The sequence below is a fragment of the Thermomonas sp. genome (assembly GCF_041905325.1).
Taxonomy (GTDB): Bacteria; Pseudomonadota; Gammaproteobacteria; order Xanthomonadales; family Xanthomonadaceae; genus Thermomonas.
This window is the reverse complement of sequence record NZ_JAYRLK010000005.1, coordinates 171128-265399: the sequence shown is the minus strand read 5'-3', so window position 1 is coordinate 265399 and position 94272 is coordinate 171128. Positions and strand designations below refer to the sequence as shown.

Genomic DNA, 94272 nt, shown 5'->3' with positions numbered 1-94272 from the left:
CTCCGAAAGGGAATCCTCCTCGCCGGCGGCAGCGGCACCCGGCTGTATCCGCTGACGCAGGCGATCAGCAAGCAGCTGCTGCCGGTGTACGACAAGCCGATGATCTATTACCCGCTCAGCGTGCTGATGCTGGCGGGCATCCGCGAAGTGCTCATCATCACCACCCCGCACGAGCAGGCGCTGTTCCAACGCCTGCTGGGCGATGGCGCGCAATGGGGCATGCGGATCGACTACGCGGTGCAGCCCAGCCCGGACGGGCTGGCGCAGGCACTGCTGATCGGCGAAGACTTCCTTGCCGGTGGCCCCAGCTGCCTGGTGCTGGGGGACAACCTGTTCCACGGGCAGGGCCTGACCGACCTGCTCAAAAGCGCCGACGCGCGGAGCACGGGCGCCACCGTGTTCGGCTACCAGGTCCGTGACCCGCAGCGTTACGGCGTGGCCGAATTCGATGCGCAGGGCAGGGTGGTGGGCCTGGAGGAAAAGCCGGCGCAGCCGAAATCCAGTTACGCGGTGACCGGGCTGTACTTCTACGATGGCCGTGCCAGCGGCTTTGCCAGGCAGTTGCGGCCGTCGCAACGCGGCGAGCTGGAAATCACCGACCTCAATCGTTGCTACCTTGCAGACGGCAGCCTGCATCTGGAACAGCTGGGGCGCGGGTTCGCATGGCTGGATACCGGTACCCACGAAGCACTGGTGGATGCCTCCAACTTCATCCAGACCATCGAGAAGCGTCAAGGCTTGCGCGTGTGCTGCCCGGAGGAAATCGCCTACAACAACGGCTGGATCGATGCCGCGCAATTGCGCGTGCTGGCGCAGCCGATGGCGGGCAACGACTATGGCCGTTACCTGCTGGCCTTGCTGGCCCAGGGGTGAACGGCATGCAGGTCGTCAAGACGCGGCTGCCGGGGTGCGTGGCCATCCAGCCGGAGATGCACGTTGATGCGCGCGGGGTGTTCCACGAAAACTGGCATGCGGCGCGTTTCGCCGCACACGGGCTGCCGGCGCAGTTCGTGCAGCACAACGTGTCGCGTTCGCACCACGGCGTGTTGCGTGGCCTGCACTACCAATGGCCGCAGCACCCGCAAGGCAAGTTGGTCAGTGTGCTGGAGGGCGAGGTGTTCGATGTGGCGGTGGACATTCGTCGCGGCTCGCCTACCTTCGGCCAGCATGTGGCGGCGATCCTGAGTGCCGACAACCACCGGCAGTTCTGGGTTCCGGAAGGCTTCGCCCACGGGTTCCTGGTGCTCAGCGACACGGCGCTGCTCACCTATCTGTGCACTGCACCCTACGCCCGCGGCAGTGACAACGCCCTGCGTTGGGACGACCCGCAGCTTGCCATCGACTGGCCGCTGGCCGATGTCTCGCTGTCGGCCAAGGACGCGGCAGCGCCGCTGCTGGCCGACATTGCGCCGGAGTGCCTGCCGCAGTACCCCGCATGAAGCTGTTGTTGCTGGGTGGCAACGGCCAGGTGGGGCGCGAGCTGCGCCGTGGCTTGCCGGCCTTGGGCACGCTGCTGGTGGCGACCCGCGACGGTGCGCAGGCCGACGTGATGGCCGATTTCGACGCACCCGATGCGCTGGGTGCGCTGGTGCGGCGCATCGCCCCCGATGTGGTGGTCAATGCCGTCGCGCATACGGCGGTGGATCGCGCGGAACGCGAGCCCGATGCCGCATTCCGGGTCAACGCGCGGGCACCGGGAGCCATTGCGCAGGCGTGCGCCGCGACCGGCGCGCTGCTGGTGCACTACTCCACGGACTATGTGTTCGACGGCAGCGCCTCGCGCCCATACCGCGAGGACGATGCCACCGCGCCGCTGGGCGTCTACGGTGCCAGCAAGCTGGCCGGCGAGAACGCCATCCGCGCCAGTGGCGCGCGCCACGCGATCCTGCGCACGGCGTGGGTGTACGCCGCGCACGGCAGGAACTTCCTGCACACGATGCTGCGCCTCGCCGCCGAGTGCGACGAGCTGCGCGTGGTGGCCGACCAGATCGGCGTGCCGACGCCGGCTGCATGGTTGGCTGATGCCAGCGCACGGATCATCGAACAGGGCTTGCCCGCCTCCGGTATCTGGCATCTGGCTGCCGATGGCGCAACCAGCTGGCACGGGTTTGCCGAGGCGATCATGGACGAGGCACGGGCGGCGGGGCTGCTGGCGTACCGGCCGCAGGTACTGCCGCTGGCGACCGCCGATTATCCGACCCCGGCGCGCCGGCCTGGGTATTCGGTGCTGGACACCGGCAAGTTGCGCCGCGATTTCGGCATCGTGCCACCGGACTGGCGGGCAGGGTTGCGCGCCACCCTGCAGGAACTGCGGGCCGGTTCAGGCGGCTGAAAATCGCCAGTGCCAAGGTTCGTAGACGATGCCGTGCGGGTTGTCGCGCGGGTAGCTCATCGTGAAGCCGTATCCGCCGGCGTGATCGCGCAGCCATGCGAACGCCGGCGTGTGCTCGAACGTGTCCTCCGCCGGCGGCTCGCCGGGCGTGCCGATGTCGAGGGCAAGGCCGGCGTGGTGTTCGGAAAAGCCGGGCGCGGCATTGACGGCGAGGATCGCGTCCACGTCCAGCCCGCGTGCCTGCTTGCGTTCGAAAATGCCCAATTGATAGTCGTGGCTGCGGTAGCCGGAGATCGCCTCCAGCACGATGTCGTCGGCGAGCGCCGCTGCGCGCAGATGCAGCCACGCGCGGGCGGCATCGATGTGCAGCCACAACGGGCGTTGCCAGCAGTCGGTACCGGCAAAGGCCAGCCAGTCCGGTTCGGGTACGAGACCAAGGCCGGTGCGGGCGGCATAGGCATCGGCGTCCAGCCCGAGTGCGCCCAGCCGGTCGTGCAGGCGATGCAGTGGCAGCGTGCCGACGTGCTCCAGCCCGTTGCGGCGGTGCGCCAGTGGTTGCCGCACGGCGCGCATGGCATCGGCCAATCCTGGCGCGCGGGCCAGTGCCGGTACCAGCGCGTGCAGTTCACCCGCGCATACGGCGGCAAGATAGCGGCCATCGCGCTTGCGCCGCAGCACGGTCTGCGCGCGGGCCAGCAGGCGGGCGTGGGCATTGCCGCGCGCGCGCAGCAGGCCGGCCGGCCAGAGTTCGATATCTGCCGTGTTGCGCAGGGTGGTGTGCAGGGGCGTGGCGGGTGTGTGCATGCGGGCAGGATAGGGCCTTGCAGGCCCCGCGTCAGGCGGAACGCAGTGCATCCAGCAGGGCTTGCGGGCGCTCCAGGCTCAGCAGGATGTGCTGTTTGCCATCGCGCGATGGCAGCCACAGCACGCGTTGCCGTTGGGTCAGCAGGCAGAAGGCATTGCCCAGCCCCTTGCGCATCCGGAAGTGCCCGGCGGTGAACCCGAAGGTGGCATAGCCATTGGTTTTCCAGCCGGGACGCAATTCGGTGCGTTCGTCCAGGTTCACCACCCGCGCGCGTTGCAGGTCCAGTTCGGCGGTGGCGATGCGCTTGGTGTACAGCGCGGCACGGATGCACAGCGTGCCGTCGCGCCATTCCACCGCGCGCCGGCGCATCAGCAGGAGCAGGCCGATCAGCAGGGCGACCACGAAACCGACCGGGAACGCCAGCCCCCAGCGCGTGGTTTCCCAGTGCGAGGGGTCTTGCAGCAGGGTGTGGCCAATCATCGCCAGCGGCAGCACGCCCACCAGCAGTGCCATCGACAGCGGTGCCCACAGTGTCGGCGGGCTGACTGCAATGGGTTGCGGCACCGGCGTGGCCATCTCAATGCGCCTCGATCCAGTGGGCCACGTCGTCGATGAGTTGGCCATCCACATGCCCCGGCTGCTGGTATTCGGCCAGCGAGCCTTCACCCTCGCCGGCGATGCCCAGATGGTTGAGCTTGGGATAGAGCTTGAAGGTGGCCTGTGCATCACCATCGAAAGCATCACGCCAATTCTGCCAATCGGCATCCACCACCTGGATGTCGCGCGCGCCTTGCAACAGCAGCATCGGCAGCTTGAGCTGCCGGGCTTCGGCCACTGCATCCACCGCCTCCAGGCTGCGCCAGTAGCCGGCGGGCAGGCCCATCACGGTTTTGGTGGCGGCGGTGGTCTTGCCGTCACGGGTCTGGCGCACCTGCGCGATCAGGGCGTTGATGGCACCGCGTTCGGCATCGTCGATCTTGCCGTCGTTCAAGACGGCCAGGCGGCGATTTTGTTCGATCAGGATGTCCAGCAGCGGGCGCGCGGGCGCGGCCAGCAGCACCAGCCCGGCCACGTGCCCCGAGATCGCCGCGATGCGCGGTGCCATCATCCCGCCCTGGCTGTGGCCCAGCACGAAGATGCGCGCCGGGTCGATGCCTTCGGTCTTGCGCAGAGCGTCCACCGCCAGCACCGCATCATTGGTGGTTTCGTCATCCACGCCGAAGTCGCCGCCTGCAAAATCCTGCGGGCGCGCCTTGGTGCGCTTTTCATAGCGCAGCACCGCGATGCCCTGCGCGGCCAGGCCGCGGGCGATATCGAGGAAGGGCTTGTTCGGGCCGATGGTCTCGTCGCGGTCGTGCGGGCCCGAGCCATGTACCAGCACGATGGCGGGAACACCCTTTCCAGACGCCTGGTCGTTGCCCTTCGGCAGCGCCAGCGTGGCGGGCAGGCTGCGCTGGCCTTCGCCGACCACCAGGTCGCGTTCGATGAAGGGCGCGTCGGCGGCCACGGCCGGCGCGGGCGGGGCGGACTGTGCCGGTTGCACCACGAAGCCGGCGATCCTGCCTTCGGCGTCGATGGCGAAGCTCGCCACCAGTTCGGCCTTCTCGTAATGCAGCGGGATTTTCACCAGCGTCGCATCGCCCTGCGCGGACACGGTGGTGTCGCCGCGGCCGGTGGCCTTGCCCATCTGCGCCGGCAACGATTCCCACACCGCCTTCAGCTTGTCCGCCGGCACCGCCGCGGCCATCTGTGCGGCGAACGCTTGTTCGACCTGCGCATAGTCGCCGGCATCGAGGCGGTCCAGCGCCTGCCTGGCGATGGCGGCAGGGTCGAGTGCTTGCGCATGCGCGCCGAAGGAAAGGGCAGTGGCCAGCACGAGGGGCAGGGCGAGGCGCAGCATGTCAGGCGTCCTTCTTGAAAATGAGCATGGGCGAGGACACGGTGGGCGTGGCGTGGAGCAGGTTGACCAGCTCCCAACCGGCGCGGCCGTGCTTGTCGAGTTCTTCCTGCAAGTCCTGCGGCTTGAAGCCACCCAGCAGGCCGGTCTTCACGTCCACCACCAGGTATTTCCATTGTTGGCTCATGCGTCGTTCTCCGGTTTGGTTTTTGGCGCGGGCAGCCGCCCGGCCTTGCGCAACGCGTCGCGCAGCAGGTATTCGATCTGCGCGTTGAGGCTGCGGAGTTCGTCATCGGCCCAGCGCTGCGCCGCCGCCAGGATTTCGGCATTGATGCGCAGCGGGTAGGCTTTCTTCTCGGACATGGCGGGTCAGTCGCGCGGCGTGCGGTGGTGCCGTTCGGCAATGGCGACCACCAGGATGATTGCGACCACCACGGCACCTGCGGTTGTCATGCTCATGGATAGTCCTCCCGCCTCAGTACAACGTGCCGGCGTTGACGATGGGTTGGGTGGCGCGTTCGCCGCACAGCACCACCAGCAGGTTGCTGACCATCTGCGCCTTGCGCTCTTCGTCCAGATGCACCACGCCGTTCTTCTGCAGCTCGGCCAGTGCCATCTCCACCATGCCTACCGCGCCGGCGACGATGCGGGTGCGCGCGGCGATGATCGCGTTCGCCTGCTGGCGCTGCAGCATCGCCTGCGCGATCTCCGGGGCATAGGCGAGGTGGCTGATGCGTGCATCCAGCACCAGCACGCCGGCGTCGGCCAGGCGCTCGGAGAGCTCGTCGCGCAGATGCTGCGAGACTTCCGCGGCGTGGCTGCGCAGCGCGATCTGGCCATCCTCGTGCTGGTCGTACGGATAGCTGGTGGCCATCGTGCGCAGCGCGGATTCGGACTGGATGTGCACGAAGCTTTCGTAGTCGTCCACGTTGTAGACGGCCTCGGCGCTGTCCTGCACCTGCCAGACGATGACCGCGGCGATCTCGATGGGGCTGCCGTCGAGCTCGTTGACCTTGAGCTTGCCGGACTCGAAGTTGCGCACGCGCAGCGACACCTTTTTCTTGGCCAGGAACGGGTTGTTCCAGCGCAGGCCGTCGTGCTTCACCGTGCCCACGTACTTGCCGAACAGGCTGAGCACCGCCGCCTGATTGGGCTGCACCATGTACAGGCCGGTCAGGCTGAAGCCGACCAGCACCAGCAGGCCGGCCCCGCCGAACAGGGTGGTGGGCGAAGCCGGCCCCGCCGTGTTGGCATCCGGGCCGGTGCCGGTGACCAGCAGCCACACGCCAGCGGCAGCCAGCGCCAGCATGGCCAGCAGGAACGGAATGCCGGGCAGGGAGGACATCGGGTTTTCTTTCATGGCGGTGCTCGGTGGGTGATTGGTGATGTATTGATATCAAAATGATATCTAACAACGCAAGTGCCAGCCGACGAACGGCGGCCTGCCCGCACGGTCATTGCTGGGGGACGATGTAGAAGATCGGTGCCGGGTAGAACTCGCCGCTGGCATACAGGCCGGCCCCGCCGGCGCTCCACGCCAGCGCCTCGGCTTGTGGAATGGGGGGCACGTCATGGCTTTCCGGTGTCCGGGCCACCGCCCCGGCCCAGTCTTCGCCGTCGGCGCGGTGGTAGAACAGCACGCTGCCGTAGGTCAGCACCGCCAAAGTGCTGCGGTCTGGCGAAATGTCGGCGGCGGTGACTTGCGAAAACAGGGCCGCCAGCTTCGGATCCCGCTGCTTGAGTTCGGCCCCCACCTGCGGCACGTCGGACAGCCGGCCGATCCGGCGCGCCTCGACGATGCGGCCGTGCGGGTTGGCCAATGGCAGCGAAAACAGTTCCGGCGGCACGCGCTTCTTGGAGATCAGCAGCACTTGGCCCAGGGTGGCATCCACGGCCGCGGCTTCGCAGTCGCGCGGGCCGTCCGGCCAGCGGGCGTGGATCGTCCAGGCCGGTTTGAGCGTGCCGTTCCGCAGCACGGCGGGCTCTTCCAGGACATGCAGCAGGACATCACGCCGACGCCCGCCGTTGTCGCCGGTATCGGCCAGCAGCAGGTAGTGCTTGCCGCCCAAGGTGAAGCTGGCGATGTCCTCCCAGTCGGTGTTCTTCACCCCCGCCACGTCGAAACGGGCCAGCAAGCGCCCGCGCCGGCTGATCGCGTACAGCCGCGCCGGGTTGCCGCTGTCGTTGTGCGCCCACAGCACATCCTCGTGCACGTGCGAGGCCGCCAGCCCGCTGATTTCGTCCAGCTGGCGGTTGGTGATCAACCCGGCCAGCCGCGCGAACGGCAGTTGCGGTGGTGTGCAGCCGGCGAGGGCCAGCAGCAGCGCGATGGCGGGCAGACGCCAGTGGGAGAGGAGACGCGGCATTGCAACAGGATCGCATGACTGGCGGCGCGGTTCGCGCGTGTGCGAGGATGACCGGTGCCTGCGTCACGGCCTCCAGATCGGCAGACAGCGGTTCGCGCGTGTGCGAGGATGACCGCATGAGCGAAACGTCGGGCTATGCCGTGTTCTTTTTTCCGCAGGCGCTGGAGGCGCTGGGGGATGCCATCAAGCCTTACCTGCAAGCCGGGCCGGTGGGGCCGTTCGTGTCCTGCACGGAAGTGGATACCGGCGGCGCGTTCATTGAAATGACGCTGGAAGGGCATGCCCCGGACGGGCGCACCGTCGAGCTGGAGTTGATGGTGCCCGGCAACATGGTGCGGATGATCGTGTCCGCGCGCAGCGATTCGGATTTCGGCTTCCATGACCGCAAGCGCGCCCCCAGCCTGGAGCCGGGGATGGCGCCGCCAGCGGGGCGCTGACCGCGGGGCAGGCTTCGGCATCGCAGGTGCCCGGCGAGGCGCGCGATCCCTGCATCGGCGCGGGGAATGGTGCTACGGTGGAGGTCCTTTTTTTTTCGACTGAAGGGTCGCACCGATGCCGTTTGCCGAGGGTTCGTCACTGCTGGTACGCAACATCGATGCCTTCGGGCCGGCGCTGCGCAACATCCTGCTGCTCGGTACCGAAGCGGGGCTGGCCCGGGCGATTCCCGACTGCCAGCCGCTGATGGATGGCTACGAGGGCTTCGCCGTCACGCTGCCCGCACCTGTCGCGACGCAGTCGGCAGTGATCGAGGCGGCGCTGCCTGAAGGTGCCGATGGCAGCAACACGCTGATCCTGCTCGCCGACGCCGACCAGCTTGTGCTGAAGGCACTGCATGCCGCCACCGGCTTCCTGAAGGCGCGCGGCTTCGTCGTCAACACGCTGTATGCGCGCACGCTGTTCGTCGAGCCGGTGCATGTGCGCGTCAACCCGATCCACTACGAGGTGATGTTCAACGAGGCCGGCAAGGTCGCCGCCAACCTGCGGCGCGGCCATTACCTCGAGTTCGGCACCTTCGACGGCCGCACGTTCACGCTCGCCTGGCACTCGATGGCGAAGCGCTGCCCGTGGATGCGCTTCTTCGGCTTCGACAGCTTCACCGGCATCCTCGGCGCGCGCAACGACGAGGTCTATGCCGACGGCTACTGCTCGAACCGCGAGACCTTCGAGCACAACTGGCGCGTTGCCGGGCTCGATCCGGCGCGCTGCACTTCGGTGCCGGGGGGATTTCCGCGAGAGCCTGGCCGAACCGGGCCTGCGCGAGCGTCTCGGCATCGACGCCGCGGCCGTGGTGCACATCGACTGCGATGTCTACGAGGCGGCCAAGGCGGCGCTTGAGTTCGTCGCGCCGGTGCTGCAGCAGGGCTCGGTGCTGCTGTTCGACGAGTTCCACGCCAACCAGGCATCGAACGCCACCGGCGAGCGCCGCGCGCTGCGCGAGCTGCTGGCCGCGCATCCCGAGCTGGAGGTCGAGCGTTGGCACGACTACGCCGTCGAAGGGCGGTCGTTCTTGGTGCACCGGCACCGCTAGCCGGGCAGCAGCGTCCAGGCGCGCCCGTCGAAGGCTTCCAGCGGGCGGAAGCGGTGCTTGTAGTCCATCTTCGGGTGGCCGGCGATCCAGTAGCCCAGGTACAGGTGTGCGCGGCGTTCGCGGCGGGCCCATTCGATTTGCTTGAGGATGCCCAGCGTGCCCAGGCTGCGGGGGGCTTCGTCCGGGTCGTAGAAGGTATAGACCGCCGAGAGGGCGTCGACGGCCAGGTCGGTGACGGCCACCGCCAGCAGCCGGTGGCTGCCGGCCTGGCGCAATTCGAGGAAGCGGCTGTCGTTCCAGCTGCCGATCAGGAATTGTTCGAATTCGTGCGCGCCGTGGCCTTCCATGCCGCCGCCGCGATGGCGGGTACCCAGGTAGCGTTGGTACAGCGCCAGGTATTCGTCGAGGCAGGCCGGTGCGACGACATGGGTCTCGATGTCGGCGTTGCGGGCCAGGCAGCGGCGCTGGCTGCGGTCCGGGGTGAAACGCGCCACCGGCAGCCGGACCGGCACGCAGGCGCGACACCGGCCGCAACTGGGGCGGTAGACGATGTCGCCGCTGCGGCGGAAGCCCCATTGCAGTGCCATCGGGTACAGCGTGGGCAGGCGCGGGTCGCGTGGGTCCAGCACCAGGTCGCGCGCTTCGCGCTCGGGCCAGTAACCGCAGGAATGCGGGGCGCTGTGGAACAGCTTCAGGTTGTCGTCGTTGCCACCCATGCTGCCAGCATAGCGCCACGTTCAGCGACCGGTTGGAGTTTGGCGTCAACGCGGGGAGTGGCCATGCGTTTTCACCTGCAACCCCGGGCGGTACCGGGAGGAGAGGATCCCATGAACAAGCTGCTGTTGATGACGCTGGCGGTCTCCGCCGGGCTGGCCTCCACGATGGCGTTGGCGCAAGTGGCCGCACCGCCTGCGCCGCAGGCCAAACCGAATGCGCCGATGCTGCGGATGGATACCAATGGCGATGGCACGATCAGCAAGGAAGAGGCCGCAAAATTTCCGCGCTTGGCCGAAAAGTTCGACCAGATCGACACCAACAAGGACGGCAAGCTGAGCGCCGATGAATTGGCGGCGTGGCGCAAGAGCGCCGCGGGCGGGCGCATGCATGGGCAGGGCGCAGGCGACAAGGCCCCCGAAGAGATGCAGGCGCACCGCGCCGCACGCCAGGCCGAATGCTTCGACAAGGCCGATACCGACAAGAACGGCCAGCTGAGCCGCGAGGAATTCGCCAAGCTGCACGAGGTCTGCGGCCCGATGATGCATGGCATGCGACATGGCATGCGGCATGGCGGCATGGGCCAGATGCAACCGCCCGCGCCCCCTGCGCCCCCTGCGCCGCCGGCACCGCCTGCGAAGAAGTGAGACACGATTGATGACATGCCACGGCCCGCCACTGCGCGGGCCGTGGTGCTTGCGGGCTCAGTGCCGGCGCAGCACGCGCCAGTGGCTGCCGCTGCGCTCCACGTCCACCAACTGCGAATCTTTCACGTCCAGGTCCAGTTGCACCTGGCCACGGCCGCTGCCGTCGGTCATGTAGTCGTGCACGGCCATGCCGAAGCCACCTTTCGCCGGGCAGGCCGAGGCCGTGAACACGCGGGTGCGCGGCAGTTCCGGCAAGGCTTGCAACACCGCCGGTGCGGGATCCTTGCCATCCACTTCGAGGCAGGCCACGGCGGGTTTGCGGTTGTGCAGGGCTTCGTCCAGCAGCAGCGCGGCCAGCGCGGTCGGCACGTCGACGCGGTGCACGCTGAGCTCGGTGATGGTGTCCGGAACCGGCGGTGCGGGTTTCGCCGCCTGCACGGGACGTGGCTGGGGGGCGGCCGGTGCGGTGGGCGGTTGCTTGCGCGCGGTGAACGCGATCAGGCCGATGCCGGCGCCGATCAGGACCAACAAGCCGATGCGGAGGCGTTTGCCGTTCCAGAAGCCGCCGTTGCCGGCAGTGCCGGCAACCCGTGTGGGGGGCAGGAAGCTGGGCAGTTCTTCGCGGGTGCTTTCCAGCAGGCCCATCTCGCGTAGCAGTTGGCGGCCGCGTGGCTGGTCTTCGGCGCGCACGATCCACACTGCGGGGATTTGCGCGGGGGCCTTGCGGGTGTCATAGCTGAAATTGCCGCGGCGGTGGCCTTTCCAGCTGCGGCCGTTTTCGACTTTCACCTCGATGCCTTCGGCGCGCAGCATCCGGGCCACGGCTTCCACGTTTTCCAGGCGCTGGCTGGAGAACACCTTCCTCATGCGGACGTGCCATCGGCCAGCACGCGGATCAAACCTTCCTGCGCGGTGCTGGCCACCAGCCGACCCGTGCGGTCGTACACCATGCCGCGCGCCAAGCCACGCCCGGCCTGCGCGCTGGGGCTGTCGATCGCATACAGCAGCCACTCATCGGCACGGAACGGGCGGTGGAACCACAGCGCGTGATCCAGCGAGGCCATCAACACGTTCGGTTGGTAGTAGCTGATGCCGTGCGGGAAGGTGGCGGTACCCAGCAGGTGGAAGTCGCTGGCGTAGGCCAGCAGGGCGCGGTGCAGTTCCGGCGCGTCGCCCACGGGTTCGGTCAGCTTGAACCAGACTTGCTGGAACGGCGGGCGCTTGGGTGGATTGAGTTCATCGCGGGGATAGACGTGGCGGAACTCGAACGGGCCTTGCTGGTCCAGCCAGCGCTGCACCTTGATCGGCAGCAGTGCCAGCCGGTCCGGGGGAATGATCGGGGAGGGTTCCAGGTCCTCGGGTTTGGGCACTTCCGGCATCGACAGTTGGTGCTCGCCGCCGGGTTCCTCGTCCTGGAACGAGGCGGCGCAGAAGAAGATCACCTTGCCGTGCTGGATCGCGGTGACCCGGCGCACCGAGAAGCTGCCGCCGTCGCGGGTGCGGTCCACGTCGTAGACGATCGGCGCTTCGATGTTGCCGGCGCGCAGGAAGTAGGCGTGCAGCGAATGCGCGTGGCGTGGCTGCGTCAAGGTCGCCTGCGCCGCCGACAGCGCCTGCCCCAGCACCTGCCCGCCGAACACGTATTTGGTGCCGATGTCGCGGCTCTGGCCACGAAACAGGTTGTCTTCCAGCCGCTCCAGCGAGAGCAGTTCGATCAGTTCGGAGACGGGGGCGTTCATCCCGCGATTATACGTTGCAGCCTCGTTTCGCTTAGAACCGTTGGCCATGGGAACAGCGGCCCCGGGTCGCGTTTGCGGCGCACGGACACGCCGGGTGCGTCGCTGGCGGTCACTTCCCCCAGGTCCAGGTCCTCGTGTCCGGCGATGCCGCGCAGCGTGCCCACCTGGCCCTCCAGCCATTGCAACAGGGCGATCAGGGCGGTGATCTGCACGTCCGGGTAGGGTTCGGCCATGGCTTGATGGCGCGAATCCAGCCAGTGCGGGTAGCGGCCGGTGTTGACCAGCTCGATGCCGATGCTGCGCGCGTTCCAGCCGTGGGTATGGTGGGCCACGCGGTCGGGCGGCACGTATTCCTCGATGCGGCCGTCGCGGTCGATGTAGAAATGCCCGCTGTTGCCGGTGCCCGACGGGTAGAGCATGCGTTCGCCATAGTCGCGTGCGGTGGCCAGGTCCGGCAGTTCGGTGCAGTGGATGACCACGGTGTCGATGGCCGCCAACGGGCGGTGATCGAGCGCCAGCACATAGGGCAGCGGATGCGGATGCAGGGCGAAGGCGAACATGCGGCGATGCTAGCATTCGCCCATGAAAGGACATTGCATTCTCTCGCACGGCTTCGAAAGCGGCCCCGATGCGACCAAAGTGACCGCGCTGGCCGACGTGGCCGAGCGCTTGGGCTGGACCCACGAACGCCCCGACTACACCGACCTGGACGCACGCCGCGAGGTGACGCCGCTGGGCGACGTGCCGGCACGCATCGCCCGCCTGCTGGGGTTGGCGCAGGCTGCCGCGGCCCGCGGCCCGCTGGTGCTGGCCGGCTCCAGCCTGGGCGCCTACATCAGCGGCGTGGTGTCGATGCGGGTGCCGGTGGCCGGGCTGTTCCTGATGGCCCCGCCCGTCGTGATGGAGGGCGCGCCGCCGATGCCGGCGGCCGCCGTGCCGACCTCGGTCCTGCATGGCTGGCACGATGAATTGATTGCCGTGCGGCAGGTGGTGGACTGGGCGGCGGCGCGCGATGCGCGGCTGCTGCTGGTGAACGACTCGCACCGTCTCTCCGACCACGTGCAGGCCAGTGCCGAGGCCTTTGCCGCGCTGCTGGCTGGGCTGTGACGCCATGAAATTCTTCGCGTCCTGCGGCAAGGGCCTGGAATACCTGCTGGCCGACGAGTTGGTGGCCTTGGGTTGCGCGAAAGCCACCGCCACCATGGCCGGCGTGAACGTGGAAGGCACGCTGCTGGACGCGCAGCGCGCGGTGCTGTGGTCGCGGCTGGCCAGCCGCATCCTGTGGCCGATCGCCGAGTTCGAGTGCGCCGATGAACATGCCTTGTATGCGGGCGCGGCGGCGGTGGACTGGATGCGCCATCTCGCGCCCGGCCATACCTTCGCCATCGACGCACATGTCTCCGGCGCGGCCGTCACCCACGCGCGTTACGCCGCGCAGCGGGTGAAGGACGCCATCGTCGACACCCTGCGCGCCAGCACCGGCCAGCGGCCGGACGTGGACGTGGAGTCGCCGGATGTCCGCATCAGCCTGGTGCTGCGCAAAGGCCTCGCGATCCTGTCCATTGATCTTTCCGGCGGGCCGATGCACCGGCGTGGCTGGCGCAAGGTGCAGGGCATTGCACCGTTGAAGGAAACCGTGGCTGCCGCCGTGCTGCTGCGCGCCGGCTGGCCGCAGGTCTTCGCCGAGGGCGGCGACCTGCTGGACCCGATGTGCGGCAGTGGCACCTTGCTGATCGAAGGCGCGCTGATGGCCGCCGATGTTGCCCCGGGGTTGCTGCGCGGCCATGGTCTGCCGCCCACCCGCTGGCCGGGTTTCGATGCGGCGGCATGGCGCGCGCTGGTGGACGATGCGCAGGTGCGCGCGCAGCGTGGGCAGGCGGCGCTGCGGCCTTGCATCCACGGCAGTGACCTCGACCCGCATGCGATCCGCGCCGCCCGCGAGAACGCCGAACACGCAGGCGTGCTGGAAGCCATCGACTTCCGCGCGTGCGAGGTGGCCGCCCTGCCGGTGCAGGCCGGCGCGCGCGGCGCGGTGGTCTGCAACCCGCCCTACGACGCGCGGCTGGCCGCCGACCATGGCTTGTACCGCCAGTTGGGCGAAGCACTGAAGCGCGCAGCGCCGCAGTGGCGCGCGGCGCTGCTGTGCGGTGACGGCGAACTGGCCCGCGCCACCGGGTTGCGCGCGAAAAAGAGCTACCAGCTGTTCAACGGCGCCATCGAATGCAGCCTGATCGCGGTGGATCCGATCGCGCCGCCGCAGCGCGAAGGCATCGAGAAGCGCGCGCTGCCGGAAGGCGCGCAGATGGTGGCCAACCGCCTGCGCAAGAACCTCGACAAGCTGGCGCGCTGGCGGCAGCAGGCGCAGGTCAGCTGCTTCCGCGCCTACGACGCCGACATCCCCGAATACGCCTGCGCGGTGGACGTCTACACGACGGTCGACGGCGAGACCTGGCTGCACGTGCAGGAATACGCCGCGCCGGCCGAGATCCCGGAAGCGACCACCCGCAAGCGCCTGGGCGACCTGCTGCTGGCGGTGCGCGAGGTGTTCGGCCTGCCGCGCGAGCGGGTTGCGGTGAAGACCCGCCGCATCGGCAAGGGCGGCAGCAAATATTCCGAATCAGGAGCGCGCCACTTCGACCATCGCGGCGAGTTCCTCACGGTGGAGGAGGGCGCGGCGAAGCTGCAGGTCAATCTGTTCGACTACCTCGATACCGGCCTGTTCCTCGACCACCGCCCGCTGCGCGCGCGGATGGCGCTGGAGGCGCGCGGCAAGCGTTTCCTCAACCTGTTCTGCTACACCGGCGTCGCCACCGTGCAAGCGGCGGTGCAGGGCGCCGCGCAGACCACCAGCGTGGACCTGTCCGCCACCTATCTGGAATGGCTGGCCGACAACCTGCGCGGGAATGGTGTTGGCGGCACCCGCCACCGCATCGCCCAGGCCGATGCCTTGAAGTGGCTGGAGGCCGACACCGGCGCGTACGACGTGGTGTTCTGCGACCCGCCGACGTTCTCCAACTCCAAGCGTGCCGACGACTTCGACGTGCAGCGCGACCACGTGCGCCTGCTGCGCGCCGCGGTGGCGCGGCTGGCCCCGGGCGGCGTGCTCTACTTCAGCAACAACTTCCGCCGCTTCAAGCTGGACGAAGCCGCGCTGGCCGAGTTCGCGCAGGTGGAGGACATCAGCGCCTCCACCATCCCGCCGGACTTCGCCCGCAACGCGCGCATCCACCGTGCGTGGCGGATCGTCCCGCGCGGCGGCTGATCAGGGCTCCGCGCCGGCCTGCTCGCGCCGGTGCATCAGCAGGCCGGCGGCCACCACGCCCAGCGCGACCACGCTCACGATCAGCGTGGCCAGGGCGTTGATCTCCGGCGTCACGCCCAGCTTCACCTTCGAATAGATCAGCATCGGCAGGGTGCTGGCGCCGGGGCCGGAGGTGAAGCTGGCGATCACCAGGTCATCCAGCGACAGGGTGAAGGCCAGCAGCCAGCCGGCCAGCAGGGCGGGTGCGATCAGCGGCAGCGTGATGCGGAAGAACACCCGCCACGGGCGCGCGCCCAGGTCCATCGCGGCCTCCTCAAGGCTGTCGTCCAGCGCGCTCATGCGCGAGCGCACCACCACCGTCACGTAGCAGGTGGTCAGGGTGATGTGGGCGATCATGATCGTGCCCATGCCGCGCTCCGGCCACCCCAGTGCCTGCTGCAGGGTGACGAACAGCAGCAGCGAGGACAGGCCCAGCATCACGTCCGGCATCACCATCGGCGCGGAGTTCATCAGGCTGAGCAGGCCACGGCCGGGGAAGCGGCCGAATCTTGAGAGGGCGAGCCCGCAGGCGGTGCCCAGTACGGTGGCGCAGCTTGCGGCCACGGCGGCAATCGTCAGGCTGCGTGCCAGCGCCTGCAGGATTTGTTCGTTGGACAGCAGTGCCACGTACCAGCGAGTGGAGAAGCCGGCCCAGACCGTGGCCATGCGCGAGGCGCTGAACGAGTACACCACCATCGAGACGATGGGCACGTACAGCAGCGCATAGCCCACCGCCATCGCCGCCCACAGCCCCCAGTTGCGCCGCCTCATGCCTGCGCCTCGCGCCGCTCGCGGCGGTTCTCGACGTATTCGAACAGCAGCGTCGGGATCACCAGCAACAGCAGCATCGCCACCGCCACCGCGGCGGCCAGCGGCCAGTCGCGGTTGGTGAAGAATTCCGTCCACAGCACGCGGCCGATGGTCAGTGCGTCGGGCCCGCCCAGGATGTCGGGGATCACGAATTCGCCCACCGCCGGGATGAACACCAGCAGCGCGCCGGCGATGATGCCCGGCATCGACAGCGGCAGCGTCACCCGCAGGAAGGCCTGCCACGGCTTCGCGCCGAGGTCGGCGGCGGCCTCCAGCAGGCCGAAGTCCAGTCGCATCAGGGTGGCGGTCAGCGGCAGCACCATGAAGGGCAGGTAGTTGTAGACGATGCCGATGTACACGGCGAGGTCGGTGTGCAGGATCGCGGTGCCCGGTTCGACCAGGCCGATCGCGGCCAGCGCGCCCGTGAGCACGCCGTTGGCCTTGAGCATGCCGATCATGGCGTAGGTGCGCAGCAGCGAGCTGGTCCAGAACGGCAGGATCACCAGCACCAGCAGCAGCATCCGCCACGCCGGCTTGGCGCGGGCGATGCCGTAGGCGATGGGATAGCCCAGCAGCAGGCAGCACAGGGTGGACACGCCGGCGAACAGCAGCGACTTCAGGTAGGCCGCGACGTACAGCGGGTCCTGCAGCAACAGCAGGTAGCTGCCGGCGTGCAGGCGCAGGCTGGTGGCGCCGTCGGCGGCATGTTCCACCAGCGGCGTGTACGGCGGGGCCTGCCCGAACACCGCCTCGGCAAAACTGATCTTCAACACGATCAGGAACGGTACCGCGAAGAACAGCAGCAGCCACAGCATCGGCAGCATGGTCACGACGAAGCGCCCGCGCCGGGTGCGGAACTCGGTGCCCACCGCGCGGAACCAGCCGAACAGGTTGCGGACGACGTCCGCCCACAGTTGCGACCAGCCGCCGTTCGGCACGCTGCTCATGCGGTCAGCACCACCGCGCCGCTGGACGGCCAGCTCAGCCACAGGGTCTCGCCCCAGTCGTAGTGCGGCTCGGAACTGCGCTCGACGTGGGTTTCCTGCACGCGGATCACCGCGCCGGATTCGGTTTCGACGTGGTAGATGGACACGTCGCCGAGGTAGGCGATGTCGCGGACCTGGCCCACCGCCACGTTGTCGGCCTGCGGGCGCGACTCGTGCACGTCGATCTTCTCCGGCCGCACCGCGACGCTGACGGCGGTGCCTTCGGGCAGCGGGTCGGCGTGGCGGGCCAGCAGGGCGCCGCCGTCCACCGCGTCGCAGGCGATGCGGGCCACGCGTGCGTCGGCGTCATGCGCCAGCACCCGGCCTTCGAACAGGTTGATGCCGCCGATGAACTCGGCGACGAAGCGGGTGGACGGGTATTCGTACAGCGCGGCCGGCGTGGACACCTGCACGATGCGGCCGGCGTCCATCACCGCGATGCGGCTGGACATCGTCATCGCCTCTTCCTGGTCGTGGGTGACCATCACGAAGGTGGTGCCCACGCGCTCCTGGATGTTGACCAGCTCGAACTGGGTGCGTTCGCGCAGGCGCTTGTCCAGCGCGCCCAGCGGTTCATCCAGCAGCAGCAGCTTGGGCTGCTTGGCCAGCGCGCGCGCCAGCGCCACGCGCTGGCGTTGGCCGCCGGAGAGCTGCGAGGGCTTGCGCGCGCCCAGCTGCGGCATCTGCACCAGCTCCAGCATCTGCTGCACGCGGTCCTTGATCTCGCCCGCGCCCATGCCGTCCTGCTTCAGGCCGAAGGCGATGTTCTGCGCCACGCTCATGTGCGGGAACAACGCATAGCTCTGGAACATCATGTTCACCGGCCGCTGGTAGGGCGGCAGCGCGGTGACGTCCACCCCGTCGATCAGCACCCGGCCGCGGTCGGGCGTTTCCAGCCCGGCCAGGATGCGCAGCAGGGTGCTCTTGCCCGACCCCGATCCGCCCAGCAGCGCGAAGAACTCGCCGCGGTACACATCCAGCGAGATGTCATCGCAGGCGTACAGCTTGCCGAACGTCTTGGTGATGCCTTCGATCCGCAGGAACGGTTGCGCCGCCGGGTCCTTCCAGGGCTCCAGCGGCGCGGCGGAACGGATGGCCAGCGCCACCTCAGCGTCCGCTCTTGATCGCTGTCCAGGCGCGCACGCGCTGGCGCTGCACCACTTCCGGCAGGGTTTTCGGGTCCACCAGCTTGGCGCGCACGGCCTCCGGCGGGTACACGCCGGGGTTGCTGGCGATGGCGGGTTCGATCAGCGCGGCGGCATCCTTGTTGGGGCTGGCGTAGCCCACCGCATCGGAGATCGCGGCGGCGGTCTTCGGTTCGAGGATGTAGTTGATGAATGCCTGTGCGTTTTGCGGATGCTTGGCATCCTTCGGGACCGCCATCACGTCGATCCAGCGCAGCGCACCTTCCTTCGGGATCACGTAGCGGATGTCCGGCGCGGGCTTGCCGGTGGCCTGTGCGGCCTGCGCGGCGGCATCGGCGGCACCCAGGATGTCGCCGGAATACCCCATCACCACGCAGGCATCGCCATTGGCCAGCGCATCCTTGTATTCGGCGTTGTTGAAGGTGCGGATGTACGGGCGGATGGCGGCATAGACCTGCTTCACGGTCTCGATCTCGTCATCGGCTCCCGCATTCGGGTTCTTGCCTTTCCACAGCAATGCCGCACCGAAGGTTTCCTGGTCGTCGTCGAGCACACTGATGCCGCACTTGGCCAGCCTGGCGGCATTCGCCGGGTCGAACAGCAGGCTCCACGAATCCAGTGGCGCGTGTTCGCCCAGCACGGCTTTCACCTTGTCCACGTTGATGCCGAGGCCGGTGGTGCCCCACATGTAGGGCAGGACGTGGGTGTTGCCCGGGTCGATGTCGGCCAGGCCTTGCAGGATGGCGGGGTCGAGGTGCGCGATGTTCGGCAGCTTCGCCTTGTCCAGCGGCAGGTACAGGCCGGCCTTGATCTGGCGCTGCGCGAAAGGGCGCGCCGACGGGAACACCACGTCGTAGCCGCTGCTGCCGGCGGTCAGCTTGGTTTCCAGCGTCTCGTTCTCGGAATAGACGTCGTAGTTGACCTTGATGCCGGTCGCCTTCTCGAAGTCGGCGATGGTGTTTTCGGCCACGTAGTCGGACCAGTTGTAGACGTTCAGCACCTTTTCTTCCGGGCCGGCGGGCTTCGCGGCGGAAGCATCGGCGGCGGGCTTGCCGCCGCAGGCGGAAAGCAACAGGGCGCAGGCAAGGATGGACAGGCGCAAGGTCACGGCGATCTCCCGGTGGCGAGTCGGCAAATGGTACGCGCAGGCACGGTGCAGCGGGGGCCTGCGGAGGGGGTCAGTGGCCGCGCAGGCGGCCGAACAGTCCGGTTGCCTTGGGGCCGCCGGGCGTGGCGTCCGGGTTTGCAGGCGCGGGGCCGACAGCCTCGGCGTAGCCGGTGGCGAGGTTGGCGTTGATGAAGCCGGCCACCTCCGCTTCCGGCACGCCACTGGCCTCGGCGATCTCGGCGGTGGTGGCAGGCCCCTTCATCATCACCGTGGCGATGCGGAAATGCTTGGGGAATTCGCGCTCGGTCTGTGGCCATTTCTTCAACAGGTAGGGGCCCGACGTCGCCGCGTTGGACAGCAGTCCGCCCAACCATTGCAGGCGCGCCAGCGGTTGTTCCGGCCCCAGTGTCGCCGCCTCCGCATCCCACGCGGCGGCCGCGGGCACGGTGAAATCGTCGAGCACCAGCGTGCCGTCGAAGCAGGCGGCCAGCGACTTCAGCGCGGCGCCGCCGTGCCAGTGGCCGGTGGCCATGTCCAGCAGCAGCACGGGGGCATCGCCGTGTTGCAGGCGCAGTCGCTGCCGTGGCAACCCGGCGGCCAGCCAATGCCGCAGGGGGTGTTCCTGCGCGGGTGCCGGTGCCGGCGGAACCTCCGGGCTCGGTGCTGCGGGAACAGCCGGCGTGGGCTCGGGCACCGGTTCTGGCTCCGGCTCCGGCTCTGGCAGCGGCTCTGGCAGCGGCGCGCTGCCTGCCTGGGCCGGAGGCGTGCTGTCGGCTGCGGCACCGGCGGCATCCAGCAGGTCGGTGTCGGTGGCGATTTCGCTGAGCAGGACGGTGAGGTCGCTGGCGCGCAGCGGGTGCGGCAGGCTGAAATCGGTCTGGCTGCGGTCCGATGACGTCAGAGCAATGACCTTGCGGCCCAGCGCATGCAGCCGCAACCAGCTCATCGGCCCGTACAGGCTGTCCATGTCGATGAGGACGTAATCGGCAGCGTCCGCCTGCACCAGCGACCAGCGTTGGCCGGTGTCGGCATTGGCAGCCTTGAACGCAGCCACGGCTTGCGCTTCGGTGGCGGAATCCATGCCGGTGATTCCCAGGGTCAATGCCATCGCGGGGCTTCCTGCTGCAAGTCAGAGGTGAGTGTTGCCAAGCACGGCACGCGCGTCAATGCGCTGGAAGTCCTGCCGGGTCAGGCCTGGCGGGGATTGCGTGGCAGCTGCGCGCGCAGGAATGCCATCTGGTCGGCGAGGATGTTGCGGTTGGAGAGGATCAGGTGTTCCACCCAGCTGGGCCGGTACGGCACCGCCAGCAACGGCATGCCGGCCTGCTGCGGGGTGCGGTTGCCCTTGCGGGAATTGCACTGGAAGCAAGCGGTGACCACGTTTTCCCAGACGTCGCGGCCGCCCTTCGAGACCGGCTGCACATGGTCGCGGGTCAGCGTGCCACGCGGGTATTGGCGGCCGCAGTACAGGCACAGGTACTGGTCACGGGCGAACAGCGCGGCATTGCCCAGTGCGGGGGTGGGGTCGATGGCGCACGGCCGGACATGGCCGCGTGCGGCGATGATGGGATGCAGTTGCAGCAGGCTGCGGGTGCCACGTGCGCGGTTGATGCCGCCGTGGATGGCCAGGCACGGCGCGCCCAGTGTCCAGGCCACCGCGCCGCGTGCGTACAGACAGGTGGCGTCCTGCCAACTCAGCCAATCCAGCGCGCGGCCATGCGCATCCAGGCCCAGCAGGCGCAGGGAGTGGGTGGGCGGAGGGGCGGGAAAGCCGGCGGAAAGGGGGCCGTCCGCAACCTGGGCTGCGGAGTCGTGTCCGGCATGGACCGGACGATATGTCGCTGGGTCGGCCTCCATCGGGGATCCAGCTTATACGCTTCCGAACGGGGTTTGGATAGCGGCGGCCGTCCGTGGGTGGCGGACATTGGTGCGCCCGTGCCGGGCATGTGCAATCGAGCGAGCAGGGTGGATGGCTCAGTGGCCGTCCAGCAGCTTTTTCGCCGCCGCGCGGGCCTCGGCGCTGACATCCGCGCCGCCCAGCATGCGGGCCACTTCCTCGATGCGGCCGGTGGCGTCCAGCGCATGGACGGCGGATTGGGTGATGCCGTCGCTGGCGGCCTTGCTGACGCGGTATTGGGCGTGGCCGGCGGCGGCGACCTGCGGCTGGTGGGTGACGCACAGCACCTGCTTGGTGGCGCCCAACGCGCGCAATCGGGCGCCGACGGCGGCGGCCACCGCACCGCCGATGCCGGCGTCCACTTCGTCGAACACCATCGTCGGTACCGCGTCCCGTGCCTGGGTGGCCACTTCCACCGCCAGCGAGATGCGCGACAGTTCGCCGCCGGAGGCCACCTTGCGCAGCGGGCGCGGCGGCTGGCCGGGATTGGCGGCGACCAGGAACTCGGCGCGTTCGCTGCCGTTCGGGTCGGGGCTGTCGCCGGCGTTGGTGTCCAGTGTCACGTCGAAGCGCCCGCCCTGCATGCCGAGGGTGTCGATCAGGGTGGTGACGGCGGTGGCCAGGGCAGTGCCGGCCTGCTGGCGCGAGGTGGACAGGGCGGCGGCGGCCTGCTGCCACTGCAGCAGCGCGGCGGCGATGCCGGCATCGAGCTGTTGTAGGCGGGTGTCGGCATCGGCCAGTGATGCCAGTTCCTGCGCCAACGCGTCGCGGTGGGCGGCAAGCTGCTCCGGCGGCAACCGATGCTTGCGGGCGAGGTCCTGCACGCGGGTGAGCCGGCGTTCGAGTTCGGCCAGCGCGGCAGGGTCCAGGTCGAGGTCGTCGCGGATGCGCTGCAGCAGCAGTTGCGCTTCGTCGAGCTGGATCGCGGCGGCGTCCAACATGGCATCCACTTCCCGCAGCCGCGGCTCGTGCGCGGCTTCGCGTTGCAGGCCATGGCGCAGGCGTTGCAGGCGCGGGGTCAAGGTGTCGTCACCGGCCAGCGCGTCCAGCGCGCCGTCGCAGGCCTGGATCAAGGCGGCGGCGTGCGCGTGGCGGCGGTGGCTGGCGTCCAGCTCGGCCAGCGCGGCGGGCGTCAGTGGTTGCGCGTCGAGTTCGTCCAATTGATGTTGCAGCCAGCGCTGGCGTTCGCCGACGTCGCCACGGGCGAGCAGGGCGCTGTGTTCTTCGTGCAATTGCTTCCATGCCTGCGCGGTGGTGCGGGTGGCCGCCAGCAGGGCGGGATGGCGGGCGAAGGCGTCCAGCAGCGCGGTCTGCTGGCGGCGCTCCAGCAGCGCCTGCTGGGCGTGCTGGCCGTGGATTTCCACCAGCAAGCCCGCCAGTTCCGCCAATTGCGTCAGGGTGACGCTGCGGCCGTTGACCCACGCCTTCGAACCGCCGTCGGCGCGCAGGGTGCGGCGCAGCAGGCAGGCCCGGGTGTCGTCCGGCCCGGTGTCGTCCAGCTCGGCTTCGCGCAGCCAGTGCGCGGCGGCGGGGTTGTCGTCCAGGGTGAATTCGGCACTCAGTTCGGCGCGTTGCGCGCCGTGCCGCACCGCGCCGGCATCGGCCCGCGCACCGGACAGGAAGCCCAGCGCATCCACCAGCAGCGATTTGCCGGCACCGGTTTCGCCGGAAATGACGGTCAGGCCCGCGCCGAATTGCAGCTCGGCATGGGCGACGACGGCGAAATCACGGATCGACAGGCGGGTCAGCATGGCTGCGCATTGTGCCTGTGCGGGCTTGCACGCGATAGCGGTTGCGGCTTACAACGCAGCGCATGGCCCGCAAGCCCGTCCACGACATCACCCATGACCCGCGCGCCCGGCAATTGCTGCGCACGCTGGTGGCGCGGCATATCCGCGACGGCGAGCCGGTGGGCTCGCAGACGCTGGCCCGGCATGCGGGGCTGGACATCAGCCCGGCCACCATCCGCAACATCCTCGCCTCGCTGGAGGATGCCGGCCTGCTGGCTGCGCCGCACAGCTCGGCCGGGCGTGTGCCGACGGCGCAGGGCTACCGCCTGTTCGTGGACTCGCTGTTGCAGGTCAAGCCGCTGGGCAGCGACGACGTGGGCCGCCTGCGCAGCGGCCTGCCGGCGGGTGCGGGCACCCAGGCGCTGCTGGGCAGCACCTCGGAACTGCTGGTGGCGATGACCCATTTCGCCGGCATGGTCAGCGTGCCGAAGCGGGAGAGCTTCGCGTTCCGGCAGATCGACTTCGTGGCGCTGGACCCGCAGCGGGTGCTGGCGATCCTGGTGTTCGCCGACGGCGAGGTGCAGAACCGGGTGGTGCAGGTGCGGCGCGCGTTCTCGCCGTCCGAACTGGAGCAGGCCGCGAACTACCTGAACGCGCATTTCGCCGGGCAATCGCTGGCGCTGATCCGCGCCGCGCTGCTGCGCGAACTGCGCGATGCCCGCAGTGAAATGGAGGTGTTGCTGGCCAATTCCCTGGGCCTGGCCGAGCAGGCGTTTGCCCCGGCGCAGGAAGACGACATGCTGGTGGCCGGGCAGACCCGCCTGCTGGGCTTGCAGGAGCTGGGGGATCTGGATCGCCTGCGCGCGCTGTTCGAGGCCTTCGCGGAAAAGCGCGAGTTGCTGCAATTGCTGGAACGCACCGCCCGGGCGCCGGGGCTGCGGGTGTTCATCGGCGAGGAAACCGGGTTGGCACCGCTGGAGGGCATGTCGCTGGTGGCCGCGCCCTATGGCCGCGACGGCCAGGTATTGGGCGTGCTGGGCGTCATCGGCCCCAGCCGGATGGCCTACGAGCGGGTGATCCCGGTGGTGGAGGCGACTGCGGCGGTGCTGGGGGCGGCGCTGGACGGGGCGGCTTGAATCCGGCCGGTGGCACCCCCATCCCTGTGCACGGTGCGGCATCCCGCCGCGTAGCGAACCGTTGACATGAGCATGGACCCGACGCAGGACGTACACGACGAAACCGCTGCCGCCGACGGCGCGCATGACCCATTGGAGGCGCTGCGCGCCGAAGTGGAGCAGCTCAAGGCGCAATCCCTGATCGAGCGCGCCGACCTGGAAAACCAGCGCAAGCGGCTGGCGCGCGACATCGACATGGCCCGCAAGTTCGCCAACGAGCGCCTGTTGTCCGACCTGCTGCCGGTATTCGACAGCCTGGATGCGGGCCTGGCGGCCGCCGGCGAGGCCGACGCGTTGCGCCACGGTCTGGAACTGACCTACAAGCAGTTGCTGAAAGTGGCCGCCGACAACGGCATGGAAGTGCTGGACCCCACCGGTGCGCCGTTCAATCCCGAGCATCACCAGGCCATCAGCCAGGGCGAATCCGAGGGTGTGGCCCCGGGCCATGTCATCACCGTGTTCCAGAAGGGCTACGTGCTCAACGGGCGCCTGCTGCGGCCGGCGCTGGTGATCGTGGCCAGGCACGATTGAGTTTTCTCCCTTGAAGGGAAGGGCCTGCAGCCCCAGATAGCAACCATCGGCGCAGCGCGCCATCAGACACAGCATCCAAGAGGACATCGTCATGGGCAAGATCATCGGCATCGACCTGGGCACCACCAACTCCTGCGTCTCCATCATGGAAGGCGGCAAGGCGCGCGTCATCGAAAACAGCGAGGGCGACCGCACCACCCCGTCCATCGTCGCCTGGACCAAGGACGGCGAAGTGCTGGTGGGCGCGTCTGCCAAGCGGCAAACCGTCACCAACCCGAAGAACACCTTCTACGCGGTGAAGCGCCTGATCGGCCGCAAGTTCACCGACGCCGAAGTGCAGAAGGACCTGGGCCTGGTGCCCTACGCCATCACCCAGCACGACAACGGCGATGCGTGGGTGGGCCTGGCCGACGGCAAGAAGCTGGCCCCGCAGGAAGTCTCCGCCAAGGTACTGGAGAAGATGAAGAAGACCGCCGAAGCCTTCCTGGGCGAAACGGTCACCGAGGCGGTCATCACTGTGCCGGCCTACTTCAACGACAGCCAGCGCCAGGCCACCAAGGATGCCGGCCGCATCGCCGGCCTCGACGTCAAGCGCATCATCAACGAACCCACCGCCGCCGCACTGGCCTACGGCCTCGACAAGGGCGACAACAAGGACCGCAAGATCGCCGTGTACGACCTGGGCGGCGGCACCTTCGACGTGTCGATTATTGAAATTGCCAACGTCGACGGCGAGAAGCAGTTCGAGGTGCTGGCCACCAACGGCGACACCTTCCTGGGTGGCGAGGACTTCGACAACCGCGTCATCGACTACCTGGTGGAAGAATTCCAGAAGACCGACGGCGTGGACCTGCGCAAGGACCCGCTGGCCCTGCAGCGCCTGAAGGATGCCGCCGAGCGCGCCAAGATCGAGCTGTCGTCGAACCAGCAGACCGACGTCAACCTGCCGTACGTCACTGCCGATGCGTCCGGTCCGAAGCACCTGAACATCAAGCTGACCCGCGCGAAGCTCGAGGCGCTGGTGGACGACCTGGTCAAGAAGACCATCGAGCCCTGCCGCGTGGCCCTGAACGACGCCGGCCTGCGCGCTTCCGACATCACCGAGGTGATCCTGGTCGGTGGCCAGACCCGCATGCCGAAGGTGCAGGCGGCGGTGGCCGAGTTCTTCGGCAAGGAGCCGCGCAAGGACGTCAACCCCGACGAGGCCGTGGCCATCGGCGCGGCGGTGCAGGGCGGCGTGCTGGCCGGCGACGTCAAGGACGTGTTGCTGCTGGACGTGACCCCGCTGAGCCTGGGCATCGAAACCCTGGGCGGGGTGATGACCAAGATCATCGAAAAGAACACCACCATCCCCACCAAGGCCTCGCAGGTGTTCTCCACCGCCGAGGACAACCAGAGCGCCGTGACCGTGCACGTCCTGCAGGGTGAGCGCGAACAGGCCCGCTACAACAAGTCGCTGGCCAAGTTCGACCTGACCGGCATCGAAGCCGCGCCGCGCGGCATGCCGCAGGTGGAGGTGAGCTTCGACATCGACGCCAACGGCATCGTCCACGTCACCGCCAAGGACAAGAAGACCGGCAAGGAACAGAAGGTCGAGATCAAGGCCGGTTCGGGCCTGAGCGATGACGAAATTCAGCGGATGGTGCAGGACGCCGAAAGCCACCGCGAGGAAGACAAGAAGTTCCACGAGCTGGTCACCGCGCGCAACCAGGCCGATGGCCTGATCCATGCCACCCGCAGCACCATCAAGGACAACGGCGACAAGTTGCCGGGCGATGCCATCGGCCGCGCCGAAGCCGCCATCGCCGAGCTGGAAGTGGCGATGAAGGGTGACGACAAGGGCCAGATCGAGGCCAAGGCCAAGGCGCTGGAAGAAGCCGGCCAGGCGCTGTTCGCCGCGGCTGCCGCCGCCGGCCAGCAGGCAGGTGGCACCGGTGATGCCGGCAAGCCGGCCGACGACGTCGTGGACGCCGAGTTCACCGAGGTCAAGGACGACAAGAAGGCCTGAGGCGTGTAGCTCCTCTCCCGCCGGGAGAGGGCTGGGGTGAGGGTTCGGGATTCCAGTGATCTCGAACCCTCGTCGCATCACCAAACCCCCCATCCAGCCCTCCCCCGGAGGGGGAGGGAGAGATAGAGCATGAGCAAGCGCGATTACTACGAAGTGCTGGGCGTGGCCCGCAATGCCAGCGAAGACGAGCTGAAGAAGGCGTATCGCCGCTGCGCGATGAAGCACCACCCCGACCGCAACCCAGGCGACAAGAACGCCGAGGCCACGTTCAAGGAATGCAAGGAAGCCTATGAAGTGCTGAGCGACGGCGGCAAGCGCCGCCTGTACGACCAGCACGGCCACGCCGCGTTCGAACACGGCATGGGCGGCGGCAACGCCGGCCCCGGCTTCGGCGGTTTCGGCGGCGGCGCCGACATGGGCGACATCTTCGGCGACATCTTCGGCAACATCTTCGGTGGCGGCGGCCGCCAGCAAGGCCCGCGCCGCGGCGCCGACGTCGGCTACATGCTGGAACTGGATCTGGAAGAGGCCGTGGCCGGCATCGAAAAGACCATCCACATTCCCACCCTGACCAGCTGCGAGCCCTGCAAGGGCAGCGGCTCGGAGGATGGCAAGATCGAGACCTGTTCCACCTGCCAGGGGCGCGGCCAGGTGCGCATGCAGCGCGGCCCGTTCGTGATGCAGGCACCGTGCCCGCACTGCGACGGGGCCGGCAAGACCGTTGCCAACCCCTGCAAGCGCTGCAACGGCCATGGCCGGGTGGAAGAAGAAAAGACGCTGGCGGTGAAGGTGCCGGCGGGTGTTGACAATGGCGACCGCATCCGCCTGGCCGGCGAGGGCGAGGCCGGCCCGTCCGGCATGCCGCCGGGTGATCTGTACGTGGAAGTGCGGGTGCGCGAGCACGCCATCTTCCAGCGCGACGGCGACGACCTGCATTGCGAAGTCCCGATCCGCATTTCCCAGGCCACCCTGGGCGACAGCGTGCGCGTACCCACCCTGGGCGGGGATGTCGAGCTGCGCATTCCTTCCGAAACCCAGACCGGCCGGGTGTTCCGCCTGCGCGATCGCGGCGTGAAGTCCGTCCGCAGCCGCGCGCCCGGCGATTTGTACTGCAAGGTGGTGGTGGAAACCCCGGTCAACCTCACCGCCGAGCAGCGCGACTTGCTGGAGAAATTCGAAGCCACCTTCAGCGGCGAGGGTGCGCGTCGCCACTCGCCGAAATCCAGCACCTTCCTCGATGGCGTGAAGGGCTTCTGGGACCGGATGGTTTCGTAAGCCACCAACGTCCCGCCGGCGCGCAACCACACGTAAACTTCGGGCTCCAAAACGGAGCCCGCTTGCGTTGAACACGTCCCCCATCGTCGGCATCGTCGGCAGTGCCGGCGTTTACGGGCGCTGGCTGCGGGCGTTTTTCGAAACCCGGATGGGGCTGCACGTGCTGGGCCATGACCCGGCCGATCCGGGCTCCGACGGCGAAGACGCCTTGTTGGCACGGGCCGACGTGCTGGTGTTCAGTGCGCCGATCCGCCATACCCCGGCCCTGATCGCGCACTACGTGGCGCGCTCCGGCGGGCGCGAAGCCGGCCGCCTGTGGCTGGATGTCACTTCCACCAAGGCTGCGTCGGTGGCGGCGATGCTGGCTTCGCAGGCCGACGTGGCGGGCCTGCACCCGATGACCGCGCCGCCCAAGTCGCCCACCTTGCGTGGGCGCGTGCTGGCGGTATGCGAAGCGCGCCTCACCACCTGGCGGCCATGGCTGGAGGGCCTGCTGGCCGCGCTGGAGGCCGAGTGCGTGCAGGTGACGCCGGAGCGCCACGACCGCGCGATGGCGCTGGTGCAGGCGATGGTGCATGCCGGCCACCTGGCGCAGGCGGGGGTGTTGCGGACGCAGGGCGACGCGCTGGCCGAGCTGTTGCCGCTGCGTTCGGCCTCGTTCGCGATGGACATGGCGATGTGCGCGCGCATCCTGTCGCTGAACCCCGCCATCTACGAAGACATCCAGTTCGGCAACCCGCATGTGGGGGCGGTCCTGCGGGGGCTGTCCGTGCAATTGGCCCGGCTGGCCGTGCTGGTGGAGCAAGGCGACGATGCCGCCCGCGCGGCGTTCCGGGCCGAGTTCCTGGATGCCAATCGCGAAGCCTTCGACGCGGCGGCGTTGGCGGAAGGCAATTACACCTTCGAACGCCTGGGCTATCTGCTGGCCGACCTGGCCGATGCGCATACCCTGAGCGTCCACTTGCCCGAAGACCGGCCCGGCTCGCTGCGCGCATTGCTGCACGTGTTCGAGCGCCACGGTGTCAGCATCGCCTCGCTGCATTCCTCGAGGACGCAGGCGGGCGAGCTGCATTTCCGGCTGGGCTTCAACAGCGGCACCCGGCGGGAAACGCTGGCGGCGGTGGCGGCGGAGCTGGCGGGTTCCGGCATTGGCCGGGTGCTCCCAAGCTGAACGGTCGAAACCATCCGCCGAACGGTCATCCGTCGCGTTGGAACCATGATCGCCATCAACAACTTGGCTTTCCGCTTCCAGTACCGTTAACTACAGGGTCTCACCAAGCAGGCTTCGCCATGTCGTTCCGTTCCCCCGCGGAATCTCCGATCCCGTCGTCCCCGTCGCCGGCCTATGGCCAGGTGCTGGACGCCGTGCAGAAACATGTCATCGACCGTGCATCACCGGCGCTGGACAGCGCCTTGGCCGATGTCGATGACTACCTGTTCGACCGCAGCCAGTCCGGCGAGGAGGCGCTGGGCATGATCGCCCTGCGCGACATGCGCCGCGCGCGTGGCGAGATCGCGCAGAAATTCCGCCAGGCCTTGCTGGACCGGTTCCGCGGCCTGCGCGACCGCCGCATCGCCGATGGCCTCGCGGGGAGTGGGCTCAGCCTGCTTTCGGACCAGGCGCTGGAAGAGCAGCTGGCGGTCGAGCAATTGGCCGCCTCGGTGCTGCGCTCGCACGCCTCCGCATTCGAGGTGGCCAGCAAGCGGTTGTCGGTGGTGGTGGGCGTGGCTGCGCTCGACCCGCGGGAAAACCCGCTGGCACCGTCCTTCCTCGCCGGTGCCCTGAGCCATGCCATGGGGCAACTGGAAATCGATGCCGACTTGCGCATCGTGGTGTTCAAGTTCTTCGAGCGCGAGCTCACCGGCGCGCTCGGAGACATCTACGAACGCTGCAATGCCCTGATGGCCACGGCGGGCGTGTTGCCGGAGCTGCGGGCCACCGCCAAGGCACACCATCCGCCCGCGCCTCGCCACGGCGCGATGGCGCATGCGGCTTCCGCGGAAGCCGCTGCCCAGGCCCATGAAGCCGCACCCATGCAGGTCAGCCCGGCCGACCAGATGATGTTTGCCAACATGCTGGGCATGTTGCAGAACTGGCGTTCGGCGATCGGCATGGCGGCACAGACGCCCACCGGCCCCGCCATCGGCACCCAGGACCTGATGTCGATCCTGTCGTTGATGCAGCAGGATGCCTCCTCGCTGTTCACCCCGGCAGCACCGGGCGAGCAGCAATCGCTGGCCGGGCAGTTGCGCCAGCAGATGGCGCAAAGCGCACGCAAGCTGGGGGTGGCCGGCGACAACCTCAACCTCGATGGCCTGGACGGCGATGCCGTCGACCTGGTGGCGTTGCTGTTCGACGTGTTGCTCGACGGCCCGCAGTACGACAACCGCATTCGCCAGAAGATCGGGCGCATGCTGGTGCCGTTCGTGAAGGTGGCGGTGAAGGATCGCCGCATGTTCATGTACAAGGAACATCCGGCGCGCCGGTTGCTCAATACCGTGGCGGAGGCCTGCGAAGGCAACCGCGGCGAGGCGCCGCAGGAACGCGAGTTACTCACCCATGTCGACCACACCATCGACCGGCTGGTGGCCGAGTTCAACGAGGACGTGGCGATCTTCGAAACGCTGGAGCAGGAACTGCGTGCCTACATGGCCCAGCACCGCAAGCGTTTCGAGCTGGCCGAAAAGCGCACCACCGAGGCGCAGCGCGGGCGCGAGCGGCTGGAGCAGGCGCGTGCGATGGTCGCCGCCGACCTCAATTGGCACCGTGGCGGCCGCCAATTGCCGCCGGTGATCGATGACTTCCTGACCCGCCATGCCAGCCACCACCTGATCCAGATCGCCTTGCGCGATGGCAAGGGTGCACCGCGCTACGACCACGCGATGCAGGCGGTGTCCGCCCTGATGGTGGCCGTGGATCGCGCGACCAACCGGCAGGCCCCGGACCCGGCCAAGCCGTTACCGGAAGCGGAGTTGCTGGCCATGCTGGCCAGCGCCGGTTGCATCGGCGATGCCGGCGAGGCCGCGCTGGAAGCCCTGACCGATACCCTGGCACGCTTGTCCACGGGCCAGCCTGCGCAGGAAAGCGATCCACGCATCCCGCCGCAGGTGGTGATGCCGGAGCCGGTGGTGACGGAAGCGCCGCCGGAGCTGGCGGCGGCGGGTGGTACGGCGGGGCTGGATTTCGATGCCGCCATGCTGGCGCGCATCCGCACCTTGCAGGTCGGCAACTGGATCCAGCTGCAGACGGGGGACGGGCACTTCGCCCCGGCCAAGGTGTCGTGGATCAGCCCGATCTCCTCGCGCTTGTTGCTGGTGAACCGGCGCGGCATCCGCGTGCTGGTGGCATCGGTGCAGGAATTGGCGGTGATGGCGAAATTGGGCAAGGTCATCGTCCGCGAGGGCGCCAGCGCCTTCGAGGATGCCATGCACCAGGTAGCGGACCGGCTGCAAAGCGCATCCGCTCACGCCTGAGGGTGGTTTTGCGGGAGTGGCTCCCATCCTGCGGTTGACCGGAACCGTCGTGATGGGAGGCTCCCGCCATCGGTTGCCGCTTGCTGCCACCCCGGGCAGCCGTTAGCCTGCGCGGCATGACAACACCGGTTCGACTTCTGATCCATGGCGCCAGTGGCCGGATGGGGCAAGCCTTGCTGCGCCTGGCCGCCGAGGAGCCGGGTGGCCACGTGGTGGCGGCAGTGTCGCGCAGCGGCAATGCCGTGTTGCCGTTGCAGGTACCGCAGTTCCCGGCCACGGCGCTGGAGGCCGTGCCGGATTTCGACGTGGCGGTGGATTTCAGCTTGCCGGAAGGGTTCGATGCCGTGCTGGCGCTGTGCCTGTCCCGGGGCGCCGCGCTGGTATCGGGTACCACCGGGCTGGACGCCGCGCGCAAGCAGCGGCTGGAGACGGCGTCGGCCAGCATTCCGCTGGTCTGGGCCAGCAATTTCAGCCTCGGCGTGGCGGTGCTGCACGACCTGGTTGCGCGGGCCGCGCAATTGCTTCCGGGTTGGGATTGCGACATCGTCGAGGCCCACCACACCCGCAAGCTCGATGCCCCCTCGGGCACCGCGCTGACCCTGGGTGCGGCGGCGCAGGCCAGTGGTGCCCGGCCACACTATGCGTCCATTCGCGCCGGCGACATCGTGGGTGAACACGTGGTGCAGTTCGCCGCTGCGGGCGAGCGCATCGAGTTGGTGCATCGTGCCACCAATCGCGACATCTTCGCCCGTGGCGCGTTGCACGTGGCCACGCGCCTGCATGGCCATGCCCCGGGCCGTTACCGGGTGGCGGAGCTGCTTTGACGAAGGCCGTGCCGGCAGGGGCTGGTGTTCAAGCCTCTGGCGCAATCGCACCATCGCCGGTACAATTCGCCCTCGCCTAAACCCCCTCAGCTCCGAACCGGCCAGCCCGTTTCGGCGCTTTCTTGCAACCTCACGCAAGGCGACGCACTTGAATATTCCTGCCATTCTCGCGCTTGAAGACGGTACGGTCTTCGAGGGCATTTCCGTGGGTGCCCCCGGCCTGTCCGTGGGCGAAGCGGTGTTCAACACCGCCATGACCGGTTACCAGGAAATCCTGACCGATCCGTCCTACGCCCGCCAATTGGTCACCCTGACCTATCCGCACATCGGCAACACCGGCTGCACCGACCAGGACGACGAGGCCGCCAAGGCCTGGGCGGCCGGGTTGATCGTGCGCGACGTGCCGCGCCGGCCCAGCAACTGGCGCAGCCAGGTGGCGCTGCCGGAGTGGTTGCAGGCACGCGGCATCGTCGCGATCGCCGGCATCGACACCCGCAAGCTGACCCGCATCCTGCGTGAACGCGGCTCGCAGAACGCCGCGTTGTTGGCGGCCGCCAGCCATGACGAGGTGCTGGACGCCGAGCAGGCCATCGAAGCGGCGCGCAAGTTCCCCGGCCTGAAGAACATGGATCTGGCCAAAGTCGTCACCACCGCCGCGCCGTACCGTTGGAGCGAGGGCCAGCTGGACCTGGATGCCAACGACTGGGTGCGCGCCGAACCGAAGTTCAAGGTCGTGGCCTACGACTTCGGCGCCAAGCGCAACATCCTGCGCATGCTGGCCGAACGTGGCTGCGGCGTGCATGTGGTGCCGGCGCAGACGCCTGCATCCGAAGTGCTGGCGATGCAGCCGGACGGGGTGTTCCTGTCCAACGGCCCCGGCGACCCCGCACCCTGCGACTACGCGATCGCCGCGATCCGCGAATTCCTCAAGGCGAAGATCCCGCTGTACGGCATCTGCCTCGGCCACCAGCTGCTGGGCCTGGCCATCGGCGCGCAGACCGTCAAGATGCCGCACGGCCACCACGGCGCCAACCATCCGGTGCAGGACCTCGACAGCGGCCGGGTGTTGATCACCTCGCAAAACCACGGCTTCTGCATCGACGAAGCCAGCCTGCCGGCGAACGCGCGGGTCACCCACCGTTCGCTGTTCGATGGCACCAACCAGGGCATCGAACTGACCGACGCGCCCGCGTTCAGCTTCCAGGGTCACCCCGAGGCCAGCCCCGGCCCGCAGGACCTGGCCCCGCTGTTCGACAAGTTCGTTGCCCTGATGGAGAACAACACCAATGCCTAAGCGCAGCGATCTGAAAACCATCCTCATCATCGGCGCTGGCCCGATTGTCATCGGCCAGGCCTGCGAGTTCGATTACTCCGGCGCGCAGGCGTGCAAGGCGCTGCGCGAGGAGGGCTACCGGGTGGTGCTGGTGAACAGCAACCCGGCCACGATCATGACCGACCCGGACATGGCCGACGCGGTCTACATCGAACCGATCAACTGGCAGACGGTCGAGAAGATCATCGCCAAGGAAAAGCCCGATGCCATTCTGCCCACCATGGGCGGGCAGACCGCGCTGAACTGCGCGCTGGACCTGGCCGACCACGGCGTGCTGGAGAAGTACGGCGTCGAGCTGATCGGTGCCAAGCGCGATGCCATCCGCATGGCCGAGGACCGCGAACTGTTCAAGCAGGCGATGACCGAGATCGGGCTGGACAGCCCGAAGTCGGAAGTGGCCAAGACCTTCGAGCAGGCGCTGGAGATCCAGGCGCAGGTGGGGTTTCCCACCATCATCCGCCCCAGCTTCACCCTGGGCGGCAGCGGCGGCGGCATCGCCTACAACAAGGAAGAGTTCGAGGAGATCGTCAAGCGCGGCCTGGAACTGTCGCCGACCAGCGAAGTGTTGATCGAAGAGTCGGTGCTGGGTTGGAAGGAATTCGAAATGGAGGTGGTGCGCGACACCGCCGACAACTGCATCATCGTGTGCAGCATCGAGAATTTCGATGCGATGGGCGTGCACACCGGCGACAGCATCACGGTGGCGCCTGCGCAGACCCTGACCGACAAGGAATACCAGCGCCTGCGCGATGCGTCCATCGCGGTGCTGCGCAAAATTGGGGTTGATACCGGCGGCAGCAACGTGCAGTTCGGCATCAATGCGAAGGACGGCCGCGTGGTCGTCATCGAGATGAATCCGCGCGTGTCGCGTTCGTCGGCACTGGCCTCGAAGGCGACCGGCTTCCCGATCGCCAAGGTCGCCGCCAAGCTCGCGGTCGGTTACACGCTGGACGAGCTGAAGAACGAGATCACCGGCGGGCTGACCCCGGCCAGCTTCGAGCCGTCGATCGACTACGTGGTCACCAAGATCCCGCGCTTCGCGTTCGAGAAGTTCCCCGCCGCCGACGCGCGCCTGACCACCCAGATGAAGTCGGTGGGCGAGGTCATGGCCATTGGTCGCAGCTTCCAGGAATCGCTGCAGAAGGCGCTGCGCGGGCTGGAGACCGGCAAGATCGGGCTCGACCCGACGGGGCTGGATCTGGCCAGTGAAGACGGCTTGTTGGCGCTGCGCCGCGAGCTGAAGGAGCCGGGCCCGGAGCGCATCTTCCACATCGCCGATGCGTTCCGCGCCGGCATGAGCGTGGAAGACGTGCACGCGCTGTCGTTCGTCGACCCGTGGTTCCTCGACCAGATCGAGGAGCTGATCGATGCCGAGGTGGACGTGATCCATCGCGGCCTGGACGGGCTGGACGCCAGGCGCCTGCGTGCGCTCAAGCGCAAGGGCTTCTCCGATGCCCGCATCGCGATGCTGGCCGGCACCAACGAAACGGCAGTGCGCGCCTTGCGCAAGGCGTTCGGCGTGCGCCCGGTGTACAAGCGCGTGGACAGCTGCGCGGGCGAGTTTGCCACCGGCACCGCCTACCTGTACTCGACCTACGAGGACGAGTGCGAGGCCGCGCCCAGCGACCGCAAGAAGATCATGGTGCTCGGCGGTGGCCCCAATCGCATCGGCCAGGGCATCGAGTTCGACTACTGCTGCGTGCATGCGGCGCTCGCCCTGCGCGAAGACGGGTACGAGACCATCATGGTCAACTGCAACCCGGAAACCGTGTCCACCGATTACGACACCTCCGATCGCCTGTACTTCGAGCCGCTGACGCTGGAGGACGTGCTGGCCATCGTCGAGCTGGAACAACCGCTGGGCGTGATCGTGCAGTACGGCGGGCAGACCCCGCTGAAGCTGGCGAAGGCGCTGGAGGCCAACGGCGTGCCGATCATCGGCACCTCGCCGGACTCCATCGACCTGGCCGAAGACCGCGAGCGCTTCCAGAAGCTGGTGGACGACCTCGGCCTGAAGCAGCCGCCGAACCGTACCGCGCGCAGCGCCGACGAAGCGCTGACTCACGCGCGTGAAATTGGCTATCCGCTGGTGGTGCGTCCCAGCTACGTGCTGGGTGGCCGCGCGATGGAAGTGGTGCACGCCGATGCCGATCTCGCCCGCTACATGCGCGAGGCGGTGAAGGTCAGCAATGATTCTCCGGTGCTGCTGGACCGCTTCCTCGACAACGCGGTGGAAGTGGACATCGACGTGATCGCCGACCGCGACGGCAACGTGCTGGTCGGCGGCGTGATGGAGCACATCGAGGAGGCCGGCGTGCATTCCGGTGACTCGTCCTGCTCGCTGCCGCCGTACTCGCTCTCCAAGCGCACGCAGCAGCGGCTGCGCGAACAGGTGGTGGCGCTGGCCAAGGCGCTGCATGTGGTCGGGCTGATGAACACCCAGTTCGCGGTGCAGGTGGGCGTGGCCGAAGGCGAGGAAGCCGACACCATCTACCTGCTGGAAGTGAACCCGCGCGCCAGCCGCACCGTGCCGTTCGTGTCCAAGGCGATCGGCCGCCCGCTGGCCAAGATCTCCGCGCGCTGCATGGCCGGGATGACGCTGGCCGAGCAGGGCGCGACCGAGGAAATCGTGCCGTCGTACTACTCGGTGAAGGAAGCGGTGTTCCCGTTCGCCAAGTTCCAGAACGTCGATCCGATCCTCGGCCCGGAGATGCGCTCGACCGGCGAAGTGATGGGCGTGGGCCGCAGCTTCGAGGCGGCGTTCGCCCGCGCCGAGGAAGCGGCGAACATCCGCGCGCCGCAGCCGGGCAAGGCCTTCATCTCGGTGCGCGACCCGGACAAGGCGCGTGTGCTGCCGATTGCGCGCTACATGCTCGAACGCGGCTTCAGCATCGTCGCCACCCGTGGCACCGCCGACTTCCTGAGCGCCCATGGCGTGGCTTGCGAACGTGTCAACAAGGTGGCCGAAGGCCGCCCGCACATCGTCGACCTGATCAAGAACGGCGAGATCTGCTACATCGTCAACACCACCGAGGGGCGCACGGCCATCGCCGACTCCTTCTCGATCCGTCGTGAAGCGCTGCAGGCGCGCGTCACCTATTCCACCACCGTCGCGGGTGCCAGCGCATTGCTGCATTCGCTGGATCATCGCGGCAAGGGCGACGTGCTCTCGCTGCAGGAACTGCACAAGGAGCTGGCATGAGCCGTGCACCCATCACCGCGAAGGGCGCGCTGCGCCTGCGCGCGGAACTCGAGGAATTGAAGTCGGTCAAGCGTCCCGCGGTGATCGAGGCGATCGCCGAGGCGCGTGCCCACGGCGACCTCAAGGAGAACGCCGAATACCACGCCGCGCGCGAGCAGCAGGGCTTCATCGAAGGTCGCATCAAGCACCTGGAAGCGGAGCTGTCGCACGCGCAGATCATCGACATATCCACCCTCGACGCCGGCGACAAGGTGGTGTTCGGCGCCACCGTGGTCGTGGTGGACTGCGAGACCGACGATGAAAAAACCTACCAGATCGTCGGTGACCTGGAAGCCGACATCAAGCAAGGGCTGATCGCGATTTCCTCGCCGGTGGCGCGCGCGCTGATCGGCAAGCACGAGGGCGATGCCATCACCATCGAAGCTCCCGGCGGCACCCGCGAGTACGAAATCGTCTCGGTCGCCTACAAAGGCTGAACGATGGCGCGGCTGACGCTGCTGCTGCCGCCGGTTGCGAAATTCGCCGGCCTGGCCCTGCCCGGCCCGTTGGGCAAGGCCCTGGCGCGCGCGGATCGCCGTCGGGAGGCAGCGGGCGAGCAGGCACAGGTGCTGCGTCACTTCACCCTGCTGCCCAACCGGTTGGCGGAGGCGGCGCTGTCGCGCGTGGCCGATGCCGGCATGGCCGGCACGCAGGGGGCGGCGTGGCTGCGCGCCGACCCCGCGCACATCCGTCCCGACATCAACGGCGCGCGCTTGCTGGGCATCGGCCATGCCGTCGGCATCGACCAGGCCGACGTGGATGCGCTGCTGCCGGCGCTGCGCCCGCTGTTCGGCGATTTGGGCATGGCGCTGGATGCGCCGCATCCGGCACGGTGGTATGTGCGGCTGGAGGCGGGCGCAAGCCTGCCCGACTTCGCCGCACCGGAGGCGGCCCTGGGCGACGATGTGTTCGAGCACATCCCCGACGGCCCGCAGGCGCGGCGCTGGCGGGTGCTGATGAACGAGGTGCAGGTGGTGCTGCACAACCATCCGCACAACCAGATGCGGCTGGCGGCAGGGCGCGTGCCGATCAATGCGCTGTGGTTCTGGGGAGGCGGTCGTTTGCCCGACAGCGTGCAGGCGGACGTGGCTGCCCTGTATTCCGCAGATCCCGTCCTGCAAGGCGCGGCGCAGACGGGCCAACTGGCCTGCATGCCGGTGGTCGATCCCGACGCCGTGCAAGCCCCCGCGCTGGTGGACCTGCGCCAATCGCGCGACCCCCGCGGGTTGCTGGAACGCTGGCTGTTGCCGGCGGCACGCGGCGAGGCGGTGTTCGATTTCGCCGATGGCCTTGTCTTCACCTTGCATCCGCGCCAGCGCTGGCGGCTGTGGCGCGCGCCGCTGGCGACATTGTCCGCATGAGCCAGGTGCGCCGGATCGTGCGTCGGCAGGGCGTGCAGCCGGTGGGTGACTGGCCCGCGCACTGGCCGCAGGTGCTGCGGCGCGTGCATGCGGCGCGGGGCAGCGATGCCGACAGCGCGATGCCGAAGCTGGCGCAGTTGCTGCCGTATCACGCATTGAAGAATATCGATGCCGCCGTGGCGTTGCTGCAAGAGGCCATCGTGCGCGATGCGCACATTCTGGTGGTGGGCGATTTCGACTGCGACGGTGCCACCGCCTGCGCGGTGGGGGTGCGCGGGCTGCGCATGCTGGGTGCGCGCCGGGTCTCGCACGCCGTGCCCAATCGCATCGTCCACGGATACGGGTTGACGCCCGGGCTGGTGGAAGAACTCGCTGCCCTGCAACCTGATGTGGTGGTCACGGTGGATCACGGCATCGCCTGTCATGCCGGCATCGCCGATGCCAAGGCACGCGGCTGGCAGGTGCTGGTCACCGACCACCACCTGCCGGGGCCGACGCTGCCGCCGGCCGATGCCATCGTCAATCCCAACCAGCCCGGCTGCGGCTTCGCCAGCAAGGCGCTGGCCGGCGTGGGCGTGATCTTCTACGTGCTGCTGGCATTGCGCGCGATGCTGGGTGCGCAGGCCGACCTGGCCAGCCTGCTGGACCTGGTGGCGGTGGGCACGGTGGCCGACATGGTGCCGCTGGACGCCAACAACCGCGCATTGGTCGGCGCCGGCCTGCGGCGGCTGCGCGCGGGGCAGGGGTGCGCGGGCTTGCGCGCCCTGGCCGAGGTGGCCGGGCGCCGCGACGCCACCTTGTCGACCGTCGACATCGGCTTCGCCCTCGGCCCGCGCATCAACGCGGCAGGCCGGCTGGAAGACATGGGCATCGGCATCGAATGCCTGCTCACCGACGATGTCGCGCAGGCGCGGCAGATCGCCGCCACGCTGAACGCCATCAACGAAGAGCGCCGTGCCTTGCAGACCGACATGCAGGACGTGGCCGAGGCGCGGCTGGACGGCATCGACGTCCGCCATGCCGCCTGCCTGTTCGAGGAGGATTGGCACCCCGGCGTGGTGGGGTTGGTGGCATCGAAAGTGAAGGAGCGCCTGCACCGTCCCGCGATCGCCTTCGCTCCCGCCGAACCCGACAGCGACATGCTGCGCGGTTCGGCACGGTCGGTGCCCGGCTTCCACATCCGCGACGCGCTGGCGCTGGTGGATGCCCGCCAGCCCGGCCTGATCGCCCGTTTCGGCGGCCATGCCATGGCCGCCGGCATGAGCCTGCATCGCTCGGCGTTCCCCGCGTTCCGCGAGGCCTTCATCCGCGTGGCCGAAGAACGGCTGGGCGAAGACCTGCGCACCGAGCAACTGTTCAGCGACGGCGCATTGGTGGCGGAGGAGTTGACCATCACCGCCGCGCTGGCCCTGCGCGACGGTGGCCACTGGGGCCAGGGTTACCCCGAGCCGCTGTTCGACGACGTGTTCGAGGTGCTGCAATGGCGGGTGCTGAAGGAACGCCACCTCAAGCTGGAACTGGGCCTGCACGGTCGCCGCTACAACGCCATCCACTTCAACGGCTGGAATGGCGAGGAGCCCGGCCGACGCGTCCATGTTGCCTATCGGCTCGCGCCCGACGACTATCGCGGCGGCGATGCTATCCAGCTTGTGGTGGTGCATCGGGAAGCGGCGGCCGCCTCGGTTCCCGCCTGAGGCCGAACAGCGGCCGCAACACCGGTACCCGGCGGATCAGCTCGTAGCCGCCGAAGCACGCAGTGAAGGTCAACTCGGGCAACTACGTCAACCTGCGGGTACGCGGCCACGACTACCCGCTGCGCAGCACCCTGGGCGGCATCGAGGCGCGGCTCGACCCGGTCCGGTTCGCGCGCGTGCACCGCAGCTACATGGTCAACCTCGACCACATCGTCTCCATCGAACCGCTGGAGACCGGCGACGCGCGCGTGCACATGCAGGATGGCGCGAAGCTGCCGTGCAGCCGTACCTACCGCGCCGACCTGCGCCAGCGTGCCGGGCTGGAGGGTTGAGACCCGTTGGGTCCATGCGCGAGTTTGATCAACTCCACCCGTGGTGCGCCCGTCGCCAGCCGCCGCGGGTCTTCGCGCCCATTGCGGAGCTGCGCGTGGAAAGCTGGCGCAAGGATTGCGCACCGGCGCAAGAGGTGCCGCACGCTGTTAAAATGCGCGGTTCATCCGAACCCCAAGCGGTTTCCCCATGATCGAGCTCAATCCCATCCGAGCCCGCATCGCCGACCTGACCGGTCGGCTCGATGCGCTCCGGGGGTATCTTTGACTACGACACCAAGCGCGAACGCCTGGAAGAAGTAGAACGCGAACTGGAACATCCGGACGTCTGGAACGACCCCGCCCGCGCGCAGGCGCTGGGGCGCGAGCGGTCGCTGCTGGACAAGACCGTCAACGGCATCCGCAACCTGAAGGATGGTCTGGTTGGCGCCGGCGAGCTGCTGGAACTGGCCGAAATGGAAGACGACGAGGACACTGCGCAAGCGGTGGTGGCCGACGTCGACCAGTACGAGAAAGGCGTGGAAGCCATCGAGTTCCAGCGCATGTTCTCGGGCCAGATGGACAGCTGCAACGCCTTCGTCGACATCCAGGCCGGTGCCGGCGGCACCGAGGCGCAGGACTGGGCGGAAATGCTGCTGCGCATGTACCTGCGCTGGTGCGAATCGCGCGGCTGGAAGGCCGAGCTGATGGAGGTGTCCGGTGGCGACGTGGCCGGCATCAAGTCCGCCACCTTCCGCGTCGAGGGCGACTACGCCTATGGCTGGCTGAAGACCGAGATCGGCGTGCACCGCCTGGTGCGCAAGTCGCCGTTCGACTCCGACAACCGCCGCCACACGAGCTTCACCAGCGTGTTCGTGTCGCCGGAAGTGGACGACGACATCGACATCGAGATCAACCCGGCCGACCTGAAGACCGACGTGTATCGCTCTTCCGGCGCGGGCGGCCAGCACGTCAACAAGACCGAATCGGCGGTGCGCATCACCCACGTGCCCACCAACACCGTGGTCGCCTGCCAGACCGAGCGCAGCCAGCATGCCAACCGCGACCGCGCGATGAAGATGCTGAAGGCGAAGTTGTACGAACTCGAAGTGCAGAAGCGCAACGTCGAGAGGGACGCGCTGGAAGCCACCAAGTCGGATATCGGCTGGGGCAGCCAGATCCGCAACTACGTGCTCGACCAGAGCCGCATCAAGGACCTGCGTACCGGCATCGAGCGCAGCGATACCCAGAAGGTGCTGGACGGCGACCTCGACGAGTTCGTGGAAGCCAGCCTCAAGTCGGGCCTGGAAGCCGGCGCCAAGCGCAGCGATGCAAATTGAAAATCGCCTGATCCAGTCGCCGTTGTTGGTCATTCCCGCGTAAGCGGGGATGACGATCAACAGCAGGTTGTCCAGTGCTTCCTGACGCGCGTTTCAGCCTTGCGCGCGTACCGCGCGCAGGCTGCGGGCGCGGGCCATGCGCAACGACACGATGCGTGGCGTGCTGGACATCACGGTGATCAGGCCGGTGGCCGCCTCGGGTTGCTCCAGCGCGGCCTCGGCAGTGGCATCGTCCGGCAATTGCGCGCCCCAGTAACCCACCCAGGCATCGCGGTGGCGCTTGGCCGCGTACAGCGCGCGGTCGGCCATGCGCAGGGCGTAGTCCCAGCGATTGGCGGGGGAGGCGTGCTCCGCCGGGGCGTCGAAAAACGGAATCGGTGCCAGCCCCAGCGAGACCGTGACCGGCCGCGTGGCGTGCTCGGTGTGCAGGGTGTAGGCCATCGCCCGGCGCAGGCGGGTGGCGACCTGCTCGGCCTGTTCGCGGGTCAGGTTGGCGCAGGCCACCAGGAATTCCTCGCCGCCCCAGCGCGCCACCACATCGGTGGGGCGGCAGGCGGCTTGCAGGCGGCGCGACACTTCCACCAGCACGGTGTCGCCCGCGGCGTGGCCGTGGTTGTCATTGACGTGCTTGAAGTGGTCGATGTCGATCAGGAACAGCACATGGCGGGTGCCCTCCGGACCGCGCTGCGCAGCCATGGCATTCAGGGCGGCGGTGGCGGCGTGGCGGTTGCTCAGGCCCGTCAGTGAATCGACTTCGCTGAGCTGCCGCAGCAGCGACTGGCGCTTGCGCTGTTGCAGGAGGAAGCCGGCGGTGGCCAGCAGCAGCAGCGACAACACCGCGATGACCGTCACGTACTGCAGCTGCGACTGCCGGGCTTGCAGCGTCTGCACCTGATGGGCATGGCGCAACTGTTCCAGCGCACGCTCGGCATTGAGGGCGCGGGCCTGTGCTTGCAGCTCCTGCAACGCGGATTGCTGCCGGCTCAAGCGCCCTTGCAAGGCCAGGCACTGCGCACCGGCCTCCGCTGTCGTGGCGGGGGCGGGTGACGATTGCGGCGCGGCGGCGGGCACCGCCGGCAGGCACAGGGCCAGCACCAGCAGCAGCGGCAGCAGGCGGGCGGTGCGTGCGGTGGGCATGTGCATGGCGACGACTCCTCGAGCTTGCCTTCAGCTACGCAAGATGCGTGCCAGAGAGGTGACGGTTTCATGACGCGGCCAGCGTGCAGGGCGTGCTCTGCTATCCTTCCAGACCTGATCCGCTTGCCTCCCCCTCCCAGTGACGCGCCCGTGGCATGCGGGCGTGACGGATGCCCGATGAACGAAACCGCCGCCCCCACGCCCGTCGATGAAAACCACCTGATCGCCGAGCGTCGCGCCAAACTGGCCGCGCTGCGCGAACAGGGCATCGCGTTCCCGAACGACTTCAAGCGTGCCGACTTTGCCGGCGACCTGCAGGCCGAGTACGCCGATGCCGAACGCTGGACCGGCGAAGCATTGGAGGCCGGCGGCCGCAAGGTGGCCATCGCCGGCCGCATCCTCGCCAAGCGGGTGATGGGCAAGGCCGCGTTCGCCACCGTGCAGGACATGAGCGGCAAGGTGCAGTTGTTCCTGCAAGCCAATGCGCTGGGCGCGGCCTATGACGCGTTCAAGGGCTGGGACATCGGCGACATCGTGGCCGCCGAAGGCAGCCTGATGCGCACCAAGACCGGCGAGCTGTCGGTCAAGGTGGCATCGCTGCGCCTGCTGGTGAAGTCGCTGCGGCCGTTGCCGGACAAGTTCCACGGGCTGGCCGATGTCGAGCAGCGCTACCGCCAGCGCTATGTCGACCTGATCGTCACCCCGGAGGCGCGCGAAGTCTTCATCGCCCGCTCGCGCATCGTCCGCGCGATCCGCCACTGGCTGGACGCGCGCCGCTTCCTCGAAGTGGAAACGCCGATGATGCAGTACATCGCCGGCGGTGCCACCGCGCGCCCGTTCGTGACCCACCACAACGCGCTGGACCTGCAGCTGTTCCTGCGGGTGGCACCGGAGCTCTACCTCAAGCGGCTGGTGGTGGGCGGGCTGGAGCGCGTCTACGAGATCAACCGCAACTTCCGCAACGAGGGCGTGTCCACCCGCCACAACCCCGAATTCACCATGCTGGAGCTGTACGAGGCCTACGCCACGTACACCGAGGTGATGGACCTGACCGAAGCGATGATGCGTGACGTCGCGCTGGAGGCGATGGGCACCACGGTGTTCGAGTGGGACGGCCACGCCATCGACCTGGCGCCCGCCTTCCGCCGCTGGAAGCTGGAAGAGGCGGTGCGCGAGCTGAACCCTGAAATTTCCGTCGCCGACTGCCGCGACCGCGCCGCGCTGGCCGCGCACTGCGCGCGCCTCGGCGTGCATGTGAAGCCCGGCTACGGCTGGGGCAAGCTGCTGCTGGAAATCTTCGAGAAGACCGTCGAAACCGGCCTGATCCAGCCGACCTTCATCACCCACTACCCGGTGGAAGTCAGCCCGCTGGCGCGCGAATCCGACAGCGAGCCCGGCATCACCGATCGCTTCGAGCTGTTCGTCGGCGGCAAGGAGCTGGCGAACGGGTTCTCGGAGCTGAATGACCCGGAAGACCAGGCCGCGCGCTTCCGCGCCCAGGTCGAGGCGAAGGACGCCGGCGACGACGAGGCCATGCATTTCGATGCCGACTACATCCGCGCGCTGGAGGTGGGCCTGGCCCCCACCGGCGGGCTGGGCGTGGGCATCGACCGCTTCGTGATGCTGCTGACCGGCTCCAGCTCGATCCGCGACGTGCTGCTGTTCCCGTACATGCGGCCGGGTGGTTGAGCGCCGGCGTGGCCGGGCGCTTGCCAATGCCGCGTACTGTAAGGTAGACAGGCATAAATGATGCGTGGGCGGGGTGCCAGTATGCCCGGTGGGGCAGAGGGGTCAGCATGGACGTCGTGATTGTCGATGACCAGCCTTCGGTGCGTACCCTGTTGCGCCAGGTGGTGCAGGACATCAGCCCGCAGATCGAGGCCCACGAATTCGGTGAGCCGATGGCGGCACTGGACTGGTGCCTGAACAACCAGCCCGACCTGCTGTTGCTGGATTACCGCATGCCCGGCATGGACGGGCTGGAACTGGCCAAGGCCTTCCGGCGTTCGCCCGCCAATCGCGACGTCCCCATCGTGCTGGTGACGATCGTGGACGATGAGCCGGTGCGGCAGGCGGCGCTGGATGCCGGCGTGATGGATTTCATCCACAAACCGATCCGCATGCGGGACATGCGTTCGCGCTGCCAGAACCTGTTGCAGTTGCGGCAGCACAACGAATCGGTGAAGCAACGCGCGCTGTCGCTGGAGCAGCGGCTGCTGGCCAGCCTCCGCGAGGTGGAGGATCGCGAGCGCGAAACCCTTTCGCGGCTGGCGCGCGCCATCGAGTTTCGCGATGCCGGCACCAGTGCCTACCTGGAACGCATGGCCCACGTGGCCGGGTTGGTGGCCGAAGGGCTGGGCCTGCCGGAAGAGCAGGCGCAGGTGATCGAACTGGCCGCACCGCTGCATGACATCGGCAAGATCGCCATTCCCGATGCCATCCTGATGAAGCCCGGCCCGCTGGACGATGCCGAGCGCACGCGCATGCAGCAGCATCCGCGCATTGGCTACCAGTTGTTGCAGGACAGCCAGAACCGCTTCATCCAGATTGGCGCGCAGATCGCCCTGCGCCACCACGAACACTGGAACGGCAAGGGGTATCCGGACGGGCTGGCCGGTGACGACATCCCGATCGAAGCGCGCATCGTCACCGTCGCGGACGTGTTCGACGCGCTGCTCTCGCCCCGGCCCTACAAGCCGGCGTGGAGCATCGGCAAGGCGCTGGAGTTCATCGGCTCGCAAAGCGGCATGATGCTGGACCCGGACTGCGTGCGGGTGCTGCTGGGCAACCTGCCGCAGTTGTACGACATCTGCGACCGCTATTCGCAGGTCACCCTGCATCGGGACTGGCGCTGAGGCCGTGCACGCGGGCTGGCAATGGTTGCGGTCGCGCTTGCAGACGCGGGCGGACAGCGAGCATGCGCAGGTGTTCGTGCGCATCGTCATCACGTTCCTGTTCGCGGCGTACCTGGGGTGGGAGGTCAGCACCGGCGACGGCCGCCTGGCGCTGGTCGAGACCTGGCTGATCCTGCTGGGCGAACTGGGGCTGTCGCTGGGCCTGCTGGGTGCCATCCTGGCGGTGCCACGGCCGTCGCACCCGCGCCGCTGGCTGGGGATGCTGGCCGATTACGCGGCGATGGGCGGGGTGATGCACTTGCAGGGCGAGGCCGCCGCGCCGCTGTATGCGGTGTACCTGTGGGTGACCATCGGCAACGGACTGCGCTATGGCCCGCGTTACCTGTACGCGGCCACCGCGTTGGCGGTGGCGTCGTTCGCCACGATGATGTTCAACACCCCCTACTGGCTGGCCAATGCGTACCTGTCGTGGGGATTGCTGCTGGGGCTGGTGGCGGTGCCGCTGTATTTCGCCAACCTGCTGCGGGCCTTGACTGCGGCAATGGAGGAGGCGCGCCGCGCCAACCTGGCCAAGAGCCGCTTCCTGGCCAACATGAGCCACGAATTCCGCACCCCGTTGAACGGGTTGTCGGGGATGTCGGAATTGCTGGCAAGCACCCGCCTGGATGCCGAACAGCGCAGCTACGTGGAAACCCTGCAAGCCGCCACCCGCGCGTTGCTGGCGCTGGTCGAGGACGTGCTGGACATTTCGGCGATCGAGGCCGGCAAGCTCAAGCTGCGTCAGGAAAATTTCGACCTGCACGTGCTGCTGGAGCAGATCAACCTGATGCTGGCACCGGAGGCCCGCAACAAGCACCTGCAATACGCGGTGGACGTGGAGGCGGGCGTGCCCACCCGGCTGCGCGGCGATCCGGGCCACTTGCGCCAGGTGTTGGTGAACCTGCTCAGCAACGCGATCAAGTTCACCCATTCCGGGGAAGTGCGGATGACGGTGGCGGGCGTGGCCGGCAATGGTGCAAGGCAGGTGCGGCTGCGGTTCACCGTGGCCGATACCGGGATCGGCATTCCCGCATCGGCCCGGGCGAAGATCTTCGATGCCTTCGAGCAAGCCGACAACAGCATGGCGCGCAAGCACCAGGGCACCGGGTTGGGCACCACCATCGCCAAGGGGCTGGCCGAGGCCATGGGCGGCAGCATCGGGTTTGAAAGCAACGAAAACGTGGGCAGCCGTTTCTGGGTGGAGCTGCCGTTCGAACCGGTACCGGAGCCGGTGCTGGAACCGATGCCGGGGCCGGTGGCGGACGGCGTGCAGACGGAGCCGGTCACGGCGGCTGCGCAAGCGCCGAATGTCATCGCCTTCGGTGATCCCTTCGTGCGCCACCGCAAGCGGGTTCGCCCGATGCGGGTGCTGGTGGCCGATGACCATGCCGCCAACCGCCTGCTGCTGCAGGGCGTCCTGCAAAAGGCCGGGCATCGGGTGGTGGCCGTGGACAACGGCGAGGCGGCGCTGGATGCCCTGGCCGGAGGCGGCATCGACGTGGCCCTGGTGGACCTGCACATGCCGCAACTGGATGGCATCGACCTGCTGCGGCAGTTGCGGGTGATGCAGGCCGGGGGCGGGCCGCGCACCCAGGTCGTGGTGGTCAGCGCCGATGCCACCCCGGATGCCGCCCGCACCTGCCGCGAAGCGGGCGCGCGCGGCTTCATCACCAAGCCGTTTGCCATCGCCAAGCTGCTGGACATGCTGGCCGTCCTGGTCAATGGCGAAGCCACTGCCGAGGAATTGCCCGCGCCACTCGCACCGGCGCGGCCCGGGCAGGCGGAAGTGCTGGACCCTGCCGTGCTGGACGAAATCGCGTCGCTGGGCAAGGCCTTCGAGATCGAATTCGTGTGCCAAAGCATTACCGATGCGCGGGTGGCATTGGCGCGGATGCTGCATGCGGGGCAGCGGGGTGACTGGGATGAATTGCGCGAGCAGGCGCATGCGTTGAAAGGGGTGACCGGCAACCTCGGCCTGCTGCAATGCGCGGAATTGGGCGGGGCGATGATGCGGATGGGCACGCTTGAACTCCAGCGCGATTGGCAGCGCCATCGCGAGTTGCTGGCGCAGCGCCTGCGGCAAGGCGAGCAGGCGTTGGCGCAGCGCGGGAGCTGGACCCCCGCGCGCGAGGACAGTCAGTAGCGATCAGGCGTGTGCCACGGCGGCATCGCCGTGGCGGCGGTACTGCGCGCGGACCAGCCGTTCCATGGTGCGCAGGGACTTTTCGCCCAGTTGCAGCGCGGTATCCACCCATATGCCGGTGATCGCCAGCAGCTCCTCCAGCGGCACCGGCTGCGCCAGCGCGCGCACCTGGTGCATCGCCGCGCGCGCGCGTGGAATCCGGCGGTTGCTGCGCACGACATCCTCCACCGCCTGCACGCCCTGGCCGCGCGGCGCCAGCACATCCACCAGTCCCAGCTTGTGCAGTTCCTCGCTGGACAGCACCTCGCCGCTCAGCATCATCTGCTCGGCCTTGTGCGGGGCAATCCGCTTGCACAGGAACGAATAGGCCCCCATCCCCGGGAACAGGTCGAACAGCACTTCCGGCAAGCCCATGCCCACGCCCTCCTCGGCCACGATGGTGTGGCAGCTGAGCGCCGCCTCGAAGCCGCCGCCCAGCGCATCCCCCTGCACCAGTGCGATGCTGTGCGCGCCGGCACCCAGCCCGGCGTGGAAGGCATGCACGCCACGCACGCACTGGCGGGCGTATTGCAGCAGCGCGTCGCGGTCCTGGTTGCGGATCGCATTGCCGAAATACGCCAGGTCGCCGCCCAGATTGAATGCGTCGCAGTCGGAAGCCAGCACCACGTGGCGCAGACCCGTGTCGCCTTGCGCCTGCTCGCGGTGCAGGCGTTCCCCCAGGACTTGCTGGTAGTGCAGGATGTCGGCCACCAGCGCCGGCTTGAAGCAGGCCCGCCCGGTTCGGCTGGCGAGGTCGGCATGCATATGGCACCAGTGCACGGTGCCGTTGGCACCCTCATGGGTGCGCAAGGTGGGGAGGCGGGGTAGGGAAACCGGTGTTTCCGCGGTTGCAGTGGCCATGTTCGCTCCAGACTGGGGGCGCCAGCCCGGGCCTTGCCGGCGCGGCTCGGGGGAACCTCCTGATGCGGCCCGATGCGCTTCTATGCGCCCAAAACAGCGCCAGTGCAAGGCGGGGTGGCAACCGCTGGCGTGGCCGGCGACAAAAAGGCCCCGGGTGGTCGCCACCCGGGGCCGCAGGATGCGGAACGTGGCGGGCTCAGGCCTTGGCCGGCTCGCGCAGCTCCTTGCGCAGGATCTTGCCGACGTTGCTCTTCGGAAGCTCGTTGCGGAATTCGATGAACTTGGGCTGCTTGTAGCCGGTCATGTTTTCGCGGCAGAACGCCTTGATCTGCTCGACCGTCAGTGCCGGGTCCTTGCGCACCACGAACACCTTCACCGCCTCGCCGGATTTCTCGTCCGGGACGCCGATGGCGGCCACTTCCAGCACGCCCGGCATCATCGCGATCACGTCTTCCACTTCGTTCGGATACACGTTGAAGCCGGACACCAGGATCATGTCCTTCTTGCGGTCGACGATGTAGAAATAGCCCTGCTCGTCCATTTTCGCCATGTCGCCGGTGTGCAGCCAGCCGTCGGCATCGATGACCTTGGCGGTTTCCTCCGGGCGCTGCCAGTAACCCTTCATCACCTGCGGGCCCTTCACGCACAGCTCGCCGATCTCGCCCATTGCCAGGGTGGCACCGTCCTCGCCCTTGATGCACACATGGGTGGAGGGCACCGGCATGCCGATGGAGCCGTTGTATTCGCGCAGGTCCAGCGGGTTGATGCAGACCGCAGGGGAGGTCTCGGTGAGGCCGTAGGCCTCGGCCAGCGTCACTCCGGTCGCCTGCTTCCACTTTTCGGCCACCGCGCGCTGCACCGCCATGCCGCCGCCCAGGGTGAGGTGCAGGTGGGAGAAATCCACGCCATCGAAGCCGGGGGTGTTGAGCAGGCCGTTGAACAGGGTGTTGACGCCGGTGATGGCGGTGAAGCGCGTGCTCTTGAGTTCCTTGACGAAGCCGGGCATGTCGCGCGGGTTGGTGATCAGCAGGTTGCGCGCGCCGAACTTCATGAACACCAGGCAGTTCGCGGTCAATGCGAAGATGTGGTACAGCGGCAACGCGGTGACGATGGTTTCCTCGCCGTAGTGGATGTTGGCCCCCACCCAGGCGGCGGCCTGCTGCATGTTGGCCACCAGGTTGCGGTGGGTCAGCATCGCGCCCTTGGACACGCCGGTGGTGCCGCCGGTGTATTGCAGGAAGGCGAGGTCCTCGGGGGCGTTGCGGATCTGCGGCAGCGCGTGCATGCGGCCCAGGGTGAGGGTGTCGCGGAAGCGCACCGCGCCGGGGATGGCGTAGTCCGGCACCATCTTCTTCACGTGCTTGAGCACGAAGTTGACCAGCGTGCCCTTCGGGAAGCCCAGCATGTCGCCCAACCCGGTGGTGATGGCGCGCACGCCCGGCAGTTGCGCCAGCACCTCCTGGGCGACGTGGCCGAAATTGTCCATCACCAGCAGCACGCTGGCACCGGAGTCGGCCAATTGGTGCTTGAGCTCGCGCGCGGTGTACATCGGGTTGGTGTTCACCACCGTCAGCCCGGCACGCAGCACGCCGAACAGGGCGATGGGGTATTGCAGGCAGTTGGGCATCATGATCGCCACGCGATCGCCCTTCTTGAGTTTCAGCTCGCCCAGCAGGTAGCCGGCGAAGTCGCGGCTGAGGCGGTCCAGCGCGTCGTAGCTGAGCGTCTTGCCCATGTTGATGAAGGCGGTCTGGTCGCGGTATTTGCGCAGCGCCGACTCGAACACGTCGGTGATCGACGCGAACTCGTCCAGGTCGATCTCGGCAGGCACGCCGGCCGGATAATGGGCCAGCCAGGGACGATCGGAACTCATGCATTGCTCCCCTGCGTGAAGGCCATCGCTAAGTGCGGCGGCGTATGGATTCTCTCCGGATTTGAGCACAGGCATCCGAAGGTGGCAAGGCGCGGCGGCCCGTGCCGGGACGCATTCGCAAGTGGCCGGAACCGGCGTCCTTGTTCAAGCCATGGCTGGCCCAGGCCGTCCCTGCGGGGCCCCCTGCGCCAGCCGCGCGTCCAGCCGCGTGCGGATCGCCGGCCATTCGCTGGCCAGCACCGAATAGCAGAAGGTATCGCGCAGGCTGCCGTCCTTGTGACGCATGTGCGCACGCAGGATGCCGTCGCGCTGCGCGCCCAGCCGTTCGATGGCGGCTTGCGAACGCAGGTTCAGGTGGCTGGTGTGGAAGTACACCGCGCACATGCCAAGCCGCTCGAAGGCGTGGCTCAGCAGCAGCCGCTTGCAGGTGGTGTTGACATGGCTGCGCTGCACCGAGGCTGCGTACCAGGTGTAGCCGATGGCCAGGTTGGGCACCGTCGGGTTGATGTCGTAATAGCGCGTGCTGCCAACGATGCGGCCGTCCGCGATCACCGCGAACGGCAACATGCTGCCGTCGGCCAACCCGGCCAATGCCGCCTGCACATAGGCGCTGGCCGCTGCCGGCGTGGCGTCGGGCGCGCTGGTGAAAGACAACCGGCCGATGTCGCCATCCGCACTGGCGGCGGCCAACCCGTCGGCGTGCGCCAGCGTCAGCGGCTCCAGGCGCACGCCGTGGGCGGCGAGGGGGGCGGTTTCCATCTGGGTACTCCGGTTGCATTGCAATTGCGATGCGGTGTGGCGCGGCATGTGGAATTACAGAACCCGCTATGCCTCAAACGCCGCGCGGATCATGCCCCAGTCCTTGCGCTTGGGCATGACGAAGCGGAAGCGTTCGCCCGCGCGGCGCGCCCACAGCTGGCCGATGCGGCGCTTTTCCGCCTGCTCCGGGTTGTCGTACAGGTGCGCACCCTTGTATTCAACGACCAGCATGCGGCCATCGGTCATCCGCACCAGGAAGTCCGGGTAGAAACGCTGGTGGGACGTCGGCAGCGAGAACGCGCCGGGTTTGCGCTCGATGTTGCGCACCCAGTCGCGCACGCCGTCCAGCCGGTTGGCGATGAAGTCGGCGCATTCGAATTCTTCGCCCTGCGATTGCAGGTTGCCGATTTGCGGGAAGAAGTGCCTGGGCAGGGTGACGAAGCCGTTGTACTGCCAGTCCCAGGCGTAGCGGCCGGATTTGAACACGCATTGCAGGCGGGCATCGGCGCTCATCCGGCTCTCATCGCCCAGCAGGTTGAGGAAGCGCTGGTGCTGGCCGTGGCGGCGGGCGTGGGCGATGCGTTGGGCCAGCACGTCGATCAGCTTCACCCGCTGGTACACCAGTTCGCTGCAGCTGAAGCCGCGCACTTCCAGCAGGTGGCGCAGTGCGCCGGACAGCCAGGCGGCCAGGTCTTCCGGGTCCAGGTCGGGCGCGGCCAGGCGCTGTTCCAGCGTCCACTGCAGGTCTTCGAGGCTGGCGGTATCGCGCACGCCGAACAAGCCCAGCTGCACGTCGAGCTGTTCCAGCGGGTCCAGCTTGAGTTTTTCCGCATCGCCCAGCCGCAGGCGTGCGCGCTGCAGGGTTTCCAGCTCGCGCGGGAAGGTGGCGTCGTCCAACGCGGCATCCACCGCGGTCAGCGCCAGCGTGCCCTCCAGCGCTGGGGCATTGCCAAGATCGCAGAGCAAGTCGCCCTGCGACCACGCCAGCAGCGGCAGTTCAAAGGTCTGGCCCAGTTCGGAAGGCGTCTTCGGTGGCGCAGCCGCAGGGGATTGCAGGTGGGTGAAGGCCTGTTCCAGCGCGGCAACGGCGGCGGGTTCACGGAATGCCTCCTTCAGCGCCTTTTGTTCCTTGGCACTCCATTCGCCGCGCAGCGTGAGGCTGCCGGTTTCCGGGGACAGCTCCAGCTTGTTCTCGATCCGCTTGCGGGTGGCTTCGGGCAACTGCGAAAAATCCGGCAGCACCAGGCAGCCGTCCTGCGCCGGCAGCGGCACGCTGACGCTGGCCTGCGCGCGCAGCAGATCGTCGTTGCCGTTGCTCAATGCCGTGCCGCGCACCAGATCCTTGGCGTCCTGGCGTTCGAAGCCGGCCTGCACCAGCCCGTCGCGCAGGGTGGCGGCCACCTCGGCAAGGTTGTTCGACACCGCAAACGCATACGCGCAGTTCAGCGCTTCCTGCCGCTTGCGCGTGACCTGCGGCATCCGCAGCACGCGGCCCAGGATCTGCTCCAGCGCCATTTGCGTGCTGCTGCCGCGAAAGCTCATCAATACATAGGCCGCCGGCCAGTCCCAGCCTTCGCGCAGCTTGTCGGCGGTGATGACAAAGCGCAGCGTGGCCGGGTCGGCATCGCTCAGCTCGTCAACGCCGGTGGCCGAACGCGCGATCTGCGCGGCGGGCACGTCGAACTGTTCGATCAATGCCGCGCGCACGCGGTCGATGGTCATCGCGTCCGGGTTGTCCTTCTGCTGGCGCTCGGCCTGCAGCAACATGATCGGGCGCAGCGTCTCGCCGGTGGCGCTGCGCTCGGCATCGGCGGCGGATTGCAGCGCATCGAGTTTGGCGATGGCCTCGCGCAGCGCGATCCGCCAGTCCGGGTGCACCGCCATGTCCACCGGCAGCTTGATCATGTCCTCGCTTTGCAGGGTGGATGCGGAAATCGACACCAGCACGTTGGACGGCTGGTGCATGCGGTCGGGGGTGGCGGTCAGTTCCAGCACCGCGCAAGGGGCCAGCCGGGCCAGGGTGTCGAAGGCCAGCGCGCTGCCCTGGTTGTGCGCCTCGTCCACCACGATGAAGGGGCGACGCAGTGCCAGTGCCTCGGCCAGTGACCAGCCGCTGCCGTCGATGCCGCGGAAATGTTCCATCAGCGCGCCATTGGCGCGATACACCGCCAGACGGTCGGTTTCGGCCTGCTTGAAGGCCTGCATGGTGGTGACGATGATGGTGTCGTGGCTGTCCAGCACCGCCGGCGACACCGACAGCGCTTCGTCGATGTCCAGCACCGCCACCTCGCCGAACAGCGTGCGCAGCTCGTCGTGCAGCAGCGCGCCCGGCGTGCGCAAGGCCCGCAGGGTCTGGCTGCGGATGGCGTCGGTGGGCACCAGCCACAGGGTCAGGCTGTGCTCCACCGGCGCAAGGCTGCGCTTGACCCGGGCGATGGCATGGCCGCCGATCAGGGTCTTGCCGCCGCCGGTGGGCACCCGCAGGCAGACCACCGGGGTGTCGCTGGCCTCAAAGGCCGGCGGCGCGTGATAGGGAATGCGGAAGCCGAAGTTTTCCAGCGTGCATTCCTCGAACGCCAGCCGGCTGGCCACGCGCTCGCCCGGATGCGCCTGCGCCTGCGCGCGCCAGGCGCGCAGGAAGGTTTCGTAGCGGTCCAGCACGTCGGACTGGTAGACCTTCAGGCTCATGCGTCGTTGTCCTTGGGGGTGCGGGCGTTGCCGCGCTTGCGGGCCACGGGCTGCAAGGAATGGGCCGCATTGTCGAAATCGCGATCCACCGCCTGCGGCAGGGCCGATTGCTGCTTGCGCCAAGCATCGTATTGCTGCTGCGCGTGGCGCAGGGCATCGTCGTGGCGCACGCGTCCGGCATGCGTCAACAGGTCGCGCCCGCTCAGGTGCAGGAAATCGTCGAGCTTGGCGATCCAGTCCGCCATCGTCATCGGCTGGCGGTTCAGGGCCTGCAATTCCGCGAATTCCAGATAGGCGGTGACGATGCGGTTCAGCGCATCGAGTTCGGCTTCGTGCAGGTAATTCTTGGCGATTGGCGCATCCTGCCGGCGCGGTTGGCCGGCACTGGTGCTGGTCATGCCCATGTTGGGCTGGCGCGCATCGGCACGCGCCAGCACCACTTCGGCGGCGGTGTGGCCATGCGCCGCCCAGTGCATCTTGTTCTGCACGGTCTGGAAGAAGCGCTGGCTGGCGTCCGCCGATGCGTCGTAGTCAATACTGGTGGCGTAGATGTCCAGCACCTTGCGCCAGAACATCCGCTCCGAGCTGCGGATGTCGCGGATGCGCGCCAGCAGCTCTTCGAAGTAGCCATCGTCCGGGCCGCGCTTGAGGCGTTCGTCATCCATGGCGAAGCCCTTGACCAGATATTCGGACAGCCGTTGGCTGGCCCACTGGCGGAACTGGGTGCCGCGTGCGGAGCGCACCCGGTAGCCCACGGCCAGGATGGCGGCCAGGTTGTAGTGGTCCACCAGCCGGCGCACCTCGCGCGGGCCTTCGGCTTGAACAATTCGGAATTTCCGAATGGTTCGTTCAGGTTCGAGTTCTCCCTCGTCGAAGGCGTTGGCCAGATGTTCGTTGACCGTGGGGACGGACACCTGATACAGCTCGGCGATCTGCCGCTGCGCCAGCCACACGTTGTCGCCTTCCAGCCGCACCTCGATCCGGGTGTGCGCGTTGGCGTCGCGGTACAGCAGCAGTTCCGACTGCGGCGCGGGGTTGTCGTCCTGCGGGGTCACGGTGCCACCCGCAGGTGGTAGGGCAGTTGCTTGAAGGTGATGCCCAGCGCGCGCAGGCGGTCCGCGCCGATGGCGCAGCGGGCGCCATAGACCACGCGCGGACCGTCGTGGGCGGGCAGCAGGTCCAGCAGCGGGGTGGTGAGGACGTTGCCGCCGTCGATACTGCGGTCTTTCAGGATGCCGTTGTAGAGCAGGTACACGGCGCGGCCCTCGTGCACGCCCAGCAGCGGGCTGGCGGTGTCGGCGGCGGTGCGGCTGGCGCGGCTGGCCGGCAGGCCCATGCCGGTTTCGATGAACCAGACGAAGCGCGCCAGTTCGGCGAAGCGCACTTCATTGCTGATATGGCCGCGCGCGTCGAACAAGGGTTTGCCGAGCTTGCAGAACTGGAAGCCGCCGCCCAGGCCGGGCACGGCGTCGCCCTTGGCGTTGGTGTAGCCCTGTGCCACGCGCTTCACCCGCTCGGCGGTGACGTTGCGGGCGATGCCTTCATCCATTTCGACGAGGATGAAGCGGCGGTTGCCGCCGTCTTCGGCGTTCTGTTTCAGCACGGCGTGGGCGGTGGTGCCGGAGCCGGCGAAGCTGTCGAGGATGATGGAATCTTTGTCGCTGGCGATTTGCAGGATACGTTGGATTAGGCGGGTGGGTTTTGGCGTTGCAAACAAATCAGCCTGCTCGTACAAAATGGCCCTCAATTCCTTTTTACTTTGTTGATTGTCGCCTGCTATATCTGAAGAAAACCATGTCGTAGGCACAATGCCATCCGATACTTCCGAAAGGAACCTCTTCAGTCGTGGCATGGCGGAGCCATTTTTTCCAAACCATAGCCTGTTCTCGGTAAGTAGACGTTGATAAGAATCCTTTGGGACAGACCAACTCCTGCCAGCGGCAGGAGTAACCTCTCGCCCGCTAGGAAGTGTTATTGGATAAAAATCATGCTCTCTGTACTCCCGTCGAGTTAGGTCGCTCGACGTCCACGGCCCTCGCGGATCGTTATCTGGATTTTCGTATCGGGCGTCAGCTTCTTCTGTACGTGGCAGGCGAGAAAACTGGCACTTACTTTTGTTGCTTGCATAGCAAATCAAGTGATCGTGTACCGCCGTGACCAGGCGTTCATCATTATCAGGAGACACTCGTTTTTGGACGACGAAATCGGCCACAAAATTTCCGCCGCCGAGAATTTCATCCATCAGCAACCGCAAGGTTGCCACCTCGTTGTCGTCAATCGACACGAAAATCGCCCCGTCTTCCCGCAAAAACTGCTTCAACAGCATCAACCGTGGATACATCATGCACAGCCAGCGGTCGTGCCGGTCCAGGGTCTCGCCTTCCTTGCCCACCACCTCGCCCAGCCAGCGCTTGATCTCGGGCGAGTTCACGTTGTCGTTGTAGACCCAACCCTCGTTGCCGGTGTTGTAGGGCGGGTCGATGTAGATGCATTTCACCTGCCCGGCGTAGCGCGGCAGCAGCGCCTTGAGCGCCAGCAGGTTGTCGCCCTGCACGATCAGATTGCCGCTGTCGGCGGCATTGTCGGTATCGCCCGCGCACGACAGCGCCTGCACCGGCTCCAGCAGGCGGAACGGCACATCCTTGTGGTGTTTGACGACGGCGTCTTTGCCGATCCAGTTCAGGCTGGGCATTGCGGGGTGGTCCTTGCGGCGTGGTGAAGTGGGCCAGTCTGCGGGTGGGCCGTCGCAACGGCTGCGATGCGGCCCATGCGTCCCCCATCCATGCCGGGATGTCACGCTGGGCGGGCGTGCCGGAGGCGCCAGATGCCATCCCCGCCCGCGCGGGGATGGCGGGCATCCACTTTATTCCGCGCGGCCGCCGAATTCGCCGGTGGTGGTGTTCACCCACACCTTTTCGCCGCTGCCGATGTATTCCGGCACCATGATCTCGATGCCGGTGGACAGCTTGGCCGGTTTCGGGCGCTTGGTGGCGGTGCCGCCCTTGAGTTCCGGCGGGGTTTCGATGACTTCCATCGCCACCGACTGCGGCAGCTGGATCGCCACCGGGGCGTCTTCGATCAACTGCACGTAGATGCCGGTGAGGTCGTCGACGATGTAACCGGCGGCATCGCCGATGACGTCGGCATCCAGCGTGTACGGGGTGTAGTCCTCGTCATCGAGGAACACGAACGCATCACCGTCCTTGTAGGAATAGGTGCACTGGCGACGGCTCATGTCCACTTCGCGCAGGTCGTCGTCGCCGTCGAAGCTGGCATCCAGCTTGTTGCCGCCGGGGATCGAGTACATGACGAAGCGGAAGCGCACGTTGCCGCCGCGGCCTTGCGGGCTGCTGCGTTCGATGTCGCGGATCTGGTAGACGCCGTTGTTGTATTCGACGACGTTGCCTTTCTTGAAGTCGCAAGCCTTCATGGGTTGTTTTTCGCAGTTGGGAGCGCACGGAAGATGCGCTCGTTGAAGAACCAGGTGAGCAGGCCCCAGACGAGGCCGCCAAACAGGCACAGGGGCAGGGCCAGGGCCAGCACCAGCGGCAGGCGGGGGTGCTGCAGGCCCAGCCGGAATGCCACCAGCGCGGCCATGCCCAGGAACATCAGGCCGCCCCACAGCGCCAGCCCGCGCAGCAGCACGAACCGCCAGCGGCCACGGGCGCGGATGGCCGGCCAATGGGTGGCGACCCAGCGGTCGGCGCGCGGGCCGTAGCGGCTCACTTCGGTGCCAGCCGGGTGGCACCGTCCAGGCGGATGGTTTCGCCGTTGAGGTAGGTGTTGGTGAGGATGTAGGCCACCAGGTCGGCGTATTCCTGCGGCTGGCCGAGACGCGAGGGGAACGGGATGGTGGCGGCCAGCGACTTCTGCACGTCGTCCGGCATGCCGTCGACCATCGGGGTCCAGAACACGCCGGGGGCCACGGTCATCACGCGGATGCCGAAGCGGGCCATCTCGCGCGCCATCGGCAGGGTCATGCCGACCACGCCGCCCTTCGATGCCGAGTAGGCGGCCTGGCCGATCTGGCCTTCATAGGCGGCCACCGAGGCGGTGTTGACGATCACGCCGCGTTCGCCGTCGGTGCCGGCATCGTTGTGCTGCATGACATCGGCACAGGCCTTGGCGACGTTGAAGCTGCCCACCAGGTTCACCATCACCGTGGTCTGGAAGTACGACAGCGCCATCGGCCCGGTCTTGCCCAGCACGCGGCCCGCACCGAGGATGCCGGCGCAGTTGATGGCGGTGTTCAAACCGCCGAGGAAGGCCTTGGCGGCGGCCACGTTGGCGGCCACCTGCTCCTCGTTGCTGACATCGGTCTTGAAGAAGCGGGCGTTGGCTTCACCCAGTTCGGCCACGGCGGCCGCGCCCTTCTCGTCGTTGACGTCGAACAGGGCGACCTTGCCGCCGTGGGCGACCAGGTGCTGGGCCACGGCGAAGCCGAGGCCGGAAACGCCGCCGGTGACGACGGCGCGGGCATTGGAAAGCTGCATGGGAGTTCCTGCGGGCGGGAAAGCGGCGATTTTAGCGGATGCCGATGGCCGGCCGCGCGCGGCGGTGGTGCTGGCCTGATCCCCGCAAGAACAAAGGCAGCCGTTCCTGGCTGCCTTTGGTTGGAACCTTGCGTATTGCTTCGATCGAGCGCCAGCCATCAATGCTCGATGCCGGCGCCAAACCTCACTTCGGGAGGCTGTAGGTCAACGTGTAATTGCCGGATCCGCGATAGGAGTAGACCTCCACCGTGTAATAGCCGGGGCTGGCGTTGTAGTTGATGGATTCGTTTGAGGTCGGTGATTCCGACTTCGCCACGATCTGCCAGCTGCTGCCGTTCCAGCGGTACAGATACAGCTCGAAATCCGCATTGGCCGGGCCTTTCAGCGTGGCATTGAGGGTGCCGCCGGTGCTGATGTACTGGTACGGATCCGGATGATCGGCGTAATACCCGCTGCCTGCCAATGCGCCGGTGGCGGTGACGCCGGTATCCGGATTGGGCTGCGGATCAGGCTGCGGGTCTGGCTGCGGGTCGGGCGTGCCGCCGGCAAACACCGCATACAGCAAGCGGTTGGCCGATCCCGTGCCGGCGCTGGCAACCTTGTTGGGCGTGGCATTGGCGTACAGCGCGGTTTCCACCTGCGCCGGCGTGGCACCGGGGTTGGCGGCCAGGTACAGCGCCACCGCGCCGACCACGTGCGGGGTGGCCATCGAGGTGCCGCTGATGGTGTTGGTGGCCGAGTTGCCGGTGTTCCAGCTGGAGGTGATGCCGCTGCCCGGCGCGAAGATGTTCACGCAGCTACCCCAGTTGGAAAACGACGAGCGGACATCATTGCTGGCGGTGGAACCCACGGTGATGGCCCCTTGCGCACGCGCGGGCGAGACATTGCAGGCGTCCTGGTTTTCGTTGCCTGCGGCCACCACCACCACCACGCCCGAGTTGCGCAGGCGGGCCACGGCTTGGTCGGTGGCGGTGGAGGCGCCGCCGCCCAGGCTCATGTTGGCCACCGATGGCCCGCGATGGGTATTGGCCACCCAATCCATGCCGGCCACGATGCCCGAAGTGGAGCCACTGCCGTCACAGCCCAGCACCCGGACCGGGTACAGCTTCACGCCCTTGGCCAGGCCGTAGGTGCTGCCGCCGATGGTGCCGGCCACATGGGTGCCATGGCCGGCGCAATCCGAGCTGCCATAGCCGTCGTTGATGGCGCTGTAGCCTTGCTGCACGCGGCCGCCGAATTGGCTGTGCGAGGCCAGGATGCCGGTGTCGATGACATAGGCGGAAACATTCGACGCGTTGGTGGTGTAGGTGTAGCGGCCATCCAGCGGCAGGTTGCGCTGGTCGACACGGTCGATGCCCCAGGTCGCGCCGGTTTGGGTGGCGCTGGCGCGCATCACGCCATCTTGTTCGATGTAGGCCACGCGCGGGTCGCGCAGCAGGCGTTGCACGGTGGCGGGCGTGGCGTGGATGGCGAAGCCGCGCAGCACTTCGTCGTAGGTCTGTTTGATGGTCAGTGGATATTGCCCGGCAAAGGTGCTGGCAAGGCTGCGCAGCGACGGTGCCAGGGGCTTGCCGCGCAGCAGGCCGTTCTTGGCGGCGGCCGCTTCACTGCGCAGGCTGGCGGCATCGTCCTTCAATACCACGATGTAGCGGTTGGCGATGGGCTGGCGGGCGGTGATCAATTGCTGTGCCGATGCCAGCAGCGGGGCCATCGCCAGGGTCAAGCCGCCCAGGGCGATGCAGAGGGGTTTGGTTTGCATGGATGTGTCCTTCAACAGGGGGCACGGCGGCCACATTCGCAGCCGCCGCAGGTGGGGGAGGGGCTCAGTTCGGCATCGAATACGTCAGCGTGTAGTTGCCGGACCCGCCATAGGAGTAGACCTCCACCGTGTAATAGCCGGGGCTGGCGTTGTAGCTGATGGATTCGTTCGAGGTGGGTGATTCCGACTTCGCCACGATCTGCCAGCTGCTGCCGTTCCAGCGGTACAGGTGCAGCTCGAAATCGGCGTTGGCCGGGCCTTTCAGCGTGGCCTTGATGGTGCCGCCGGTGGTGACGTTCTTGTACGGATCGGGGTGGTCGGCATAGGTGCCGCTGCCGCTGAGGCTGCCGCTGACGGTGCTGCTGCCATCGCCGGGTTGCGGGTTGGGCTGCGGGTCGGGGGTCTGGCTGCCGTCATCCTTGTAATTGTTGAAAATGCGGGTGGCCACGCCCCAGTTCACCGCATCCCAGGGGTAGCCCAGGTTGCGCATCTTCGAGTTTTCGGTGGGGCGATACACCCCACTGGCGCAGTAATTGCCACCCTGGAACAGGCCCACCGTGCCCAAGGCATAGCGGCCCACGGGGGTGGGCAAGGGCGTGGAACCGGCAATCTGGCTGCCCCATTTGATGTAGCCGCGCTGGGTCTGGCGGGTGACATTGGGGGCGGAAGGCTCGCTGTTGCCGTAGCAGCTGCCGTAGTCGTATTCGTCGGCCAGCCCGAACAAGGTGTGGCCCAACTCGTGCAAGGCCAGCTCGGTGGCGGCACTGTGCATGGTCATGGTGGCGATGTAACCGCCGCCGCCGCCGTAACGGGTGGTATTGCCCACCACCAGGATCACGTCGCGGCCGTCAGCCGTGGTGACTTGCGCGGCGGCATCGTAGGCCAGATTGCTGTCGGCGCAGACCAGGCGATCGATGCCCGAGCAGGCCATGGTGGCGTTCAAGGCGGTGTTGCGATAGATGTTGTAGGGCGGGTCATCGATGCCCGACTGCGCGCTCACCACGTCCACCCGGCGGATGTTGAAGGCACGGGCGTTGGCTGCGAACAGCGGGTCGCTCATCAGGCCGTTGACGACCTTCTGCGCATCGCTGCGCCATTTGCCCATTTCTGCGCTGGTATAGCCGTCGCCCATGATGACGATGTCCAGCCGCTTGGAAGACGGCCCGTTGTTCACCACCAGTTCGCTGCCGATCACCGGGCTGGCCTGCGCACTCTGGCGCGGCTTGCGTTGCAGCAGTTGCTGGATCTGCCCGATGCCGATGCTGCCCAGCGGGATGGCGGCGGCATGCAGCCCGGCGTTGGTTGTTGCGGGATGCATGCTGACCTGCACGTTGGCCAATGCCGCATTGTCCGGCAGCTGGATTTCGAACTGCTGGCGTGCCAGCACGATGTCTTGCGCCTGCTCGATGCGCCCGGTGACGGGGTTGAAGGACTCCGCATGCAGCAGGCGCGGGTCACGGATTTCCCGTGAGAACAAGGTGCGGCCATGGCGATCGCGGCCGGTTACTTGCAGGGTGCCCCTGCTGTCGCCCGGCAATTGCGGGTGTGGCGTGAAATTGCCGCGCTCGGCATTCACCAGCGTGATGTCGCCGCGTGCCGCATTCGCTTCCAGGCGCAGTGTCAGGTAATTGCCGGCATGCGCGGTACCGCCCAGCGCCAGTGCCAGCATGGTGGCTCCGGCGAGGCGGATGTGATGCTTCCTGTTCATGGTGTTGCGCGTCTCCCCATTGGTGATGAACGCCACGCCGCACGCATCGTGCAGGTGACGGTGGACCTCCCCGAAGAAGCGAAACACCAAAGGCGCGCCAAACCCGCCACTGCATGCCCGTCACCGGGGATTTGCATGCGGTTTGGCGGGAATGCGGCCTTGTCGGTGTTTCCACAATCAGGCGGCAATGCAATGCCTGGATCCGCACTCGCGGATCAATTGGGAGATGGCCGGGACGCGTCGATTGGCATGGCGTTGTCACGGCAGAGGGATGCATCGTTCGTGGATCAGGCGCGCATGCGCCTGGTTCGGTGAAGGCAGGCCGGGGATGGGCTTGCCCCGTGTGTCCTGAACCGAACTCGACATGGGGGTGATTTATGCGGCAGATGCGTTTGGGAATGTTGGCAGTGCTCCTGGCAAGTGGCGCAGCCATGGCGCAGGGGGGGGTGGGAAGCGGGGATGTCTCGACGGGAATGGCATCGCCGATGCAGGCGGCTGCCATGCGTGGCTTGAGCGCATTCGCGGCGCAATTCGGGAAGATGGATGACCGGTTGCCGCCGGGTTTCCCGCTGGCCCTGGCGGATGCGGGGGACCTGCATGGCGTGCGGATAGGCTGGGGATTCCAGGTCTATGACGTCGATGCGGCGGCCCTGGCTTCGAAGGCGAATCTGGAAGACGTGGCTCGCCCCACGGGTATCTGGCGCTACGAAGTGCTGGCCAAGGGGCGTCCGGTAGGGTTGGCCACGGTGGCGAAGACGTCACAAGGTTGGCAAGTGGTGTCGTTTGGAGGCACCGGCCTGGCGCGCGACATTCATGCATTGATGGTCAGCCACGGGACGCGGGCCGATACCCACCTGCGTTACGTGCGGGTGCCGCAGGCGACGGCAGATTTCATTGCCGTGCAGCGCGGCGGAGCACCGGCGCGGTTTGCGCCGTTGCAGGCCGCACGCGACTTGTTGCAAGGGCAGGGGCATGGCGTGCCGCGTGATGGGCTGCTGGACGGTGCAGTGCTGCGTGCCCAGTTGCGGCAGGCCGTGAAAACCAATGGCGCAAATTGACTCTGGCCGAAGGAGAACGTGAACATGAAAACCTTGCAACGCATTCTGGCCACGGGGGGTCTGGCGGCGCTGTCCTCGCTGGCCATCGCTGGCAGCGGCTACAAATACCTTGGGGTCGATGAGGAGATCCAGCAGCACAGCAACTGGTGCTGGGCGGCGTCATCGGTGGACATCCTCAAGTTCTACGGAAGCAAGCCAGCCCAGTGCAACGTGGTGAACTGGGCCTATGGGCGGACTGATGCCTGCACCAGCGCGCCGTTCAGCTGGAACTCGTATGCCAATACCCCGAACGGGATGTATGGCAGCAACGGCAGCATCCAGGCGATCCTGCGCAACTGGGGCGTGAACAGCAATGGCTACAACTACGCATCCAGCTGGAACAGCGTGGTCAGCGATGTGAATGCCGGGCGGCCATTCGTGATGCGCTTTGGCTGGTACAGCGGTGGCGGCCACTTCATCGTCGGGTATGGCTATTACGACCTGCAAGGCACGCAAACCATCGGCTACATGAATCCATGGCCGGGCGAAGGCTATACCTGGTCCAATTACAATTGGACCGTATACGCCGCCTACGACCACCAGTGGACGCACACCTTGCGTACCTACAAGTGACGGCAGACTTGGGCGGCGGGTGATTCAGCCGCCGCCCTTTTTCCCGCTGGCCACCGCCTTGCGAGCTTCCGCGAACATCCGGCTGCGGCAGTCGGCACGGGAACCAAGCGCATCCAGCGCCACCTGCAACAGGGGCTGGCCTTCTTCCGACTGTCCGGCCCGCACCAATGCCAGGCCCAGCCCAAGGCGCAGCACCGACACCGCGCGGGCGGTGTCCGGGTAGATCTTGCGGGCGGTGTCCAGGGCTGCCCGATAGCGGGTCGCCGCTTCGCTTGCGCGGCCTTGGGCCAGCGCAAGGTCTGCCTCGTTCTGCTGCAAGGCCAGTTGCACGTACGGCAGGTTGGCACCGTTGGCGCCCAGGTCACGCTTTGCCTGCGCCAGGATGGTTTCCGCTTCAGGCAGCTGCTGCGCCTGGACCAAGGCCATTCCCAGCACGCTCTCGGTCATTGCATGCCACGGGTGTTGCCGGCCCAGCACCTCGCTGCGACTGGCCGCCACCTGCCGCAGCCAGCGCGCTGCAGCCTCCGGCTGGCCGGCGCAGGTCATGGCCAGCCCCAGGTCGTGCGCGACGGTCAACGTGGTGGGATGGTTGCGGCCATAGCGATGGTCGAGTTTTTCCAGCAATTCACGCAGCACCTGCACGGCTTCGTCGTAGCGACCCGAGCCCAGCAGGGCCGATTCGATGCCGATCTGGGTTTCCAGCGTCAATGGATGATCCGCTCCGAAGTTGCGGGTGTTCATGTCCTTCGCGGTGCGTGCGTGCGCGAGGGCCTGTTGCCAACGCCCCAACCGTGATTCGCACAGGCCCAGGATGATGTGGACACCCGCCTGTTCGTCGGGGGTGCCATCGACCAGCCTGCCCAGCAAGGCTTGGTAGCGCGTGCGGCAGGTTTGGAAATCGTCACGCAGGAATGCGGTGCGGGCCAGATAGGCATCCATTTCGAACAGCAGGGCCGAATGCGGCCCCAATGCAGCCCGGATTTCTTCCCGCAATGGCTGCAGGTGATGATCCGCAGCGGGCAGGTTGGATGGGTCGATGTTGTTTTTTTCCAGCGCCAGACGCGTGCGCAGCGTGCGTTCATCCCGTGGCCCATAGGCATGGGTGTAATACGCGATGGCAAGGCGGAAGGCGCGATCGGCCGCCCGCAGCCGGCCAAGATTGGAAAGCGTGTCGCCCAGGCTGGCAGCCACCCGGCCAGCCACTTCCGGCTGTTTGCCCAGGCGGGTTTCGATGCGGTCCAGTGCATGCTCGCTCAGGTCCGCCACGCTGGCATCGCTGGAGCCCGCTTGCAGGGGGTCGGCACCGGGCAGGAAATCCCGCAGCAGGTAGTCGTTGACTTGCTCGCTGACCAGCTGTGCGTGGCGGGCGGCATCACGCTCGTGCGTCAGCCGCAGCAGGAAGCCGGCAATGGTGGCGATGAACGCCAGTGTCACCATGGCACTGATCGCGCTGCCCAATGGATGGGCGCGCAGCAGCAAATGCAGGCGATGCCGCAGGCCGGCGCGACGCGCCGTCACGGGCTGGTGGTGCAGCAGCCGGTGCAGGTCGGCACGCAGGGCCGACGTGGTGGGGTAGCGGTGTTCGGGTTGGGGTGCCTTGGCCTTGGCGATGATGGCGTGCAGGTCGGCAGGAATGCCGGGGGCCGGGCAGGCCGTGGAGGTGGCCTGCAGCACGCAGGCAAGCAGGTGGCCCAACTGCCAGATGTCCGACGCGGTGTTCACGGGGGCACCGTCCAGCTGCTCGGGGCTGGCAAAACCGGGGGTGCAGGCGTGGATGACGTCGGCATCGGCCAGCATCGCGGCCACGCCGAAGTCGATCAGTTTGGCCTGGCCGTTGCCATCCACCAGCACGTTGTCGGGCTTGATGTCGCGATGTACCAGCAACTGCCCATGCGCGCATTGCACCGCTTCCACGACCGGCAGCAGCAAGCGCACGCGTGCTTGCCAGTCCAGCCCGGCTGCGGCGGCATGACGGTCGATGGGCAAGCCTTCGACGTGTTCCAGCGCAAACCACAGGCGGCCATCTTCGCTGCAGCCACCGTCCAGCAGGCGGGCGATGTTGGGGTGGTTCAACTGCGCGAGGATCTGCCGCTCGCGGCGGAATTGCGTGGACTGCACGGTGTCCAGCCGGCCGACCGGCAGCCATTTGATGGCCACTTGCTGCGCGTAGGCACCATCGGCACGGGTGGCCAGGTACACGATTCCCATGCCGCCGCGCCCCAGTTCGCGCTCGATGCGAAACGCGCCCAGCAAGGTGCCGGGCACCAGTTCCCGCAAGTGCAGGCAGCGTTGCAGCAAATCACCGGCCAATGCCCCTTGCCAGAGGCGGCCGGGTTCCAGCAGCCGGTCCAGTGCGTCCATGCCGCTCATCCCGGTTGCAGGTGCTCACGCAGTTTTTCGCGGGCCAATTGCCAACGGCGCTGCACCGTGCGCAGCGGCACGCCCAGTGCATCGGCGGTTTCCGTTTCGGTCAAGCCGCCGAACAGGCGGCATTCCACCACCTGCGCCAGTGCGGCGTCTTCGCCTGCCAGCCTGGCCAGTGCGGCGTCCAGCATCAGTACTTCGTCGGCCTCTTGCGCCACGCTGGCCTGATCCTCCTGCAAGGTGACGTGAATGGCACCGCCGCCGCGCTTGTCAGCCAGCCGGTCGCGGGCGTGGTTGACCAGGAGCTGCCGCATTGCCCGGCTTGCCAGCGCCAGGAAATGATTGCGATCGACGATGGCCCCGGGTTGCCCGCGCGCTACCCGCAGGTAGCATTCATGCACCAGTGCGGTGGCATTGAGGGTGGGTGTGCCGCCCGCCGCGGTGCGTCTGGCGATGCGCAACAGGTCGCCGTACAGCAAACCCATCACCTGCTCCCACGCGGCCGGCTCGCCTTGGCGCGCACGCTCCAGCAGCACGGTGATGTCGCCCACGGCCAGCCCCTTCGTTGCCTCCCCACCCGAGTCTAGCATCGGCCATCCAGTGGCCGGCCGGGCGCATCGTTCAAAGCGCGAGCAGGTAGAACCTGTTGCAGCCGCCATGCTGGGTGGCCCCGAATTCGGCGTGGATCGGGCAGGTCACGGGCGTGGCTGTGCCGACAGGCGTTCGCCGAATTCGGCGGGCCGCAGTCCCGGCGCGAACAGGAAGCCTTGCCAGACATTGACCCCCAGATGCTGCATGAATTCGCGCTGCAATTCCGTTTCGATGCCTTCGGCGACGATGTCCAGCCCGAGACTGTTGGCGATGCCCAGCACCGCCTGGCAGATGGCCACGTCGCTGGGGTTGTCGGGCACCCCTTTCAGGAAGCCGTAACTGAGCTTGAGGGTGTGGATGGGCAGGCGGCGCAGGTAGCTGAGCGCGCTGTAGCCTTCGCCGAAATCGTCGATGGACAGGCGCACGCCCAGCGCGCGCAACCGGTCCAGCGTGTGCAGCGTGTCGGACGAATCTTCCACCAGCACGCGTTCGGTCAGTTCCAGTTCCAGCGCATGGCCGGGCAGGCGGGCTTCTTCCAGTGCCTTGGTCACGCTGTTGACCAGGTCTTCGCCGACGAACTGATGGTAGGACACGTTCACCGCCACCCGTTCGATGGGCAGCCCCGCATCCTGCCAGCGCCGCAACTGGGTGCTGGCTTCGCGCAGCACCCAGTGGTCGATGCGGACGATTTCGCCGGTGGCTTCGGCCAGGTCGATGAAGCGGTCGGGCCGCATTTCGCCCAGCACCGGGTTGTTCCAGCGGATCAGGGCTTCGGCGGACAGGATGCGCCCGCTGTTCAGGTCCACCTGCGGCTGGTAGACGAGGTAGAACTCGCCATTGTCGAGCGCGCGGCGCAACTGGGTCTCGATCTGCAAACGCTCCTGCTGGCGGCTGGCCAGCTTGGGCGTGAAGGCCTGGTAGCCGTTGCGGTGGCGACGCTTGCTGTCGTACATCGCCACGTCGGCATTCTGGATCAGCTGCCGTGGCGTATCCCCCCGGGTGGATGCCCGCGAGATGCCGATGCTGGTGGTGACCTTGAATTCGTCGTTGCCAAGGTGGAAGGGCAGGCCGAAGGCTTGCTGGATGCGCAGCGCCAGCCGCTCGGTGCGGGTGTCGTCGTCGTTGATGTGGCAGGCCACCAGGAATTCGTCGCCGCCGAAGCGGGCGATCACCCCTTCGCCGGCCACCGCGTTGCGGATGCGTTGCGCGGCTTCCACCAGCAGATGGTCGCCGGCGTCGTGGCCCAGCACGTCGTTGACGATCTTGAAGCGGTCGAGATCGATGTACAGCAACGCCAGGTCCGGGCCGCCGCGCGCCTGCAGGCGCTGTTCGATGCAGGTCAGGATGGCATCGCGGTTGAGCAGCCCGGTGAGGGCGTCGGTCTGCGCCTGCTGGCGCAGCCGTTCTTCTTCCAGCTTGCGATCGGTGATGTCTTGCAGGGTGCCGCTGATGCGGTCGTGGCTGGGGTCGTGCGGGTCCGGTTCGCCGATCATCCGCACCCAGAACGGGGTGCCGTCGGCTTGCTGGCCCTGCAGTTCCAGCTCGAACCCGGTGCCGTCGTCGATGCTGGTCAGGGTCTTGTGCAGGCGCTGGCGATCCGCCGGTTGCAGCTGCGCCAGCACGTCTTCCATGGTTTCCGGCGTCCTGGCCGCACCCAGGATATGGATGGTTTCACTGGTGAGGTAGAGGGTGCCGTGGGTGCGGTGCCATTGCCAGCCGCCGATGCGCGCCAATTCCTGCACCCGCAGGAACAGGGTCTTGTCGCGTTGCAGGGTGCTGAGGTCGCGCGCCACCGCCACGATGGCGGGCTGGCCGTCGTGGGTCAGGCTGGCCGACGACACTTCCACCGGGAAGCGGCTGCCGTCGGCGCGCATGTTGGTGGCTTGCTGGACGTGGGTCTCGCCGCGGTCGATGGCGTCCAGCACGGGGGCAAGGAAGTCATCGCGCAGGTCCGGATTGAGGACGTGCAGCGGCTGGCCGATGATTTCTTCGCGCGTGCGATCGTAGGCGTCGAGGCTGGCCTTGTTGAGGTCCAGCACCACGCCGTCGCGACTGAGGATGCTGACCGGGTCCGGCACCGCGTCGAGCAGGGCCCGGTATTGGTCGTGCCCAACCGCCAAGGCGGCCTGTGCCCGCCGCAGGCTGGCATGCAGATGTTGCAGCAGCGCGGGGTCGGGGGTCGGGTTTTCGGCGTGACGGGCGTGTTCCAGGGGGAGCAGTGCTTGCTCCAGTTGCTGGAGGGCGGCGTGCAGTTCCCGGTGGTCGGCCGAAGATGGGTTCATGCCGCCATCGCCCGGCCTGCCTTGCTGCCGGTGTCGCGGCCCAGCAGGCCGGCCAGCCAGCGGCCGGTGTCGGCCAGCAGCGGCAGGTCGATGCCGGTGTGGATGCCGAGGCCGTGCAGCATGTACACCACGTCCTCGCTGGCCACGTTGCCGCTGGCACCCTTCGCATACGGGCAGCCGCCGGCACCGGACACTGCGCTGTCCACTACCGCCACGCCTTCTTCCAGACAAGCCAGCACGTTGGCCAGCGCCTGCCCGTAGGTGTCGTGGAAATGGACGGCCAGTGCGGCCATCGGCACCTCGCCGGCGACCGCCTTCAGCATCGCCCGTGCCTTGCCCGGGGTGCCGATGCCGATGGTGTCGCCCAGCGAGATTTCGTGGCAGCCCATGGCATGCAGCGCGCGCGCCACGCGCACCACGTCGGCCAGCGGCACGTCGCCCTGGTACGGGCAGCCGAGCACCGTGGACACGTAGCCGCGCACGCGCACGCCGTCGATCTTCGCGCGCTCCAGCACCGGCGCGAAGCGTTGCAGCGACGCATCGATGCCGGCGTTGGTGTTCTTCAGGTTGAACGCTTCGGAGGCGGCGGTGAACACCGCCACGTCCTGCGCGCCGGCGGCGCGTGCGCGTTCGTAACCTTGCTCGTTTGGCACCAGCACCGGGTAGCTGATGCCCGGCACGCGGGTGATGCCGGCCAGCACCTCGGCCGCATCCGCCATCTGCGGCACCCATTTGGGGCTGACGAAGGCGGTGGCTTCGATGCTGGCAAGGCCGGTTTTCGACAGCCGATCGATCAGCTCGATCTTGCGTGCGGTACCGATGTCGGTCTTTTCATTCTGCAGGCCATCGCGCGGGCCGACCTCGACGATGCGGACGTGTGCGGGCAGGGCCATGCTCATTGCTCCAGCGTCGCCAGCACCGCGTCGGCTTCGACGAATTCGCCGGCCTGCGCGCGCAGCTCGTCCAGCACGCCATCGCGCGGGGCCTTCAGCGCCAGCTCCATCTTCATGGCTTCCAGAACCAACACGACATCCCCCATCTTGACGGCATCCCCGGGCCGGGCCTGCACCAGCACCACCCGGCCCGGCATCGGTGCGCGGATGCGGTGCTCTGCGGCGGTGCCGGCCCCCGACAGCCGACGATACACCGACGCCAGTTGCAGGCGAAGCCGTTTGTCGCCGTCGTGCACGAACAGCTCGTGGCCGTGGGCGCTCACATGGAAGCGGCGCATGCTGCCGTCCAGCCGCAGGCTCAGGTCGCCGTCTTCCAGCCGCGCACCGGCGATGGCGTAGTCGCTGCCATCGAGGTGCAGGGCGTACTGGCCGGCGTGGCCGCGCGCGAGCAGCTCCACCTGCGCCTCGCCATGCAGGAAGGCCAGCCGGCGCGCGCCGCCATGGCCCAGCCGCCAGCCGTCGGCACTGGCCCAGGGGGAGGCGGGGTCGCTGGAGCGGGCGGCCGCGGTGGCGGCGGCACTTTCCTGCTGCAGCAGGCTGTAGCAGGCGGCCGCCAGCAGCAGCGGCGGGTCGGCCTGCGGCGGCGCGAGGAATTGGTCGAGGTGGCGGTCCAGGTAGCCGGTGTCGATGCTGGCATCGACGATGGCCGGGTGGCGGATCAGGCGTTCCAGGAAGGCGATGTTCGATTTCGGGCCTTGGATCGCGCAGCGCGACAGCGCCTCGCGCAGCCGTGCCAGCGCACGCGGGCGGTCTTCGTCGTGGACGATGAGTTTGGCGATCATCGGGTCGTAGAAGATCGTCACGGTGTCGCCTTCGACCACGCCGGAATCGATGCGGATGTTGCGCGTGGGTGCCGGCAGCCGCAGCGTGTGCAGGGTGCCGGAGCCGGGCAGGAAGCCGGCGTCCGGGTCTTCCGCGTACAGCCGCACTTCGATGGCGTGGCCGCGCTGCACGATGCCCTGCTGGCGCAGCGGCAGCGGTTCGCCGGCGGCGATGCGCAGCTGCCACTCGACCAGATCCAGCCCGGTGACTTCCTCGGTGACGGGGTGCTCCACCTGCAGGCGGGTGTTGATTTCCATGAAATAGAAACCGCCGTCCTGGCCGACGATGAACTCCACCGTGCCGGCATTGGCATAGTCGATCGCGTGTGCGGCCTGCACCGCCGCCGCGCCCATCGCCGCGCGCAGCTCGGGGGTGAGGAAGGGCGAGGGCGATTCCTCCAGCACCTTCTGGTAGCGCCGCTGCGCCGAGCATTCGCGCTCGCCGAGGTGGATGGCGTTGCCGTGGGCGTCGCCGAAGATCTGGATCTCGATGTGGCGCGGATGCTCGATGTAGCGTTCCAGCAGCACGCGGTCCTTGCCGAAGGCGTTCTTGGCCTCGCGCTGGCAGCTTTCGAGGTGGGCGGCAAACTCGCCGGCCGCGCGCACGATGCGCATGCCCTTGCCGCCGCCGCCATGCGCGGCCTTGATCATCAGCGGGTAGCCGATGCGATCGGCCTCGCGCTGCAGCAGGTCGGGCGTCTGGTCTGCGCCGGTATAGCCGGGCACCACCGGCACGCCGGCGGCGGCCATCAGGTCCTTGGCGCCGGCCTTGCTGCCCATCTTGCGCATCGAGTTGCCCGACGGGCCGATGAAGGTGATGCCGGCGGCGGCCACCGCGTCGGCGAAGTCGGCGTTCTCGGAGAGGAAGCCGTAGCCGGGATGGATGGCCTGCGCGCCGGTTTTTTTCGCGACGTCCAAAATGGCGTCACCGCGCAGATAGCTGTCGGCCGGACTGGGCCCGCCGATGCAATGGGCCTCGTCCGCCAGCCGCACGTGCTGGGCGTCGGCGTCGGCCTCCGAGAACACCGCGACGGTGCGGATACCGAGCTTGCGCGCGGTGCGGATGACGCGGCAGGCGATCTCGCCGCGGTTGGCGATTAGGATGGTCGAGAACATTGGCAGGGCTCTTCTCCCTCCCCTTCAAGGGGAGGGCTGGGGTGGGGATGGGTCTTGTCTGGATTGGATTGCGCGCAGGATCACTTCGAGCACGCCGTCGATATTCTGGAAGACATCGTGATTCCAGAATCGAAGCACCTTGAATCCAGCCTTGCGCAGGCATTCGTCACGGTTGTCATCGTAAGCGATAGCGTTGGCATGCTGGCCGCCGTCGAGTTCGACGACGAGTTTCTGCTGGAGGCAAGCGAAGTCAAGGATGTAGTCCCTGTAGGGGTGCTGCCTGCGGAACTTGGCGCCGGCCAACTGGCGACCGCGCAGGTGTTGCCAGAGTAAATGCTCGGCATCCGTGGGCGCGTTGCGCAGGGCGCGTGGGCGGCGTTCGGCGCGGATGCGGGGGTTGGTTTGGCCGTCCATAGTGGTGTTTGGGCAGTGGGGAGCGTTGCGGGAAGCCCATCCCCACCCAACCCTCCCCTTGAAGGGGAGGGCTTTGGAGCAGGACTCCGCTTGAAGGGGAGGGCTTTGGAGCGGGATTCCCCTTGAAGAAGATGATTTTTTTAAAGCGTCCACGCGGGTTTGCGCTTGTCGAGGAAGGCGGACAGGCCTTCCTGGCCTTCGGGCGAGACCCGCAGGCGGGCGATCAGGGCGGCGTTGTCGGTGTCGTGCCGGCTGCCGTCGTGGTGGGCGCAGACGGCGCGTACCAGTTGTTTGGCGCTGGCCGATGCCAGCGGGCCGGCTTTCAGCAGCAGGTCGATCTGGCGCTGCACCGCCGCGTCCAATGCGTCGGCGACGACGACCTGGTGCAGCAGGCCGATGCGCAGCGCCTCGGCGGCGTCGAAGATCTCGGCGGTGGCGAAATAGCGGCGCGCTTGGCGCGGGCCGATCGCCTGGATGACGTAGGGCGAGATCACCGCCGGCAGCAGGCCCAGCTTGCTTTCGGTCAGGCCGAATTTGGCTTCCGGCACGCCGATGGCGATGTCGCAGCAGGCCACCAGCCCCACGCCGCCGCCGAACGCCGCGCCCTGCACGCGGGCGATGGTGGGTTTCGGCAGTTCGTCCAGCGTGCGCATCAGGCGGGCGAGGGCCAGCGAATCCTGCCGGTTCGCCTCTTCGCTGGCCTTGGCCATGCCGCGCATCCAGTGCAGGTCGGCACCGGCGGAAAACGAGACGCCATCGGCCTCCAGCACCAGCACGCGCACGTTGGCGTCGTCGGCGACTTGCGCCAATGCAGCGGTCATGTCGGCAATCAGTGCGTCGTCAAACGCGTTATGCACTTGCGCGCGGGTCATGCGCAGGTGGGCGACGGGGCCGTCGCGGTGCAGTTGCAGGGCCTGACTCATACGTGAAAACGCATCCCCAAAAATTGATCTGACACATGATAGCGGGTGGCGAAACTGCTATAGTTGAGAACAATTCCTATTTAGAATCCTGGTGCGGCGTCGATGCGCTTGACCGAACTTCCCAGACGCCATCGTGCCGTGGTCGAAACCGTGGAGGATCGCGTCCCCAATGACCCGGTGGCGCGTCGCCTGCGCGAGCTGGGGTTCGTGGCCGGCGAGGACATCGAGGTGGTGGCTGCCGGCCCGCTGGGTGCGGAACCCTTGCTGGTGCAGGTGGGGTTCACGCGTTTCGCGCTGCGGCGGGTGGAAGCGGCACGGGTGTGCCTGCGCACCGATGGCGGTGCGGCATGAACCCCACGTTGTCGGTATCGCGCATTGCCCTGGTGGGCAACCCCAATTGCGGCAAGACCGCCTTGTTCAACCTGCTGACCGGCAGCCGCCAGAAGGTGGCGAACTACGCCGGGGTGACGGTGGAGCGCAAGGAAGGCCGCCTGCATGCGCCATCCGGCCGCCAGTACGCGGTGCTGGACCTGCCCGGCGCCTACAGCCTGAACGCCGCCAGCCTGGACGAAGCGGTGACCCGCGACCTGATCCGTGGCTTCTACCCCGGCGAAGCCGCGCCGGACCTGCTGGTCTGCGTGGTGGATGCCACCAACCTGCGCCTGCACCTGCGTTTCGCCCTGGAGCTGCGCGCGCTGGGCAAGCCCATGCTGGTGGCGCTGAACATGATGGATGCGGCGCGCAAGCGTGGCATCGTCATCGACGTGGCGGCGTTGCAGCGGGAGCTGGGCGTGCCGGTGGTGGAAACCGTGGCCGTGCACCGCCACGGCGCGCGCGCGCTGCTGGCGACGCTGGAAGCGCCGATGGCGGAGGTGCCGCCGGCGCATGCGCCGCTGGACGATGATGCCCTGCATGCCGAAGCGCGGCGTCTGCTGGCACTGGCGGTGGCGATGCCGCGCCGCACCGCCGTGATCGACGACACCCTGGATCGCTGGTTGCTGCACCCGCTGTTCGGCCTGCTGGCGCTGGCGGTGGTGATGTTCCTGATCTTCCAGGCGGTGTATGCCTGGGCCACGCCGTTGATGGATGGCATCGAAGCGGCCACCACGTGGCTGGGCACGCAGGCGGCCGCGCAGATGCCCGAAGGCCCGCTGCGCAGCCTGCTGGTGGACGGCATCATCGCCGGCACCGGCGGGGTGGTGGTGTTCCTGCCGCAGATCCTCATCCTGTTCGCCTTCATCCTGGCACTGGAGGAATCCGGTTACCTGCCGCGCGCGGCCTTCCTGCTGGACCGGATGATGGCGGCGGCGGGCCTGTCCGGGCGCAGCTTCATCCCGTTGCTGTCCAGCTTCGCCTGTGCAGTGCCCGGCATCATGTCCACCCGTTCCATCCAGGACCCGCGTGACCGCTTGGCCACCATTCTGGTGGCGCCGCTGATGACGTGCTCTGCGCGGCTGCCGGTCTACACCTTTTTGATTGGCGCCTTCGTGCCGAAGAAGGACGTGGCCGGCTTCAACCAGCAGGGTCTGGTGCTGTTCGGGCTGTATGCCGCGGGCATTCTCAGCGCGCTGGCGGTGGCATGGACGATGAAACTGTGGCGGCGCGACAAGAGCGAGCATCCGCTGCTGTTGGAACTGCCGTCCTACCGCGTGCCGCACCTGCGCGACATCGGCATCGGCCTGTGGGAACGGGCGATGATTTTCCTCAAGCGGGTCGGCGGGATCATCCTGTCGATGACCGTGTTGCTGTGGTTCCTGCTGAGTTTCCCCGGCGCGCCGGAAGGGGCGGCCGGGCCGGCCGTCGATTACAGCTTCGCCGGCCATATCGGCCATGCGATGACCGCGGTGTTCGCGCCGATCGGCTTCAACTGGCAGATCTGCATCGCGCTGATCCCCGGCATGGCCGCGCGCGAGGTGGTGGTGTCCTCGCTGGCCACCGTCTACGCGCTGTCGGCAACCAGCGACGACGCGGCGGCGCAGGCGTTGTCACCGATCCTCCAGAGCCAGTGGTCGCTGGCCACCGCGCTGTCGCTGCTGGTGTGGTTCATCTATGCGCCGCAGTGCGTCTCCACCCTGGCCACGATCAAGCGCGAAACCCACTCGTGGAAACAGACCGCGTTCGCCGCCGGCTACCTGTTCGCGCTGGCTTATCTGGCGTCGCTGCTCACTTACCAAGTTGCGGTGGCGCTGGGGGCGGGATGAGCGCCGGGCTGCTGCTGCAATACGCCATTGTGGCCCTGGCGGTCGTGCTCAGTGCCGCCGTGGTGATGCACAAGCAGTTCCCGAACGCGACGCGGCGGCTGCGCGTGGCCATCGCCCTGCCGCTGCTGCGCGAGGGCCGGCCGGCGTGGCTGCGCGGGTTGGCGCGGAAGATCGCGCCGCCGGGGCAGGGGGGCGGCAAGGATTGCGGCGGCTGCAACGGCTGCGGTTGAGCGCGCCGCACCCCGGCGGTCACGCCGTCATGCCGTCAGTGGGCCGGCCGCGCGCTGGCGCCATTGCACCACCAGCCCCAGCGCCACGCCCAGCGCCGCCATCGCCAGCATGTAATGCAGCGGCGCGGCGGGATTGTTTTTCATCGCCAGGCTGAGCAGCACCGGGGTCAGGCCGCCGGCGATCGCATAGGCCACGTTGTAGGCAAACGAGAGCCCCGAAAAGCGCACCTGCGCAGGGAATCCGGAGAGTGCGATGGCGGGAACCATCGCGGTCAGCCCCACTGCGCTGCCGGCCAGTGCGTACAGCGCGTGCGAATACGCGCCCGCCTGGGCGGCGTGGAAGAACCCCCAGAACGCCGCCCCCAGCAGCAGGCTCCACAGCGACAGCACGCGGCCGGCACCGAAGCGGTCGGCCAGTGCGCCGGCGATCAGGTTGGACGCCATCGCCGCCAGTACCGCCAGCGCATTGCCGGCCAACGCATCGCTGCGCGCCACGCCCATGCCTTGCAGGAAGGTCGGCATCATCAGGATGGTCACCACCACGGCGGCGGTGAGCAGCCAGGTCAGCAGCATGCCCAGCACCACCGCGCCGGCGTGTTCGCACAGCACCGCCTTCAGCGGCAATTCCGTCGCCAGCCGTCGTTGCGCCTGCAACTCGGCGAACACCGGGGTTTCGTGCAGTTGCCGGCGCAGGTGCAAGGCCAGCAGGCCGAACACGCCACCCAGCAGGAACGGGATGCGCCAGCCCCAGGCCAGCAGGTGCGCCTCGTCCAGCCGGGTGTTGATGGCCAGTGCCACCAGCGAGCCCAGCAGGATGCCGGCCAGCAGGCCCAGCGACAACGCGCCGCAGGCGAGATTGCGATGGCCGGGGGCCACATGTTCGCTGACGAACACCCATGCCCCCGGCGCCTCGCCGCCAATCGCCGCGCCTTGCAGGATGCGCAACAGCAACAGCAGCAGCGGTGCCGCCACGCCGATCTGCGCATGGGTGGGCAGCAGCCCCATCAACAGGGTGGGAACGGCCATCAGCAGGATGCTGAGCATGAACATCCGCTTGCGCCCGGTGACGTCGCCGAAATGCGCCATCACGATGCCGCCCAGCGGCCGTGCCAGATAGCCGGCGGCGAAGATGCCGAAGGTCTGCACCAACCGCATCCAACCCGGCATGTCGGCGGGGAAGAACAGCGTGCCCATGGTGCCGGCGAAGAACACGAACACCACGAAGTCATAGAACTCCAGCGCGCCGCCCAGCGAGGCCAGGGCGAGGGTCTTGCACTGCTGGCGGGACAGGCCGGGGGCGGGGGCGTCGTGTGCAGTCATCGTGCAAGGGTATGCGAAAGCGTCCGGGGGATGCACCGGCAGCCTGTTCAACCGCAAACCACAAGGCCCGCAGCGATGCGGGCCTTGTGCGTCATGGACGATCAGGAAGTGAACCTGACCTCGTTATTCGGCTTTCCCGTTTTTTGAGACCGGGGTGCCCCGGAACCGCAGCGATTCTGGAATTTAACAGTTACCTGTGGAAATACGCAATTCGTCTCCGCCCTGGCAGCAAGCTGCGCAACCGGGCGTGCGCCTGCTGCCTGATGCCATTTCGCATCGACACGCGGCTTGGATATTCAGGGGGTGGGCGTGGTGGCGAATAACTCCTCCTGCGCCGGGCTGCCGTTGGCTTCCGCGAAGCCGGACAGGCCCACGCCCACCAGGCGGTAGCGCGTGGACGCAGGCAGGGTGACGCGCTCGCGCAGTGCGCAGGCGATGTCGGCCAGCGCCTGTTCGGAGGTTGGCGGGGTGGTTGCGGTCAGGCTGCGGGTGAGGGTGCGGAAGTCGGCGGTCTTGAGCTTCAGCACCACGGTGCGGGCGATGCGGCCGGGATGGCGTTGCCATTCCTTGCCATAGCCGGCCCAGGTGGAGGCCGCCAAGCGGCGGATATGCGATTCCAGTTCGCCCAGCAGCAAATCGCTGGCGAAGGTGTCTTCGCTGGAGATCTGCACGGTGGGGCGCTCGCTTTGCACGCTACGAGCATCTTGCCCCAGCGACAACTCATACAAGCGGCGGCCCCATTGCCCGAAGCGGACCTCCAGCGCCTGCGCGCCGGTGGTGCGCAAGTCGGTGCAGGTGGCGATGCCGAGTTCGGCCAGCTTTGCTTCCATCACCTTGCCCACCCCCGGCAATTTGCCCACCGCCAGCGGCGCAAGGAACGCATCCACCATGGCCGGCTTCACCACGAATTGGCCGTTGGGTTTGTTCCAATCGCTGGCGATCTTGGCCAGGAACTTGTTGGGTGCGATGCCGGCGGAGGCGGTGAGCCGGGTTTCGGCGAAAATCGCGGCACGAATTTCGCTGGCAATCGCGGTGGCGCTGCCGAGATCGCGCTTGGGTACGGTGACATCGAGGTAGGCTTCGTCCAGCGACAAGGGCTCGATGCGGTCGGTATAGCGTTCGAAGATCCCGCGCACCTGTTTCGACACCGCCTTGTAGCGGGAAAAATCCGGCGGCACGAAAATGGCGTGCGGGCACAGTTTTTCCGCCCGCAGCGCCGGCATCGCCGAGCGGATGCCGAATGCGCGCGCCTCGTAGCTGGCGGCGCATACCACCGAGCGCGCTCCTTTCCAGGCCACCACCACCGGCAGCCCGCGCAGCGCGGGGTTGTCGCGCTGTTCCACCGACGCGTAGAACGCGTCCATGTCGACGTGGATGATCTTGCGCTGCGGTGCGTTCACCCGCCGATTTTATGCCGGCATCCGTCGCGGCTCAGCGCCAGAAGGGAATCGCGTCGTAGCCGGGGTCCGGGTGGTCCTTGTCCGGCTTGCGCGCGGCGCGCACGGGGCGTGCGATGCGCAATTCGTGGCGTCCGGGGTCAAGCTGCCGCACGTCGATCATCGCCAGCAACGCGGGGCGGCCCGTACGCGGGTCGCTGGCGATGTCGTAGCGCAGCGCGGCGAGTGGCTTGCCGTCCAGCATCGCGCCGTGCAGCGATTGCAGGCAGGCCAGGCGGGCGGCTGCCCGGGCTGCGCTGCCGAGCCCGTGGGTGCGCCCGGTGCAGGTGGCGCGCATGGCGGCTTCGTCACGGTTCGGGCGATAGGGCACCACCAGCCTCAGGTAGGGGCCGGACACCACCGTGGACTGCACGAAGGGCAACGGAGCGTCACGATACGGGTCGCGCTGGTCGTCGTAATGGGCGGGATTGATCGCCAGCGTGTCCGCATCGGGGAATTGCGAGTAGTTGCCGGGGCCGGTGGCCCCCCGCATGAGGACATCGGCGGTGATGACGCCGATGATGGCCGCCAGCATCACGCCCATCACCACCGCCATCATCCGGCGCTCGCCGCCGTTGCTGGTGAGGATGGCGATGATCCGGTTGTTGCGGCGGCCCATGCCGATCCGTGCGTAGAACCGCAGCATGGCGTCGATCACGCGATGCGCGAGGCTTCCGTGGCGAAGGCGGGCGGCCAGCGCGTGATCCAGCAGGACGGCGGCGATGTACGGTGCCATGAAGAGGCCGAAGATGGCATACATCATGAGCAGCGGGTCCAGGGGCCAGCCCAGCATCTGGACAAGCAGCGTCACCGCCAGCAAGGTGCCGCAGAAGCCGATGCACACTGACACGATGACCAGCGCCACGCTGACCCCGAGCGCGAACGCGACGCTGGCGTGGTTGTCCGCGCGCTCGATGGCGTCGGCCGTGCTGCCGGGCTGCGCCTCTTCGATGGCGCGCTGGATCGGGCCCATCTTCAGCCGGTCCAGCCGGATGCCCAGTGGATACACCGAGTGCATGCCGACCAGCGCGATCCATTGCGCGCGCAGCAGCAAGTGCAACGCGAACGTCGCCGCCAGCACCACGGCGGCACTTTTCGCATAGTAGTAGGACAGCTTCAGCACCGGCAGCCACTCGTCGCCAAGGCGCGGCGCCAGCGCGAACATCTGGTCGTCCAGCCAGCCCGGCAATTGCAGCATCGCGAACACCGCCACGCCGGAGATCAGCAGCTCGACTTCCCAGGTGGGCGTGGTGCGGCGGGACAGGTGGGATGCGTCTTCGAGGGGGTCGCTCATGGCCGCCGATGGTGCGGGCGGCGCGGCGTGCTGGCAAGCCCGGCCAGGCCAGTTCGGCCAGGCCTGCCCGCCGGCGTGGTGCAGGTCGATCACCACCCACACCGCCCGCGTCCGTCCTGCACCGCCGGCGTGGGGTTGCCGGTCACCGTCGGCACGCAGCGGGGTTTTCCACACCGGTTGTGGATCAATTCCGTATAAGGATGTGGATAACTGCCGAAGCACGTTGCGTGGCAACGGTGTCAAGGGGTGTGGTCAAAAAATCGCCACACGTCCGGCCCGTGGTGGCCCGGCATGGCGTCACTGCGCCGTCCAGCCCCCGTCCACCGGCATCGCCGTACCGGTGATGTTGTGCGCCTCGCGCCGGCACAGGAACACCGCCAGCGCGGCGATCTCGGCGGGCAGGGTCATGCGCAGGCTGGGCTGCTTTTCCGCCAGCAGCGCGCGCACGCCGTCATCGCGGCTGCCGCCCTGCATGCGCGCCTCGATCTGCGGCTCGATCAGCGGGGTTTCCACCCAACCCGGGCAGATGCAGTTGACGGTGACGCCGCCGGAGCCGCGGTTGCCCTGCGCGGCGTATTCCAGCGCCGCGACCTTGCTCAGGCCGACGATGCCGAACTTGCTGGCCACGTACGGGGCCTTGTCTTTCGAGGCCACCAGCCCGTGCACCGAGGCGATGTTGACCACCCGCCCGTAGCCGCGGCCGGCCATCGCCGGCATCGCCAGGCGCATGGTGTGGAAGGCCGAGGACAGGTTGATGGCGAGGATGTCGTTCCACTTCGCCACCGGCATCTCGTGCAAGGGCACCGCGTGCTGGATGCCGGCGTTGTTGACCAGGATGTCGATGCCGCCGTTCGACCAGCCGGCAAGCTCGGCCATCATCGTCTCGATCGCGGCGGGGTCGCGCAGGTCGGCGCCGAAGTGCCGGGTTGAAGCCGGCCGGGTTCCGCCATCGCCTGCGGCATCCACTTCGGCGATCGCGGAAGCGATCTGCTCGGGCGAGCCCAGGCCATTGATCGCCACCTTCGCGCCAGAAGCCGCAAGCCCCTTGGCGATGGCCAGGCCAATGCCGGACGTGCTGCCGGTCACCAGCGCGGTGCGGCCTTGCAGGAACATGTCACTCATGATGCAACCAGCCCTTGCGGGCATTCGAATGGGGCTTCATACGCTAGCAGGATCACGTGCAGGCGGGGTGTGACGAAGGTGCGGTGCACCGTGCCCGCCGATGCTTAGGTGGGCACGGTACCGGCCATCGGCAAGCCGCCATGGCCGGCGCAGCACGCTCCGCATGGCACGATTCGCTGCCGCGGCTTCGGTTAGGCTCTGCACACAGGCAAACCGGAGTCGCCGATGAAACAACGTCATTTTTCGATGCTGCGCGAGTTCCGCCTTGCCGACTGGTTCACGCTGGGCAATGCGTTCTGCGGCACCGGTGCGATCTTCGCGGCGATGCGGTTCCTGCAGGACGGCCGGGTCGATGACTTGTTGCTGGGCATGGCGCTGATTCCGCTGGCGTTCGTGTTCGACACGCTCGACGGGCGCATCGCGCGCTGGCGCAAGGTGGCCTCCACCCTGGGGCGCGAGCTGGATTCGCTGGCCGATGTCATCAGCTTCGGCGTTGCCCCGGCGGCGCTGGGCTATGCCTGCGGCTTGCAGGGCGGCTGGGACTGGATGGTGCTCAGTTACTTCGTCGGCTGCGGTGTCAGCCGGCTGGCACGCTACAACGTCACCGCCGAACAGCTGTCAGGGGCGGAGGGCAAGGTGCGCTATTTCGAAGGCACGCCCATTCCCACCAGCGTGGTGCTGGTGGCGGTGCTGGCGTGGGCGGCATGGGCGGGTGCGCTGGGCCATGCCTTGTTGCTGGGCGTGGTCCAGCTGGGGCCGTGGCAGTTGCATCCGCTGGTGCTGCTGTATGCGTTGTCCGGCTCGCTGATGATCAGCAAGACCCTGCGCATTCCCAAGCCCTGACCGGCGGCCAGGATGTGCGGTTTCGGCATGCCATCGTGATGGCGATGCAGCATCGGCGTTGCTAGCATTCACGCAAACGTGGAGGACATATGGCGACACCCGACGATTTTGCGGCGCTTGCGCGCCAGTACTGGGGCGTGTGGGAAGACGCCCTGCGTGGCGCGATCCCCGCTTCCGGCGATACCGCCGCACACGGCCTGCGCGGGATGCTGGATGGCTGGATGCAGCAGGCCAAGGGGCAGGGCGGCATGGGCCATGTGCTGGAGCACTTCAACCGCCAAAGCCGGGATTGGCTGGCGCAGATGCAGCAGGTGGCCGCGCAGTTCGCCGGCCACGACCACAAGGCCGCCGACGTGGCCAAGGCCTGGCGCGACGCCTTTGCTGGCAGCCACCCGTTTGCCGGGTTGCTGGACGGCATGCGTGGCCCCGGGCTGGAAAACTTCACGCAGTGGAGCGAAACCACCGCGCCGTGGCTGGCCGGCTTGCGCAACGAAGCGATGAAGTCCCTCGGGGTGCCGGCGTTCGGTTTCACCCGCGAGCATCAGGAACGCCTGCAGGCGCTGGGCAAGGCGCAATTGCGCTTGCAGCAGGCGCAGGATGCCTACGGCCGGTTGTTGTCGGAGATTTCGAAGCAGGCATTCGACCGCTTCGAATCCAGGCTGGCCGAACACGAGGAGCCCGGCCGGCAGCTGGGCAGCGTGCGTGCCCTGTTCGACCTGTGGGTGGATGCCGCCGAGGAGGCGTGGGCGCAGGCGGCGCTGTCGCCGGAGTATCGGCATGCCTTCGGCGAGCTGGCCAACGCGCAGATGCAGTTGCGCGGTGCCGCGCAGGCCATCGGCGAACAAACCACCACCCAGCTGGGGCTGCCGGGCCGCACCGAGCTGGACAGCGCGCATCGCAAGATCGCCGAACTCGAACGCCAGCTGCGGCGGCTCCAGCGCGACGCGGCAGGGCCGGCTGCTGCCGCGCCCGTTCGCACAGCGACGGCAAAAAAACCTGCCACCAAGGCCGCAGCGAAGCGCCCCGCACCCGCCAAGCCTGCCGTGGCCAAGCCTGCTGCCACCGGAGTCGTCGCGCGCAAGTCCGCAAAATCCGCCAAGCCGGCCACCCGCAAGGCCGCTGCCCGGCCCGCCCCCCGCAAAGTCGTGAAGACCGCCCAGCCAGCGGCAAGGAAGCGCTGACATGAACGGTCCGTTGAACATCACCCCGGAATCGCTGGCGGAAGAAGCCGACAAGCTGCAACGCAAGCTCGCCGCCGGTGTGCAGACCTTGCAGGCGATGGACGACGTGCACTTCGGCGTCACCCCGCGCGAGGAAGTCTGGCGCGACGGCAAGGTGGTGCTGTACCGCTTCCGGGGTGAACGCCCGCCTGCCGCGCGGGTGCCGATCCTGATCAGCTACGCGCTGGTCAATCGCCCCTACATGGTGGACCTGCAAAACGATCGTTCGCTGGTCAAGGGCCTGCTGGCGCGCGGCGAAGATGTCTACGTGATCGATTGGGGCTACCCGGACCGTTCCGATCGCTTCCTCACGCTCGAGGATTACATCGAGCGCTTCATCGGCGGTGCGGTGGATTACCTGTGCGCTGCCCACGGCCTGCCGTCGATCAACCTGCTGGGCATCTGCCAGGGCGGTGCGTTCGCGCTGTGCTACGCCGCGCTGCATCCGGACCAGGTGAAGAACCTGATCACCATGGTCACGCCGGTGGATTTCCATACGCCGGACAACATGTTGTCGAACTGGAACCGCGAGATCGACGTGGACCTGCTGGTCGACACGCTCGGCAACGTGCCGGCCGACATGATGAATTTCACCTACCTGATGCTGAAGCCGTGGCGGTTGTTCGCGCAGAAGTACGTGGGCATGGTGGACATCCTCGACGACAAGCATGCGATGGAGGACTTCCTGCGCATGGAGAAGTGGATCTTCGATTCGCCCGACCAGGCCGGCGAGGCGTTCCGCGAGTTCAGCCAGCAGTTCTTCCAGCAGAACCGTTTCGTCACCGGCACCCCGCGCGTGGGCGACCGGGACGTGCATCTGGGCATGGTGGACATGCCCATCCTCAACATCTACGCCGAGCAGGACCACCTGGTGCCGCCGGATGCCTCGCGCGCGCTGCGCGGGCTGTGCGGTAGCGACGACTACACCGAGCTGTCGTTCAAGGGGGGGCACATCGGCATCTACGTGTCCGGTCGCGCGCAGAAGGAAGTGCCGCAGACCATCCACGACTGGCTGGCCAAGCGCGCCCGTTGAGAATGCATGCGCTGCCACGCGGGCTGCGCTGGCTGGCGCTGGGCACCGGCCTGCTGTGGGCGCTGCCGGTGACCGTGCCGGGGCTGCTGGCGGGCTGCGCCGCCGTCGCCGCCGGCGCGCGCGTGCGGTGGCAGCCGCAACGGCATTGCCTGGTGTTCCATGGCGTGCCGTGGGGCCCGGGCGGTGCAATGACGCTGGGCAACGTGGTCCTGGACAGCGGCCACTCGCTGGAGCGGCACTGCAATACCTACGCCCACGATGCCGGGCTGTGCCGGGAGGCCCCCATCGTCATCGGCAATCACGAACACGCGCATGTCCTGCAATGCATGGCGCTGGGCGTGCTGTTCGTGCCGCTGTATTTCCTGTGCGGCGGGGTGTCGGTGCGCAATCGTTTCGAGCGCGCCGCCGATCGCTATGCGCGGACCGGACAGGGCTGGTGGCCGTGGTGGCGGGAATGAATGCGCGATGCCGACGAGCGGTCGGCGGGGCAACGGTCGCCTTAGCTTTTTCCTAACGACGGCTTGGGTAGGGTGGGCCCACCGGGGAAAAACTTCGCGACGTGCAAGGCGTCACGGAAAATCGCTCCGGCCCCGACCCGGTCCCCTCCAGGCGCAACGCCCGCGAGACCGGGTTTTTTCTTTGGGAAGGGTCTCCGTCCCGCTCCGGGAAAGGCGATGCGGCATGCTCCCGCGCGCAGGCGTTCCAAACATCCTGCAACCATGTAAACTACCGGGCTGCGGTATGCGGCGGGCCAGACACGTGGCCAGCCACATGCGGCGACGGCCGGAGTTCCGCGGCCAGACATCCATGGTGGCCCCGTCGGCCCCTCGCGACGCTAGGTTGAAAACCCCGCCAGGGCCGGAAGGCAGCAACGGTATCGACTGACGCGGGCGCCGAGGCCAGCCGGCGGGGCCGCCGCCTTTTCCGCCATTGATTGCCGTGCTGCCTCAGTAACCCTTGTTCCAGACCAGCTCATAGGCCGCATGCAGGCGGGCAAACCCGGCATCCACCTGTTCCTGGCTGCGTTCGCCGCGCAACTTGCGCAACGAGCGCAGCAGCCGTTGCAGGTTGGCTTCGCGCCAGCCGGTCGCGGGAATGCGCAGGCGCGATTGGTCGAGATCGATCATCCAGCCACGCCCTTGCGCATCGAACAAAATATTGTTCGCATTGAGGTCGGCATGGTCCAGGCCGGCGCGATGGAAGCGGGCGATCAGCAGCCCCGTGTCTTCCCACGGTGCGTCCCCGGTGGCGGCCAGCGATGCCAGTGGGCGCACGTCATGCAGGCGCTGCATCAGGATCGCCGCGCGGTAGTGCACACCCTCGCGCCGATACAGGGCGGCATACGGCAGCGGCACCGGCAGTTGCCTGGCCCGCAATTGCCGCAGCAGACGGAACTCGGCGAAGCTGCGCACGCGGTTGATGCCGCGCCACAGATGGCGATCGTGGCTGAACCGGGCGATCAGCCCGCCGCGCAGGTAGTGCCGCAGCAGCGCATCGCCCTGGCCGAAATCGATGAACCAGGCCGCGCCGCGGCCCCCCTCGGTCACCGCCTCGGCCGCCGTGCCCCAGTGCGCGGGGTCGAACCAGCTTGGCTCGGGTTGCCGGACATGCGTGCGGTCGAACAGAATCGCACCGTATCCGCGCCCATCGCGGAACGGCGTCAGATGCTCGTTGGCGTCGAATCCGGTCATTCCTGCGAGTGTAGCAACCGCGTGCCCCAAAATACCCATGCCCCGCGTTCGATCTGCCTGTTGCGCCTGTCGGCGCTGGGCGATGTCACCCATGTGCTGCCGCTGGTGCACACCCTGCGCGCAGGCTTGCCGCAGGCCGAGCTGACCTGGGTGGTCGGCAAGGCCGAGCGCCGCCTGCTGGACGGCCTGCCGGGCGTGCGGCTGGTTGAATTCGATAAGGCGACCGGCCTGGCCGGGATGCGTGCGCTGCGCCGCGAACTGGGCCAGCGTTTCGATGCGCTGCTGCAATTGCAGCTGTCCGCGCGCGCCAACCTGCTGTCGGCCTTCATCCCGGCGCGGCGGCGCATCGGCTACGACCGCCTGCGCAGCAAGGAAGGGCATGGGCTGGTCATCAACGAGCGCATTCCCGAGCACGCCGGCGGGCACGTGCTGGACACCATCGGCCGCTTCCGCGAGCCGCTGGGGCTGCCGGCGCTGCCGGTCGCGTGGAAGCTGCCGGTGCCCGCCGATGCCCATGCCTGGGCGCACGCGCAGTGGGACGAGGATGGCCGCGACACCCTGTTGATCTCGCCGTGTTCCAGCCACGCGCTGCGCAACTGGCGCGCCGACCGCTATGCCGCGCTGGCCGACCACGCCGTTGCGCAGGGCTGGCGGGTGGTGTTGTGCGGCGGGCGCAGCGCACTGGAACGCGACACCGGCGACGCCATCCTTGCCGCGATGGCAAAGCGCAGTGACGTGCTGGATCTGATCGGCAAGGACACCCTCAAGCAGTTGCCGGCGCTGCTGGCGCGCGCCGACCTGGTGGTGACGCCCGATTCCGGCCCCATGCACATCGCCAACGCGATGGGCACCAAGGTGCTGGGCCTGCACGCGGCCACCCACCCCGGCCGCAGCGGCCCGTATTCCGACCGCCGCTATTGCGTGGACCGCTACGACGATGCCGCGCGCAAGTACCGCGGCCGACCCGCGGCGGAACTGCCCTGGGGTACGAAGATCGAGGCCGAGGGCGTGATGGACCTGGTAAGCGTGGCGGATGCCGTGGCGGCGTTCGAACGCTACCGCGCCGAGGCGGGGTGATCAGGCACCGTTGCCGGTGCCGTAATCCTGGTACGACTTTTCCTCGACGTAGGCCGAGCCCAGCGCCAGGTTGATGTCTTTCTTCACCCGCGCGCGGATGTCGTTTTCGAAATAGACGCTGCGCGCCAGCTTCACGAATTCGGCATCGAAGGCCTGCGCTTTTTCCTTCAGGCGGATGTCGTCCTCGATCACCCACAGGCGCTCGTTGACCGCCTTCAATTCGGCGCGCAGCGTGGCGATGTCCTGTGTCGCCGCCGGATGCGCCGCCCAGGTTTTTTCCAGTGCCGCCAGTTCGTTGCGCACATTGGCCAGCTTGGCCGCATCGTGCATGCGCTCGGACTTGATCTGCAGGATGGCGATCTTGTCCAGCAACTCGCCGAACGACACGGGGACCAGGATCTCGGACATGGGAATCGGGCTGCGGAAAGGGCCCCCAGTGTACCCGCCGGCTTGCCGGCCCGGGCCCGCGCGGCTAACCTGCGGCCCCGTATTGCGTGTTGTTTGCCTGATGCCGAAGCGTTCCAGCCTGATCGTTGCCGCCGCATTGCTGCCGTTGTGGGCGATGCTGTCCATGTCGCCGGCCCGGGCCGATGCCAGGAAGCAGGACACCGCCGCGGTCGCGCAATTGCAGCAGCGCATGGACGCCGCCGAAAAGCGTTACCGCGATGCGATGCTGGCCGACAGCGAGGAGGCTGCCGCTGCCACCACCACCGCGGCGCTTGCCGAAATGAAGGCGGTGGTGGACGCCTGCACCAGGCAGCGCGGTTGCGCGGTGGACGCCATGCTGACCACCTACGAGCGCCTGCTGAAGGCCACCCCGCAGTTCGACGACGGCATGCCCGGCGATGGGGATGTGGAGCCGCTCGACGAGCGCGATTTCGCCGCCACCAACGTGCCCGCCAACGCCAACGCCGCGTCGCTGCTCAGCGAGGACGGGCAACGGTTCGTCAAGATGGTGCAGTTCAACCCGGCGGTGCAGGCCGGCATCCGCCGCTGGCTCACCGACATGCGGCCGGCGCTGATGGACAGCTACGAGAACTACCGCTACATGCAGGACATGATGGCACCCGCGTTCAGGAAGTACGGCCTGCCCGAGGCCTTGCTGTTCGGCATCATGGCCAAGGAGTCCAACGGCAAGGTGCACGTGGGGTCGCGCGCCGGTGCGGTGGGGCCGCTGCAATTCATGCCCGCCACCGGTCGTCGTTTCGGGCTGGGCAACGACGGCAGCGGCTTCGATACCCGCTACGACCCGCGCGCCAGCGCCGATGCCGCCGCGCAATACCTCAGCGAGCGCATGGCCCAACTGGGCAACAGCATCGAGCTCTCGCTGGCCGGCTACAACGGCGGCGAAGGCCGCGCGCTGCGCGTGTTCCGTGAGACCGGCGGCCGCAGCTTCTGGGACCCCGACGTGTACAACCAGTTTCCGGCGGAAACCAAGGACTACGTGCCGATGGTGATCGCCGCCGCGTGGCTGTTCCTGCACCCGAAGGAATACGGCATCCGCTGGCCCAGCGTCAGCACCCGGCAATCCTCGATCAGCCTTGCGCAACCGGCGTCCCTGTACGAGTTGACCATCTGCCTGGGCAACTGGGGCTCGCGCGATGGCTACCTGCGTGCGCTGCGCAACCTCAATCCGCGCTGGAGCGCCGACGAGCAACTGCCGGCGGGCACGACCCTGAATGCCACTTTCCGCATCAGCTGGCTGTATCGCTTCAACTGCGCCCACGGCAATCGTCTGGCGATGGCCAAGCAGTTGATGGCCAGCAACGTGCAGTCGGCGCTGGTGCGGGTGGGCGACCCGATGCCGGTGGGCCCGCTGGCCGCCACCGATGCCATGCCGGCCCCGGCCGCCGCACCGACGGTGGAGCGGAAGGCCCCGGCCAGGGCGGCCAAGCCCAGGACCTACAAGGTGCGGCGTGGCGACACCATGAGCAGCATCGTGCGCAAGTTCCAATGCGAGCTGGACGACCTGGCGCACTCCAACAAGCTGAAGAAACCCCGCTACGCCATCAAGCCGGGCCAAACCCTGGCGCTGGCGGGTTGCAAGGGCTGACCGGCGTCACCGTCTGCCTTTGCGGGGCGCGGCGCTGGAGCGGTGGTGGCGGGCCCGTACCCGCCCCGACACCGTTTCCGTCGCGTTCCGCCGCCGCAGCCCGTCACCGCAGGCCCGAAGGCGGCAGGAAAACGCGCTACAATGACGCGCTTCCCCACTTCCCCACGGGACTGCCGATGCTGCGCATCCAGGCTGAAGCACTGACGTACGACGACGTTTCCCTCGTCCCCGCGCACTCCACCATCCTGCCCAAGGATGTCTCGCTGGAAACGCGCCTCACCCGCGACCTGCGCATCCGCCTGCCGATCGTGTCGGCGGCGATGGATACCGTGAGCGAAGCGCGGCTGGCGGTGGCGATGGCCCAGCTGGGCGGCATTTCCATCATCCACAAGAACATGACCGCGCAGGCGCAGGCCGCGCAGGTGGCGTGGGTGAAGAATTTCGAAGCCGGGGTGATCCGCGACCCGTTCACCGTGGGGCCCGACACCAGCATCGGCGAAGTGCTCAAGCTCACCCGCGCACGCAACATTTCCGGCGTGCCGGTGGTGGACGAGTCCGGCCATCTGGTCGGCATCGTCACCGGTCGCGACATGCGCTTCGAGAAGAAGCTGGACGATCCGATCCGCCACATCATGACCAAGAAGGAAAAACTGGTCACGGTGAAGGAGGGCGCCAGCGACGACGAGGTGCTGGAACTGCTGCACAAGCACCGCATCGAGAAGGTGCTGGTGGTCAACGACGAGTTCGCGCTGCGCGGCCTCATCACCGTCAAGGACATCCAGAAGAAGTCCGACAACCCCAATGCGGCCTACGACGCCAGCGAGCGGTTGCTGGTCGGCGCTGCGGTCGGCGTGGGTGGCGACACCGAGCAGCGCGTGGAAGCGCTGGTGGCGGCCGGCGTGGACGTGGTGGTGGTGGACACCGCGCACGGCCATTCGCAGGGCGTGATCGAGCGCGTGGCCTGGGTCAAGAAGACCTTCCCGAAGGTGCAGGTGGTGGGTGGCAACATCGTCACCGGCGACGCCGCGCTGGCGCTGATGGACGCGGGCGCGGATGCGGTGAAGGTGGGCGTCGGCCCCGGCTCCATCTGCACCACCCGCATCGTGGCCGGCGTGGGTGTGCCGCAGATCACCGCCATCGACATGGTGGCGAGCGCGTTGCAGGACCGCATCCCGCTGATCGCCGATGGCGGCATCCGCTATTCCGGCGACATCGGCAAGGCGCTGGTGGCGGGTGCGTCCAGCGTGATGATCGGTGGCCTGTTCGCCGGCACCGAGGAATCGCCGGGTGAAATCGAACTGTTCCAGGGCCGCAGCTACAAGAGCTATCGCGGCATGGGCAGCCTGGGCGCGATGGAAAAAGGCAGCAAGGACCGCTACTTCCAGGATGCCGCCGACACCGACAAGCTGGTGCCGGAAGGCATCGAGGGCCGCGTCCCGGTGCGCGGCCCGCTGTCGGGCGTGGTGCACCAGTTGGTGGGCGGTTTGCGCGCGACGATGGGCTACGTCGGTTGTGCCACCATCGACGACATGCGCAACAAGCCGCAGTTCGTCAAGGTGACCGGCGCGGGCCAGCGCGAAAGCCACGTCCACGACGTGCAGATCACCAAGGAACCGCCGAACTACCGGGCTGGGTGATCCATCCACGCAAAGGGAGCCGCAAGACTCCCTTTGTTGTATCCAATGACGAAAAACAGCCAGCACATGACCAACATCCACTCCGACAAGCTCCTGATCCTCGACTTCGGCGCGCAGTACACGCAGCTGATCGCGCGCCGCATCCGCGAGTTCGGCGTGTACTGCGAGATCTGGGCCTGGGACCACGATCCGGCCGAGATCGCCGCGTTTGGTGCGAAGGGCATCATCCTGTCCGGCGGCCCCGAATCGACCACCGAGCCCGGCTGCCCCGCGGCACCCGCGCAGGTGTTCGAGGCCGGCGTGCCGATCCTCGGCATCTGCTACGGCATGCAGACGCTGGCCGTGCAGTTGGGCGGCGCCACCGAGGCCGGCAACCAGCGCGAATTCGGCCACGCCGCGCTGGAGATCATCGCCGAGGACGCGCTGCTGTCGAAGGTGGCCACCACCGACGCGCTGCGCAACGTGTGGATGAGCCACGGCGACCACGTCGCCCGCGCGCCGGAGGGCTTCACCGTCACCGCCCGCACCGACCGCCTCGGCATCGCCGCCTTCGCCCATGACGCGAAGAAGATCTACGGCGTGCAGTTCCATCCGGAAGTCACCCATACCGCCGCCGGCGAGGCGCTGTTGCGCCGCTTCGCGGTCGACATCTGCGGCTGCGCCACCCTGTGGACGGCGGCCAACATCATCGACGACCAGGTCGCCCGCGTGCGCGAGCAGGTGGGGTCGGACGAAGTGATCCTCGGCCTGTCCGGCGGCGTGGATTCCTCGGTGGTCGCCGCGCTGCTGCACCGGGCGATCGGCGAGCAGCTGACCTGCGTGTTCGTGGACACCGGCTTGCTGCGGTGGCAGGAGGGCGACCAGGTGATGGCGATGTTCGCCGAGCACATGGGCGTGAAGGTGGTCCGCGTGAACGCCGCCGACCGCTACTTCGAGAAATTGCAGGGCGTGTCGGATCCGGAAGCCAAGCGCAAGATCATCGGCAACCTGTTCGTCGAGATCTTCGACGAGGAATCGGCCAAGCTGAAGAGCGCCAAGTGGCTGGCGCAGGGCACCATCTACCCGGACGTCATCGAGTCGGCCGGCAGCAAGACCGGCAAGGCCCACGTCATCAAGAGCCACCACAACGTCGGCGGCCTGCCCGAGCACATGAAGCTGGGGCTGGTGGAGCCGCTGCGCGAATTGTTCAAGGACGAGGTGCGCCGGCTGGGCGTGGCGCTGGGCCTGCCGCGCGAGATGGTCTATCGCCATCCGTTCCCCGGCCCTGGCTTGGGCGTGCGCATCCTTGGCGAAGTGAAGCCCGAGTACGCCGAACTGCTGGCCAAGGCCGACGCCATCTACATCGACGAGCTTCGCAAGGCCGGCCTGTACGACAAGACCAGCCAGGCGTTCGCGGTGTTCCTGCCGGTGAAGTCGGTGGGCGTGGTCGGCGACGCGCGCGCCTACGAATGGGTGATCGCGCTGCGCGCGGTGGAGACCATCGACTTCATGACCGCGCACTGGGCCCACCTGCCGTACGACTTCCTCGGCACCGTGTCCAACCGCATCATCAACGAACTGCGCGGCGTTTCGCGCGTGGTCTACGACATCTCCGGCAAGCCGCCGGCCACGATCGAATGGGAATGAATCGCTTGTTTGCGCGCCATGGCGCGCAAGCGGTTCATTGACCGGCCATGGATGGCCGGGTCGGGCGATCCGAAGGCAGGAACGTTGCACCATGGACGGCCGCATGAGCCCCGAACGAAACGAGGTCTGCGCGTGACTGATCCGGATTCGACCACGACCAACGACCAGCGCTGGATGCGCCATGCCCTCGCGCTGGCCGAACGTGCGCGCGACGAGGACGACGAGATCCCGGTCGGCGCGGTGGTGGTGGATGCCGACGGCAACCTCGTCGGCGAGGGCTGGAACCGCAACATCGCGGAATGCGACCCAAGCGCGCATGCCGAGATCGTGGCGATGCGGCGCGCGGGCGCGGCCCTCGGCAACCATCGTTTGATTGGCTGCACGCTGTACGTGACCCTGGAGCCCTGCGCCATGTGCGCGATGGCGATGGTGCACGCCCGCATGGCGCGGGTGGTGTTCGGCGCGTTCGATCCCAAGACCGGCGCCGCCGGCAGCGTGTTCGACCTGTTGGCCGACCCGCGCCACAACCATCGCGTGGAGGTGGCCGGCGGCGTGCTGGCGGAAATTGCCGGGCCGTTGCTGACGGACTACTTCCGCATGCGGCGTGGCAAACCGCGTGCAGGCGGTTAAGCGCGCTTGCGCGGGATGCCCTGATCCAGTTCCAGGTCGAAACTCTTCACCGCCAGGCTGACTTCGCGCCACATCGCGAAACTGGCTGCCAGCAGGAACAACACGCCCAGTACCGCCATCGTGGTGGGCAATGCCCCCAGCGTCGAATCCAGCAGGGCATCGGCCGCCAGCGCCAGGCTGGTACCCACGAAACTGGCCAGCGCGCCATACAGCAGCCGGCAGGCCCGCAGCACCAGATGCGCGCGTTGGCGGTGGCGATGGATCTGTTCTTCGCGGTCGCCGGCATCCGGCGCATCGCGCTCCCAGCTCACGATCAGCGCGCGCAGGCGATCCACCACCCGCGCCAGCCGGGTGTTGGCGGAGGCCAGCAGGGCGGCGGTGGCGGTGAGGAAGAATGCAGGCGCCAACATCGCGTTGAGGATGGCGTGCGGTGCCGCGATCAGGGGGGATGCTGGCGGAAGCATGCAGGATTCCGGACGTGTGCCGTTATCATGCCCATCCCGTCCCGATGATGCGAGCCCATGTCCACGGATGCCCCCAATGACCGCCTGATCTGGATCGATCTGGAAATGACCGGGCTCGACACCGACCGCGACGGCATCCTCGAGATCGCCACCGTCGTCACCGATGGCCAGCTCAACGTGCTGGCCGAGGGGCCCGAGCTGGCCATCGCCCATCCGCTGGCGACGCTGGAGGCGATGGACGACTGGAACCGCAACCAGCACGGCAAGTCCGGGCTCTGGCGGCGTGTCCTGGAAGAAGGCGTGCCGCTGGCCGAGGCCGAGGCACGCACGCTGGCGTTCCTGCGCGAGTGGGTGCCGGCCAACACGTCGCCGATGTGCGGCAACTCGATCTGCCAGGATCGGCGCTTCATGGCGCGCCTGATGCCGGCACTGGAGCGCCATTTCCATTACCGCAACCTGGATGTCAGCACGGTCAAGGAACTGGCGCGGCGCTGGTCGCCCAAGGTGCTGGAAGGGGTGAAGAAGACCTCCGCGCACACCGCGCTCAGCGACGTACACGATTCCATCGCCGAACTGCGGCACTATCGCGGTCACATGGGGACGTTGGCCGGGCTTCCGCCGGGTTGATCCCCGCAGGGCAGGAGGGGGCAAGCCACTGATGGGTTCCGTCCGCACCCTGTTGTTGGCATCGCTGCTGGCATTGCTGGCCATGGCGGGCGGAAGTCCCGCACGTGCGGCGCTGCCGGCACGGCCGGCCGCTGCGGCAATGTCGCGCGGTTTTCCGGACAAGCCGATCTCGGTGTTCTATCGCGAAACCTGGACCACCCGCCAGGGCCTGCCGCACAACCAGATCAAGGCCATCGCGCAGACGCCGGATGGCTACATCTGGCTTGGCACGTGGGAAGGGCTGGTGCGTTACAACGGGTTGGAGTTCCAGCTGTTCGACCGCAGCAACACCCCGGCCTTGCGGGACAACGGCGTGCGCTCGCTGCGCGTGGCGGCCAATGGTGCGGTGGTGATCGGCACCGCGCGAGGCGGCGTCACCGTCAAGCAGGGCGACCATTGGCAAACTTGGGGCGAGGCCGATGGCCTGGCCCAGGACGAGGTCCTGGATGCCCTGCTGGATCGCGCGGGCCGCTTGTGGGTGGCGACCGAAAGCAAGGGCCTGACCCTGCTCGACCATGGCAAGGTCACGCAGTTCAATCGCGGCAATGGCCGGTTGCCCGGCGACGTGGTCGCGGCCATCGAGGAAGATCGCGATGGCAGCCTGTGGGTCGCCACCACCGGCGGCCTGGTGCATGTCGTCGATGGCCGCGCCACCACGCTGGGGGTGGCGGC

At 67.7% G+C, this 94272-nt stretch carries 85 protein-coding genes, 1 other RNA gene and 1 pseudogene (1 of these 87 running past the window's edge); 43 read left to right on the top strand and 44 right to left on the bottom strand.

What is annotated here, in order from left to right; all coding sequences use genetic code 11:
• The 3 genes from rfbA to rfbD all read left to right on the top strand — a co-directional run.
• A partial coding sequence (rfbA, locus tag ACE3OK_RS08020) for a glucose-1-phosphate thymidylyltransferase RfbA (RefSeq protein ID WP_374249012.1) occupies positions 1-873 on the top strand: 873 nt, incomplete at its 5' end.
• A 5-nt stretch (positions 874-878) separates the two neighbouring features.
• Positions 879-1439, top strand: coding sequence for a dTDP-4-dehydrorhamnose 3,5-epimerase (gene rfbC / locus ACE3OK_RS08015; RefSeq protein WP_374249011.1), 561 nt, complete (start codon positions 879-881; stop codon positions 1437-1439).
• Entirely contained in the window at positions 1436-2332 is an 897-nt protein-coding gene (gene rfbD, locus ACE3OK_RS08010) for a dTDP-4-dehydrorhamnose reductase (RefSeq protein WP_374249010.1), read from the top strand. The genes rfbC and rfbD overlap by 4 nt, the downstream gene beginning before the upstream one ends.
• Here rfbD and ACE3OK_RS08005 read toward each other — a convergent pair.
• The 7 genes from ACE3OK_RS08005 to ACE3OK_RS07975 all read right to left on the bottom strand — a co-directional run bounded on the left by ACE3OK_RS08005 (position 2321) and on the right by ACE3OK_RS07975 (position 7400).
• Positions 2321-3136 carry a D-alanyl-D-alanine carboxypeptidase family protein gene (locus ACE3OK_RS08005; protein ID WP_374249009.1) on the bottom strand — a complete coding sequence of 272 codons (816 nt, stop codon included), beginning with the start codon at positions 3134-3136 and terminating at the stop codon, positions 2321-2323. The genes rfbD and ACE3OK_RS08005 overlap by 12 nt on opposite strands.
• 31 nt (positions 3137-3167) lie before the next feature.
• Positions 3168-3713, bottom strand: a complete 546-nt coding sequence (locus tag ACE3OK_RS08000; RefSeq protein ID WP_374249008.1) for a PH domain-containing protein — start codon at positions 3711-3713, stop codon at positions 3168-3170.
• 1 nt (position 3714) lies between these two features.
• Positions 3715-5037: an alpha/beta fold hydrolase gene (locus ACE3OK_RS07995; RefSeq protein WP_374249007.1), complete on the bottom strand. Its 1323-nt coding sequence runs from the start codon at positions 5035-5037 to the stop codon at positions 3715-3717.
• Between the two features lies 1 nt (position 5038).
• A complete protein-coding gene (locus ACE3OK_RS07990) occupies positions 5039-5221 on the bottom strand; it encodes a DUF4177 domain-containing protein (RefSeq protein ID WP_374249006.1) in 183 nt (60 codons plus the stop codon).
• Positions 5218-5397: an Arc family DNA binding domain-containing protein gene (locus tag ACE3OK_RS07985; RefSeq protein ID WP_374249005.1), complete on the bottom strand. Its 180-nt coding sequence runs from the start codon at positions 5395-5397 to the stop codon at positions 5218-5220. Before ACE3OK_RS07985 ends, ACE3OK_RS07990 begins: the two co-directional genes overlap by 4 nt.
• A gap of 112 nt (positions 5398-5509) precedes the next feature.
• Positions 5510-6394 (bottom strand): SPFH domain-containing protein, encoded by an 885-nt coding sequence (locus ACE3OK_RS07980; RefSeq protein ID WP_374249004.1) that lies wholly within the window; start codon positions 6392-6394, stop codon positions 5510-5512.
• A gap of 94 nt (positions 6395-6488) precedes the next feature.
• Complete coding sequence (locus tag ACE3OK_RS07975; protein WP_374249003.1) at positions 6489-7400, bottom strand: hypothetical protein; 912 nt, start codon at positions 7398-7400, stop codon at positions 6489-6491.
• Positions 7401-7516: 116 nt separating this feature from the next.
• Between ACE3OK_RS07975 and ACE3OK_RS07970 the strand changes: the two genes are divergently transcribed.
• The 3 genes from ACE3OK_RS07970 (at position 7517) to ACE3OK_RS07960 (ending at position 8928) form a co-directional block, all read left to right on the top strand.
• Positions 7517-7837, top strand: a complete 321-nt coding sequence (locus ACE3OK_RS07970) for a hypothetical protein (protein ID WP_374249002.1) — start codon at positions 7517-7519, stop codon at positions 7835-7837.
• A 115-nt stretch (positions 7838-7952) separates the two neighbouring features.
• Entirely contained in the window at positions 7953-8735 is a 783-nt protein-coding gene (locus tag ACE3OK_RS07965) for a hypothetical protein (protein ID WP_374249001.1), read from the top strand.
• Positions 8689-8928, top strand: a complete 240-nt coding sequence (locus ACE3OK_RS07960) for a hypothetical protein (protein WP_374249000.1) — start codon at positions 8689-8691, stop codon at positions 8926-8928. Before ACE3OK_RS07965 ends, ACE3OK_RS07960 begins: the two co-directional genes overlap by 47 nt.
• Here the strand turns inward: ACE3OK_RS07960 and ACE3OK_RS07955 are convergent.
• Positions 8925-9644, bottom strand: a complete 720-nt coding sequence (locus ACE3OK_RS07955) for an arginyltransferase (protein WP_374248999.1) — start codon at positions 9642-9644, stop codon at positions 8925-8927. The genes ACE3OK_RS07960 and ACE3OK_RS07955 overlap by 4 nt on opposite strands.
• A gap of 111 nt (positions 9645-9755) precedes the next feature.
• On the opposite strand from ACE3OK_RS07955, the gene ACE3OK_RS07950 reads away from it, so the two are divergent.
• Positions 9756-10289, top strand: a complete 534-nt coding sequence (locus ACE3OK_RS07950; RefSeq protein WP_374248998.1) for an EF-hand domain-containing protein — start codon at positions 9756-9758, stop codon at positions 10287-10289.
• Positions 10290-10346: 57 nt separating this feature from the next.
• Here the strand turns inward: ACE3OK_RS07950 and ACE3OK_RS07945 are convergent, their stop codons facing one another.
• From ACE3OK_RS07945 to ACE3OK_RS07935, 3 genes are read right to left on the bottom strand one after another with little or no spacing between them, the layout of a single operon-like run.
• Positions 10347-11156, bottom strand: a complete 810-nt coding sequence (locus ACE3OK_RS07945) for a hypothetical protein (protein WP_374248997.1) — start codon at positions 11154-11156, stop codon at positions 10347-10349.
• Positions 11153-12028, bottom strand: a complete 876-nt coding sequence (locus ACE3OK_RS07940) for an acyl-CoA thioesterase (protein WP_374248996.1) — start codon at positions 12026-12028, stop codon at positions 11153-11155. Before ACE3OK_RS07940 ends, ACE3OK_RS07945 begins: the two co-directional genes overlap by 4 nt.
• Entirely contained in the window at positions 12025-12588 is a 564-nt protein-coding gene (locus ACE3OK_RS07935; RefSeq protein WP_374248995.1) for an N-acetylmuramoyl-L-alanine amidase, read from the bottom strand. The genes ACE3OK_RS07940 and ACE3OK_RS07935 overlap by 4 nt, the downstream gene beginning before the upstream one ends.
• A 22-nt stretch (positions 12589-12610) precedes the next feature.
• On the opposite strand from ACE3OK_RS07935, the gene ACE3OK_RS07930 reads away from it, so the two are divergent.
• Complete coding sequence (locus ACE3OK_RS07930) at positions 12611-13135, top strand: hypothetical protein (RefSeq protein WP_374248994.1); 525 nt, start codon at positions 12611-12613, stop codon at positions 13133-13135.
• Between the two features lie 4 nt (positions 13136-13139).
• Complete coding sequence (gene rlmKL, locus ACE3OK_RS07925) at positions 13140-15290, top strand: bifunctional 23S rRNA (guanine(2069)-N(7))-methyltransferase RlmK/23S rRNA (guanine(2445)-N(2))-methyltransferase RlmL (RefSeq protein ID WP_374248993.1); 2151 nt, start codon at positions 13140-13142, stop codon at positions 15288-15290.
• Here rlmKL and ACE3OK_RS07920 read toward each other — a convergent pair whose 3' ends face one another.
• The 7 genes from ACE3OK_RS07920 to recN all read right to left on the bottom strand — a co-directional run bounded on the left by ACE3OK_RS07920 (position 15291) and on the right by recN (position 23026).
• A complete protein-coding gene (locus ACE3OK_RS07920) occupies positions 15291-16100 on the bottom strand; it encodes an ABC transporter permease subunit (RefSeq protein ID WP_374248992.1) in 810 nt (269 codons plus the stop codon).
• Entirely contained in the window at positions 16097-16963 is an 867-nt protein-coding gene (locus tag ACE3OK_RS07915; protein WP_374249018.1) for an ABC transporter permease subunit, read from the bottom strand. Before ACE3OK_RS07915 ends, ACE3OK_RS07920 begins: the two co-directional genes overlap by 4 nt.
• A gap of 119 nt (positions 16964-17082) precedes the next feature.
• Positions 17083-18225, bottom strand: a complete 1143-nt coding sequence (locus ACE3OK_RS07910) for an ABC transporter ATP-binding protein (protein ID WP_374249017.1) — start codon at positions 18223-18225, stop codon at positions 17083-17085.
• 7 nt (positions 18226-18232) lie between these two features.
• Positions 18233-19378, bottom strand: a complete 1146-nt coding sequence (locus ACE3OK_RS07905) for a polyamine ABC transporter substrate-binding protein (RefSeq protein ID WP_374248991.1) — start codon at positions 19376-19378, stop codon at positions 18233-18235.
• A gap of 70 nt (positions 19379-19448) precedes the next feature.
• Complete coding sequence (locus ACE3OK_RS07900) at positions 19449-20486, bottom strand: hypothetical protein (protein ID WP_374248990.1); 1038 nt, start codon at positions 20484-20486, stop codon at positions 19449-19451.
• Between the two features lie 80 nt (positions 20487-20566).
• Entirely contained in the window at positions 20567-21235 is a 669-nt protein-coding gene (locus tag ACE3OK_RS07895; protein ID WP_374248989.1) for an HNH endonuclease, read from the bottom strand.
• 117 nt (positions 21236-21352) lie between these two features.
• Positions 21353-23026, bottom strand: coding sequence for a DNA repair protein RecN (recN, locus tag ACE3OK_RS07890; RefSeq protein ID WP_374248988.1), 1674 nt, complete (start codon positions 23024-23026; stop codon positions 21353-21355).
• Between the two features lie 62 nt (positions 23027-23088).
• Between recN and hrcA the strand changes: the two genes are divergently transcribed.
• The 14 genes and pseudogenes from hrcA (at position 23089) to prfB (ending at position 41569) form a co-directional block, all read left to right on the top strand.
• Positions 23089-24141: a heat-inducible transcriptional repressor HrcA gene (hrcA, locus tag ACE3OK_RS07885; protein WP_374248987.1), complete on the top strand. Its 1053-nt coding sequence runs from the start codon at positions 23089-23091 to the stop codon at positions 24139-24141.
• 66 nt (positions 24142-24207) lie between these two features.
• Complete coding sequence (grpE, locus tag ACE3OK_RS07880; RefSeq protein WP_374248986.1) at positions 24208-24711, top strand: nucleotide exchange factor GrpE; 504 nt, start codon at positions 24208-24210, stop codon at positions 24709-24711.
• A 91-nt stretch (positions 24712-24802) separates the two neighbouring features.
• The gene (dnaK, locus tag ACE3OK_RS07875; RefSeq protein ID WP_374248985.1) at positions 24803-26719 is read left to right on the top strand and encodes a molecular chaperone DnaK; all 1917 of its coding nucleotides are present in this window, start codon (positions 24803-24805) and stop codon (positions 26717-26719) included.
• Positions 26720-26848: 129 nt separating this feature from the next.
• Positions 26849-27994, top strand: coding sequence for a molecular chaperone DnaJ (dnaJ, locus tag ACE3OK_RS07870; protein ID WP_374248984.1), 1146 nt, complete (start codon positions 26849-26851; stop codon positions 27992-27994).
• Positions 27995-28061: 67 nt separating this feature from the next.
• Positions 28062-29165 (top strand): prephenate dehydrogenase, encoded by a 1104-nt coding sequence (locus ACE3OK_RS07865; RefSeq protein ID WP_374248983.1) that lies wholly within the window; start codon positions 28062-28064, stop codon positions 29163-29165.
• 119 nt (positions 29166-29284) lie between these two features.
• The gene (locus ACE3OK_RS07860; protein ID WP_374248982.1) at positions 29285-31468 is read left to right on the top strand and encodes a DUF1631 family protein; all 2184 of its coding nucleotides are present in this window, start codon (positions 29285-29287) and stop codon (positions 31466-31468) included.
• Positions 31469-31584: 116 nt separating this feature from the next.
• Entirely contained in the window at positions 31585-32292 is a 708-nt protein-coding gene (gene dapB, locus ACE3OK_RS07855) for a 4-hydroxy-tetrahydrodipicolinate reductase (protein ID WP_374248981.1), read from the top strand.
• Positions 32293-32440: 148 nt separating this feature from the next.
• Positions 32441-33586 (top strand): glutamine-hydrolyzing carbamoyl-phosphate synthase small subunit, encoded by a 1146-nt coding sequence (gene carA / locus ACE3OK_RS07850; RefSeq protein ID WP_374248980.1) that lies wholly within the window; start codon positions 32441-32443, stop codon positions 33584-33586.
• A complete protein-coding gene (gene carB, locus ACE3OK_RS07845; protein ID WP_374248979.1) occupies positions 33579-36827 on the top strand; it encodes a carbamoyl-phosphate synthase large subunit in 3249 nt (1082 codons plus the stop codon). The genes carA and carB overlap by 8 nt, the downstream gene beginning before the upstream one ends.
• Positions 36824-37303, top strand: a complete 480-nt coding sequence (gene greA, locus ACE3OK_RS07840) for a transcription elongation factor GreA (protein ID WP_374248978.1) — start codon at positions 36824-36826, stop codon at positions 37301-37303. The genes carB and greA overlap by 4 nt, the downstream gene beginning before the upstream one ends.
• Positions 37304-37306: 3 nt before the next feature.
• Positions 37307-38227 carry a phosphoglycerate mutase gene (locus ACE3OK_RS07835; protein WP_374248977.1) on the top strand — a complete coding sequence of 307 codons (921 nt, stop codon included), beginning with the start codon at positions 37307-37309 and terminating at the stop codon, positions 38225-38227.
• Positions 38224-39921, top strand: a complete 1698-nt coding sequence (recJ, locus tag ACE3OK_RS07830) for a single-stranded-DNA-specific exonuclease RecJ (RefSeq protein WP_374248976.1) — start codon at positions 38224-38226, stop codon at positions 39919-39921. The genes ACE3OK_RS07835 and recJ overlap by 4 nt, the downstream gene beginning before the upstream one ends.
• A 74-nt stretch (positions 39922-39995) precedes the next feature.
• A pseudogene (locus ACE3OK_RS07825) lies at positions 39996-40253 on the top strand (LytTR family DNA-binding domain-containing protein); the annotation flags it as partial.
• A 187-nt stretch (positions 40254-40440) separates the two neighbouring features.
• Positions 40441-41569 (top strand): peptide chain release factor 2 gene (gene prfB / locus ACE3OK_RS07820; protein WP_374248975.1). Its coding sequence is split into 2 segments (ribosomal slippage): positions 40441-40515 and positions 40517-41569, totalling 1128 coding nucleotides; the frame shifts between segments, so codons are not numbered across the junction.
• Between the two features lie 93 nt (positions 41570-41662).
• Here the strand turns inward: prfB and ACE3OK_RS07815 are convergent.
• Positions 41663-42712, bottom strand: coding sequence for a GGDEF domain-containing protein (locus tag ACE3OK_RS07815; RefSeq protein WP_374248974.1), 1050 nt, complete (start codon positions 42710-42712; stop codon positions 41663-41665).
• A gap of 171 nt (positions 42713-42883) precedes the next feature.
• On the opposite strand from ACE3OK_RS07815, the gene lysS reads away from it, so the two are divergent.
• From lysS to ACE3OK_RS07800, 3 genes are all read left to right on the top strand, one after another.
• On the top strand, positions 42884-44395 hold the full coding sequence (gene lysS / locus ACE3OK_RS07810; protein WP_374248973.1) for a lysine--tRNA ligase: 1512 nt from the start codon (positions 42884-42886) through the stop codon (positions 44393-44395).
• A 107-nt stretch (positions 44396-44502) separates the two neighbouring features.
• On the top strand, positions 44503-45561 hold the full coding sequence (locus tag ACE3OK_RS07805; protein WP_374248972.1) for an HD domain-containing phosphohydrolase: 1059 nt from the start codon (positions 44503-44505) through the stop codon (positions 45559-45561).
• A gap of 4 nt (positions 45562-45565) precedes the next feature.
• On the top strand, positions 45566-47743 hold the full coding sequence (locus tag ACE3OK_RS07800; protein WP_374248971.1) for an ATP-binding protein: 2178 nt from the start codon (positions 45566-45568) through the stop codon (positions 47741-47743).
• 3 nt (positions 47744-47746) lie between these two features.
• Here ACE3OK_RS07800 and ACE3OK_RS07795 read toward each other — a convergent pair whose 3' ends face one another.
• The 11 genes from ACE3OK_RS07795 to ACE3OK_RS07745 form a co-directional block, all read right to left on the bottom strand.
• The gene (locus tag ACE3OK_RS07795; RefSeq protein ID WP_374248970.1) at positions 47747-48643 is read right to left on the bottom strand and encodes a crotonase/enoyl-CoA hydratase family protein; all 897 of its coding nucleotides are present in this window, start codon (positions 48641-48643) and stop codon (positions 47747-47749) included.
• Between the two features lie 196 nt (positions 48644-48839).
• The gene (locus tag ACE3OK_RS07790; RefSeq protein WP_374248969.1) at positions 48840-50516 is read right to left on the bottom strand and encodes an AMP-binding protein; all 1677 of its coding nucleotides are present in this window, start codon (positions 50514-50516) and stop codon (positions 48840-48842) included.
• Between the two features lie 144 nt (positions 50517-50660).
• The gene (locus tag ACE3OK_RS07785) at positions 50661-51275 is read right to left on the bottom strand and encodes a GNAT family N-acetyltransferase (protein ID WP_374248968.1); all 615 of its coding nucleotides are present in this window, start codon (positions 51273-51275) and stop codon (positions 50661-50663) included.
• Positions 51276-51341: 66 nt separating this feature from the next.
• The gene (locus ACE3OK_RS07780) at positions 51342-53963 is read right to left on the bottom strand and encodes a DEAD/DEAH box helicase (RefSeq protein WP_374248967.1); all 2622 of its coding nucleotides are present in this window, start codon (positions 53961-53963) and stop codon (positions 51342-51344) included.
• The gene (locus ACE3OK_RS07775; protein WP_374248966.1) at positions 53960-55018 is read right to left on the bottom strand and encodes a virulence RhuM family protein; all 1059 of its coding nucleotides are present in this window, start codon (positions 55016-55018) and stop codon (positions 53960-53962) included. The genes ACE3OK_RS07780 and ACE3OK_RS07775 overlap by 4 nt, the downstream gene beginning before the upstream one ends.
• Positions 55015-56655, bottom strand: a complete 1641-nt coding sequence (locus ACE3OK_RS07770; protein ID WP_374248965.1) for a site-specific DNA-methyltransferase — start codon at positions 56653-56655, stop codon at positions 55015-55017. Before ACE3OK_RS07770 ends, ACE3OK_RS07775 begins: the two co-directional genes overlap by 4 nt.
• Before the next feature lie 171 nt (positions 56656-56826).
• Positions 56827-57393: an elongation factor P-like protein YeiP gene (yeiP, locus tag ACE3OK_RS07765; RefSeq protein WP_374248964.1), complete on the bottom strand. Its 567-nt coding sequence runs from the start codon at positions 57391-57393 to the stop codon at positions 56827-56829.
• Positions 57390-57689 carry a hypothetical protein gene (locus ACE3OK_RS07760; RefSeq protein WP_374248963.1) on the bottom strand — a complete coding sequence of 100 codons (300 nt, stop codon included), beginning with the start codon at positions 57687-57689 and terminating at the stop codon, positions 57390-57392. Before ACE3OK_RS07760 ends, yeiP begins: the two co-directional genes overlap by 4 nt.
• A complete protein-coding gene (locus ACE3OK_RS07755; protein ID WP_374248962.1) occupies positions 57686-58456 on the bottom strand; it encodes an SDR family NAD(P)-dependent oxidoreductase in 771 nt (256 codons plus the stop codon). Before ACE3OK_RS07755 ends, ACE3OK_RS07760 begins: the two co-directional genes overlap by 4 nt.
• Positions 58457-58640: 184 nt before the next feature.
• Positions 58641-60215: a S8 family peptidase gene (locus ACE3OK_RS07750; RefSeq protein ID WP_374248961.1), complete on the bottom strand. Its 1575-nt coding sequence runs from the start codon at positions 60213-60215 to the stop codon at positions 58641-58643.
• Positions 60216-60279: 64 nt separating this feature from the next.
• Entirely contained in the window at positions 60280-61923 is a 1644-nt protein-coding gene (locus tag ACE3OK_RS07745; RefSeq protein WP_374248960.1) for a M64 family metallopeptidase, read from the bottom strand.
• 500 nt (positions 61924-62423) lie between these two features.
• Between ACE3OK_RS07745 and ACE3OK_RS07740 the strand changes: the two genes are divergently transcribed.
• Positions 62424-62981 (top strand): hypothetical protein, encoded by a 558-nt coding sequence (locus tag ACE3OK_RS07740; protein ID WP_374248959.1) that lies wholly within the window; start codon positions 62424-62426, stop codon positions 62979-62981.
• Positions 62982-63005: 24 nt separating this feature from the next.
• Positions 63006-63593, top strand: a complete 588-nt coding sequence (locus ACE3OK_RS07735) for a C39 family peptidase (RefSeq protein ID WP_374248958.1) — start codon at positions 63006-63008, stop codon at positions 63591-63593.
• A gap of 24 nt (positions 63594-63617) precedes the next feature.
• On the opposite strand, the gene ACE3OK_RS07730 is transcribed toward ACE3OK_RS07735, so the two are convergent.
• The 7 genes from ACE3OK_RS07730 to ACE3OK_RS07700 form a co-directional block, all read right to left on the bottom strand.
• Positions 63618-65954 (bottom strand): tetratricopeptide repeat protein, encoded by a 2337-nt coding sequence (locus ACE3OK_RS07730; RefSeq protein WP_374248957.1) that lies wholly within the window; start codon positions 65952-65954, stop codon positions 63618-63620.
• 5 nt (positions 65955-65959) lie between these two features.
• Positions 65960-66547, bottom strand: coding sequence for an ECF-type sigma factor (locus ACE3OK_RS07725; RefSeq protein WP_374248956.1), 588 nt, complete (start codon positions 66545-66547; stop codon positions 65960-65962).
• A gap of 105 nt (positions 66548-66652) precedes the next feature.
• Entirely contained in the window at positions 66653-68830 is a 2178-nt protein-coding gene (locus tag ACE3OK_RS07720; RefSeq protein ID WP_374248955.1) for a putative bifunctional diguanylate cyclase/phosphodiesterase, read from the bottom strand.
• Positions 68827-69717, bottom strand: coding sequence for a hydroxymethylglutaryl-CoA lyase (locus tag ACE3OK_RS07715; RefSeq protein ID WP_374249016.1), 891 nt, complete (start codon positions 69715-69717; stop codon positions 68827-68829). Before ACE3OK_RS07715 ends, ACE3OK_RS07720 begins: the two co-directional genes overlap by 4 nt.
• 8 nt (positions 69718-69725) lie before the next feature.
• Entirely contained in the window at positions 69726-71720 is a 1995-nt protein-coding gene (locus ACE3OK_RS07710) for an acetyl-CoA carboxylase biotin carboxylase subunit (RefSeq protein WP_374248954.1), read from the bottom strand.
• 24 nt (positions 71721-71744) lie between these two features.
• Entirely contained in the window at positions 71745-72134 is a 390-nt protein-coding gene (locus ACE3OK_RS07705; RefSeq protein ID WP_374248953.1) for an endonuclease domain-containing protein, read from the bottom strand.
• 140 nt (positions 72135-72274) lie between these two features.
• Positions 72275-73057, bottom strand: coding sequence for an enoyl-CoA hydratase-related protein (locus ACE3OK_RS07700; RefSeq protein WP_374248952.1), 783 nt, complete (start codon positions 73055-73057; stop codon positions 72275-72277).
• A gap of 102 nt (positions 73058-73159) precedes the next feature.
• Here ACE3OK_RS07700 and ACE3OK_RS07695 point away from each other — a divergent pair, with 102 nt between their 5' ends.
• From ACE3OK_RS07695 to ACE3OK_RS07685, 3 genes are read left to right on the top strand one after another with little or no spacing between them, the layout of a single operon-like run.
• Positions 73160-73408, top strand: coding sequence for a ferrous iron transport protein A (locus ACE3OK_RS07695; RefSeq protein ID WP_374248951.1), 249 nt, complete (start codon positions 73160-73162; stop codon positions 73406-73408).
• Entirely contained in the window at positions 73405-75258 is a 1854-nt protein-coding gene (locus tag ACE3OK_RS07690) for a ferrous iron transporter B (protein WP_374248950.1), read from the top strand. The genes ACE3OK_RS07695 and ACE3OK_RS07690 overlap by 4 nt, the downstream gene beginning before the upstream one ends.
• Positions 75255-75488 (top strand): DUF6587 family protein, encoded by a 234-nt coding sequence (locus tag ACE3OK_RS07685; protein ID WP_374248949.1) that lies wholly within the window; start codon positions 75255-75257, stop codon positions 75486-75488. Before ACE3OK_RS07690 ends, ACE3OK_RS07685 begins: the two co-directional genes overlap by 4 nt.
• Positions 75489-75515: 27 nt before the next feature.
• Here ACE3OK_RS07685 and ACE3OK_RS07680 read toward each other — a convergent pair whose 3' ends face one another.
• From ACE3OK_RS07680 to ACE3OK_RS07665, 4 genes are all read right to left on the bottom strand, one after another.
• A complete protein-coding gene (locus ACE3OK_RS07680) occupies positions 75516-76808 on the bottom strand; it encodes an MFS transporter (protein WP_374248948.1) in 1293 nt (430 codons plus the stop codon).
• A 296-nt stretch (positions 76809-77104) separates the two neighbouring features.
• A complete protein-coding gene (gene dinB / locus ACE3OK_RS07675; protein WP_374248947.1) occupies positions 77105-78208 on the bottom strand; it encodes a DNA polymerase IV in 1104 nt (367 codons plus the stop codon).
• A gap of 31 nt (positions 78209-78239) precedes the next feature.
• Positions 78240-79538, bottom strand: a complete 1299-nt coding sequence (locus ACE3OK_RS07670; protein WP_374248946.1) for a hypothetical protein — start codon at positions 79536-79538, stop codon at positions 78240-78242.
• A 297-nt stretch (positions 79539-79835) separates the two neighbouring features.
• The gene (locus tag ACE3OK_RS07665) at positions 79836-80660 is read right to left on the bottom strand and encodes a 3-hydroxybutyrate dehydrogenase (RefSeq protein WP_374248945.1); all 825 of its coding nucleotides are present in this window, start codon (positions 80658-80660) and stop codon (positions 79836-79838) included.
• Between the two features lie 225 nt (positions 80661-80885).
• Between ACE3OK_RS07665 and ACE3OK_RS07660 the strand changes: the two genes are divergently transcribed.
• The 5 genes from ACE3OK_RS07660 (at position 80886) to ffs (ending at position 84669) form a co-directional block, all read left to right on the top strand.
• Positions 80886-81503: a phosphatidylcholine/phosphatidylserine synthase gene (locus ACE3OK_RS07660; protein ID WP_374248944.1), complete on the top strand. Its 618-nt coding sequence runs from the start codon at positions 80886-80888 to the stop codon at positions 81501-81503.
• Positions 81504-81592: 89 nt separating this feature from the next.
• On the top strand, positions 81593-82684 hold the full coding sequence (gene phaE, locus ACE3OK_RS07655) for a class III poly(R)-hydroxyalkanoic acid synthase subunit PhaE (protein WP_374248943.1): 1092 nt from the start codon (positions 81593-81595) through the stop codon (positions 82682-82684).
• A gap of 1 nt (position 82685) precedes the next feature.
• Positions 82686-83756: a class III poly(R)-hydroxyalkanoic acid synthase subunit PhaC gene (locus ACE3OK_RS07650; RefSeq protein ID WP_374248942.1), complete on the top strand. Its 1071-nt coding sequence runs from the start codon at positions 82686-82688 to the stop codon at positions 83754-83756.
• Positions 83757-83758: 2 nt separating this feature from the next.
• On the top strand, positions 83759-84214 hold the full coding sequence (locus ACE3OK_RS07645) for a hypothetical protein (RefSeq protein WP_374248941.1): 456 nt from the start codon (positions 83759-83761) through the stop codon (positions 84212-84214).
• Between the two features lie 358 nt (positions 84215-84572).
• Positions 84573-84669, top strand: an RNA gene (gene ffs, locus ACE3OK_RS07640) — signal recognition particle sRNA small type.
• 34 nt (positions 84670-84703) lie between these two features.
• Here ffs and ACE3OK_RS07635 read toward each other — a convergent pair.
• Positions 84704-85447: a 3-deoxy-D-manno-octulosonic acid kinase gene (locus ACE3OK_RS07635; RefSeq protein WP_374248940.1), complete on the bottom strand. Its 744-nt coding sequence runs from the start codon at positions 85445-85447 to the stop codon at positions 84704-84706.
• 21 nt (positions 85448-85468) lie between these two features.
• On the opposite strand from ACE3OK_RS07635, the gene ACE3OK_RS07630 reads away from it, so the two are divergent.
• Positions 85469-86524: a glycosyltransferase family 9 protein gene (locus ACE3OK_RS07630; RefSeq protein ID WP_374248939.1), complete on the top strand. Its 1056-nt coding sequence runs from the start codon at positions 85469-85471 to the stop codon at positions 86522-86524.
• Here the strand turns inward: ACE3OK_RS07630 and ACE3OK_RS07625 are convergent, their stop codons facing one another.
• On the bottom strand, positions 86525-86932 hold the full coding sequence (locus ACE3OK_RS07625) for a DUF6165 family protein (RefSeq protein ID WP_374248938.1): 408 nt from the start codon (positions 86930-86932) through the stop codon (positions 86525-86527).
• Between the two features lie 100 nt (positions 86933-87032).
• On the opposite strand from ACE3OK_RS07625, the gene ACE3OK_RS07620 reads away from it, so the two are divergent.
• From ACE3OK_RS07620 to tadA, 4 genes are all read left to right on the top strand, one after another.
• Positions 87033-88577 (top strand): transglycosylase SLT domain-containing protein, encoded by a 1545-nt coding sequence (locus ACE3OK_RS07620; protein WP_374248937.1) that lies wholly within the window; start codon positions 87033-87035, stop codon positions 88575-88577.
• 176 nt (positions 88578-88753) lie between these two features.
• A complete protein-coding gene (gene guaB, locus ACE3OK_RS07615) occupies positions 88754-90214 on the top strand; it encodes an IMP dehydrogenase (RefSeq protein WP_374248936.1) in 1461 nt (486 codons plus the stop codon).
• Positions 90215-90280: 66 nt separating this feature from the next.
• Positions 90281-91840, top strand: a complete 1560-nt coding sequence (gene guaA / locus ACE3OK_RS07610) for a glutamine-hydrolyzing GMP synthase (RefSeq protein ID WP_374248935.1) — start codon at positions 90281-90283, stop codon at positions 91838-91840.
• A gap of 132 nt (positions 91841-91972) precedes the next feature.
• Entirely contained in the window at positions 91973-92470 is a 498-nt protein-coding gene (tadA, locus tag ACE3OK_RS07605) for a tRNA adenosine(34) deaminase TadA (protein WP_374248934.1), read from the top strand.
• Here the strand turns inward: tadA and ACE3OK_RS07600 are convergent.
• Positions 92467-92934, bottom strand: a complete 468-nt coding sequence (locus ACE3OK_RS07600) for a DUF2721 domain-containing protein (protein ID WP_374248933.1) — start codon at positions 92932-92934, stop codon at positions 92467-92469. The genes tadA and ACE3OK_RS07600 overlap by 4 nt on opposite strands.
• 57 nt (positions 92935-92991) lie before the next feature.
• Between ACE3OK_RS07600 and orn the strand changes: the two genes are divergently transcribed.
• Positions 92992-93561 carry an oligoribonuclease gene (gene orn, locus ACE3OK_RS07595; RefSeq protein ID WP_374248932.1) on the top strand — a complete coding sequence of 190 codons (570 nt, stop codon included), beginning with the start codon at positions 92992-92994 and terminating at the stop codon, positions 93559-93561.
• 31 nt (positions 93562-93592) lie between these two features.
• Positions 93593-94272, top strand: the 5' end (the start) of a protein-coding gene (locus ACE3OK_RS07590; protein WP_374248931.1) for a two-component regulator propeller domain-containing protein. It continues 2335 nt past the right edge of the window; only the first 680 of its 3015 coding nucleotides appear in the window; its start codon is at positions 93593-93595; its stop codon lies beyond the right edge, outside the window.

What these genes read in the sequence shown, in the direction of transcription:
- ACE3OK_RS07970 (WP_374249002.1), top strand. Translation starts at nt 7,517, where the DNA reads ATGAGCGAAACGTCGGGCTATGCCGTGTTCTTTTTTCCGCAGGCGCTG.
- ACE3OK_RS07745 (WP_374248960.1), bottom strand. Translation starts at nt 61,923, where the DNA reads ATGAACAGGAAGCATCACATCCGCCTCGCCGGAGCCACCATGCTGGCA.
- hrcA (WP_374248987.1), top strand. Translation starts at nt 23,089, where the DNA reads ATGGCCCGCAAGCCCGTCCACGACATCACCCATGACCCGCGCGCCCGG.
- lysS (WP_374248973.1), top strand. Translation starts at nt 42,884, where the DNA reads ATGAACGAAACCGCCGCCCCCACGCCCGTCGATGAAAACCACCTGATC.
- ACE3OK_RS07735 (WP_374248958.1), top strand. Translation starts at nt 63,006, where the DNA reads ATGAAAACCTTGCAACGCATTCTGGCCACGGGGGGTCTGGCGGCGCTG.
- recN (WP_374248988.1), bottom strand. Translation starts at nt 23,026, where the DNA reads ATGCTGACCCGCCTGTCGATCCGTGATTTCGCCGTCGTCGCCCATGCC.
- ACE3OK_RS07670 (WP_374248946.1), bottom strand. Translation starts at nt 79,538, where the DNA reads ATGAGCGACCCCCTCGAAGACGCATCCCACCTGTCCCGCCGCACCACG.
- ACE3OK_RS07860 (WP_374248982.1), top strand. Translation starts at nt 29,285, where the DNA reads ATGTCGTTCCGTTCCCCCGCGGAATCTCCGATCCCGTCGTCCCCGTCG.
- ACE3OK_RS07600 (WP_374248933.1), bottom strand. Translation starts at nt 92,934, where the DNA reads ATGCTTCCGCCAGCATCCCCCCTGATCGCGGCACCGCACGCCATCCTC.
- dnaJ (WP_374248984.1), top strand. Translation starts at nt 26,849, where the DNA reads ATGAGCAAGCGCGATTACTACGAAGTGCTGGGCGTGGCCCGCAATGCC.
- ACE3OK_RS07980 (WP_374249004.1), bottom strand. Translation starts at nt 6,394, where the DNA reads ATGAAAGAAAACCCGATGTCCTCCCTGCCCGGCATTCCGTTCCTGCTG.
- ACE3OK_RS07785 (WP_374248968.1), bottom strand. Translation starts at nt 51,275, where the DNA reads ATGGAAACCGCCCCCCTCGCCGCCCACGGCGTGCGCCTGGAGCCGCTG.
- guaB (WP_374248936.1), top strand. Translation starts at nt 88,754, where the DNA reads ATGCTGCGCATCCAGGCTGAAGCACTGACGTACGACGACGTTTCCCTC.
- ACE3OK_RS07950 (WP_374248998.1), top strand. Translation starts at nt 9,756, where the DNA reads ATGAACAAGCTGCTGTTGATGACGCTGGCGGTCTCCGCCGGGCTGGCC.
- ACE3OK_RS07995 (WP_374249007.1), bottom strand. Translation starts at nt 5,037, where the DNA reads ATGCTGCGCCTCGCCCTGCCCCTCGTGCTGGCCACTGCCCTTTCCTTC.
- rfbD (WP_374249010.1), top strand. Translation starts at nt 1,436, where the DNA reads ATGAAGCTGTTGTTGCTGGGTGGCAACGGCCAGGTGGGGCGCGAGCTG.
- ACE3OK_RS07815 (WP_374248974.1), bottom strand. Translation starts at nt 42,712, where the DNA reads ATGCACATGCCCACCGCACGCACCGCCCGCCTGCTGCCGCTGCTGCTG.
- ACE3OK_RS07795 (WP_374248970.1), bottom strand. Translation starts at nt 48,643, where the DNA reads ATGGCCACTGCAACCGCGGAAACACCGGTTTCCCTACCCCGCCTCCCC.
- ACE3OK_RS07620 (WP_374248937.1), top strand. Translation starts at nt 87,033, where the DNA reads ATGCCGAAGCGTTCCAGCCTGATCGTTGCCGCCGCATTGCTGCCGTTG.
- ACE3OK_RS07740 (WP_374248959.1), top strand. Translation starts at nt 62,424, where the DNA reads ATGCGTGGCTTGAGCGCATTCGCGGCGCAATTCGGGAAGATGGATGAC.
- ACE3OK_RS07750 (WP_374248961.1), bottom strand. Translation starts at nt 60,215, where the DNA reads ATGCAAACCAAACCCCTCTGCATCGCCCTGGGCGGCTTGACCCTGGCG.
- ACE3OK_RS07835 (WP_374248977.1), top strand. Translation starts at nt 37,307, where the DNA reads ATGGCGCGGCTGACGCTGCTGCTGCCGCCGGTTGCGAAATTCGCCGGC.
- dapB (WP_374248981.1), top strand. Translation starts at nt 31,585, where the DNA reads ATGACAACACCGGTTCGACTTCTGATCCATGGCGCCAGTGGCCGGATG.
- recJ (WP_374248976.1), top strand. Translation starts at nt 38,224, where the DNA reads ATGAGCCAGGTGCGCCGGATCGTGCGTCGGCAGGGCGTGCAGCCGGTG.
- carB (WP_374248979.1), top strand. Translation starts at nt 33,579, where the DNA reads ATGCCTAAGCGCAGCGATCTGAAAACCATCCTCATCATCGGCGCTGGC.
- ACE3OK_RS07625 (WP_374248938.1), bottom strand. Translation starts at nt 86,932, where the DNA reads ATGTCCGAGATCCTGGTCCCCGTGTCGTTCGGCGAGTTGCTGGACAAG.
- ACE3OK_RS07650 (WP_374248942.1), top strand. Translation starts at nt 82,686, where the DNA reads ATGAACGGTCCGTTGAACATCACCCCGGAATCGCTGGCGGAAGAAGCC.
- ACE3OK_RS07985 (WP_374249005.1), bottom strand. Translation starts at nt 5,397, where the DNA reads ATGTCCGAGAAGAAAGCCTACCCGCTGCGCATCAATGCCGAAATCCTG.
- greA (WP_374248978.1), top strand. Translation starts at nt 36,824, where the DNA reads ATGAGCCGTGCACCCATCACCGCGAAGGGCGCGCTGCGCCTGCGCGCG.
- ACE3OK_RS07930 (WP_374248994.1), top strand. Translation starts at nt 12,611, where the DNA reads ATGAAAGGACATTGCATTCTCTCGCACGGCTTCGAAAGCGGCCCCGAT.
- ACE3OK_RS07770 (WP_374248965.1), bottom strand. Translation starts at nt 56,655, where the DNA reads ATGCCCAGCCTGAACTGGATCGGCAAAGACGCCGTCGTCAAACACCAC.
- grpE (WP_374248986.1), top strand. Translation starts at nt 24,208, where the DNA reads ATGAGCATGGACCCGACGCAGGACGTACACGACGAAACCGCTGCCGCC.
- ACE3OK_RS07645 (WP_374248941.1), top strand. Translation starts at nt 83,759, where the DNA reads ATGCATGCGCTGCCACGCGGGCTGCGCTGGCTGGCGCTGGGCACCGGC.
- orn (WP_374248932.1), top strand. Translation starts at nt 92,992, where the DNA reads ATGTCCACGGATGCCCCCAATGACCGCCTGATCTGGATCGATCTGGAA.
- ACE3OK_RS07705 (WP_374248953.1), bottom strand. Translation starts at nt 72,134, where the DNA reads ATGGACGGCCAAACCAACCCCCGCATCCGCGCCGAACGCCGCCCACGC.
- ACE3OK_RS08005 (WP_374249009.1), bottom strand. Translation starts at nt 3,136, where the DNA reads ATGCACACACCCGCCACGCCCCTGCACACCACCCTGCGCAACACGGCA.
- ACE3OK_RS07805 (WP_374248972.1), top strand. Translation starts at nt 44,503, where the DNA reads ATGGACGTCGTGATTGTCGATGACCAGCCTTCGGTGCGTACCCTGTTG.
- ACE3OK_RS07685 (WP_374248949.1), top strand. Translation starts at nt 75,255, where the DNA reads ATGAGCGCCGGGCTGCTGCTGCAATACGCCATTGTGGCCCTGGCGGTC.
- ACE3OK_RS07700 (WP_374248952.1), bottom strand. Translation starts at nt 73,057, where the DNA reads ATGAGTCAGGCCCTGCAACTGCACCGCGACGGCCCCGTCGCCCACCTG.
- ACE3OK_RS07940 (WP_374248996.1), bottom strand. Translation starts at nt 12,028, where the DNA reads ATGAACGCCCCCGTCTCCGAACTGATCGAACTGCTCTCGCTGGAGCGG.
- rfbC (WP_374249011.1), top strand. Translation starts at nt 879, where the DNA reads ATGCAGGTCGTCAAGACGCGGCTGCCGGGGTGCGTGGCCATCCAGCCG.
- ACE3OK_RS07665 (WP_374248945.1), bottom strand. Translation starts at nt 80,660, where the DNA reads ATGAGTGACATGTTCCTGCAAGGCCGCACCGCGCTGGTGACCGGCAGC.
- rlmKL (WP_374248993.1), top strand. Translation starts at nt 13,140, where the DNA reads ATGAAATTCTTCGCGTCCTGCGGCAAGGGCCTGGAATACCTGCTGGCC.
- phaE (WP_374248943.1), top strand. Translation starts at nt 81,593, where the DNA reads ATGGCGACACCCGACGATTTTGCGGCGCTTGCGCGCCAGTACTGGGGC.
- ACE3OK_RS07725 (WP_374248956.1), bottom strand. Translation starts at nt 66,547, where the DNA reads ATGCTAGACTCGGGTGGGGAGGCAACGAAGGGGCTGGCCGTGGGCGAC.
- guaA (WP_374248935.1), top strand. Translation starts at nt 90,281, where the DNA reads ATGACCAACATCCACTCCGACAAGCTCCTGATCCTCGACTTCGGCGCG.
- ACE3OK_RS07955 (WP_374248999.1), bottom strand. Translation starts at nt 9,644, where the DNA reads ATGGGTGGCAACGACGACAACCTGAAGCTGTTCCACAGCGCCCCGCAT.
- ACE3OK_RS07965 (WP_374249001.1), top strand. Translation starts at nt 7,953, where the DNA reads ATGCCGTTTGCCGAGGGTTCGTCACTGCTGGTACGCAACATCGATGCC.
- ACE3OK_RS07730 (WP_374248957.1), bottom strand. Translation starts at nt 65,954, where the DNA reads ATGGACGCACTGGACCGGCTGCTGGAACCCGGCCGCCTCTGGCAAGGG.
- ACE3OK_RS07915 (WP_374249018.1), bottom strand. Translation starts at nt 16,963, where the DNA reads ATGCTGCCGATGCTGTGGCTGCTGCTGTTCTTCGCGGTACCGTTCCTG.
- dnaK (WP_374248985.1), top strand. Translation starts at nt 24,803, where the DNA reads ATGGGCAAGATCATCGGCATCGACCTGGGCACCACCAACTCCTGCGTC.
- ACE3OK_RS07755 (WP_374248962.1), bottom strand. Translation starts at nt 58,456, where the DNA reads ATGCAGCTTTCCAATGCCCGCGCCGTCGTCACCGGCGGCGTTTCCGGC.
- ACE3OK_RS07920 (WP_374248992.1), bottom strand. Translation starts at nt 16,100, where the DNA reads ATGAGGCGGCGCAACTGGGGGCTGTGGGCGGCGATGGCGGTGGGCTAT.
- ACE3OK_RS07945 (WP_374248997.1), bottom strand. Translation starts at nt 11,156, where the DNA reads ATGAGGAAGGTGTTCTCCAGCCAGCGCCTGGAAAACGTGGAAGCCGTG.
- ACE3OK_RS07720 (WP_374248955.1), bottom strand. Translation starts at nt 68,830, where the DNA reads ATGAACCCATCTTCGGCCGACCACCGGGAACTGCACGCCGCCCTCCAG.
- yeiP (WP_374248964.1), bottom strand. Translation starts at nt 57,393, where the DNA reads ATGAAGGCTTGCGACTTCAAGAAAGGCAACGTCGTCGAATACAACAAC.
- ACE3OK_RS07790 (WP_374248969.1), bottom strand. Translation starts at nt 50,516, where the DNA reads ATGAGTTCCGATCGTCCCTGGCTGGCCCATTATCCGGCCGGCGTGCCT.
- ACE3OK_RS07695 (WP_374248951.1), top strand. Translation starts at nt 73,160, where the DNA reads ATGCGCTTGACCGAACTTCCCAGACGCCATCGTGCCGTGGTCGAAACC.
- ACE3OK_RS07935 (WP_374248995.1), bottom strand. Translation starts at nt 12,588, where the DNA reads ATGTTCGCCTTCGCCCTGCATCCGCATCCGCTGCCCTATGTGCTGGCG.
- ACE3OK_RS07710 (WP_374248954.1), bottom strand. Translation starts at nt 71,720, where the DNA reads ATGTTCTCGACCATCCTAATCGCCAACCGCGGCGAGATCGCCTGCCGC.
- ACE3OK_RS07900 (WP_374248990.1), bottom strand. Translation starts at nt 20,486, where the DNA reads ATGGCATTGACCCTGGGAATCACCGGCATGGATTCCGCCACCGAAGCG.
- ACE3OK_RS07990 (WP_374249006.1), bottom strand. Translation starts at nt 5,221, where the DNA reads ATGAGCCAACAATGGAAATACCTGGTGGTGGACGTGAAGACCGGCCTG.
- ACE3OK_RS07680 (WP_374248948.1), bottom strand. Translation starts at nt 76,808, where the DNA reads ATGACTGCACACGACGCCCCCGCCCCCGGCCTGTCCCGCCAGCAGTGC.
- ACE3OK_RS07975 (WP_374249003.1), bottom strand. Translation starts at nt 7,400, where the DNA reads ATGCCGCGTCTCCTCTCCCACTGGCGTCTGCCCGCCATCGCGCTGCTG.
- ACE3OK_RS07895 (WP_374248989.1), bottom strand. Translation starts at nt 21,235, where the DNA reads ATGGAGGCCGACCCAGCGACATATCGTCCGGTCCATGCCGGACACGAC.
- ACE3OK_RS07635 (WP_374248940.1), bottom strand. Translation starts at nt 85,447, where the DNA reads ATGACCGGATTCGACGCCAACGAGCATCTGACGCCGTTCCGCGATGGG.
- ACE3OK_RS07780 (WP_374248967.1), bottom strand. Translation starts at nt 53,963, where the DNA reads ATGAGCCTGAAGGTCTACCAGTCCGACGTGCTGGACCGCTACGAAACC.
- ACE3OK_RS07660 (WP_374248944.1), top strand. Translation starts at nt 80,886, where the DNA reads ATGAAACAACGTCATTTTTCGATGCTGCGCGAGTTCCGCCTTGCCGAC.
- ACE3OK_RS08000 (WP_374249008.1), bottom strand. Translation starts at nt 3,713, where the DNA reads ATGGCCACGCCGGTGCCGCAACCCATTGCAGTCAGCCCGCCGACACTG.
- ACE3OK_RS07690 (WP_374248950.1), top strand. Translation starts at nt 73,405, where the DNA reads ATGAACCCCACGTTGTCGGTATCGCGCATTGCCCTGGTGGGCAACCCC.